This window comes from Nocardioides sp. NPDC004968 (assembly GCF_040608935.1).
In the GTDB taxonomy this organism is placed as follows: Bacteria; Actinomycetota; Actinomycetes; order Propionibacteriales; family Nocardioidaceae; genus Nocardioides.
This window is the reverse complement of the sequence record NZ_JBEXJF010000005.1, coordinates 57,297-170,466: the sequence shown is the minus strand read 5'-3', so window position 1 is coordinate 170,466 and position 113,170 is coordinate 57,297. Positions and strand designations below refer to the sequence as shown.

Annotated in this window: 111 protein-coding genes, 1 tRNA gene and 1 pseudogene (2 of these 113 only partly in view); 46 read left to right on the top strand and 67 right to left on the bottom strand. The window is 68.8% G+C overall.

Going from position 1 to position 113,170, the window contains the following annotated elements; genetic code table 11:
- The 3 genes from ABZU72_RS08670 to ABZU72_RS08660 all read left to right on the top strand — a co-directional run.
- Positions 1–17, top strand: partial view of a TetR/AcrR family transcriptional regulator gene (locus tag ABZU72_RS08670; RefSeq protein WP_355018446.1) — the end only. 589 nt of this gene lie to the left of the window's left edge; only the last 17 of its 606 coding nucleotides appear in the window; its start codon lies beyond the left edge, outside the window; its stop codon occupies positions 15–17.
- Complete coding sequence (locus ABZU72_RS08665; protein WP_355018445.1) at positions 14–376, top strand: DUF202 domain-containing protein; 363 nt, start codon at positions 14–16, stop codon at positions 374–376. Before ABZU72_RS08670 ends, ABZU72_RS08665 begins: the two co-directional genes overlap by 4 nt.
- A gap of 80 nt (positions 377–456) precedes the next feature.
- Complete coding sequence (locus ABZU72_RS08660) at positions 457–1,302, top strand: SDR family NAD(P)-dependent oxidoreductase (RefSeq protein ID WP_355018444.1); 846 nt, start codon at positions 457–459, stop codon at positions 1,300–1,302.
- An 88-nt stretch (positions 1,303–1,390) separates the two neighbouring features.
- On the opposite strand, the gene ABZU72_RS08655 is transcribed toward ABZU72_RS08660, so the two are convergent.
- Positions 1,391–2,440 carry an Lrp/AsnC ligand binding domain-containing protein gene (locus ABZU72_RS08655; protein ID WP_355018443.1) on the bottom strand — a complete coding sequence of 350 codons (1,050 nt, stop codon included), beginning with the start codon at positions 2,438–2,440 and terminating at the stop codon, positions 1,391–1,393.
- 150 nt (positions 2,441–2,590) lie between these two features.
- Here ABZU72_RS08655 and ABZU72_RS08650 point away from each other — a divergent pair, with 150 nt between their 5' ends.
- Genes ABZU72_RS08650 through ABZU72_RS08640 form a run of 3 tightly spaced genes read left to right on the top strand, consistent with a single transcriptional unit; the run spans position 2,591 to position 7,465 of the window.
- Positions 2,591–3,886 carry an MFS transporter gene (locus ABZU72_RS08650; protein ID WP_355018442.1) on the top strand — a complete coding sequence of 432 codons (1,296 nt, stop codon included), beginning with the start codon at positions 2,591–2,593 and terminating at the stop codon, positions 3,884–3,886.
- Positions 3,876–6,581, top strand: coding sequence for an amidohydrolase (locus ABZU72_RS08645; RefSeq protein WP_355018441.1), 2,706 nt, complete (start codon positions 3,876–3,878; stop codon positions 6,579–6,581). Before ABZU72_RS08650 ends, ABZU72_RS08645 begins: the two co-directional genes overlap by 11 nt.
- An 8-nt stretch (positions 6,582–6,589) precedes the next feature.
- Positions 6,590–7,465: an alpha/beta hydrolase fold domain-containing protein gene (locus tag ABZU72_RS08640; protein WP_355018440.1), complete on the top strand. Its 876-nt coding sequence runs from the start codon at positions 6,590–6,592 to the stop codon at positions 7,463–7,465.
- Positions 7,466–7,480: 15 nt separating this feature from the next.
- Here the strand turns inward: ABZU72_RS08640 and ABZU72_RS08635 are convergent, their stop codons facing one another.
- Positions 7,481–7,909, bottom strand: coding sequence for a DUF309 domain-containing protein (locus ABZU72_RS08635; protein ID WP_355018439.1), 429 nt, complete (start codon positions 7,907–7,909; stop codon positions 7,481–7,483).
- An 81-nt stretch (positions 7,910–7,990) separates the two neighbouring features.
- Here ABZU72_RS08635 and ABZU72_RS08630 point away from each other — a divergent pair, with 81 nt between their 5' ends.
- Together ABZU72_RS08630 and ABZU72_RS08625 are read left to right on the top strand one after the other, a co-directional pair.
- Entirely contained in the window at positions 7,991–8,536 is a 546-nt protein-coding gene (locus tag ABZU72_RS08630) for a YciI family protein (protein ID WP_355018438.1), read from the top strand.
- Entirely contained in the window at positions 8,457–8,915 is a 459-nt protein-coding gene (locus ABZU72_RS08625) for a UBP-type zinc finger domain-containing protein (protein ID WP_355018437.1), read from the top strand. Before ABZU72_RS08630 ends, ABZU72_RS08625 begins: the two co-directional genes overlap by 80 nt.
- Positions 8,916–8,964: 49 nt before the next feature.
- Here ABZU72_RS08625 and ABZU72_RS08620 read toward each other — a convergent pair whose 3' ends face one another.
- Together ABZU72_RS08620 and putP are read right to left on the bottom strand one after the other, a co-directional pair.
- A complete protein-coding gene (locus tag ABZU72_RS08620; RefSeq protein WP_141804077.1) occupies positions 8,965–9,168 on the bottom strand; it encodes a cold-shock protein in 204 nt (67 codons plus the stop codon).
- Between the two features lie 216 nt (positions 9,169–9,384).
- Positions 9,385–10,893 carry a sodium/proline symporter PutP gene (gene putP, locus ABZU72_RS08615; RefSeq protein WP_355018436.1) on the bottom strand — a complete coding sequence of 503 codons (1,509 nt, stop codon included), beginning with the start codon at positions 10,891–10,893 and terminating at the stop codon, positions 9,385–9,387.
- Between the two features lie 181 nt (positions 10,894–11,074).
- Between putP and ABZU72_RS08610 the strand changes: the two genes are divergently transcribed.
- Positions 11,075–11,527 (top strand): hypothetical protein, encoded by a 453-nt coding sequence (locus ABZU72_RS08610; protein ID WP_355018435.1) that lies wholly within the window; start codon positions 11,075–11,077, stop codon positions 11,525–11,527.
- Between the two features lie 293 nt (positions 11,528–11,820).
- Here the strand turns inward: ABZU72_RS08610 and ABZU72_RS08605 are convergent, their stop codons facing one another.
- The 3 genes from ABZU72_RS08605 to ABZU72_RS08595 form a co-directional block, all read right to left on the bottom strand.
- The gene (locus ABZU72_RS08605) at positions 11,821–12,279 is read right to left on the bottom strand and encodes an ArsI/CadI family heavy metal resistance metalloenzyme (RefSeq protein WP_355018434.1); all 459 of its coding nucleotides are present in this window, start codon (positions 12,277–12,279) and stop codon (positions 11,821–11,823) included.
- 89 nt (positions 12,280–12,368) lie between these two features.
- A complete protein-coding gene (locus tag ABZU72_RS08600; RefSeq protein ID WP_355018433.1) occupies positions 12,369–13,127 on the bottom strand; it encodes a class II aldolase/adducin family protein in 759 nt (252 codons plus the stop codon).
- Positions 13,128–13,223: 96 nt separating this feature from the next.
- Complete coding sequence (locus tag ABZU72_RS08595; RefSeq protein ID WP_355018432.1) at positions 13,224–14,315, bottom strand: extracellular solute-binding protein; 1,092 nt, start codon at positions 14,313–14,315, stop codon at positions 13,224–13,226.
- Positions 14,316–14,415: 100 nt separating this feature from the next.
- On the opposite strand from ABZU72_RS08595, the gene ABZU72_RS08590 reads away from it, so the two are divergent.
- Positions 14,416–15,663 (top strand): hypothetical protein, encoded by a 1,248-nt coding sequence (locus ABZU72_RS08590; protein WP_355018431.1) that lies wholly within the window; start codon positions 14,416–14,418, stop codon positions 15,661–15,663.
- Complete coding sequence (locus ABZU72_RS08585; protein WP_355018430.1) at positions 15,650–17,203, top strand: ethanolamine ammonia-lyase reactivating factor EutA; 1,554 nt, start codon at positions 15,650–15,652, stop codon at positions 17,201–17,203. Before ABZU72_RS08590 ends, ABZU72_RS08585 begins: the two co-directional genes overlap by 14 nt.
- Before the next feature lie 28 nt (positions 17,204–17,231).
- Here the strand turns inward: ABZU72_RS08585 and ABZU72_RS08580 are convergent, their stop codons facing one another.
- From ABZU72_RS08580 to ABZU72_RS08550, 7 genes are all read right to left on the bottom strand, one after another.
- Entirely contained in the window at positions 17,232–17,387 is a 156-nt protein-coding gene (locus tag ABZU72_RS08580; RefSeq protein ID WP_355018429.1) for a hypothetical protein, read from the bottom strand.
- A 137-nt stretch (positions 17,388–17,524) separates the two neighbouring features.
- Positions 17,525–19,081 (bottom strand): ethanolamine ammonia-lyase reactivating factor EutA, encoded by a 1,557-nt coding sequence (locus ABZU72_RS08575; protein WP_355018428.1) that lies wholly within the window; start codon positions 19,079–19,081, stop codon positions 17,525–17,527.
- 10 nt (positions 19,082–19,091) lie between these two features.
- A complete protein-coding gene (locus ABZU72_RS08570) occupies positions 19,092–20,216 on the bottom strand; it encodes a hypothetical protein (RefSeq protein WP_355018427.1) in 1,125 nt (374 codons plus the stop codon).
- Between the two features lie 31 nt (positions 20,217–20,247).
- Positions 20,248–21,483, bottom strand: coding sequence for an MFS transporter (locus ABZU72_RS08565; RefSeq protein WP_355018426.1), 1,236 nt, complete (start codon positions 21,481–21,483; stop codon positions 20,248–20,250).
- 10 nt (positions 21,484–21,493) lie between these two features.
- Positions 21,494–22,624 carry an ABC transporter ATP-binding protein gene (locus tag ABZU72_RS08560; protein ID WP_355018425.1) on the bottom strand — a complete coding sequence of 377 codons (1,131 nt, stop codon included), beginning with the start codon at positions 22,622–22,624 and terminating at the stop codon, positions 21,494–21,496.
- Positions 22,625–22,651: 27 nt separating this feature from the next.
- Positions 22,652–24,430, bottom strand: coding sequence for an iron ABC transporter permease (locus ABZU72_RS08555; protein ID WP_355018424.1), 1,779 nt, complete (start codon positions 24,428–24,430; stop codon positions 22,652–22,654).
- Positions 24,427–25,416, bottom strand: coding sequence for an extracellular solute-binding protein (locus ABZU72_RS08550; protein ID WP_355018423.1), 990 nt, complete (start codon positions 25,414–25,416; stop codon positions 24,427–24,429). Before ABZU72_RS08550 ends, ABZU72_RS08555 begins: the two co-directional genes overlap by 4 nt.
- Before the next feature lie 437 nt (positions 25,417–25,853).
- Between ABZU72_RS08550 and ABZU72_RS08545 the strand changes: the two genes are divergently transcribed.
- Positions 25,854–26,594, top strand: a complete 741-nt coding sequence (locus ABZU72_RS08545) for a FadR/GntR family transcriptional regulator (RefSeq protein ID WP_355018422.1) — start codon at positions 25,854–25,856, stop codon at positions 26,592–26,594.
- Here the strand turns inward: ABZU72_RS08545 and ABZU72_RS08540 are convergent.
- The 4 genes from ABZU72_RS08540 to ABZU72_RS08525 are packed head-to-tail and all read right to left on the bottom strand — an operon-like array spanning position 26,585 to position 31,170.
- Positions 26,585–27,868, bottom strand: a complete 1,284-nt coding sequence (locus tag ABZU72_RS08540; protein ID WP_355018421.1) for an MFS transporter — start codon at positions 27,866–27,868, stop codon at positions 26,585–26,587. The genes ABZU72_RS08545 and ABZU72_RS08540 overlap by 10 nt on opposite strands.
- Positions 27,861–29,048, bottom strand: a complete 1,188-nt coding sequence (locus tag ABZU72_RS08535; protein ID WP_355018420.1) for an MFS transporter — start codon at positions 29,046–29,048, stop codon at positions 27,861–27,863. Before ABZU72_RS08535 ends, ABZU72_RS08540 begins: the two co-directional genes overlap by 8 nt.
- A gap of 11 nt (positions 29,049–29,059) precedes the next feature.
- Positions 29,060–30,088 carry a cupin domain-containing protein gene (locus ABZU72_RS08530; protein WP_355018419.1) on the bottom strand — a complete coding sequence of 343 codons (1,029 nt, stop codon included), beginning with the start codon at positions 30,086–30,088 and terminating at the stop codon, positions 29,060–29,062.
- 47 nt (positions 30,089–30,135) lie between these two features.
- Positions 30,136–31,170: a cupin domain-containing protein gene (locus ABZU72_RS08525; protein ID WP_355018418.1), complete on the bottom strand. Its 1,035-nt coding sequence runs from the start codon at positions 31,168–31,170 to the stop codon at positions 30,136–30,138.
- 222 nt (positions 31,171–31,392) lie between these two features.
- Here ABZU72_RS08525 and ABZU72_RS08520 point away from each other — a divergent pair, with 222 nt between their 5' ends.
- Together ABZU72_RS08520 and ABZU72_RS08515 are read left to right on the top strand one after the other, a co-directional pair.
- Entirely contained in the window at positions 31,393–32,787 is a 1,395-nt protein-coding gene (locus ABZU72_RS08520) for a VWA domain-containing protein (RefSeq protein ID WP_355018417.1), read from the top strand.
- 81 nt (positions 32,788–32,868) lie between these two features.
- The gene (locus ABZU72_RS08515; protein ID WP_355018416.1) at positions 32,869–34,104 is read left to right on the top strand and encodes an FAD-dependent oxidoreductase; all 1,236 of its coding nucleotides are present in this window, start codon (positions 32,869–32,871) and stop codon (positions 34,102–34,104) included.
- Positions 34,105–34,150: 46 nt separating this feature from the next.
- Here ABZU72_RS08515 and ABZU72_RS08510 read toward each other — a convergent pair whose 3' ends face one another.
- From ABZU72_RS08510 to ABZU72_RS08480, 7 genes are all read right to left on the bottom strand, one after another.
- A complete protein-coding gene (locus tag ABZU72_RS08510; protein WP_355018415.1) occupies positions 34,151–35,593 on the bottom strand; it encodes an aldehyde dehydrogenase family protein in 1,443 nt (480 codons plus the stop codon).
- Between the two features lie 97 nt (positions 35,594–35,690).
- Complete coding sequence (locus tag ABZU72_RS08505) at positions 35,691–36,797, bottom strand: ABC transporter substrate-binding protein (RefSeq protein ID WP_355018414.1); 1,107 nt, start codon at positions 36,795–36,797, stop codon at positions 35,691–35,693.
- A gap of 2 nt (positions 36,798–36,799) precedes the next feature.
- A complete protein-coding gene (locus ABZU72_RS08500; protein ID WP_355018413.1) occupies positions 36,800–37,789 on the bottom strand; it encodes an NAD(P)-dependent oxidoreductase in 990 nt (329 codons plus the stop codon).
- On the bottom strand, positions 37,674–38,423 hold the full coding sequence (locus ABZU72_RS08495; RefSeq protein WP_355018412.1) for an SDR family oxidoreductase: 750 nt from the start codon (positions 38,421–38,423) through the stop codon (positions 37,674–37,676). Before ABZU72_RS08495 ends, ABZU72_RS08500 begins: the two co-directional genes overlap by 116 nt.
- A 32-nt stretch (positions 38,424–38,455) precedes the next feature.
- Complete coding sequence (locus tag ABZU72_RS08490) at positions 38,456–40,216, bottom strand: hydantoinase B/oxoprolinase family protein (RefSeq protein ID WP_355018411.1); 1,761 nt, start codon at positions 40,214–40,216, stop codon at positions 38,456–38,458.
- Complete coding sequence (locus tag ABZU72_RS08485; protein ID WP_355018410.1) at positions 40,216–42,285, bottom strand: hydantoinase/oxoprolinase family protein; 2,070 nt, start codon at positions 42,283–42,285, stop codon at positions 40,216–40,218. The genes ABZU72_RS08490 and ABZU72_RS08485 overlap by 1 nt, the downstream gene beginning before the upstream one ends.
- 138 nt (positions 42,286–42,423) lie before the next feature.
- Positions 42,424–43,296, bottom strand: coding sequence for a LysR substrate-binding domain-containing protein (locus ABZU72_RS08480; protein WP_355018409.1), 873 nt, complete (start codon positions 43,294–43,296; stop codon positions 42,424–42,426).
- Positions 43,297–43,430: 134 nt separating this feature from the next.
- Here ABZU72_RS08480 and ABZU72_RS08475 point away from each other — a divergent pair, with 134 nt between their 5' ends.
- The 6 genes from ABZU72_RS08475 (at position 43,431) to ABZU72_RS08450 (ending at position 48,971) form a co-directional block, all read left to right on the top strand.
- Positions 43,431–44,357 (top strand): LysR family transcriptional regulator, encoded by a 927-nt coding sequence (locus ABZU72_RS08475; protein WP_355018408.1) that lies wholly within the window; start codon positions 43,431–43,433, stop codon positions 44,355–44,357.
- 279 nt (positions 44,358–44,636) lie between these two features.
- A complete protein-coding gene (locus tag ABZU72_RS08470; protein WP_355018407.1) occupies positions 44,637–45,674 on the top strand; it encodes an extracellular solute-binding protein in 1,038 nt (345 codons plus the stop codon).
- A 46-nt stretch (positions 45,675–45,720) separates the two neighbouring features.
- Positions 45,721–46,554, top strand: coding sequence for a dienelactone hydrolase family protein (locus ABZU72_RS08465; RefSeq protein WP_355018406.1), 834 nt, complete (start codon positions 45,721–45,723; stop codon positions 46,552–46,554).
- A 13-nt stretch (positions 46,555–46,567) separates the two neighbouring features.
- On the top strand, positions 46,568–47,188 hold the full coding sequence (locus tag ABZU72_RS08460) for an isochorismatase family cysteine hydrolase (protein WP_355018405.1): 621 nt from the start codon (positions 46,568–46,570) through the stop codon (positions 47,186–47,188).
- Positions 47,185–47,874, top strand: a complete 690-nt coding sequence (locus ABZU72_RS08455; RefSeq protein ID WP_355018404.1) for an isochorismatase family protein — start codon at positions 47,185–47,187, stop codon at positions 47,872–47,874. Before ABZU72_RS08460 ends, ABZU72_RS08455 begins: the two co-directional genes overlap by 4 nt.
- Positions 47,875–47,876: 2 nt before the next feature.
- On the top strand, positions 47,877–48,971 hold the full coding sequence (locus ABZU72_RS08450; RefSeq protein WP_355018403.1) for an extracellular solute-binding protein: 1,095 nt from the start codon (positions 47,877–47,879) through the stop codon (positions 48,969–48,971).
- A 35-nt stretch (positions 48,972–49,006) separates the two neighbouring features.
- Here ABZU72_RS08450 and ABZU72_RS08445 read toward each other — a convergent pair whose 3' ends face one another.
- The 7 genes from ABZU72_RS08445 to ABZU72_RS08415 are packed head-to-tail and all read right to left on the bottom strand — an operon-like array spanning position 49,007 to position 55,534.
- Positions 49,007–49,996, bottom strand: coding sequence for an ABC transporter substrate-binding protein (locus tag ABZU72_RS08445; protein WP_355018402.1), 990 nt, complete (start codon positions 49,994–49,996; stop codon positions 49,007–49,009).
- A gap of 29 nt (positions 49,997–50,025) precedes the next feature.
- On the bottom strand, positions 50,026–50,859 hold the full coding sequence (locus ABZU72_RS08440) for an ABC transporter permease (protein WP_355018401.1): 834 nt from the start codon (positions 50,857–50,859) through the stop codon (positions 50,026–50,028).
- A complete protein-coding gene (locus ABZU72_RS08435; protein ID WP_355018400.1) occupies positions 50,856–51,650 on the bottom strand; it encodes an ABC transporter ATP-binding protein in 795 nt (264 codons plus the stop codon). The genes ABZU72_RS08440 and ABZU72_RS08435 overlap by 4 nt, the downstream gene beginning before the upstream one ends.
- 32 nt (positions 51,651–51,682) lie before the next feature.
- On the bottom strand, positions 51,683–52,669 hold the full coding sequence (locus tag ABZU72_RS08430) for an ABC transporter substrate-binding protein (RefSeq protein ID WP_355018399.1): 987 nt from the start codon (positions 52,667–52,669) through the stop codon (positions 51,683–51,685).
- Positions 52,669–53,685, bottom strand: a complete 1,017-nt coding sequence (locus tag ABZU72_RS08425; RefSeq protein ID WP_355018398.1) for an amidohydrolase family protein — start codon at positions 53,683–53,685, stop codon at positions 52,669–52,671. Before ABZU72_RS08425 ends, ABZU72_RS08430 begins: the two co-directional genes overlap by 1 nt.
- Entirely contained in the window at positions 53,682–54,386 is a 705-nt protein-coding gene (locus ABZU72_RS08420) for a 4-carboxy-4-hydroxy-2-oxoadipate aldolase/oxaloacetate decarboxylase (protein WP_355018397.1), read from the bottom strand. Before ABZU72_RS08420 ends, ABZU72_RS08425 begins: the two co-directional genes overlap by 4 nt.
- Entirely contained in the window at positions 54,386–55,534 is a 1,149-nt protein-coding gene (locus ABZU72_RS08415) for an alcohol dehydrogenase catalytic domain-containing protein (protein ID WP_355018396.1), read from the bottom strand. The genes ABZU72_RS08420 and ABZU72_RS08415 overlap by 1 nt, the downstream gene beginning before the upstream one ends.
- Positions 55,535–55,645: 111 nt before the next feature.
- On the opposite strand from ABZU72_RS08415, the gene ABZU72_RS08410 reads away from it, so the two are divergent.
- Together ABZU72_RS08410 and ABZU72_RS08405 are read left to right on the top strand one after the other, a co-directional pair.
- Entirely contained in the window at positions 55,646–56,575 is a 930-nt protein-coding gene (locus ABZU72_RS08410) for an ABC transporter substrate-binding protein (RefSeq protein WP_355018395.1), read from the top strand.
- A complete protein-coding gene (locus ABZU72_RS08405) occupies positions 56,572–57,027 on the top strand; it encodes an RpiB/LacA/LacB family sugar-phosphate isomerase (protein WP_355018394.1) in 456 nt (151 codons plus the stop codon). The genes ABZU72_RS08410 and ABZU72_RS08405 overlap by 4 nt, the downstream gene beginning before the upstream one ends.
- Here the strand turns inward: ABZU72_RS08405 and ABZU72_RS08400 are convergent.
- The 7 genes from ABZU72_RS08400 to ABZU72_RS08370 form a co-directional block, all read right to left on the bottom strand.
- Positions 56,997–57,608, bottom strand: a complete 612-nt coding sequence (locus ABZU72_RS08400) for a 2,3-diphosphoglycerate-dependent phosphoglycerate mutase (protein ID WP_355018393.1) — start codon at positions 57,606–57,608, stop codon at positions 56,997–56,999. The genes ABZU72_RS08405 and ABZU72_RS08400 overlap by 31 nt on opposite strands.
- Positions 57,605–58,453 (bottom strand): alpha/beta hydrolase, encoded by an 849-nt coding sequence (locus tag ABZU72_RS08395; RefSeq protein WP_355018392.1) that lies wholly within the window; start codon positions 58,451–58,453, stop codon positions 57,605–57,607. Before ABZU72_RS08395 ends, ABZU72_RS08400 begins: the two co-directional genes overlap by 4 nt.
- 18 nt (positions 58,454–58,471) lie before the next feature.
- Positions 58,472–59,302, bottom strand: a complete 831-nt coding sequence (locus ABZU72_RS08390) for a 3-methyl-2-oxobutanoate hydroxymethyltransferase (protein ID WP_355018391.1) — start codon at positions 59,300–59,302, stop codon at positions 58,472–58,474.
- Positions 59,299–59,778, bottom strand: coding sequence for a hypothetical protein (locus tag ABZU72_RS08385; protein ID WP_355018390.1), 480 nt, complete (start codon positions 59,776–59,778; stop codon positions 59,299–59,301). The genes ABZU72_RS08390 and ABZU72_RS08385 overlap by 4 nt, the downstream gene beginning before the upstream one ends.
- 15 nt (positions 59,779–59,793) lie before the next feature.
- Positions 59,794–61,074 (bottom strand): Rieske 2Fe-2S domain-containing protein, encoded by a 1,281-nt coding sequence (locus ABZU72_RS08380; protein WP_355018389.1) that lies wholly within the window; start codon positions 61,072–61,074, stop codon positions 59,794–59,796.
- 72 nt (positions 61,075–61,146) lie between these two features.
- The gene (locus tag ABZU72_RS08375) at positions 61,147–61,470 is read right to left on the bottom strand and encodes a 2Fe-2S iron-sulfur cluster-binding protein (RefSeq protein ID WP_355018388.1); all 324 of its coding nucleotides are present in this window, start codon (positions 61,468–61,470) and stop codon (positions 61,147–61,149) included.
- A gap of 298 nt (positions 61,471–61,768) precedes the next feature.
- Positions 61,769–61,843: transfer RNA gene (locus tag ABZU72_RS08370), tRNA-Val, on the bottom strand.
- Positions 61,844–61,953: 110 nt separating this feature from the next.
- Here ABZU72_RS08370 and ABZU72_RS08365 point away from each other — a divergent pair.
- Complete coding sequence (locus tag ABZU72_RS08365) at positions 61,954–62,757, top strand: alpha/beta hydrolase (protein WP_355018387.1); 804 nt, start codon at positions 61,954–61,956, stop codon at positions 62,755–62,757.
- Positions 62,758–62,762: 5 nt separating this feature from the next.
- On the opposite strand, the gene ABZU72_RS08360 is transcribed toward ABZU72_RS08365, so the two are convergent.
- On the bottom strand, positions 62,763–63,116 hold the full coding sequence (locus ABZU72_RS08360; protein WP_355018386.1) for a nuclear transport factor 2 family protein: 354 nt from the start codon (positions 63,114–63,116) through the stop codon (positions 62,763–62,765).
- A gap of 99 nt (positions 63,117–63,215) precedes the next feature.
- Between ABZU72_RS08360 and ABZU72_RS08355 the strand changes: the two genes are divergently transcribed.
- Complete coding sequence (locus ABZU72_RS08355; protein WP_355018385.1) at positions 63,216–64,085, top strand: LysR family transcriptional regulator; 870 nt, start codon at positions 63,216–63,218, stop codon at positions 64,083–64,085.
- On the opposite strand, the gene ABZU72_RS08350 is transcribed toward ABZU72_RS08355, so the two are convergent.
- Entirely contained in the window at positions 64,067–64,717 is a 651-nt protein-coding gene (locus ABZU72_RS08350; protein ID WP_355018479.1) for a DUF3159 domain-containing protein, read from the bottom strand. The two genes, ABZU72_RS08355 and ABZU72_RS08350, sit on opposite strands and share 19 nt — an antisense overlap.
- A 225-nt stretch (positions 64,718–64,942) precedes the next feature.
- Between ABZU72_RS08350 and ABZU72_RS08345 the strand changes: the two genes are divergently transcribed.
- Both ABZU72_RS08345 and ABZU72_RS08340 read left to right on the top strand, forming a co-directional pair.
- Positions 64,943–66,697 carry a histidinol-phosphatase gene (locus ABZU72_RS08345; RefSeq protein ID WP_355018384.1) on the top strand — a complete coding sequence of 585 codons (1,755 nt, stop codon included), beginning with the start codon at positions 64,943–64,945 and terminating at the stop codon, positions 66,695–66,697.
- Entirely contained in the window at positions 66,694–67,230 is a 537-nt protein-coding gene (locus tag ABZU72_RS08340; protein WP_355018383.1) for a hypothetical protein, read from the top strand. The genes ABZU72_RS08345 and ABZU72_RS08340 overlap by 4 nt, the downstream gene beginning before the upstream one ends.
- Positions 67,231–67,233: 3 nt before the next feature.
- On the opposite strand, the gene ABZU72_RS08335 is transcribed toward ABZU72_RS08340, so the two are convergent.
- Positions 67,234–67,863 (bottom strand): trimeric intracellular cation channel family protein, encoded by a 630-nt coding sequence (locus tag ABZU72_RS08335; RefSeq protein ID WP_355018382.1) that lies wholly within the window; start codon positions 67,861–67,863, stop codon positions 67,234–67,236.
- Between ABZU72_RS08335 and sepH the strand changes: the two genes are divergently transcribed.
- Both sepH and ABZU72_RS08325 read left to right on the top strand, forming a co-directional pair.
- Positions 67,766–69,088, top strand: a complete 1,323-nt coding sequence (gene sepH, locus ABZU72_RS08330; protein WP_355018381.1) for a septation protein SepH — start codon at positions 67,766–67,768, stop codon at positions 69,086–69,088. The genes ABZU72_RS08335 and sepH overlap by 98 nt on opposite strands.
- Positions 69,089–69,246: 158 nt before the next feature.
- Positions 69,247–70,929 (top strand): alkaline phosphatase D family protein, encoded by a 1,683-nt coding sequence (locus tag ABZU72_RS08325; protein ID WP_355018380.1) that lies wholly within the window; start codon positions 69,247–69,249, stop codon positions 70,927–70,929.
- Between the two features lie 136 nt (positions 70,930–71,065).
- Here ABZU72_RS08325 and ABZU72_RS08320 read toward each other — a convergent pair whose 3' ends face one another.
- The 9 genes from ABZU72_RS08320 to ABZU72_RS08280 all read right to left on the bottom strand — a co-directional run bounded on the left by ABZU72_RS08320 (position 71,066) and on the right by ABZU72_RS08280 (position 78,598).
- Positions 71,066–71,710: a thymidine kinase gene (locus ABZU72_RS08320; protein WP_355018379.1), complete on the bottom strand. Its 645-nt coding sequence runs from the start codon at positions 71,708–71,710 to the stop codon at positions 71,066–71,068.
- Positions 71,711–71,720: 10 nt separating this feature from the next.
- Positions 71,721–72,338 (bottom strand): ABATE domain-containing protein, encoded by a 618-nt coding sequence (locus tag ABZU72_RS08315; protein WP_355018378.1) that lies wholly within the window; start codon positions 72,336–72,338, stop codon positions 71,721–71,723.
- Positions 72,339–72,387: 49 nt separating this feature from the next.
- Positions 72,388–73,011, bottom strand: a complete 624-nt coding sequence (locus ABZU72_RS08310) for a pyridoxamine 5'-phosphate oxidase family protein (protein ID WP_355018377.1) — start codon at positions 73,009–73,011, stop codon at positions 72,388–72,390.
- A gap of 155 nt (positions 73,012–73,166) precedes the next feature.
- Positions 73,167–74,291 (bottom strand): nucleotide pyrophosphatase/phosphodiesterase family protein, encoded by a 1,125-nt coding sequence (locus ABZU72_RS08305; RefSeq protein ID WP_355018376.1) that lies wholly within the window; start codon positions 74,289–74,291, stop codon positions 73,167–73,169.
- Positions 74,292–74,298: 7 nt separating this feature from the next.
- Positions 74,299–74,883 (bottom strand): DUF5998 family protein, encoded by a 585-nt coding sequence (locus tag ABZU72_RS08300; RefSeq protein WP_141804060.1) that lies wholly within the window; start codon positions 74,881–74,883, stop codon positions 74,299–74,301.
- Between the two features lie 33 nt (positions 74,884–74,916).
- Positions 74,917–77,619 (bottom strand): GNAT family N-acetyltransferase, encoded by a 2,703-nt coding sequence (locus ABZU72_RS08295; RefSeq protein WP_355018375.1) that lies wholly within the window; start codon positions 77,617–77,619, stop codon positions 74,917–74,919.
- A gap of 33 nt (positions 77,620–77,652) precedes the next feature.
- Positions 77,653–78,054 carry a PIN domain-containing protein gene (locus ABZU72_RS08290; RefSeq protein WP_355018374.1) on the bottom strand — a complete coding sequence of 134 codons (402 nt, stop codon included), beginning with the start codon at positions 78,052–78,054 and terminating at the stop codon, positions 77,653–77,655.
- A complete protein-coding gene (locus ABZU72_RS08285) occupies positions 78,051–78,323 on the bottom strand; it encodes a hypothetical protein (RefSeq protein ID WP_355018373.1) in 273 nt (90 codons plus the stop codon). Before ABZU72_RS08285 ends, ABZU72_RS08290 begins: the two co-directional genes overlap by 4 nt.
- A 47-nt stretch (positions 78,324–78,370) precedes the next feature.
- The gene (locus ABZU72_RS08280) at positions 78,371–78,598 is read right to left on the bottom strand and encodes a type II toxin-antitoxin system VapB family antitoxin (protein ID WP_160024211.1); all 228 of its coding nucleotides are present in this window, start codon (positions 78,596–78,598) and stop codon (positions 78,371–78,373) included.
- Between the two features lie 165 nt (positions 78,599–78,763).
- Between ABZU72_RS08280 and ABZU72_RS08275 the strand changes: the two are divergent.
- Positions 78,764–81,299 (top strand): annotated as a pseudogene (locus tag ABZU72_RS08275) (DNA topoisomerase IV subunit A); the annotation flags it as partial.
- Here ABZU72_RS08275 and ABZU72_RS08270 read toward each other — a convergent pair.
- Genes ABZU72_RS08270 through ABZU72_RS08245 form a run of 6 tightly spaced genes read right to left on the bottom strand, consistent with a single transcriptional unit; the run spans position 81,249 to position 87,289 of the window.
- Positions 81,249–82,235 (bottom strand): cyclase family protein, encoded by a 987-nt coding sequence (locus ABZU72_RS08270; protein WP_355018478.1) that lies wholly within the window; start codon positions 82,233–82,235, stop codon positions 81,249–81,251. The pseudogene ABZU72_RS08275 and the gene ABZU72_RS08270 sit on opposite strands and share 51 nt — an antisense overlap.
- Complete coding sequence (locus tag ABZU72_RS08265) at positions 82,232–83,404, bottom strand: prolyl oligopeptidase family serine peptidase (RefSeq protein WP_355018372.1); 1,173 nt, start codon at positions 83,402–83,404, stop codon at positions 82,232–82,234. Before ABZU72_RS08265 ends, ABZU72_RS08270 begins: the two co-directional genes overlap by 4 nt.
- A gap of 25 nt (positions 83,405–83,429) precedes the next feature.
- Positions 83,430–84,146, bottom strand: coding sequence for an SDR family oxidoreductase (locus ABZU72_RS08260; RefSeq protein WP_355018371.1), 717 nt, complete (start codon positions 84,144–84,146; stop codon positions 83,430–83,432).
- The gene (locus ABZU72_RS08255) at positions 84,143–85,132 is read right to left on the bottom strand and encodes a fumarylacetoacetate hydrolase family protein (RefSeq protein WP_355018370.1); all 990 of its coding nucleotides are present in this window, start codon (positions 85,130–85,132) and stop codon (positions 84,143–84,145) included. Before ABZU72_RS08255 ends, ABZU72_RS08260 begins: the two co-directional genes overlap by 4 nt.
- Before the next feature lie 25 nt (positions 85,133–85,157).
- Positions 85,158–86,135, bottom strand: coding sequence for a VOC family protein (locus ABZU72_RS08250; RefSeq protein WP_355018369.1), 978 nt, complete (start codon positions 86,133–86,135; stop codon positions 85,158–85,160).
- A gap of 26 nt (positions 86,136–86,161) precedes the next feature.
- On the bottom strand, positions 86,162–87,289 hold the full coding sequence (locus ABZU72_RS08245; protein ID WP_355018368.1) for an FAD-dependent monooxygenase: 1,128 nt from the start codon (positions 87,287–87,289) through the stop codon (positions 86,162–86,164).
- Between the two features lie 116 nt (positions 87,290–87,405).
- On the opposite strand from ABZU72_RS08245, the gene ABZU72_RS08240 reads away from it, so the two are divergent.
- The 5 genes from ABZU72_RS08240 (at position 87,406) to ABZU72_RS08220 (ending at position 93,367) form a co-directional block, all read left to right on the top strand.
- Positions 87,406–88,332 carry a LysR family transcriptional regulator gene (locus ABZU72_RS08240; protein WP_355018367.1) on the top strand — a complete coding sequence of 309 codons (927 nt, stop codon included), beginning with the start codon at positions 87,406–87,408 and terminating at the stop codon, positions 88,330–88,332.
- Between the two features lie 122 nt (positions 88,333–88,454).
- Positions 88,455–89,645 (top strand): MFS transporter, encoded by a 1,191-nt coding sequence (locus ABZU72_RS08235; RefSeq protein ID WP_355018366.1) that lies wholly within the window; start codon positions 88,455–88,457, stop codon positions 89,643–89,645.
- A gap of 16 nt (positions 89,646–89,661) precedes the next feature.
- Complete coding sequence (locus ABZU72_RS08230) at positions 89,662–90,861, top strand: MBL fold metallo-hydrolase (RefSeq protein ID WP_355018365.1); 1,200 nt, start codon at positions 89,662–89,664, stop codon at positions 90,859–90,861.
- Between the two features lie 62 nt (positions 90,862–90,923).
- Complete coding sequence (locus ABZU72_RS08225; RefSeq protein ID WP_355018364.1) at positions 90,924–91,646, top strand: LppX_LprAFG lipoprotein; 723 nt, start codon at positions 90,924–90,926, stop codon at positions 91,644–91,646.
- Positions 91,643–93,367, top strand: coding sequence for an MFS transporter (locus tag ABZU72_RS08220; protein ID WP_355018363.1), 1,725 nt, complete (start codon positions 91,643–91,645; stop codon positions 93,365–93,367). Before ABZU72_RS08225 ends, ABZU72_RS08220 begins: the two co-directional genes overlap by 4 nt.
- On the opposite strand, the gene ABZU72_RS08215 is transcribed toward ABZU72_RS08220, so the two are convergent.
- On the bottom strand, positions 93,354–93,914 hold the full coding sequence (locus ABZU72_RS08215) for a DUF4188 domain-containing protein (protein ID WP_355018362.1): 561 nt from the start codon (positions 93,912–93,914) through the stop codon (positions 93,354–93,356). The genes ABZU72_RS08220 and ABZU72_RS08215 overlap by 14 nt on opposite strands.
- An 88-nt stretch (positions 93,915–94,002) precedes the next feature.
- Here ABZU72_RS08215 and ABZU72_RS08210 point away from each other — a divergent pair, with 88 nt between their 5' ends.
- Complete coding sequence (locus ABZU72_RS08210; RefSeq protein WP_355018361.1) at positions 94,003–94,635, top strand: MerR family transcriptional regulator; 633 nt, start codon at positions 94,003–94,005, stop codon at positions 94,633–94,635.
- A 23-nt stretch (positions 94,636–94,658) separates the two neighbouring features.
- Here the strand turns inward: ABZU72_RS08210 and ABZU72_RS08205 are convergent, their stop codons facing one another.
- The 3 genes from ABZU72_RS08205 to ABZU72_RS08195 all read right to left on the bottom strand — a co-directional run bounded on the left by ABZU72_RS08205 (position 94,659) and on the right by ABZU72_RS08195 (position 96,185).
- Positions 94,659–94,907, bottom strand: a complete 249-nt coding sequence (locus ABZU72_RS08205) for a hypothetical protein (protein WP_355018360.1) — start codon at positions 94,905–94,907, stop codon at positions 94,659–94,661.
- Positions 94,908–94,984: 77 nt separating this feature from the next.
- Positions 94,985–95,128 (bottom strand): GPGG-motif small membrane protein, encoded by a 144-nt coding sequence (locus ABZU72_RS08200; protein WP_355018359.1) that lies wholly within the window; start codon positions 95,126–95,128, stop codon positions 94,985–94,987.
- A gap of 94 nt (positions 95,129–95,222) precedes the next feature.
- Positions 95,223–96,185, bottom strand: a complete 963-nt coding sequence (locus ABZU72_RS08195; RefSeq protein ID WP_355018358.1) for a glycosyltransferase — start codon at positions 96,183–96,185, stop codon at positions 95,223–95,225.
- Positions 96,186–96,400: 215 nt separating this feature from the next.
- Here ABZU72_RS08195 and ABZU72_RS08190 point away from each other — a divergent pair, with 215 nt between their 5' ends.
- Genes ABZU72_RS08190 through ABZU72_RS08180 form a run of 3 tightly spaced genes read left to right on the top strand, consistent with a single transcriptional unit; the run spans position 96,401 to position 97,678 of the window.
- On the top strand, positions 96,401–97,129 hold the full coding sequence (locus ABZU72_RS08190) for a sigma-70 family RNA polymerase sigma factor (protein ID WP_355018357.1): 729 nt from the start codon (positions 96,401–96,403) through the stop codon (positions 97,127–97,129).
- Between the two features lie 58 nt (positions 97,130–97,187).
- Complete coding sequence (locus ABZU72_RS08185) at positions 97,188–97,412, top strand: hypothetical protein (protein ID WP_355018356.1); 225 nt, start codon at positions 97,188–97,190, stop codon at positions 97,410–97,412.
- A complete protein-coding gene (locus ABZU72_RS08180) occupies positions 97,409–97,678 on the top strand; it encodes a hypothetical protein (protein ID WP_355018355.1) in 270 nt (89 codons plus the stop codon). The genes ABZU72_RS08185 and ABZU72_RS08180 overlap by 4 nt, the downstream gene beginning before the upstream one ends.
- A gap of 109 nt (positions 97,679–97,787) precedes the next feature.
- Here ABZU72_RS08180 and ABZU72_RS08175 read toward each other — a convergent pair whose 3' ends face one another.
- The 4 genes from ABZU72_RS08175 to ABZU72_RS08160 form a co-directional block, all read right to left on the bottom strand.
- Complete coding sequence (locus tag ABZU72_RS08175; protein ID WP_355018354.1) at positions 97,788–98,114, bottom strand: plasmid stabilization protein; 327 nt, start codon at positions 98,112–98,114, stop codon at positions 97,788–97,790.
- A gap of 1 nt (position 98,115) precedes the next feature.
- Positions 98,116–98,262, bottom strand: coding sequence for a hypothetical protein (locus ABZU72_RS08170; RefSeq protein WP_355018353.1), 147 nt, complete (start codon positions 98,260–98,262; stop codon positions 98,116–98,118).
- Positions 98,263–98,290: 28 nt separating this feature from the next.
- Positions 98,291–98,812: a sigma-70 family RNA polymerase sigma factor gene (locus ABZU72_RS08165; protein WP_355018352.1), complete on the bottom strand. Its 522-nt coding sequence runs from the start codon at positions 98,810–98,812 to the stop codon at positions 98,291–98,293.
- Between the two features lie 189 nt (positions 98,813–99,001).
- Positions 99,002–99,622 (bottom strand): response regulator transcription factor, encoded by a 621-nt coding sequence (locus ABZU72_RS08160; protein WP_355018351.1) that lies wholly within the window; start codon positions 99,620–99,622, stop codon positions 99,002–99,004.
- A 156-nt stretch (positions 99,623–99,778) separates the two neighbouring features.
- Between ABZU72_RS08160 and ABZU72_RS08155 the strand changes: the two genes are divergently transcribed.
- Together ABZU72_RS08155 and ABZU72_RS08150 are read left to right on the top strand one after the other, a co-directional pair.
- Positions 99,779–100,351 carry a hemerythrin domain-containing protein gene (locus tag ABZU72_RS08155; protein WP_355018350.1) on the top strand — a complete coding sequence of 191 codons (573 nt, stop codon included), beginning with the start codon at positions 99,779–99,781 and terminating at the stop codon, positions 100,349–100,351.
- A gap of 65 nt (positions 100,352–100,416) precedes the next feature.
- On the top strand, positions 100,417–100,614 hold the full coding sequence (locus tag ABZU72_RS08150; RefSeq protein WP_355018349.1) for a hypothetical protein: 198 nt from the start codon (positions 100,417–100,419) through the stop codon (positions 100,612–100,614).
- A gap of 3 nt (positions 100,615–100,617) precedes the next feature.
- Here the strand turns inward: ABZU72_RS08150 and ABZU72_RS08145 are convergent, their stop codons facing one another.
- Both ABZU72_RS08145 and ABZU72_RS08140 read right to left on the bottom strand, forming a co-directional pair.
- Positions 100,618–101,220 (bottom strand): dihydrofolate reductase family protein, encoded by a 603-nt coding sequence (locus ABZU72_RS08145; RefSeq protein ID WP_355018348.1) that lies wholly within the window; start codon positions 101,218–101,220, stop codon positions 100,618–100,620.
- A 118-nt stretch (positions 101,221–101,338) separates the two neighbouring features.
- On the bottom strand, positions 101,339–103,360 hold the full coding sequence (locus tag ABZU72_RS08140; RefSeq protein WP_355018347.1) for a M3 family metallopeptidase: 2,022 nt from the start codon (positions 103,358–103,360) through the stop codon (positions 101,339–101,341).
- A gap of 61 nt (positions 103,361–103,421) precedes the next feature.
- Here ABZU72_RS08140 and ABZU72_RS08135 point away from each other — a divergent pair, with 61 nt between their 5' ends.
- The 6 genes from ABZU72_RS08135 to ABZU72_RS08110 form a co-directional block, all read left to right on the top strand.
- A complete protein-coding gene (locus ABZU72_RS08135; RefSeq protein ID WP_355018346.1) occupies positions 103,422–103,916 on the top strand; it encodes a carbonic anhydrase in 495 nt (164 codons plus the stop codon).
- A gap of 80 nt (positions 103,917–103,996) precedes the next feature.
- On the top strand, positions 103,997–104,782 hold the full coding sequence (locus tag ABZU72_RS08130; RefSeq protein WP_355018345.1) for an ABC transporter ATP-binding protein: 786 nt from the start codon (positions 103,997–103,999) through the stop codon (positions 104,780–104,782).
- A 241-nt stretch (positions 104,783–105,023) separates the two neighbouring features.
- On the top strand, positions 105,024–107,633 hold the full coding sequence (locus tag ABZU72_RS08125) for an FtsX-like permease family protein (protein WP_355018344.1): 2,610 nt from the start codon (positions 105,024–105,026) through the stop codon (positions 107,631–107,633).
- A 10-nt stretch (positions 107,634–107,643) separates the two neighbouring features.
- On the top strand, positions 107,644–109,908 hold the full coding sequence (locus tag ABZU72_RS08120) for an FdhF/YdeP family oxidoreductase (RefSeq protein ID WP_355018343.1): 2,265 nt from the start codon (positions 107,644–107,646) through the stop codon (positions 109,906–109,908).
- Positions 109,909–109,993: 85 nt separating this feature from the next.
- A complete protein-coding gene (locus ABZU72_RS08115; RefSeq protein WP_355018342.1) occupies positions 109,994–112,162 on the top strand; it encodes an MMPL family transporter in 2,169 nt (722 codons plus the stop codon).
- A gap of 5 nt (positions 112,163–112,167) precedes the next feature.
- Positions 112,168–113,170, top strand: the 5' portion of a protein-coding gene (locus tag ABZU72_RS08110; RefSeq protein ID WP_355018341.1) for a sensor histidine kinase. 167 nt of this gene lie beyond the right edge of the window; the window shows 1,003 of its 1,170 coding nt (coding positions 1–1,003); the start codon lies at positions 112,168–112,170; its stop codon lies off the right edge, out of view.

The window sequence follows — 113,170 nt, the reverse complement described above, 5'->3', positions numbered from 1 at the left end:
TCCTGGTCGCCTTGTGACGCGCCGGCCTCGGTCGGTCTACGACCACGGAGACGAACCGGATCCGCGCTTCTCGCTCGCCAACGAGCGCACGTTTCTGTCCTGGATCAGGACCAGCCTGGCCCTGATCGCAGGTGCCGTGGCATTCGCTGCTGTCATCCCGGACCTTCCACACGCGGCACGGGCGGTGAGCTGCGGAGCGCTCTGCATGGGCGCCCTGATCTGCTCGCTGGCGGGTTGGCGACGCTGGCGGCACACCGAGCTCGCGCTGCGCACCGGAGCTCCGCTGCCGGGGTCGGCACCGACCGCCACCTTGGCGGTCTCGACAGCGGCCGCTGCCTGCGTGGTGGTGGCCTGGGTCGCCGCGATGACCTGGTGAAGCCCGCGCGTACGCCCCCGCTACTGGCAACTCGGCCAGTAGGTCAACCCTTCCTGTTACAAGCAAACGAGGAGAAGCTCATGCTCGAACCCGAGGTCTTGAAAAATCGCACCGCTGTCGTCACGGGAGCGGCCAGTGGTATCGGCGCCGCGCTCGCCGCCGAGCTCGGCGCGCACGGCATGGCCGTCGTGGTCGCCGACATCGACGTCGAGGGCGCCCACCGGACCGCCGCGGCCCTGGAGGAGCGCGGAACCGCCGCGCTCGCGGTCCGGGTCGACACCAGCGATGCCGATTCCGTGCAGGAGCTCGCCGAGGCGGCGTACGCCACGTTCGGATCGGTCGAGCTCGTCTGCAACAACGCTGGCGTCCTCACGTTCGGCAACGTGGCCGACTCCCCCGTCGACGACTGGCGTTGGCTCTCGTCGGTGAACGTCGAAGGTCTGCTCAACAGCGTGCACGCCTTCGTGCCACGGATGCGCACCCAGAGCGGATGGCGCCACATCATGAACACGGCCTCCACCCATGCCTTCCTTCCGGACCCGGGATACACCGGGCTCTACAGCGCGACCAAGCAGGCAGTGGTGGCGATCAGCCGCGGTCTTCGCCAGGAGCTGGCACCAGAAGGCATCGACGTCACGCTGCTCTGCCCGGGCCAGGTTGCCAGTCGGATCCTGGACTCGCAGCGCAACCGGCCGGAACGGTTCGGACCCAACGCAGCGGAGCCCTTCGGAACCGGGGTCATCCCGATCGGCACGATCGAGCCGGAGGAGGTTGCTCGGCAGGCCGTCACCGGTCTCCTAGCCGGCGCCGAGGTCACCTTCGCGCTCGGCGAGTCCAGCGTGTTCCGCGAGCAGGTCGCAACCTGGTCCCGCATCGTCGACCAGGCGATCGTTGTCGACCGCGCGGTGACGGGTTCGACTGGGTGACGCTTGACTCCCATGGACGCCCCGAAAGCGCGCGGCTTGGGTCCCTGTTCAGCCACATGAAGGCACCATCTCGTCGTCGGGTTCGGAGTCAGTGCCTGCGGGGCAGCGCTCCGATGGGTGCCAGCGCGTGCGACGTGGAGATCTGGTGAGAGAACCGCCCGTCCTGTGTGAGGACTGCGCCGGAGCGTTTGGCGACGGAGGGGATGAGCCAGGTCTCACAGAGTTCGATGCGCGGGTGGGCGTGCTCGATACGTGTCAGCAGTGACTCGAGGTCTTGGGCGTGGTGGAGCCACACGGTGATGGCGAGGTTCATCCGGTCGAGGATGGCGGCGGACAACCGCACTCCCGGGACCTCCGCGATGCTTGCGCCGACGGTGCCCAAGTCGGTCGTTGGCACGCGGTACCAGAGGGACGCGGCCGTGGTGTAGCCGAGGGCATGGTGGGCGAAGTCCGTCTTCGCCGTGAACCAGGGAGAGTCGAACAGACGGTGGATCGCGCGGGTGACGCTCGTGGTGGAGAGCCCCAGCTCGGCAGCGATCTCGGACGCCGGTCGGCGCGCGTCCGACAGCAGGCTCTGCATGACGCTGACGAGGAGCGGTGTGGGAGCAGAGGGTTCACCAGCGAAGCCCTCTGCCGCGCGCCGCAGGGCGTTGATGACGTCAGGGGCGAGGACATCGAGATGTGAGCGCGCCCCGTCCTTGTAGAGGTTCTGTACGAAGCGGGTGCGCGTCGCGCGGATCCCCGGGATGCTCGCGATGCTCTCGGAGATGAACGCGTCGGCGGTCGCGATACTCGCATGCACCACCGTGAGCAGTAGATCGCGGGAGCCGGAGGTCCGGGCGATCTCGATGACCTCTTGGAGTGGAGTCAGCGCGGCAACGACCTGCTCACGGTGCCCAGCACGGACGTCGACTTCGACGAGCGCCATCGCCGGAAGCTCGACTTCGAGATGCTCGGGCTGCTGGTAGCAGACCGTCCACGCCAAGCCGGCATCACGCAGTCTGGTCCAACGGCGGGCAAGCGTGGTGGGGTCGTAGCCGAGGATCTTGCCCAGCTGCATCCAGCTGATCCGCGGAAAGATCTGCAGGGCATTCGCCAGCTGCTTGTCGACGACATCGATGACCGATTCCTGCACCACGTACGCGAATCTAGCCCATATCCGGATGCCTGAGGTTCCTTTACGAACCGAATCCCGATGACCTGCCTACGATCCCGGAAATCTTCGGACTCAAGGCGGGCCCGGCTCGGCGCGTGCAAGCACCGTGCATTACGTCATCAGGGAGCATCTGTGAGCAAGACCTCGCCACAACCGGCGCTCAGCCGAGCTCAGAAGAAGCCGCGGGTACGGCTGCAGCGGGACGCCAAGCTCGCCGTCCTCCTCTTCTTCCTCGGGTGGGTGATGAGCTACGCCGACAGGCAGCTCATCACCCTCGCACTGCCGTATATCGGCGAGGATCTCTCGCTCACTCCGACACAACAGGGCATGCTCATCTCGGCGTTCTTCGTGACGTACGCGATCGTGCAGATCCCCGGCGGCATCCTCGTCGACAAGGTGGGCGCGAAGCGCACCGCTGTCACGGGCGTGCTCGCCTGGTCCGTCTTCACGGTGGCGACGGGGACCGCTGGATCCTTCGCGGTGATGCTCGCCATCCGGGCGCTGTTCGGCATCGGCGAGGGCGTGTATCCCGCAGCATCCGTGAAGGCCGTTGCCGAGCGCACCAGTTCCGAGCAGCGCATGACCGCGACCGGGTGGATGTACAGCTCGAACGCTGTCGGCACCATCGTCGCCGCGGTCGCGGGAGCGGCGCTCATCGGCGCCATCGGCTGGCAGGGGGCGTTCTTCATCCTCGGGGCCGTCGGCGTGCTCGTCGCGGTGGCGATCGGCTTCTTCCTCCCGAACGCCCGCGCCGACTCCACGGCGGCCATCGAGGTGGAAGAGCAGTCGGACTCGATGATCACCTCCAAGGATCTGTTCCGGTCCCCCGCACTCTGGGGGCACGTGGCCATGTTCTTCGGATACGGGGTCGTCGCATGGGGCATGAGCGCGTGGGTGCCCAGCTATCTCGTCGACGCCCGTGGCATCCCTCTGGGCGTGGTCGCAACGGCTGCGGTGATTCCGGTGCTCGCCGGCGGGGTCGCCTCGGTGCTGGGAGGGCGCCTCGTCGACCGGCTGGGCGGTCGGCACCGCCTGATCATCATCCCGGGGATGCTCGCAAGCATCGTGACGTTGGCGATGATGACGCAGGAGCTGCCCGTCCCCGTCTTCGTCACGCTGATCGGACTGCTCTCGTTCTTCAGCGGAATGTGCTACATGCCTGTGTTCTCGAGCCCCGTCCGCGGGCTTCCCACCGCGGTCGTCGGGACGGCGTACGCCACGATCAGCACCGGCAGCCAGGTCGGCGGCATCCTCACCCCCACGATCATGGGCGTCGTCGTGGAGAACGTCAGCTGGGAGGCGGCCTTCGGCGTCCTCATCGCCGGTTGCGTGATCTGCCTCGTCGCCGCGATGCTCGTGCCCCGCGGGCCGGAGGAGTTCTTCGCCACCTTCACCCGTCGACAGACGGTGACGCCCGATGGCGCCTGACCCTCAGTCCTGGCCCGTGCCGTCGGGCTCCGTGGTGGACCTGTATCGCGATCTGCACCGTCATCCCGAGCTCAGCGGCCAGGAGACACGCACCGCAGCGCGCCTGGCATCAGAGCTGGCCCGTCGGCAGATCAACGTCACCGAAGGCATTGGCGGCACCGGAGTGGTCGGCATGCTCCGGAACGGTGACGGCCCCACCGTTCTCCTCCGCGCCGACATCGACGGTCTCCCCGTCAAAGAGCTGACCGGCGCCCCCTACGCGTCGGCCGCCACCGGCATCGACAGGAACGGGGCGACCGTCCCGGTCATGCATGCCTGCGGCCACGACATGCACGCAGCCGCTCTCATCGGCGCTGTCGATGTCCTGCTGGCGCGTGCCACCGAGTGGGCAGGCACTATCGCCATCGTCTTCCAGCCCGCCGAGGAGACCGGCGAAGGCGCTCTCGCCATGATCGCCGACGGACTCCCCCAGCTCGTGGGGACACCGGTCGTCGCGCTGGGGCAGCATGTGTCGCCGGTGCCGGCCGGTGCCGTCGTGGCCGCCGCGGGCATTTATGGCGCCGCGTCGGACAACTTCCGTATCCGCATCCATGGGGTGGGTGGCCACGCATCGACCCCGGAGGCGGCCGTCGACCCGATCGTGGCCGCGGCGGCGACCGTGATGCGGCTCCAGGCCGTGATCTCGCGGGAGACCGCGGCACACGAGCCCGCCGTCCTCACGGTGTCGTCGATCCATGCGGGTCGTGCCGAGAACGCCATCCCGGACGAGGCGGAGCTCACCGTCAACCTCAGGAGCTTCAGCGCCTCGACCCGGCAGCGTCTCATCACCGCGATGCGTCGGGTGATCGATGCGGAGTCGGCGGCGGCAGGGATGACCCGGCGGCCGAGCATCGAGCGCATCAGCGGCGCGCCCCTGCTCCTGAACGACCCCGACGCCACACGCCGCACGCTCGGCGCGCTCGGCGAATCCGCGCTCGACGCACACCTGGTCACCCAGCCGATGACCGGCAGTGAGGACTTCGGCGCGCTCGGCGAAGCGCTCGGCTGCCCCAGCGTCTTCTGGCACTGGGGTGGCACAGCACCCGACAGATACAGCCCGGCGGAGCTCGCCACGCTCCTGGCCGAGGCACGCTTCCCCGAGCACGTTCCGATGAACCACTCCCCCGAATACCTGCCAGATCTGGATTGGGCGCTTCCCGCCGGCATCCAGGCCATGAGCGCGGCCGCTCTGCACTGGCTTCAACAGCCCAACTTCCGCTCCCCTAGACCAAGGAACACGATGAACGATCTCATCTACCTCTCCGCCACCGAGTGCATCGAGCGATTCCGCACGGGCGCACTCTCACCCGTCGACGTTCTCGAGGCGCAACTGGCCCAGGCGGCTCTCGTCGACGGCTCGCTGAACGCCTTCACCGAGACGATGGCAGATTCCGCTCGTGCGCGAGCGGAGGACTCGGAGCGTCGCTACCGCGACGGCACCGCGCGAGCGTTGGAGGGCGTCACGGTCGCCGCGAAGGAGAAGCACCAGATCGCCGGCATGGAGGTGGTCGAGGCGTCGAATGCCTGGGCCGGCTACACCGCAACGGCGAACGCGCCCGTCATCGACAGGCTCCTGGACGCGGGCGCGATCATCCATGCGCGGACGGCTACCCCCGAGTTCTCCATCGCCGCCTTCACGCACTCCGATCGGTGGGGAGTGACTCGCAACCCCTGGAACACCGCGTTCTCCCCGGGCGGTTCATCCGGTGGGTCCGGGGCAGCCCTTGCGGCGGGGATGACGACTCTCGCCACCGCATCCGACATCGGCGGGTCCACCCGTGGGCCGGCGGCGTTCACGGGGAACGTCGGCTACAAGGCACCCTATGGGCGGATTCCGGGAGCAGGTCCCATGAGCGTCGACTACTACCGCGGCGACGGTCCGATGGGACGTACGGTCGACGACGTCGTGCTCTTCACGAACGTGATCAGCGGGCCCGACCCGCGCGACCACGTCGCGCTTCGGCCCAAGGTCACTCTGCCGTCCAGCTACCCGGGGGTCGAGGGACTACGCATCGCACTCAACCTCGATCTCGGCGGGTTCGTCGTCGCCAACGAGATCCGGGAGAACACCCGTCGCGTCGCGGAAGAGCTCGCCAAGGCCGGCGCGGAGATCGTCGAGGTCGACTTCACCTGGACACGCGAACTCATCATCGGCGCCGCGATGCCGCACTTCGGCCACATGATGGGCGCCATGGTCCACGACGCGATCGGCGGGAGGACGTCGGACCTGAGCGACTACGCCCGTGACTTCGTCGAGCAGACCCGAGAGATCCGCGCGACGGCAGCGATGTTCGATGCTGCGAAGGCCGAGTACGCCGTCCAGCAGGAGCTCGCGCGCGTGATGACCGGGTTCGATGCCCTCCTCTGCCCGACCACGGCGGCGGTCGGGTTCCCCGCGGGCGACACGCTGATCAACGGGATCGACATCGACGGCCACACCGTCTCCGGGCTCGAAGGCACGCTCACCCTTCCGTTCAACATCACCAATCGCTGTCCCGTCCTTGCTGTGCCCAGCGGTCACGCCGAGAACGGGATGCCGACCGGTGTGCAGATCGTCGGCCACACCTACGACGACGCCACGGTCTTCCGCGTCGGAAAGGCAGTCGAGAGGCTGCTTCCGTGGGCGTACACCGACGAGCACCGCCCGCAGTTGTGAGTGCGTCGATGAGGCTCGTTGCTCTCTACCTTCGGGCGAGGAGCAGACGACATTTCGCCACCGTCGATGGTGCCCGTCGGATGCTGGCGAGGGAGAAGACCACCTCGGCGCCGGAACGACTCCGGGCTCGACATGCACTGACCTACGCCCTGCACGAGGGGTTCGGGTGTTGGACCGTCGAACCGCAGCACCCGGACCCCAGCCGGACGGTGATCTATCTGCACGGCGGCGCCTACGTCAACGAGATCTTCCCGCAGCACTGGAGACTCATCGAGCAGATCGCCGACGCAGGTGCCCGAGTGGTCGTCCCGGTGTACGGGCTCGCCCCGCAGCACGGATACCAGGACGCCTACCGTCTTCTCACCGCTGTCTACCGGAGCACGCTGTCGACGACGCGTCCCTCTGACATCGCCATCGCCGGGGACTCCGCCGGCGGGGGCCTTGCCCTGGGGTTCGCTCAGACCCTCATCAGCACCGGGCTGCCACAGCCCGGCCGGCTGGTGCTCATCTCGCCCTGGCTGGACCTCACCCTCCAGAACCCCGACATCGAGCGCGTCGCCCGCAAAGATCCCTGGCTCGCAGTGCCCGGAGCACGCGAATGCGGCCGAGCATGGGCCGCCGGCGATGACCCACACATTCCGCAACTGAGCCCGCTCTACGGAACCTTCGCCGGTCTCGCACACGTCGACGTCTACATCGGCACCCGCGACATCCTGCTCCCCGATGTACTGCTCCTACGTGACCGCGCACCGGACGGTTCCGCCATCACACTGACCATCTGCCCGGGCGGCGTGCACGTGTACCCACTCACGCCCACGCGGGAAGGACGGGCCGCATCCGCCCGGATCGTGGAGTCCCTCGCCGACGGCAGAGTCGAGGTCTGACTCGTCGCGCGTTAGTCAGGCGCCCTGCACCCGGCCGCGGGCGCAGGCGATGAGTTCTCCGAGGTCGAGACCGTACGTCGGGCCAGCACACTGTTCGTACGTCTCGAGCCGACGCGCCGCCCGCTCGATCAGCCGGGAGGCGCCGACGGTGTTGCCGCGCTCGTGGTGGGTCAGGCCGACACACAGCTGGGCCAGGCCCTGCCACAGCTCGCGCTCCTCCTCCGGACACGACTTCCACCGGACCTCAAGGGCCTCGTGGGCGGCGAAGGGGCGTCCGTCGTCGAGCAGACTGCGGGCGTACGTCAGGGTCTCCTCCGGCGGGAGCGGTTCCTCGGAGATGGGCTCGACCCCGACTGCGCCGTACGGCAGCGGACGGCCGAGCGCGTCGCGCGGTCGAGCCTGTTGTGCCCGCCCTTGGTCGTTCCGGTCGCGATCGCTCACCATGTCGGCCTCCTCGGCTCCCACCCTACGGACCCGCTGAGATATCCGATTGCGCGGGACGGCGGGGCCGGTGAGTCTCAGCCCATGGAGTTCTTCTGCTACCACCGCGACCGCCCGGGGTCGACGCCGCTGCGCACCGAGATGGTGGAGGAGCATTGGACCTACATGGACCGGTTCGCCGCGACGATGATCGCCCGCGGCCCGACCTTCACCAGCGACGAGACACTGACCGGGAGCGTGCACATCCTCGACCTCCCGGATCCCACCGCAGCTCGCGCGTTCGCCTTCGAGGAGCCCGGCTACCAGGCTGGCGCCTATCGTGACGTGCTGCTGCGACGGTGGCGCAACACGCTCGGTCGCACCATGTGGGACTTCGGCGACGGCCGGCCTGACCGCAACCGGTACCTCGTACTCGGGTTCTGCGAACCCACGCCAGACGACATCGACCTGCCGGACGGCAACGAGCTGATCGCCTGTGGACCGCTCCTGTCCGACGACGGAGCCGCCGTGTTGGGGGCGGCAGTTCTGCTGGAGACCGCCTCCGCAGGCGATGCACAGCAGACCCTCTCCCCCGCTCGTTTCGCGGCGATCGAGGTCCACCAGTGGGACTTCGGCGGGCGGCCCACGTAGAAGGCCTCCGACCGGTAACGTGAGCGGCATGACCGGCACACCAGGGATCAACGTCGCTGCCCCGCCGTCCGGCACAGGATGCGCCGAGTGCCTCGCGAGCGATTCCGGATGGTGGTTTCACCTTCGACGGTGCGCCGAGTGTGGGCACGTGGGCTGCTGCGACAGTTCCCCGGCGCAGCACGCCAGCCACCACTTCCGCGAGACGGGCCACCGCTACATGCAGAGCTTCGAGCCCGGCGAGACGTGGTTCTGGGACTTCGAGAGCCAGGAGGCGCTCCAGGGACCGGCGTTGGCCGAGCCGACGAGCCGACCCGAGCCGCAGTCACCACCTGCGCCGGCGGATCGCGTCCCACAGGACTGGCGGACGCGCCTGCACTGACGCACGAAGGGCCCCGACCGCAGCTGCGGTCGGGGCCCTTCAGTGAAAATCAGGCGACGCGGACGTTCTCGGCCTGCGGGCCCTTGGGGCCGGCGGTGACGTCGAACTCGACCTTCTGGTTCTCGTCGAGCGACTTGTAACCGCTGGTCTGGATGGCGGAGAAGTGAACGAACACGTCCTCGCCGCCACCGTCCTGCGCGATGAAGCCGAAGCCCTTGTCAGCGTTGAACCACTTGACGGTGCCCTGAGCCATGATCTTTTCCTCTGTTCGGTGCAAGGGACACTGTGTCCCAAGCCGCTGAAGACATCCATCTGTGCTGATGTCCAGCGAACCGAAAACCAGATAAAAGATACAAGCCGCGACGTGGTGTGCGGCCAGGATGGCTTACAGAGCCATCCCTTCAACAAGATCAACAGTACGCCATCAGGCCCGGGATCGTCGTTTCCACGAGATCCCGGGCCCGTCGGATCAGACCCGCGCCGATTCCTCGCGCGATCCAGCAGCGTCCAGCAGCCGGATCGCCTCGTCGAACTCGGCCTCGATGTCCGGGTTCTCCCGGTACGTCGCGAGGCTGACCACGACCGCCACGATCGCGTTGAGCGCGAAGCCCGGCACGATCTCGTACATCTGCGAGCTGAGCGCGTCGATGTTGCCCCACACGACGACCGTCACGGCGCCGACGACCAGACCGGCCAGCGCGCCGGCCGCGGTGAGCTTCCGCCACCACAGCGCCAGCAGGATGATTGGGCCGAAGGAGGCACCGAAGCCCGCCCAGGCATACGCGACCAGGTCGAGCACGGTCCCGCTCTTCGGCCACGCCAGCACAGCGGCCACGACGGCGACCCCGAGCACGGCGAGCCGACCGAACAGGACCAGCTGGCGGTCGGAGGCGTCGTTCTTGAAGACCGCCTTGTAGAGGTCCTCCACCAGCGCCGAGGAGGTCACCAGGAGCTGCGAGGAGATCGTGCTCATGATCGCGGCGAGCACGGCGGCCAGCATGATGCCGGCAACCAGCGGGTGGAAGAGGATCTGGCCCAGCGCGATGAAGACCGCCTCCGGGTCGGTGAGCTCGGCGTCGGGGTTCTGCTGGTAGTAGGCGATGCCGACCAGGGCGGTGCCGACGGCGCCGAAGAGGCTCAGCAGCATCCAGCCGATGCCGATCCGCCGCGCGGACGCGGCCTCCCCCGCCGTACGCAGGGCCATGAACCGGACGATGATGTGCGGCTGGCCGAAGTAGCCCAGCCCCCAGGCCGCCGCCGAGATGACACCGAGCGCGGTGGCGCCCTCGACCATGCTCAGCCGCGACGGGTCGACGGCGCGGACGCTGTCCAGGGTCTCGCCGATCCCGCCGGTCACGAAGACACCGACGACGGGCACCAGGATCAGCGCGAGAAGCATGATCGCGCCCTGCACGAAGTCGGTGTAGGAGACCGCGAGGAAGCCACCGAAGAGCGTGTACGCCACCACGACCCCGGCTACCACCAGCATGCCGGTGTGGAAGTCCGTGCCGAAGGAGCTCTCGAAGAAGACGCCGCCGGCGACCATGCCGGAGGACACGTAGAAGGTGAAGAACACCAGGATGACGGCCCCGGAGGCCATCCGCAGCAGCCGTGAGGTGTCCTTGAGCCGGTTCTCCAGGAAGCTGGGCACGGTGATCGAGTCACCCGAGACCTCGGTGTACGTCCGCAGCCGCGGCGCCACGATCTTCCAGTTGAGCCAGGCGCCGACGGTCAGACCGACAGCGATCCAGCCCTCCATCAGCCCGGTCGCATAGATCGCACCGGGCAGGCCCATGAGCAACCACCCCGACATGTCCGAGGCACCCGCGCTCAACGCACTCACCATCGGGCCGAGATCGCGCCCGCCCAGCATGTAGTCGTCGAGGTTCGAGGTGCGCCGGTACGCCCAGGCGCCGATGCCGAGCATGGCGACCATATAGGCCACCAACGCCAGCATTTGATAGGTCAGGTCTGACATCGAGAAACTCCAAGATCGGGGGAATGCCGCCGCAGAACCTAACCCGTAGACCGCGTTTGACTGTGATCGGCACCTCACGACTGCGCTACGCCACGCCTGAGGTCGCTTGACACCGGCTCGGACGACGGCCAGGCACGGCTTCCGATGCGCGGCGACGTCGGATGCCCTACGGTCTCCCGACGTGACTACGACTGTCGTTGTGACCGCGATGGGCATCCTCGCCACCCTCCTCGGAGCCTGGTGGGGTGCGTACTGGCAGCACCGGAACTCCCGCGACCTCCAGCTGCTGGATGCCAGGGTCCGCGTCTACGGCGAGTGCGCTGCGAGCCTGTACGAGTTCGAGCGCGTCACCTACAGCCGCGTCAAGGCTCGCCTCGCCGACCTCCCCGCAGCCGAGCGGGAGTCGTTGCGACAGGAGGCGTACCGCAACAACTCAGCCGCTCGCGCGGCCATCGGTCAGCTGAGCATCCTCAGCGCGGGCGGGAAGATCCCCAAGGGATTCGAAGCCCTCCGTCAGGCGATCGGCGACCTCAACGACGCACCTGGTCTCGACGAGCTCAGGGAGCGGCACGACGAGATCTACGTGGAGCTCGACCGAGTCCTGGAGCAGGCGCGCGCCGACCTCGCGCGTTAGCTCACCCGGCGGTAGCCATTGCTGGTCGCGGGCTCCGATCGGTCACCCACAGCAAACGGCTGCCTGCCGCAACGATGAGCGACGGGCTGCAGATCGGGCGATGGCGACGGCACGGGTGACTGCCTTCTTCCAGGTGCTGGGGTGGCAGCAGCGAGCGATCGCAGCCAGCCTGGCATTACGGGCGTGCTCGATCCGATCGCCGATCTGCTGTTCGGCAACCGCGCTGGTGAGGTCTACTGGTCTCACGGGATCTCCTCCTCTCGGATGATCGTCGTTTCGCGTCCGGCCGACAGTCAGCAACAGGCGGCCTCGGCCGGCACAGGTGCAGCCACGGCGGAGGACCCGCAGCACGATGACCCACCGGTCTCTGTTGCGTTGAAGGTCTCGCTGTCGGCGAGCACGGTGTAGACCTCCCACCGCTCGCCGTTCGGGGCGTTCTCGACCCAGAACTTGTCCTGCTTGGCGTAGCAGCAGGTGGTGGCGCGCTCGTCGACCGATGCGAACCCGGCGGCGTTCAGCCGGTTCTGCTCGGCGTCGACCGTGTCGGTGTCGGCCACCTCGACGCCGAGGTGGTTGATGGTGCCGCCCCGGCCGGCGTTCTGGACGAGAACCAGCTTGAGAGGCGGCTCGGTCACCGCGAAGTTGGCGTAGCCGGGCTTGGTCTTGGCCGGCTCGACACCGAACAGGGTCGAGTAGAACGCGACCGACTCCTCGAGATCGTCGACGTTGAGCGCGAGCTGGATACGGGACATGGCTCCTCCTGAGTGAGATATCGATGGTTGTCGATATGAGATCTTGCACCTCATATCGACAACTGTCAATGCTTTAGGAGCTCAACTCGTCACTCGCGCTCAGCCGCGATCGGCGTGAGGGCGAAGCCGGCGGCGGCGAGGCTGGCCGAGTGGAAGCGCCAGATCAGTCGATCATGGAACGCCGAGCCCAGGTCCGGAAGCTGTTCGAGGTCCTCGTCCGTCATCGGCTGAGGAGTTCTGCCGGCACTGGCAGCGCGGAGGATCATCTGGGCCAGGGCGTCCATGCTCAGCGCACGACCAAGCGCCTCCTCGACGCTGGTGCCGGTGGTCACGATGCCGTGACCGCGTAGAACACAGCTGCCCTTGTCCCCCATAACGTCGACGAGTTCGCGTCCCAGCTCAGGAGTGTTGACAAGGACGCTGCGAGGGTAGGTCGGAATCCCCTCGCGGGCCATCCGCGCGGCTCGGATGTCGTACGCCCCGACGACCGGCGTCAGTTCGAGTCCGGCCAGGCTCAGAGCGACAACGGTAGGCGGATGGGCGTGCAGCACGACCTCCACGTCGGGCCGAGCGCTGAGGATCTCGGTATGGATGTGGACCTCGTTGGGCACCGCCCACCCATCGTCGACGTCGAGCAGATTCCCGGCACGGTCTGTCGCGCGAATGTCATCGGGGACCGTGAAGAGGAGTCCTTGTTCCTCGGGCCCGCGACAGCGGATGAGCAGGCCGTCTCCGTGTCGGCTGCTGATGTGTCCGAGGATGTCCTCGCACAGGCCACGGAATCCTGCGATGCGACAACCGGTGGCGATCCGGTGTTGAAGGTCTTGACGCAGTCCAGTGCTGGTCATCGAGCGCTCTCCGTCCTGAAGTGTAAGTCGGCGAGGAGGGCCCTGGAGTGATCCGGAGCCCTCCCTGCCGAGGCTGTCCTCGCACCCCTAGCCGGCTCAGCCGCCCACGAGCTCGCGGTAGGCGCGGTCCCAGCGGTCGTAGTCCTCGAGCATGTCGCCCTCCGGGACCGGGATCGTCTCGACGCCCTCGAGCGGATCGCCCTCCTGCGGCACGGCGGTCGAGCGGAAGTCCTCGGCGATGTACTGCTGCCCCTCGCTGAGCAGGAAGTCCATGAAGAGCGTCGCCGCGGCCGGGTGCTTGGCCGTCGCCATCAGGCCGGCGCCGTTGGGTCGGGTCACGACCGGGGCGACGTACTCCTCACCACGCTTCCACGTCACCGGAGCCTTGTCCTCACCAGCCAGGCCGTCGACGGTGTGCGAGTAGCTGGACAGGACCACGTGCAGCTTGCCTGCGGCAAGCATGTCGCCCATCGTGCTGTGCCCCTTCTCGACCGACGCGTTGGCGGCGATGTCGGTCCACATCTTGTCGACCTCCGCCTGGGACTTCCCCTGGTCGAGGTAGTAGTTCGAGACCGCCGCGTACCAGTCGACGTCGCCGATCTCGAGCGCGACCTTGCCGTCCCATTTCGGGTCGGCGAAGTCGGCTACCTCGCCTGGGATCTCGGAGGACTTCACCTTGTCGGTGTTCCAGGCGACGACGAAGGCGTTGAAGCGGTCGGCGGTCCAGCCTTCGAGCTGGCCGTCCTCGCGCACCGCGTCGCGGTACTCGCTCTCGTAGTCGTAGAGGAAGCCCTCCTGCGCCAAGATGTTGAGCTCGCCGGAGTTGGTCTCGACCAGGTCGGTGCTGACGTTGCCGGAGTTGCCCTCGGTCGTCAGCCGCTGCAGCACGGTCTCGGAGTTGCCGCGCGTGGGCTCGACCGTGATGTCGTACTTCTTCTCGAACGCCTCCACGAGAGAGTCCATGTCCGTGTTGGACGTGTAGAGGACGAGCTTGCCCTCCTCCTCTGCCATCTCGACGAGCTTGTCGGTCCGCTCCTCGCCCGAGAGCCCGTTGATCTCGTCGTACACCTCCTTGGCGTGGTCATCGACCTTGGGTGCGCCCACCCCTGCGGTCGGCGACCCGCCACATGCTGTCAGCACCATCGCGGCCGCCAGAACGGCGGCGGCCAGTGGGGTCTTCCTCTTCATCTCATCTCCTGGGGAACCGGCAGCAACCCTTTTGGGTTGATGGTATAACCATTACAGTGATGCCTATCACATATACCGAGCCACCGGAAGAGGAGTGAGCGTGTCGACCGAGACAACGACCGAGACGGTGTGGCAGGAGCCGACCGAGCACCACAGGGCCGGCTTCGGCGACTTCCAGAAGCAGCCCATGCCGTACGACACGTTCATGGAGTCCGAGGGGATCCCGGTCTTCCGCGGGCTGGGCGTGCGGACGGTGACGGACCTCCCGCGCGAGGACTGGGACCGCAAGGGCGGGCGCGGCAGCTACATCCAGACGTACGGCACCGAGACCAAGTGGGGTCACTTCGTCGTCGAGGTCCCGGCCGGTGGTGCGCTGAACCCCGAGAAGCACATGTTCGAGGAGATCTACCTCGCCGTCGAGGGCCGCGGCACCTGTGAGGTCTGGCAGGAGGGAGACGTCAACAAGCACGTCTTCGAGTGGCAGCGGGGCTCGATGTTCTCGATCCCGATGAACGCCTGGTTCCGCATCGTCAACGCCACCTCGAAGCCCGCGATCCTGATGGCGGGCAACACCGCGCCCAACGTGCTGAACCAGCTCAACAACGTGGAAGCCGTGTTCAGCAACCCGTTCGTCTTCCGCGAGCGCTTCAGCGGGGCAGACGACTTCTTCAAGTACCGCGAGGAGATCGAGCCCGACCCGGTGCGCGGCCTCGCGATGCGGCGTACGAACTTCATCCCCGACGTCATCGACTGCGACCTGCCGCTGGACAACCGCCGCTCCCCCGGCTACCGCCGCGTCGAGCCCTACATGACCGACAACCAGTTCTACTACTGGATCGGCCAGCACGAGAACGGCCGCTACTCGAAGGCGCACGCGCACACCTCCGCCGCGATCCTGATCTGCCTGAAGGGCCACGGCTACACCTACACCTGGCCCGAGCACCTAGGCCCGACGCCGTGGGCCGACGGCAACGGCGACCAGGTACAGCGTCTCGACTACGAGCGGTTCGGCTTCATCACCGCCGCGCCGGGCGGCCAGCGCTGGTACCACCAGCACTTCAGCGCGTCGAAGGAGCCGTTCCGGCTCAGCGCCTGGTTCGGCCCGCACAACCCGGGCCGCGACCCCGGCGCCCCCGGCGCCAAGCACACCGACTACACGGCCCGCGATCTGCACGAGGGCGGCACCGCCATCGCGTACTGGCAGGAGGACCCGCACATCCGCACGGAGTACGAGGCGACGCTCGAGAAGAACGGCGTCGAGCTCCGGATGGATCCGAGCTGGTACGAGCGTCCCGAAGGCATCGACTGGGACCCGAGCGAGCGCCAGATGGCCGATGGCCTTCAGTGAGCCCTCGGAGCTGACTCCGATCGGCCACACCGGCGGCCGGATCTTCACCAGCGGAGGGCGCAGCCTGGTGCTGGAGGACGACGAGATCCGGCTCGTCAGCGTCGGCGTCGACATCGGCTCCTCGACCACCCACATGGTGCTGTCCCGGATCGTTCTGGAGCGGCGGGACAACCGATACCTGGTCACCTCACGCGAGGTGACGCACGAGTCGGACGTTCTGCTCACGCCCTACCGCACCGGCGACACGGCCGGCGACACTCTCGACGGCGAAGCGCTGCGGGAGTTCTTCGATCGGCAGTACGCCGAGGCGGGTGTGTCGCCGGACGAGATCGACACCGGCGCACTGATCATGACCGGCGTGGCCGTACGCCGCACCAACTCGCGCATCATCGCCGACGTGTTCTCTCAGGTCGCGGGCCGGTTCGTCTCCGTCAGCGCCGGCGACGCGCTGGAGACGCAGCTGTCGGCCTTCGGGTCGGGAGCGGCGTCCAGATCGGAGGCCAACGGCAACCGCACGATGAACATCGACATCGGCGGCGGCACGTCCAAGATCGCCGTCTGCGGGGATGGTGAGGTGCAGGCGGTGACCGCGATCGACGTCGGCGCCCGCATCCTCGCCTTCGACACGGAGGGCCGCGTCACCCGTATCGAGGAGGCCGCCCGTCGGCTCGCGGCCGAGGCCGGTCTCGAGCTGGTGATGGGCGCGGCCCCTGATGCCGATGGCCTCTCGCGGCTCGTCGAACTCATGGCGGACCACCTGTTCGCCGCGATGCAGAGCGGTCCGACGCCGCGCGCGACGGCTGACCTGATGCGCCTGGATCCGCTGCCCGCGGGTCCCGCTCCGGATGCGATCTCCTTCTCCGGCGGCGTGGCGGAGTACGTCTACGGGCGCGACCAGCGCGACCACGGCGACCTCGGTCTACGCCTGGCGACGGCGATCCGTGAGCGCGTCTCCGAGTGGGGGCCCGAGCTGCAGGTCGCCGAGCAGGGCATCCGTGCCACCGTCGTCGGCGCCTCGCAGTACACGGTGCAGGTGAGCGGGACAACGATCTTCGTGGAGCCGGCCTCGCTGCTGCCGCTGCGCAACGTACCCGTGCTCATGCCACGGCTGCCGCTGACGCATGAGGAGCTCGATGCCGACGAGATCACGGTGGCCGTGAAGGAGGCCCTGCAGACCTTCGACTCGCTGCCGAAGAAGCAGCCGGTCGCCCTGTGCTACCGCTGGGAGGGATCGGCCACCTTCGGCCGGCTCGACGCGTTCTGCCGAGGCGTGGCCGCGGGCATGGCCGAATACACCAGCAACGGCCTGCCGTTGGTGCTGGTCGGCGACGGCGACGTCGGCGGGCTGGTCGGCATCCACGTCAATGAGGAGCTGGGACTGCCCACATCGGTGGTTTCCATCGACGGGCTCACTCTCCAGGCGTTCGACTTCATCGACATCGGCGAGCTCCTGGCGGCATCGGGTGCCGTACCTGTGGTGATCAAGTCGCTGGTCTTCCCGGCCACCGCGGCACTGGGTCGCGAGGGGGCAGCCGTCTGACGGCCCGGGCTCGGCATCGGCCCGGGGGTCACTCGCTGACGGGAACCTGCACAGTCATGCGGAACCTACGGGCGAACGCGGCGAACGCGGCCCGCAGATCGCGCTCGCGGTAGCGGCGCACACGGACCTCACTCGGCTGGATCATGAGGGGGCTGACAGCGTCCTGGGTGTAGAGCTGGTTCATGGTTTCCTCCGCTTCGGTGCCTGGATCTCAGGCGCCCGACCACCATAACCACGAAATGGTCTAACCAATGCGATGGCGGCTACGTGTGCTTGCTCACGTAGCCGCCACGACACTGGCGCGCGGTCGCTGTTCCCCGCTCAGCCGATCATCCGGTCGCCGAAGACCAGCGACTTGATGGTGACCGGGACGGTGCCCGACGGCTGACGTACGCGACCGAGGTCGACATAGTCGAAGTCGCGCAGCTGCAGCCCGTCGAGCACGAGCAGGCCACCGTCGACACCGAGCTCGTCGCGCAGGATCCGGCCGAGGGTCAGACCGATATCGGCATCGAGAACGAGGTACGTCGCACAGCCGCGCTCGAGACGCGCCGCCAGGCCCTCGCGTACGCCCTCTGCCAGAGCCCGCAACCGCGGGTAGGCCGGGGCGCCGCTCCACGTCAGCGCGAGCGCGATGTCGTCGCTCGGCTCCACCCCGAAGGCCGCCAGGTGGCCCCGGATCGCACCCGCGATCGTGCCGGCGTCCACGGGACCCATCGGGTCCTCATCGAGCGTGTAGGCCGGCGCGACCACCTGGAGGTTGCGCTGCGGCAGCAGCTTCTCCGCGTCGTCGCGGTGGGTGGTGATGCCACTGAGCTGGACGGTGTACTCCGAGGCCCCGAGCACGGTCGCTCTGATCCGCTCGGCCGCGGGGAGCAGGGTCAGTCCGGCGTCGTCGACCCGCTGCCGCAGCGCCGCGCCCAGCCGTAGGCCCAGATCACCGAAGTCGCGGGTCTCCGCACCATAGACGTACTCCCCCACTCCTCCGGAGAAGACCAGCCCGTCCAGAGCGACGAGGTCGACGGGCAGGGGCTCGGTGAGCCACAGGTCGGGGTCGCCTTCGCCGCCGAGCAGCGCGAGCACGGCGTCGGCCATCTCCTCGGCCACCGCCGTCAGGCCGGGGTCGTCGACCTGTCCGCCGAGCGCGAGCCCGACACCGGCAGAGACGCCGTGGCGCTGCCCGGCCGGCTCCAGCCGCGTGATCCGGCCGGCGTCGTGGGCCAGCAGCCGCCCCCCGACATGCAGAGCCGCCGTCGCGAGCACCTTGCCGTCCTCGACCAAGCTCAGCTTCGTCGTACCGCCACCGATGTCGACATTGAGCAGCCTGCCACCACGGTCGTGCGAGGTCTGCACCGCACCCGAGCCGTACGCCGCCAGCATCGCCTCCATGTGGTGCCCCGCCGTGGCGCAGACCAGGTCTCCGGCCCGCTCCGCCACGACCGTGCCGATCGCCTCGGAGTTCTCCCGACGCAGCGCCTCGCCGGTCAGGATCACCACCCCGGTGTCGATCTCGTCGGGACTCAGCCCCGCCTGCCCGTACGCCTTGTCGAGCAGGTCACCGAGCGCAGCGGCATCGATGGTGAGATCGGCGGCGTAAGGCGTGAGGTAGAGCTCCGACTGGTAGAGCGTGTCCCGCTCGACCACGATGTAGCGGCTGGTCAGGTCCTCACCCTTGCGCCGCAGCACCAGCCGGGAGAAGGCCACCTGGGTCCCGGCGGACCCGATGTCCACGCCCACGCTGAGCATCTCCACGTTGTCCCGCAGCCAGATCGGGTTGTCGGCGAACGCGGCGGCCAGGTCCCGCGCGTCGAGCTCGTCGTGCGCGTGGTCGTGCCCGTGGTCGTGGTCGTGGTGATGCCCGTCGTGAGCGTGGTTCATCGGGTCGGTCTCACTCCCCGTGCTTCGGCGGCAGGTCGGCGAGCTCGGCCTCGTACGCAGCGTCCATCTGCGGGGTCAGGCCGTTCTCGGCCAGAGCCTTGGAGAAGGTGTCGCGCACGAGCGAGGACTCGTCGGCGTAGTCGATCTGGTCGCCACCGATGCGCTGGCTGATCCAGGCCTTCGGGACGCCCTGGGCGTTGCGGATGGAGACGACCTCGTGCTTGAAGGCGAGGTAGCGGGCCGGCTCGGAGCCGGTGTTGAAGTGCTGGTGGTACCACATGTTCGGCGGCACGATCATCGAGCCGGCCTTCCACTCGTAGCGCCTGGGCTCCTCGCCCTCGGGCCACATCAGCGAGTAGCCCTCACCCGACAGGATGATGACGTGCGCACCCGGGCCGTGACGGTGACCCTTCTTGTACGTCGCGGTCGGGAACTGCGAGATGTGGCTGTTCATCGAGCCGCGCGCCATCGAGAAGCGGATGTGGCCTCCGCCGGCGCCGCGCTCCTTGGCGGCGATCAGCGGGAGGCTGACCGAGTCCCACACGAAGTTGGTCTTCAGCAGAAGCCCGTCCTGCTCGTCCTTGTTGTCGAAGTAGTCCGGCTCCCCGTTGAACCGGGAGGGGAAGTCGTAGGACGTGTTGAAGACGAACTCGGGGTCGTCGTACATGTTGATGATCGGCGGAGCGTTCGTCGAGGAGACGAAGCGGGCCACCTCGGTGCCGGAGCCGTTGAAGTGCTGGTGCACCGTATTGAGCGGGATCGCGAAGATCGAGCCGGGACCCCACTCGAAGGTCACCTTCTTCCCGGCGTCGTTCCACACCGAGGTCGAGCCGTGGCCCGACAGCACCAGGATCATCTCCTCGAAGAGCTGGCGCTGCGGCTCGAGCGCACCACCTGCGGGGATCTCGGCGACGTAGCAGTCGTTGGAGGTCCGGGATGCCTCGTGGTTGATGAACACACCCCGGCCACCGCGGCGGGCCCACGGCTTGAGCTCGACTGTCTTGAGGTCCTCCACGTAATGGGCCGCGATGATGTCGAGGCCCTCGTCGGCGACCCAGCGGACGTACGGGCTGTCCTTCTCGGTCTTGAACTTCTTCGCCAGATCGTCGGAGACGATCGCGTCCTTCTTGGCCACTGTCATTCCTCTTTCACTGTTTCGGATTTGATCAAGCTTGTTGGTGGGCGGGGGCCTTCGCCCCCGCGTATTCGCGGACGACGTTCGCCCGAGGCAGGAAGGTCACTGCGTAGAGCGCCGTCAGGATCCCGCCGGCGGTGAGCGCTGTGACAGGACCGAGCGACGCGGCGACCTTGCCCATCAAGGCGTCACCAAGCGCCGGGCCCCCGCGCGAGGCCATCTGGTAGATCGAGGTGACCCGGCCCCGCACCTCGTCTGGCGTCTCCAGCTGCACCGCCGCGTGCCGGATGGTGGTGGTGACGGCGTCGAAGGCGCCGAGCAGCAGGCAGGCCGGCAGCGCGACCCAGAACACCCCAGCGTGCGCGAGCAGGATGGCCGCTCCCCCGTACATGACCGTCGCCGCCAGCAGGATCCGGCCGAGCCGGTTGCTCCTGGAGACGAGCTTGAAGATCGTGTACGACGCCAGCAACGCTCCCGCGGACGGAGCCGCCGCGAGGATGCCATAGCCGCTCGGCCCCACGTGCAGGATCTCGGTGGCGACCGCCGGCAGCAGCACCCGGTAGGCACTGAACAGCGTCGCCGAGAGGTCCAGCGACATCAGCATCCAGATGATGGAGCGGCCCCTGATGTAGTCCACGCCGTCCTTCATCTGCGCCCATATCGACTCGTCCTTGGGCGAGCCCGGCAGATGAGGCACCTCGATGAACGCCAGCGCGACTACCATCGCGAGGTAGGACAGCGCATCGAAGCCGTACATCAGCTCCGGTCCACCCACCGCGATGAGCACCCCACCCAGCCCCGGGCCGATCAGGATGGCCAGCTCGCGGGACGGGTTGAGCAGAGCGAACGCCTGGGGCAGCTGTTCGCGCGGCACCATCGCCGGGATCAGAGCCTGCCGGGCCGGTGAGTCGAAGGTCGCCGCCGCCGTGATCAGGATGACCGCGACATAGATGAGCCAGATGTTCACCGCACCGGTCGCAGTCAGGACCGCCAGTCCCAGCGCGACCAGCATGGCGACCGCCTGCGCCGCCTGGAGCAGCTTGCGCCGATCCAGGCGGTCGGCGTAGACGCCACCGAGCGGCGAGAGCACCAGCAGAGCGACCGCCTGGGCGGCCCCCACGAGACCGGTCTGCGCGTACGAACCCGTCAATTGATAGACGTGGTAGAGGACGGCCGCGATGGTCCCGCGGGTGCCGATCTCCGACAGGATGACTCCAGCCCAGTAGAGGTTGAAGCCGCGGTGCCGAAGAACCTCAGGGAGTGCCAAGGCGGGGATCTCAGTCGGCCGGGACGAGCGAGATCTTGTCCGCCTCCAGGTGGAGGTAGACGTCGGTGCCCGGCGGGACCGACACCGACGGCACGGTACGGGCGCGGATCTCGGTCTTGCCGACTCCGACGACGTGGTCCACCGCGTCGCCCAAGAAGGCGCGGGTGGCGACCTTGCCCTGCCAGAGGTTCTCGGTCGCCATCGGGCGCTCGGTCGAGATCCCGACCGCCTCCGGTCGGATCGAAGCCACGACCCGGGTGCCGGTGGGCACCTGGGCACCGCTCGACAGGGTGAGAGTGCCCTCGTTCGTCTCGACCGTGTACGCCTCGCCCGTGCGGTTCGAGACGGTGGCCTCGATGAAGTTCGACGTGCCGATGAACTCGGCGACGAACTGGCTGTTCGGGTTCTCGTAGATCTCGCGCGGCTTGCCCAGCTGCATCACCTCGCCGGCCTTCATGACCGCGATGTTGCTGGACAGGGAGAGCGCCTCCACCTGGTCGTGGGTTACGTAGATCGAGGTGATGCCGAGCTCGCGCTGGAGCCGCTTGAGCTCGAAGCGAAGCGACTCACGCAGCTTCGCGTCCAGGTTGGACAGCGGCTCGTCGAGCAAGAGCAGCTCGGGCTCGATGATGATGCCGCGTCCCAGCGCGAGGCGCTGTTGCTGACCACCGGACAGCTTCGTGGCCTGACGCTCGGCGTACTGCCGCAGCTCGAGCGTCTCGAGCACCCGGTTGACCCGGTTCTCGATCTCCTTCTTGCTGGGTCGCTTGGTGCGTGGCATGACCTGGAGCGGGAACGCCACGTTGTCGAAGACGGTCATGTGCGGCCAGATCGCATACGACTGGAAGACCATCCCGAGGCCGCGCTGGTTGGCCGGCACGTTGACCGACTTGGCACCGCCGCCTGCGGCGAAGAAGGTCTTGCCGCCTACCGCGATCCTGCCGCTGTCCGGCTTCTCCAGACCCGCGATGGAGCGCAGCGTCGTGGTCTTGCCGCAGCCCGAGGGGCCGAGCAGGGTGAACATCTCACCCTGACGTACCTCGAAGCTGACGTCGTTGATGGCGAAGACGTTGTTCGAGGCCGTCTTCCCCTTGGTCTTCTCGCCGGGGAAGCTCTTGACGAGGCTAGTGATTTCCAACATGAGTGTTTCCTCTCAGAACCGGGCAGGTCAGTCCTGCTGGAGGCCGACCTTGGCCCCGAGCTTGTAGGCGATGGATACGAGAAGGACCAGCGTGAGCACCATGAGCACACCGATCGCCGAGACGACAGCCATGGAGCCGTTCTCCCACTCCTCCCAGATCACGATGCCCAGCACCTCGCTGCCGGAGGTGTAGAGCAGGATCGAGCTGGAGAGCTCGCGGAAGGAGACGACCAGGATGTAGATCCAGCCCGAGAGGAGGCCTGGCATCAGCAGCGGGAGCAGCACCCGGCGGAACGTCTGCCACCAGGTGGCGCCGCTCATGTACGCCGACTCCTCGAGCTCGGCACCGATCTGGTGCTGAGAGGTGACGGCGTACCGCATTCCGTACGGCATGTAGCGGGTGAAGTAGGCGATCCCCAGCAGCCACAGCGTGCCGTACACCCCGATCGGGAAGTTGAGATAGGTGACCAGCAGGGCCACACCCATGATCAGGCCCGGAATGGTCAGCGGCACGAAGGTGAACCCGTCGATCAGCTGACGGCCAGGGATCCGGGTCCGCACGGTGATCCAGGACGCGACCGCCATGAAGGCCATCACCACAGTCGCCGATCCGACACCGAGGATCAGCGAGTTCTTCAAGGCGCGCAGCACGGTCGGGTTCTCGATCACGTCGCGGAAGTTGTCGAGCGTGAAGCTTCGGAAGGCGTCCATCGACGGCAGCTGGTAGTACGGCTGGAAAGAGCAGTACACCAGGACCGCGAGCGGCAGCACCACGGCGATCAGGAAGTACCCGATGACGACGGCGCCGGCGATGGGACGGTACTTGCCGAGCTCGATCGGCCGCGGCCTGAAGGCCTTCCCGGTCACGGTCTGGAAGCTCTTGGAGCCTCGACCGATCAGGTTGGAGAAGGTGACCCCGATCAGCGCCAGCGCCAACAGCCCAACGGCGAGCGCGCCGGCCGTGTCGTAGCCGATCGGCCATCCGCGCAGCTCGAAGTAGATCTGGCTGGTGAACACGTAGATGTTGGCGGGGACACCCAGCAGCGCCGGGACCTCGAAGCTCTCCAGGCTGCGGACCGTCATGATCAGCATCGCGCCGACGATCGCCGGCAGGATCAGGGGGAGGGTGATCCTGCGGATGACCGTGATCCGGGAGGCGCCCGACATCTGCGCGGACTCTTCGAGCGAGGGGTCCATCGCCCGGAAAGCGGCGACCATGAGCAGGAAGACGATGGGTGACAGGTGCAGGCCCTCGACCCAGATCATCCCCCACACGCTCTCGATGTTGAAGAAACCCTCACCGATGAGCGGCAGCTTCTCCAGATAGCGGTTGAGGAGGCCGATGTCCGTGTCGGCGAGCAGGATCCAGGAGACCGTGTAGAGGATCCCCGGGATGACCAGCGGGATGATCGAGGAGGCGAAGAACAGTGCCTTGAACGGCACGTCGGTTCGCACGATCAGGTACGCCAGTCCGGTGCCGACGACCAGCGAGAGGATTGCGGAACCGAACGCGAACCACAAGGACGTCCCGACGAGCGAGAACACCTTGGAGTCGCCGTAGGCCTCGCTGAACGCACCGAGGGTGAACTGTCCGGTCTCAGGGTCGAGGAAGGTGACCTGCAGCAGATACCAGAGCGGAACCACACCGAACCAGAAAATGACCGCGGCGACCAGCACCAGGATCAGTGTCTTCGGCGTCAGGATCCGTCTCAGCAACGAGGGCGTGCCGCTGTCCGTACCGGGATCGACCGGCGACTTCCTCGCTGGTGCCGGTGCCCGCTCTTCGGCGGGAGCCGTGGTCGTCATCTGCCAGCACCTCCCGCCCCGCGGAGCAGGTCGTCGTACGCCTTCGTCCACTTCTCGTTCTCGTTGACCATCTTCTCGGTGTCCACCGGGATCACCTCGACGCCTTCCATCGGGTCCTTGGCGCCCTCGGGCACGATCGCCGGGGTGAGGCCGAGATCGATGAGGACCTGCTGCCCCTCCTCGAGCATCCAGTCGGCGAAGAGCATCGCGGCCGCGGGGTGCGAGGCGTTACGGACCAGGCCGAAACCGTTCGGTCGCGCGATCGCCGGCTCCGCGATCGGCTCGTAGGCCAGCGGGGCTCCCGAGTTGATCTTCTGCTGGACGATGTAGGTGTAGTTCGTCGCCGCAACATCGAACTTCCCCGAGACATGCAGGTCGGACATGGTGGTGTGGCCCTTCTGGACCTCGGCGCCGTCGACCATGTCGGCGAAGAGCTTGTCGATCTCCTCGTCCGACTTGCCCTGCTCCTGCCAGTAGCCGTAGAGAGTCAGGTACCAGTCGTAGTCCGACAGTTCCATCGCCAGCCGGCCGTTCCACTTCGGGTCGGCCAGGTCCTCCCAGCTCTTGGGGGCCTCCTCGGCACTGACTGCGGTGGTGTTCCAGCTCGGCGCGAAGATGTTGTAGCGGGTGGCGGTCCAGTTCTCGAACTGCCCCTGCTCGCCCACCATGTCCCGACGCTCTCCGGAGTATTCAGCGAGTGCGCCTTCGCTGTTGAGGGCGAACAGCTCCAGCGCGTTGGTTTCGACGATGTCCGCACCGGCGTAGTTGGAGCTGTACTCCTTGAGCACCTTGGTGAGCACGGTGGTGGACTCGGCGCGGGTCAGGTCGACCGCGACATCGAAGTCCGCCTCGAACTCCTTCTCGAGCAGGAGCGCGATGTCATCGGTCATCGAGGTGTAGATGGTGAGCTCACCTTCGTCCTCGGCGGCCTCGACCAGCTTGTCCCGACGCTCTTGACCGTCGAGTGCGGCCATCTCCTTGAACACGGCTTCCGCCTCTGTGGGTTCGCCGGACTTCTGTCCCCCACTGACGGGGGATCCACCGCAAGCCGTGGCAAACATCAGGGTCGCTGCAGCTACTGCGGTGACACAGGCCAGTCTGGGTCTCAATTGGGGTGCTCCTTGACTCGTCGCCCGACCCTCTTACGGGATGATGGTCAGACCATTAGCACTATATGTAACACAACACAGCAGCGGTGTGAAGGGCGTCACGGACTCTTAACCCAGCCATCGTCGGCTTCTCTGGTTGTTTGAGCAACTGGTTCTTTCGCTGCCCGGAAGCGTGGGAGACGGGCGCATGCCCCAGGTCGCCAAGCCGGGCCGAAGTCCCCACAGACGCCCGCGAGAGGTGTACGGTTAACCCACAGTCCATTGGCCCAATCGCGTCTCGGAAAATCCGCGACGAGCCCCAGGAGGGATCCGCCTTGACAACCTCGAGTTCCGGCGCAGCCGGCGTCGAGATGTTCGCCAAAGTCAGTGTCGACCGGGTCTCGCAAGTGATCGTCGACCAGATCAAGCTGCTCATCCGCGACGGCCGCCTCACCCCGGGAGACCGTCTGCCCAGCGAGCGCGACCTGTGCCAGCGCTTCGGGGTCAGCCGAGTCACTGTTCGCGAGGCACTCCGCGTGCTGGAGGCCAGCGGCCTGGTCGAGATCCGCGTCGGCGCCCGAGGCGGCGCGTTCGTCACCACGCCGTCCACTGAACGACTCGGCGCCGGCCTGGCGGACCTGCTCTCCCTCGCCCCGCTGACCGCGTCCGGCGTCACCGAAGCTCGCAAGATCGTCGAGCTGGGCATTCTGCCGCTGGTCGTGACGCGTGCGACCGACGAGGACATCACCGACCTCCTGGCGATCATCGAGGAGGCCGAAGCCGCACTCGCCGCGGGTGAATACACCATGGGGCTGTCGGCCGCTTTCCACGTCCGTGTCGCCAGCTGCACCCACAACCCCGCGATCGAGATGCTGGTGCACAGCTTTCACGGCCCGATGCTGATGTCGCTGCGCCAGGCCCAGATGGCGGCGCCCACCATGGGACACAAGGGCACCGAGGAGCATCGCGCCCTCGTCGAGGCGATCAAGGCGCGGGACGTCGATGCCGCTGTCGCAGTGATGGGCACCCACCTCGAGCGCACCGCCGAACGCACCGCCGAGGACACTCACGCCTGATCGAGGATCGTCGGGTCCGTTGGTTTCGACGCTGTCCCGGCTCGTAGTCGGCGCAGTGTCGGCGCGACCAGTGCTGCCGCGCCGACGGCGGTCCCCGACGCCACCGCCAGCCCCGCGCGCGCTCCCCACTGGTCACACACCCAGCCGATCAGCGGCATGCCCAGCGGCGTCGTACCCAAGAAGACGAAGCCGTGCAGGGCCATCACCCGCCCGTGCATGCTCGGCTCCGTCCCCAGCTGCAGCAGGGTCTTGGAGAGGGTGTTGAACGCCAGGTTCGCGATCCCCATCAACATGACCGCGGCCATCGCCACCCACAGCCACGGGGCGACCGCGGCCAGTGCGTTGGCCACCCCGAAGGCACCGCCGGCCAGCAGCAGCCGCCAACTGCTGACCCGCTCGGTGGCGGCGGTGCCGAGCGCGCCGATGACCGCTCCGACCCCGAGTGCCGAGGTCAGCCACCCATAGGTCTGCGAGTCACCGTGGAACGTCTCCTTGGCGAGCACCGGCAGCACAGCCCGGAAGTTCTGGCCGAACAGCGCGATCGCGGCGACAAGGATCATGCAGGCGCGCAGCTCCGCACGGGAGAAGACGTACACGAGCCCTTCGCGTACGCGGCCGTGCTTCCGCTCCCCCGGCTCCGCTGACGCGGAGCTGGTGTCGATGAGGAGGAGCCCCCAGATGACGGGTATGAAGGAGGCCGCGTTGATGGCGAAGGCCCATCCCGAACCCGCGACGGCGATCAGCGTGCCGGCGACCGCGGGACCGACCAGCCGGCCCAGGTTGTGCACGGTCGAGGCGAGCGCCTGGGCGTTGACGTAGTCCTGCGGCCGGGTCACCTCGGCGACAAAAGCATGCCGGGCAGGGTTGTCGAAGACGGTCACGAAACCGAGCGAGAGCGAGAGCCCGAAGACCATCCACAGCTCCACGGAGCCCGAGAGCACCACGCCCGCGAGGACGGCCGCGAGCACCAGGCTGGCAGCCTGGGTGCAGATGATGACCCGTCGACGGTCCCAGCGGTCGACGAATGCGCCGCCCCAGAGCCCGAAGAGCAGCACGGGCAGGAACTGCAATGCTGCCGCGATCCCCACGTCGACGGCATCCCCGGTGAGGTCGAGGACCAGCCAGTCCTGGGCGACCCGCTGCATCCAGGTGCCGATCGTGCTGACCGAGTGACCGGTGATGAAGATCCGGTAGTTCCGGTGCCCCAGCGAACGAAGCGCCCACGGCCAGCGCCGGCGTCCCTCCGGCTCGACGGGCTCCGTCGACTCAGTCACTGACGACCTTCTCCTCGGCTTCGATGCGGGCGAGTGCCCCGCGCAACCTGCCGGCACTCAGCGCCGGCGCCATCACCAGGACCCCCGCGGCCGCGATAGCGGCCGACAGTGGCATCACGAGCACCAGCCCCGCGACCCCGAACGGCGCCACGAAGAGCGCCGCGGCACGGAAGGTGCCGGTGACCGCGATCGCCTCGCCGCGCTCCTCGGGGTGGACCGAGTCGCTGGCGATCGCCGGCCCGAGTGTCTGCAGCGTCCCCGACGAGAGTCCGGAGATGCCGAGCGCGAGACCGACCAGCCAGGCGTTGCCGGCGAGGAAGCCGACGACGCCCAGGCTCGCTCCCGTCACTACCGCGCCGATGGCGAACGCGCGGGCCAGAGCGGCACGCGACGTACGCCCGGCGACGGCCGAGCCACCCACCGAGCTCGCGTTGGCGACCGCGACCAGGGCGCCGACGACGGTGGACGAGTGTCCGGCATGGGTCAGCACGACCGGAACGTACGAGCCGAGCAGGCCGCGCCAGGCGCCGGCGGTGACGCCTGCCCAGCAGCCCGCAGACACGCCGGGGCGTCGCCACAGGCGCTCTTCGCTGCGGTCCTTGACCCGCTTGAACGGGCGCAGCCGGTCCATGAAGAGGGTCGGCACGAATGCGACCGCGGCCATGACCGCGCCCCACCCCAAGGCGTACGCCGGGCTCCGGGCCGAGAGGAGACCGGCGATCAGCGGACCGACGAGCAGCCCCGTGTTGGAGACGAAGTTGACCGCCGCCAGCGACTTCACCGAGGAGCCTTCGCGACGTACGGCGTGGGTCTGGCTGCCGGTCCAGAAGCAGGCACGGGCCACGCCCTGCAACAGCTGAGCGATGACGAACGGGACCACCGCCGCGTCGACCGCGACCATCCCGTTCGAGATCCCCAGGATGAGAGTCGCCGCGGCAACGAGGGTCCAGTCCGGGAGGACCCGCATGACCACGCCCAGGCCGAGCCGGGCTGTCATCTGGGCGATCGCCGAGATGGCGGTGAGCACGCCTACCTCGACCGCGTTGTAGCCGGCGTCGATCGCCAGCAGCGGCAGTGCCACGGAGGCGAGTCCGAGAGCGCAGGAGAACAGCGCGGCGCCCCCCGCGGCTGCGAGGGTGTCGCGCGACGGAGAGCGCCGGAGTCTCCGGTGGATCGGCACCGGGTTCAGGGTCAGACCGGGCTCTTGGCGAGCTCGCCGGCACCGGTGTATTCGGGCGCATCCTCGAAGAAGTGGATGTTGTCGTAGCCGAGCGTGCGGAAGAGCCGGTTCTGCGATTGGAACAGGCGCACCGTGGAGCCGTCGTTCGCGAAGATCTGCACCACGTGGTTCTGCGGCACATAGATCGTGTCGCCCTTGGTGAAGTCGAACCGCTTCGGCTCCAACGCCGTCCGCGCGTAGTACTTCTCGGCGATCTCGGCCTCCACCTCCCACATCAGGAAGTGCCCGTCGCCATCGAGGGCGTAGAAGACCTCGTCGGCCATCTTCCAGTAGCGTCCCGACCTGCTGCCCGGATTGATCTTCAGCTCGTAGGAGTCGGTGCTGTGGATGCGACCGTCAGTCTTCTCCGGCGACGCGATGATCCGCTGGTTTCCCAGCTGCGTCATCTCCCAGGTGGTGTCCTCGACGCTGATGACCTTCTTGCGGTCCAACACACCGGGAGTCCAGATCCGGCTCCACTCCTCGCGGGGACCGAACTCCTGGGGCCGGTCGATCGGTCCGCTCTTGCCCTGCTGGATCAGACCCATGAACATCCAGGTGCTCTTCGCCTTCACCACCAGCGCAAGGGCGTTCTCGTCGTACGGGTTGAAGTGCTGGTGCACGGAGTCGGTGTGGACGTAGACGAGGTCGTCCTTCTTCCAGTCGTAGCGGATCCCGTCGTGGATCTCATAGCCCGCCCCTTCCAGGATGTAGAAGGCAGCCTCGTTCTGGTGACCGTGGCCACCGTTCTGCCCGTGCCCGTCGACGCCCGTGAAGTGGACCTGGATCGTCTGGGTCAGGAACTGCTCGTCGCCGGGCCCGACCCGCCACGCCGTGTGCGAGGTCTTGGTGTTGGCCGAGTGGCCGACGCTGCCGTCGTCGACGACGATCGTGTTGTCACGCACTCGCGGGTTCGCGAGCTGTTCCTGACGGAACTCGTTGAGTCCGTACGTCGCCGAGTCGAGCCCGCGAACGAAGGTACGCACCTTCTTCTTCGCCATTGGTTGCCTCCTGTTGGCCGTTGGATCTGTACCGTGCCGGGCTGCCGTCAGGCGTCGACCGTCGCTGCCGACTCGGGAACCTGGAGCGCGTCGTACGCCGGAGCGTTCTCGACGTAGTGGATGTTGTCGTAGCCGAGCGTCCGGAAGAGCCGGTTCTGCGACTGGAACAGGCGCACCGTGGAACCGTCGTTGGCGAAGATCTGCACCTGGTGGTTCTGCGGCACGTAGATCGTGTCGCCCTTGGTGAAGTCGTAGCGCTTCGGCTCGAGCGCGACGCGGGCGTAGTACTTCTCGGCGATCTCGGCCTCGACCTCCCACATCAGGAAGTGCCCGTCGCCATCGAGGACGTAGAAGACCTCGTCGGCCATCTTCCAGTACCTGCCCGAGCGGCTCCCCGGCTCGATCTTCAGCTCGTAGGAGTCGGTGCTGTGGATGCGACCATCGGCCTTCTCCGGCGACGCGATGATCCGCTGGTTGCCCAGCTGCGTCATCTCCCAGGTGGTGTCCTCGAGGCCGATGACCTTCTTGCGTTCCTTGACTCCCGGGGTCCAGACGTGGTTCCACTCCTCGCGCGGGCCGAACTCGTCCGGACGGTCGATGGGGCCGCTGCGCCCCTGCTGGATGAGGCCCATGAACATCCAGGTGCTCTTGGCCTTCACGACCAGGGCGACAGCCTTCTCGTCGTACGGATTGAAGTGCTTGTGCACCGAGTCGGTGTGGACGTAGACGAGGTCGTCCTTCTTCCAGTCGTAGCGCTGATCGTCGTGGATCTCGTAGCCCTTGCCCTCGAGGATGTAGAAGGCGGCCTCGTTCTGGTGGCCGTGGCCATGGTTCGAGGACTGCGGGGGCAGCTCCACGAAGTGGACGTGGATGGTCTGGGTGAGGAACTCCTCGTCACCGGGACCGATCCGCCACCAGGTCTTGGACTGTGCGCTGTCGCCGGAGTGGCCGACCTTCGCGTCGTCGACGACGTACTCGTCGTTGCGAACGCGGTCGTACGAGAGCTGCTTCTGCCGGAACTCGTTGAGCCCGTAAGTCGCGGAATCAAGCCCGCGAACGAAAGTACGCAGCTTCTTGGCCATGCATTTCCTCCTGCCGTCAGTGCCATGGCAGGCGTCAGATCGTGGTCGACCTGATCTGCACTGCGATGCATAATGGACTGACCATTAATCTAGGCGTGATCCGCGCCACTGTCCACCCGTCGATTCAAGGATCCGGTCCATGCCCTGGTTCACCTCCTCCACCTCCCTCGCCGGCGCGCTCGCCCAGGAGCGTGCGCTTGCGGAGCTCGTCGGGGCTTCCTGATGAGCGGCTCCGCGGACGGCTCAGGCCTCCTGGAACGGCATCTGGAGTTCGTCCGTGCGCTCCGTACGGCGGGACTGTCGGTCTCCCTCTCCGAGGACCTGGACTCCGTGACCGCACTGGCCAGGGTTCCTTGGAGCAACCGGGCGATGGTCCGCGACACGTACGCCGCCACGCTGGTCAAGAAGCACTCCCAGCGTTCCACCTTCGATGCGCTCTTCGACCTCTACTTCCCGGCGATGGTCGGCGACGGCGGCGGCCGGGCGTCGGACCCACCCACCCACAAGCCGGTCGGCGACAACCTCGATGTGCTCGACACGATGCGTCGCCGGGTCCGGCGCGCCCTGCGCGAGTCCGACCTGGACGACCAGCTGCTGCGTCAGCTGGCGGCGGAGTCGGTCGGCCGCTTCGGCACCGATGCGGGGCGCACGATCGGCGCATCGCCATGGTCGGCGTACGAGACCCTGCAGCGCCTCGACGTGCAGCACCTCGTCAACCGGCTGGTCGAGGGGCTGATGCGCGACGGCGTCGAGCGCGAGCAGGCCGACAAGTTTGCCCAGCGGCGACTGACCGCGTTCATCTCGGCCGTGCACGCCGACATCGAACGACGCGCCGCTGAGCCGAAGGGGCCGGACCGCAGGGCTGCGGAGCAGGTGCGGCCGACGATCGACAAGCTGGCATTCTCCGAGGCGCGCCACGCCGACCTGGCGGCGATGCGCCGCGAGGTCTACCAGCTGGCGCGGCGGCTGGCGACCCGGTTGGCCAAGGAGCGGCGCAGCCGCGGCGGCGGTCCGGTCGACTTCCGCCGGACGATCCGGGCATCGATGGCGACCGGCGGCGTGCCGCTGACCACACACCACCGGCCCAAGCGCCCACATCGCACCGACCTGGTCGTGCTGTGCGACGTCAGCGGCTCGGTGGCACACTTCGCGCACTTCACGCTGATGTTCGTGTACGCCCTGCGGGAGGCGTTCCAGGGCATGCGGGCGTTCACGTTCGTCGATGACGTGCACGAGGTCACCGACGAACTGCGCCCCGACGCCGGCCCGGAGGAGGTCATCGCCGGGCTGGCCGGCAGCACCCGCGAGGCGGCGCTGGCGGGACGTACGCACTATGGCCGGGTCTTCGAGCGGTTCGCCGCCGAGCACGGCGAGGCGGTGGGACCACGTACGACACTCCTGATCTTGGGCGATGCTCGCGCCAACTACGCCTCGCTCGGCGACGGGCCCCTGCGGGAGCTGGCAGCGGCCGCGAAGCGCACCATCTGGCTCAACCCCGAGCCGGAGCGCAACTGGGGTTCCGGGGACTCGGCTGCGATGGTCTACGGCGACATCGTCGAGATGGCGGAGTGCCGCAACCTCCAGCAGTTGGCCGGGTTCGTCTACGACCTGGCCTGAGCGGCGTTCTTACGGTTGACCCCTACCTTCCACTCCCCATTCGATGTTATGGTCTAACCAATTGACCATTAGGAGCGAAGAATGAGCAGGACGCTGATCATCGGAGCCAGTCAGGCGGGCCTGCAGGTCGCCACCACGCTGCGCGAGTTGGGCGACGACACCCCCATCACCCTGGTCGGCGGCGAGACCCACCTGCCCTACCAGCGCCCCCCGCTCTCCAAGGCCTACCTGGCCGGGAAGGTCGGGCTGGAGGGGCTCACCTTCCGCGGCGAGCAGTGGTATCGCGACAACGCGATCGACCTGGTCCTCGGCGAGAAGGTCACCGAGGTGACCCTTCCCACCGACGGGAGCCGCGGCATCGCGATCACCGCGGCCGGACGACCGCTCGAGTTCGAGCGGCTGGCACTCACCGTCGGCGGGCGAGCCCGCCGGATCGCAGTGCCCGGTAGCGACCTGGACGGCGTCTGCTACCTGCGCCACCTCGACGACGCGGGCGACCTACGGAGCCGCATGGACTCCGCAGAAAACGTCGTCGTGATCGGCGGCGGCTTCATCGGTCTCGAGGCCGCCGCCGGCGCCCGAGCAGCGGGCAAAAGGGTCACCGTCGTCGACATCGCCGACCGGCTGCTCGCCCGCGCTGTCGCCCCCGTGGTCTCCGAGTTCTACCTCGAGGCGCACCGCCGCCGCGGCACCGAGGTCCTGCTCGGCACCGGGATCGAGCAGATCGTCGGCTCCGACGGCCACGTGACCGGGGTAAAGCTCGCCGCCGGGCAGACGCTTCCCGCCGACCTGGTCCTCGTCGGCGTAGGCCTGCAGCCGCGCATGGAGCTCGCCGAGCAGATGGGCCTGGACGTCGACGGCGGCATCGTGGTCGGCACCGACGCGCGTACGTCCCACCCCGCCGTGGTCGCTGCCGGAGACTGCACCGTCACCACCCACCCCGACCACGGCTCTCTCCGGCTCGAATCGGTGCAGAACGCGGTGGCACAGGCGAAGGTCGCCGCAGCCACGCTCCTCGGCGTCGTCCCGCCGGCCGCCGGCATCCCGTGGTTCTGGTCCGACCAGGCCGACCTGAAGCTGCAGGTCGCGGGGCTGAACAGCGGCTACGACGACGTGGTCGTGCGCGGCGATCCCGACAGCGAATCCTTCTCCGCGCTCTACTATCACGACGGTCAGCTCGTCTCGACAGACTCCATCAACGCCCCGCGTGACTACATGGCCGTCCGCAAGATCCTCGAACGCGGCGGCAACGTATCCCCTGCCGCTGCCGCGAACCCCGACATCCCTCTCAAGGATCACCTGAAGGCGATCGCCTGAGCGACGAGCAACAAAGTACGTGTCGTGATCTCAGCCCTGGATGGGGTCAGAGGATGACGGTCACGGACTTGTTCCGGCCGTAGCTCAGCAGCTCGTCGAGCGAGCTCTCCTTGCCGAGACCGCTGCTCTTGAAGCCCCCGAACGGGGAGCCGGTCGGACGCTTGCCGGTGCCGTTGACCGAGATGTAGCCCGAGTCGATGTGCCGAGCCGTGCGAAGCGCCTGCGAGATGTCGTTGGTCCAGACGTTGCCGGTCAGCCCGAACTCGACATCGTTGGCCTGAGCGATCATCTCGTCGTAGTCGTCCCAGTCCAGGACGGAGACGACCGGGCCGAAGATCTCCTCCTTGGCGATCCGCATGTCCATCGTGACGTCGGTGAACGCGGTGGGCTCAATGAAGAACCCGGTGTCCAGGCCGGCGGGCCGCTTGCCGCCGTGGGCGAGCGTGGCGCCCTCCTCGATGCCGGCCTCGACGTACGAGCAGACCTTCTCGTAGTGCGCGCGGAAGGCGATCGGGCCCATGTCGGTGTCGTCGCGCATGGGGTCGCCGACCTTCAGCTCGGAGAGCCGCTTGACCAGGGCGTTGACGAACCTGTCCTTGACGTCTCGGTGCACGAACACGCGCGACGACGAGCCACACGACTGCCCCATCGACCGCGCGAAGTTCATCGCTGCCACGGATGCGACCGCAGCCCGCTCGGCCTCAGCATCCGGGAAGACGATCATCGGGTTCTTCCCGCCGAGCTCGAGACTGACGTGCTTGATCGTGGGCGCACCTGCCGCCATGATGCGTGCCCCCGTCGGCACGGAGCCGGTGAAGGCAACCCGGGGTACGTCCGGGTGACCAGAGAGACCCGCGCCCGCCGTGGCACCGGAGCCGGTGATGATGTTGAGCACGCCCACGGGAAAGAGGTCTTTGACCAGCTCAGCGAGGCGGAGCGCGGACAGTGACGACTGCTCCCCTGGTTTGGCGACGACGGGAGCGCCGGCCGCCAGGGCTGCGGCGACCTTGCTCGAGATGAACTTGATGGGATGGTTGAACGGCACGATCCGCGCGACCACCGGGTACGGAACGAACTCGGTGTAGGTGAGCTGGTCGGGTCCACTGGGGATCGTCTGTCCCTTCGTCTCACCAGCCAAGCCGGCGAAGTAGCGGATCTCGTCGGCAGCGCTCGTCACGTCCGCGCGCATGCTGGCGACCGGGAGGCCGACATCGAGCGCGTCCAGCTCGGCCAGCTCGTCGCGGTGCTCGTCGAGCAGATCGGCGTAGTCGCGCAGCAATCGGCCGCGCTGCGTCCATGGCGTGCCGCTCCACTCAGGCGATGCTCGCCGCGCCGCCGCAACAGCCCTGTCCACGTCTTCAGCGGTGGCATCAGGAAGGTCGCCGATGACCTGCTCGGTCGTCGGGTTCTCGGCAGGAAGCGTCGCGCCGTTCGACGCGTTCACGAGTTCGCCGTCGATGAGCATCTTGCGGGATTGAATCGTCGTCACACCGTTCTCCGTCACTGTCGAATGGCTCCGTCGGATACTTCGGCCCGCCCGACGACGGGTGAGTGCCGTCTTCCGGCACCCACCCGATTCACGGTGGCTACTTCTGGCCGGTCACCTCGGCGTACATGTCCTGATAGGTGTCGAACTCGTCCTTGAGCTGCTCGACGTCGACCGAGACGATCTCGGTGCCCTGGTCGAGGCCCGCGTTGGCGTCCTTCTTCAGCGCCGAGGTCAGCCCTGCCTCACGCAGCACCTGCTGGCCATCGGTCAGGATCCATACGTAGAAGAGGTAGGCGGCCGCGGGGTGGGGCGCACTGTTCATCAGAGCCACCCCGTTCGGCCGCTGCACGACCGGCTGGACCACAGGCTCGTACGACAGTGGCGCGCCGGTATTGGCCACACCGGCTGTCTGGTAGTCGTATGTCGACATCGCGACCGCGTACTTGCCGGCGGCGAGCTGGCTCATCTGCGCTGCGTGACCGTCGACCATGGCGGAGTTGGCGGCGATGGCCTTGAAGAGGTCGGTGACCTCCCCCTCGCTCATTCCCTTCTCGTTCATGTAGTAGTCGCGCAGCGCCATGAACCAGTCGACCTCGTTGATCTCCATGGACAGCTTCCCCTGGTACTTGGGGTCGGCGAAGTCCTCGATCCGCTTCGGCCAGTCCGCATCGGGCAGCTTCTCGGTGTTGCGTGCGACGACGAACCGGTTGAGCCGGTCGGCCGTCCACCCGTCCTTCTGCCCCTCGTCGACCACGAGGTCGCGCTCAGGACCGGTGAACTCACCGAAGTGACCCTCGGCGGCCAGGGCGGTCAGCTCGAAGCCGTTCAGCTCGAGCAGGTCGGCGCCGTTGTCGTTGCCGCCCGCCTGCTCGGTGTCGACCTTGGTGATGACGTCCTCGGACGACATCCGGGGCATCTCGACCTCGATGTCGTACGCGGCCTCGAACGCCTTCTCGACGACCGGCGCTGCCTCGGGGGTGAGGGTCGAGTAGACGGAGAGCTTGCCCTCGGCCTCGGCGGCCTTGACCAGCTCCTCCATGCGCTCCTCGCCCTCGAGGTTGTTGAACCTCTCGTAGACGTCGGCTGCCTGGTCGATGTTCTCCTCGTTGCCGACGGAGGCGGCGCGGTTCACTCCCCCGCCACAGCCGGTGAGCAAGAGCGATACGGCGACCGCAACCGCGGCCAGTCCCTGGTAGGTCTTCATGGCTACTCTCTCTCCGCATCGGGGTCGAGGTCCTGGATCAGCAGGGTGTTGATCCGGTCGGGCGTGATGCCGGGCATCAGGTCGTACGCGAGGTCGGTCAGCGGCATCCGGTAGCCGAGCGGCTCGGCCATCTTGCGGGCGTTGTCGATGTCCTTCTTCCACCAGGTGAAGCGCATCCGGTCGATCTCGGCGAGCGTCCGGCTGGCGGCCGGGCTGTCCAGCAGCGCCTCCCGCAGCTTGGACGGCGCCACCCCCAGCCGTCGGCCGAGCAGCATCGCCTCGTGCACCCCGGAGATCTGGATCCAGTGGCACAGGTTGTTGACCGTCTTGCCCACCTGGCCGGACCCGAGCGGGCCGAGGTGATGGACAGCCTTGGTCCACGGCTCGAGCGACGGACGAATCCGGTCGAGCACTGCCTCGTCGCCACCGACGAGCAGGTTGATCTCGCCGCTCTCTGCCCCGCGTACGCCACCGGTCAGGGCCGCGTCGAGGACGGAGACGCCGTGCGGAGCACCGGCCTTGGCGATGTCCTCGCAGGTCTCGGGGGTGACCGAGGCGCTGATCACGATGACCGAGCCGTCCCTGGGCGCGGACAGCAGCCCGTCCTCACCGAGGCAGACGGTGCGTACGTCCTCGTCGGAGGGGACGACGACCAGGATCACGTCGTTGTCGGCGATCTCCGTCAGCGTCCGGGCAGGCTTCGCGCCACGTTCGACGACCTGCTGGCGCACGTCGGCGTCCACGTCGAGCACCGAGGTCGGCACCCCCGCGTCCACCAGGTACTCGGCCATCGGGCGACCCATCGCGCCCAGACCGATGACTCCCACACTCTGCGTCATATGTTCTGTTCCTCTTCTCGTGCCTGGATGTGATGTGTCAGCGGATGCCGTGGAAGAAGCCGCCGTCGACCAGCAGGTCGGCGGCGGTGACGAACCCGGCGTCGTCGGAGGCCATGAAGGCGACCGCGGCCGCGATGTCCTCGGGCTGCCCACCGCGGCCGAGCAGGTTCTCGCGCTTGCGGCCCTCGGGCTCGACCTCCTCGCCGACGGGCGAGCCGACCTTGTTGGGGATGACGGTGTTGACCCGGATCCCGTGCTTGCCGAGCTGGTTGGCCATCGAGCGCGACATGTTGAGCACTCCGGACTTGGCCACGCCGTAGACCAGCGCGTTGGGCCTGCCGTGGAAGCCGGAGGTCGAGCCGATGTTGATGATCGCGCCCTGCCGCTGCGTCGCGACCATGTGCTGTCCGACGTACTTGCTGCAGAGGAAGACGCTGTCGAGCGTCACCTTCAGGACCCGGTGCCAGACCTCTTCCTCGAGGTCCAGCACGGTGCCGCCGCGGTCGGTGATCGCGACGTTGTTGACCAAGATGTCGATACCACCGAGATGCTCGACGACGCCTGCGACCAGGGCCTGGACATCGGCGCTCTCGGAAACGTCGCACTTGAAGAACTGCGCGGCGCCCGGGTGGGTCTCCTCGATCTCGGCGACCGTGCGCTGACCGCGCTCGACGTCGAGGTCGACGACGGCGATCCTGGCGCCCTCGTCAGCGAACCGCTTGGCCACCGCGGCGCCGACGTTGCGGCCCGCTCCGGTGACGAGGGCGACCTTGTTCTCGAATCTCATGAGCTCTCCTGGTTGTGGGAGTTGTCGGGTGGTCAGGCGGAGACCGCGGCGCGGAGCCGCGAGGTCTCGGTCTCGTCGACGCGGTAGCCGGCGTCGTCCGCGACCAGCGCGACGCCGTAGTCGCGGCGGGCGCCGTCGACTGTCACGTAGCCGTCGAGGACGTCGGCGACGACCTGCTCGACCGGGCGGGTCAGCGGGTTGCCATAGCCGCCGGCGCCGGTCATCTCGCGGCGCAGCACGTCACCGGCGTGCAGCCGGAAGGTGCCGTCCTCGGACAGGATCACGTGCTCCTGCGGCGTACCCGGGTTGACGACGGTCGCACCGGCCGAGCCCGGGCGGCCGCCCTGGCGTCCGTCCGGCGCCGAGAGCATCTGGCCGACCCGGCTGCTGAACTGGCCCTCGCCGAGCATGCGGTACTCACGGACGTACGCCAGGCCACCCCGGTGGCGACCGGGGCCGCCGGAGTCGGGGACCAGCTCGAAGCGGACCAGTTCGACGGGGAACTCCGACTCGATGATCTCGATCGGGGTGATGGTGCCGTTGGCGACGTGTGCCTTGGAGGCGGAGACGCCGTCCCCGTCGGCGCGAGCGCCGATCGCGCCCGCGGGCAGCTCGTACTGCACCCGCGGGAATCCCCCGCTCCTATCGAAGTGCGCCAGCGTGCCGCTGATCCCGCGGCTGCTCTCCGCGATCCGGGCCATCGGCAGGATCTCGGCGAGCGCATCGAAGACCGCCTCGGCGGCGACGTTCGCGATCGGCATGTAGGTGTTGACCGGTGCCGGGATGTACGGCTCGAGGCAGGATCCCGGACGGGTCAGGCTTTCCACGGCGAGGGTCAGCCCCTCGTTGGAGGGCAGGTCCGGGTCGACCAGGCACTTGATCGCATAGCTGCAGACCGCACGCACCAGCGGCGGCCGGATGTTGTACGGCCCCGCGACCTGGTCGTCGGAGGCCGTCCAGTCGAAGCTCGCCTGACCGCCGTCGATGCGCACCGAGACACGTACGACGATCGGCTCACCGCCCTCCAGGCCGTCGCTGTGCACCTTGGCGCTGCCCGTGTAGACCCCGTCGGGCCACTCCTTGACCGCCGCGCGGACGCGCTGCTCGGTCAGCAGATAGAGCCGCTTGCCGGCCGCGGCGACGACCGCGGCGCCGTGCTTCGCGCACAGGTCGGCCACCCGGGAGGCACCCAGCGCGGTCGCGCCCACCTGCCCGCTGAGATCACCGAGAACCAGCTCCGGCGTACGGCTGTTGGCGGCCAGGATGGTCTCGACCTCGAGCACCACGAAGCCCTCGGCCATGAACTTCACCGGCGGCAGCATGATGCCCTCGTGGAAGATCTCCCGGGCCTGCCCCGAGCTGCTGCCCGGGACCATGCCACCGATGTCGCTCTTGTGCGCGATGCTGGCACTGAAGCCGAACAGCTTCCCGTCGAGCACGATCGGCGAGATCAGCGCCATGTCGGGCGCGTGCGGGCTGCCGCCGTAGTAGGGGTGGTTGACAACGAAGGCGTCGCCCGCCTTCAGGGTCTTCGCCGGGTAGCGCTCGAGCAGCGCGTCGACGCAGGCCGGGAAGGCACCGAAGTGCAGCGGCAGCACGGTGAACTGTGAGAGCACCCGCCCCTCGGAGTCGAGGATCGCGCAGCTCGCGTCGCGCGACTCACGCACGATGGTCGAGTAGCCGGTGCAGAAGAGCGCGTTCTGCATCTCCTGGACGATCCCGTCCAGGCTCTGGCTGATCACCTCGACGGTGATCGCGTCAACGGTGCTGTCATCGGTCACATGGGCGGTCATCAGCTGTTCTCCACGATGAGGTTGCCGAGGGTGTCGACGGTGACGCGCTGCCCGGGGCACACGACGGTCGTCGAGTCGTACTGGTCGATCAGGGCCGGGCCCTCGAACGAGTGGCCGGCGCGGAGCTTCTCGCGCTGGTAGACGTTCACCGGGAACGGCGTGTCTGCGACCTCGGAGAAGTACGCCTCGCGCGTCCCGACCACGGCGTCGGTGACCGGTCCGGTCGCCTCCTCCACCGCGGCCAGCTCGACCGAGGGGACCCGGCCGTACGCCTCGACGCGGTAGTTGACGACCTCGACCGGCTGGCCGGGTGCGCTGTGCCCGTGGCATTGCTCGTGGATCACGTCGAAGGCGGCGCGGATCGCGGCGACGTCCTCCGGGGTCTGCGGGAGGCCGGTGAGCGGGACCGGGTTCTCATAGCCCTGACCGGCGTAGCGCAGATCGGCGTAGTAGCGGAACGCCATCTGCTCGAGGTCGAAGCCCTCGGCACGCAGCTGCTGCTCACCCTGGGCCCGCAAGTCCTCGAAGAGCTCCGCCATCGAAGCCGGGTCGACGGTGGCGATGTCGGACAGACGGCTGCGCAGATAGTCGTGCTTGACGTCGGACATGAGCAGGCCCAACGCCGAGAACGCGCCCGGGTACGTCGGGATCACGACCTTGGCCAGGCCGAGGTCCTTCGCGATGCGACAGGCGTGCAACGGGCCGGCGCCGCCGAACGGGACCAGCGCGAACTCGCGCAGGTCGAAGCCACGCTCGGTAGAGATCGACTTGACCGCCTCGCCCATCTGGACGTCGATGATCTTCACGTGGCCCTCGGCTGCTTCGAGCAGGTCCATGCCGAGCGGGTCGGCGAGCCCGGTCCGCACGGCCTCCTCAGCGAGCGACCTGTCGATCCTCATCGCGCCGCCGAGGAGGGAGCCGGAGTCGAGGTAGCCGAGGACGACGTTGCAGTCGGTGGTCGTCGGTTGCGTGCCGCCGCGCAGATAGCAGGCCGGGCCTGGGACCGCGCCCGCGGAGGCCGGTCCGACGTGGAGGGCGCCGTAGGCGTCGACACGAGAGATCGTGCCGCCACCGGCGGCGACGGTAGTGATGTCGAGCATCGGGATCGCGATGTCACGACCGTCGATCTTGGAGCGGTCGGTGATCACCGGCTCGCCGTTCTGGATCAGGGCGACGTCGGTGCTCGTGCCGCCCATGTCGAACGTGATGATGTTCAGCGAACCCGTGTCGCGACTCAACGCACTGCCCGCGGTCACCCCGCCGGCCGGGCCGGACAGGATGGTCCCGACCGCGCGGCCCGCGGTGCTGGCGAAGGGAGCCGAGCCGCCGTTGGACTGCATCGTGAAGCGCGCCTCCGGCGCCACCTTGCGCTCGTCGAGCTCGCCTTCGAGCTTCTTCACGTAGCGTCCGAGGATCGGGGAGACGTACGCGTTGATGACGACGGTGCTGAGCCGGAAGTACTCCCTGATCTGTGGCAGGAGCTCACAGGAGGTCGAGACCCACCACTCCGGGTGCGCCTCGACCAGCATCTCCTTGATCCGGCGCTCGTGGGCGTCGTTCATGAAGGCGAAGAGCAGGCAGACCGCGACCGCCTCGACGCCCTCCTTCTCGAAGCGCTTGATGAGCTCCTTGACGGAGTCCTCGTCGAGAGGCTCGCGTACGCTCCCGTCGGCTGCGATGCGTTCGGCAGCCTCGCCCGTACGTCGCCCGGGGGCCAGCAGCGAAGGCTTCTGGTAGCCGAGGTCGAAGACCGCCGGGCCATACGGCCGGCTCTGCTCCATCGTCTCGTAGATGCCCGTGAAGCCCTCGGTCACGACCAGGCCGACATCGGCTCCCTTCTCCTCGAGCAAGGCATTCGTCGCCACGGTCGTCCCGTGGGAGAAGAAGACGATGTCGCTCGCCGCGATGCCCTCGGCTTCGAGGACGTCGAGCCCGTCGAGCACCGCCCTGCCGGGGTCGTCCGGAGTGGACGGGACCTTGAGGATCCGGTGCTTCCCGGTGTCCTCCTCGAGAAGCACGAAGTCGGAGAACGTTCCTCCGGTATCGACGGTCAGGCGATATCTCGGCACGGGCAACCTCCACCAATGGACTAATGTTCTTTGGTTAGTCCATATGAGGTTCGTCACATCCGTCAACCGGATCCACGGAGTGTGCACACAATTCGTGCCGATCCAGAACGGATCGTTCTGAATCGTTCGGCGGCTGGCTCAGGAGCCTGTCAGCAGAGAGACGACGACCCCGACGAGCGGATTGTCCGACCCGGCTCGATACCCCAGCACCAAGTCCAAGGTCCCGGCCTCGGGCAGGTCCCGAAACACCACGCCGTGCAGCGGATGCGAGCGCACCCCCTCGGGCACGATCGCCACCCCGAGACCTGCCGCGACCAGCGCCAGGAGAACCGATCCACCCGCCGCCTCGTGCTCACGCCGCGGCGTGTAGCCGGCCCCGGCACACAGGCGCGTGACTCGCGCATTGAGCGCAGAGTGCGGGCTGCTGTAGCAGACCCACGACTCATCACGCAGATCGCTCACCGAGATCCGTGCCTTCCCCACCAACCGATGCTTCGCGGGAAGGGCGAGCACCAGCGACTCCGAGACGAAGGGCGCCGTGGCGAGGTCCCGGCCGAGCACGGGCGGTCGCAGGATGCCGACCTCGAGGGTGCCGTCACGCAGCCCTTCACACTGAGCAGGGGTCAGCATGTCGGCATGGATCCCGAGCGCGACGTCCGGCAGCGCCCGCTTCACGACGCGGGCGATGCGCGGCAGGTGGGAGAAGGCAGCGGTGCCGTTCATCCCGATCCTGAGCAGGCCGGCCTGCCCCGCCGACAACCGGCGGACGCCGGCGATCGTGTCGTCGAGACGGCCGAACAGCTGGTCCGTCTCGGACTTGAGGAACTTGCCCGCCGTGGTCAACGACACCTGCCGGGTCGTCCGCTCGAAGAGCGTGACCCCGAGCTCCTCCTCCAGTTGGCGCACCTTCAGCGAGAGGGCAGGCTGGGCGACCTGGAGGCGCTCCGCCGCATGACCGAAGTGGCAGGTCTCCGCGACGGCAGCGAAATAGCGGAGATGGCGTAGATCCATCGACTGACACCAACCTTCCTTCTCTGTTCACCTGCAACCGCTCGTCCGGTGGCCACCCGGCCGGACCACCATAGACTCCGCGATTCCAGCACCGACCCTCCAATGCAGATGGGCACACGAGGGGTCCGGCTACAGTGACGCTGACGTCGCGCCGGCGCCCAGCCGGCGCCGAGCCGAGGGGACCAGCGATCGACGTACGACAGCTCCGCTACTTCGCCGCCCTGGCCGATACCCTCCATTACGGTAAGGCGGCCGAGCGCCTGCAGGTATCCCAGTCCGCACTCTCGCAGACGATCCGGCAGCTCGAGACCGAGCTCGGCGTCACTCTGCTCAACCGGACCACGCGCCAGGTGCTGCTCACGCCGGCGGGAGAGTTCCTGCAGTCCGAGGCGCAGCAGATGCTGAGCCGCCTGGACGAGACGACCGACAGCGTGCGCCGCTTCTCCGCCGGCCAGAAGGGATTGCTCCGCCTCGGACTGACCGGGACGGCGGCCTTTGCCTACCTTCCCCAGATCGCGCGTACGCTGCGGCAGCGCCTGCCTGAGGTCGAACTCGCCGTCCACGCCGACATGCTCACCCCAGACCAGTGCGATGGCATCCGCGCCGGCAGCCTGGACATCGGCATCCTGCGTCCGCCCGTGGTCGGCGACGACATCGAGACCATCCCGTTCACCACCGAGCCGCTGCTCCTGGCCATGCCGGCCGACCACAGGCTCGCCGACCGGTCAACCATCTCGGTCGCAGACCTGCGCAACGAGCCATGGGTGACCTACAGCAGTCACTACTCAGCCCTCAACGAGACCGCGACTCGGATGTGCCGCGAGGCCGGGTTCACCCCGCGCCGCGAGCACGCCGGAGCCGGCACCTCGGTCCTCCTCGGTCTCGTCGCCGCAGGCCTGGGCGTCGCGCTGGTACCCGGCGGCGTGCGCGCCTTCCCAATGGAAGGCGTCGTTTTCCACGAGCTCGACGAAGCCGAGCCGCTTGAGCTCGTGCTGGCCTTCCGCGCAAGCGGCGCGAGCGCGGTCGCGAAGGTCGCGCTGCCTCTGCTCGCCGGTTTCTGAGGTACGCCCCACCACCGTCTGCTCGCACCTGTCGTCGCACGCCACGCGACACCAGGCAGCCCTGCGCGTCCTGGAGAGACACGCGAATGGTTATTTATTAGCCAGACCCTTGTCAACAACGTCGATTATTCAGTAGCGTCACGCCTCAATCGCACGACGGCGTGCCGACGACTCATGACGGGGCCGCCTAGTTCGACCCCGGGAACGGCGGTGAGGCAAGTGAACGAAGCTCGGCGCAGACGCAGGTCCCAATGTGTGGCGGTCGCGATGCTGGCGACCATGACGTGGGGAGCGGGAGCCTGCGGCTCTTCCCCAGTCGCATCTAAGGATGAATCCGACAGCTCAGCGAACCACCCGTGGACCGGGCTCACCGGTCAAGCACGGGAGGACGCCCTCCTCGAGGCCGCCAAGAAGGAGGACGAGCTCATGGTCTACTCGGCCTTCAACGACGAGCAGGCGATGGCTGATGCGTTCATGAAGGAGTACGGCCTGGAGGTGGCTGTCTACAACGGCAACTCCGAGTCGGTCCTACAGCGAGTCGTCCAGGAGACGTCCGGCAACAAGCTCAACAACGACGTCATCGTGCTCCCGGCACCGGATCTGGAGTCGCTCAACGACAGCGGCATCCTGACCCCGTACGAGTCCGAGTATCGCGACGCGGTCTCGGTGCGCGGCAAGGGCGAGGACTGGACCGGCATCCGTCGACTGGCGTTCGTGGCCGGCTGGAACACCAAGAAGGTGTCGGAAGACGAGGTTCCCACCGACTACGCCGACCTCACCGACCCCATCTGGAAGGACCGGATGAGCATGGAGCTGGGCGACTACGACTGGTATGCCACGTTGGCCGACCACTACCGGGACAAGGGCATGTCGGAGGCCGAGGTCGACGACCTCTTCGAAGGTCTGGTGGCGAACTCCGAGGTGACCAAGGGCCACACGGCCCAGGGTGAGTTCCTGATCGCTGGCAAGTTCGACATCGCCCTCTCGCTCTACTCCCAGACCGTCGACCGCGCGAAGGAGGATGGCGCCCCGATCTCCTACGGTGACGCCACACCACGGATCGGCCCGGTCGTCGTTCGCTACGACGCCGGCGCGCTCATGAAGGGCGCCGAGAACCCGGCTTCCGCCACCTTGTACCTCGACTTCCAGCTCAACGAAGCAGGCTTCGAGGTCGACCGCGAGCTCGGCTCGCTCCCCCCGGTCCCCAGCGCGGACGACCCGATCGCCGGGGCGGACATTCTCGAGCAGGACGTCGCCGAGCTCGTCGAGCACCGCGAGGAGCTGGCCGACAAGTACGACAGCCTCGTCAACCACTGAGAGGGAAGACAACTGCATGTGCATCGAACCCGAAGGCGTCCCCCCGATGCTCCCGAAGGAGGAGCGAGGCCCCTCTGACCGGATCGATCCTCGCGAGCTCACCCCGTTGGGGCCTGTCTCGTGGGGGTACGCGGCGGTCCCGTCTGTACCCGCGACGGCCCCGCGGCCGATCCTCATCCAGTGCCACGAGCGCTACGGTGTCGTCCAGCACACCGTCGAGCTGGCCGACAGGTTCGCCGACGCCGGGCTGGTCACGGTGGCTCCGGACTTCTACGCCGATGTAGAGCTCACCGGCGAGGAAGAGCGGCTCCCGGAGATCTCCGACGCAGCGGCACTTCGCCACATCGACGCGGCGATCACGTACGCCCGCACGCTCGAGGGCTGCAGCGACGACTCGCCCGTCGCGGTGATCGGCGTGTGCCGTACCGGAAGCTACGGTCTGGTAGCCGATGCCGAGCGGGACGACATCAACGCCGTCGTCATGCTCTACGGCGGGGCGCAGGCGCGCGAGTACGAGATCGGCGACCTGCGCTCGGCGCCGTACGACAAGATTATCCGGGCCGGCACCTCGCCCGTTCTGGGTCTGTGGGGCGAGAAGGACCACACGATGTCGGTCGACGACGTGCGCGCTGTGCGCAACCTGATCGAGGACGCCAGCCGCAGCTACGACTTCGTGCTCTACCCCGACATGCCGCACGGGTGGCTCAACGACACCATGCCGGGCCGCTTCCGTGAGCAGGAGGCCACCGAATCGTTCGAGACCATTACCCGCTGGCTGCACGAGCGGCTCAGTGGCACCGACGACAACCAGGTCACCTGGTCGTTCACCTCGGCGTACGCCACCGACTACGACTTCGCCAGCAACCCCCGACTGCACTGAGGGAGACACCTTCATGGACCGCCCCACCCAACCGATCACCTCCTACGATCCCGCCCGCACGGCGCTCGTCGTCTTCGACATGCTCGAGGCCTACCGCCCAGCGATCGAGGAAGCCGGATCGCACCTGACGACCGCCAAGCTGATCGCGGCGTGCCGCTCGGTCGGAACCCCGATCTTCTACGCCCGGGCCGACCACCGCATCGACGGCGCCGACTTCGCGCGGTCGATCGCCGACACCGACTCATCCTTCACGCCCTGGGGACCGGAGAACCCGATCAAGCACAACCCACCCCACGACAGCGGCTCCCCCGAGTACCAGGTGCTCGCCGAGCTGGCGCCACAGCCCGGCGACTACGACGTGCCCAAGCATCGCTGGTCGGCCTTCCACGGCACGCACCTGGAGGTATCCCTCCGCAGTCGCGGGATCGAGCGGATCATGCTCGTCGGCGGCTCGGTCCATGTCGGCATCGCCTCCACGGCGTACGACGCCCGCGACATGGACTTCCAAGTCACTGTCGTCGAGGACTGCTGCAACGGTTTCCTCGAGCAGCGCGAGTTCTTCATGCGCAAGGTGTTCCCGCGCATGGTCAACGTACGCACCCTCGACCAGGTCGTCGAAGCGCTCGGCGCGTGAGCGACCGGACGACACCGGAGGGCGCGGTGATGAAGCGATGGACCCAGAACGTGCCCGAGCATGAGGCTGGCGCGCTCGGTGCCGGGCGACTCGGGCTCGGGCAGAGGTCGGCGCTGATCGTCGTCGACGTGACGTACGGGTTCACGGGGTCGGCGGGTCTGACCCTCGATGAGGCACGGCAGGAGTACTCCACCGCGGCTGGCCCCTCGGCGTGGGAGGCGATGCCGCACATCGCCCGGCTGATCGAGCTCGTACGCAGCAAGAGCATGCCCGTCGTCTACACCCGCTCGAGCGCGAACGACCAGGCCTTCGTCGGTCGAGCGACGAAGAAGCCCAGGACCGGCGCCAGGCTCGCGGACGGCTTCGGCGACTTTCCGGGCACGATCGCTCCCGAGACAGGCGACTGGGTGCTCGAGAAGGCCAAGGCGAGTGCGTTCTTCCAGACGCCGCTCTCGGTCTTCCTCGTGCGCGAGAAGGTCGAGTCGGTCATCGTCTGCGGCGTATCGACCTCCGGGTGTGTCCGGGCAACGGCCGTCGACTCGTGCTCGAACGGCTTCAGCACCTTCGTCGTCGACGACGCGTGCTTCGACCGGTCCTGGTTCGCGCACTGCAACAACCTCTTCGACATGGCCACCAAGTACGCCGACGTGCTGTCGGTCGACGAGCTCGAGAAGAAATGGAGTTGAGGATGAAGCACCAGGTTCTCGCGGGAACGGCCGGAACGTTCGCTCTCGCACTACTCGTGACCGGATGTGGCGGCAGCCCCGTCGCTGGCAGCGCGCCGGAGGCGAACGCGGACGCGACGGCTGTCTACGACAGGATCAACAGCCTCAGCGGCCAGGAACGCGAGGCGGAGCTGACCGAGCTCGCCGAGGAGGAGGGCCAGCTGACCGTCTACACCTCGAACACCGACATGGAGGCGATCATCGCGGGCTTCGAGGAGGAGTACGACATCGATGTCGAGCTCACTCGCGGCAACTCCGAGACGGTGCTGCAGAAGCTCCTCACCGAAGGGAGCGCGGGCAAGCTCAAGGTCGACTTCGTCGACAACAACGCCAACGAGCTCAACATCATGGCCGACCAGGGCTTCCTCTACGACTACGAGAGCGAGTACCGCGATGCCGTCCGTCAGGACGGCCAGATGGACGGCTGGACCTCCCACTACTTCAACGCGTTCGTCGTCGGCTGGAACACCGACAAGGTCGAGGCCACAGACCTGCCGAAGGAGATCAAGGACTTCGCCGACCCGAAGTGGAAGGGCCTCATCTCGCTCGAGCTCAGCGACATCGACTGGTACGCCGCCGTCTCTACCTACTACCTCGACCGGGGCATGAGCGAGCAGGAGGTCGACAGGATGTGGGCCGGCATCGCGGCCAACGCCTCGGTCGAGAAGGGGCACAGCACGATGGGTGACATGCTCTCGGCCGGCAAGCTCGACATCGCCCTCTCGATCTACCAGCACACCGTCGACGGCGCCTCCGCCGACAACGGTGCCCCGGTGGCGTGGAACCCCGACGGTCAGCACGTGGAGCCCGTCGTGGTCCGTCCCAACGGCGCCGGCCTCATGTCGGCGGCCGAGCACCCTGCGGCCGCCATGCTGTTCATGGACTACGTGCTCAGCGAGGGGCAGCAGACCATCGCCAACGTCCACCGGATCCCGACCGTGGAGGGAGTTCCCTCACCGATCGACGAGGTCGAGACGATCGGCGTCCCGGAGGAGGAGATGACCGGCGACCGGTACGAGTACTGGGACGACAAGTACCGTGACCTGGTCGGTGGTTGATGCCGCCCGCCGACGCGACCGCCGGGTTCGGGGAGTCAGCTGGTCCCGAATGCCTTCTCTACGTGGGAGGGGTCGATCAAGCCATCAAGGTCCACGTCCTTGACCCCCTCGACGGACCCATCCAGGAACTCCACCGATAGTTCCAGCTGCTCCGGCGAAGCGAGTGGAGCCTCCTGGATGACCTCGGAGGTGTAGTAGTTCCATGCGTCATCCAGTGCCGCCTGATCGTCCTCACCGAGGTAGTCGCCGAGGATCCGAGTGGCGCCCTTCTGGTTGCCCTGTACGAAGTCCGTGCCCTGCTTCAAGGCAGCGAAGAACTGGTCCAACACCTCCGGGTGATCCTCGTTGTAGGAGGTCAGTGCGACGTAGCTGACGTTCATGTACGGGATGTCCTCCTTGGCCAGGTCCACCAGCCGGTGCAGACCCGCGTTCTTGAACTGCAAGCTCGCCGGCGGATGCGTCGCGGCCGCGTCGATGGCCCCGCTCAGCAGTGCGTTGTTGACGTTGGACACGTTGCCCAAGGGCACCAGGTCGACGTCCGACGGTTCCAAGCCGGCAGCCTTGATCGCCTCGACCGTGCCGACGTACTGCGAACCGCTCTTCGAGGTGTAGCCGACCTTCTTGCCCTTCAGCTCTACGCCGGTGGCCACGTCCGCATACAGCTCGAAGGGCAGCACAGGTGTGGCCGCGCCGAGGATCTTGACGTCGTTTCCCGCCGCAGCGGCCGAGACGACCTGAGTGCCACCGATGGCGGCCATGTCGACCTGGCCGGACAGCAACGCCGGGAAGCCCTTCTCACTGTCCAGGTTGACGAGCTCGACCTCGAGGCCATGCGCCTCGAAAAAGCCTTGCTCCTTCGCGGCCCACAGCGGCAGGTTGTCGGCCACCTTCTCGCTGTAGCTCACCTTGATAGTGGTGAGGCCGTCCGCCGACTCGTCGCCGCCGCAGGCGGTGAGTGTGGCTGAGGCGACCGCGATCAGGGCCGCTGCGACGACACCTCGCTTCATCCAGGTTCCTTGGTTCATCTGTCTCTCCTTGTCGTGGGGTTGGACGGTCAGTGGCTGGCGGGGCGCCAGGATGCGAAGTGCGCCTCCACACGGCGCAGGAGCGCCGTAAGCGCCACGCCGGTGATCGCGAAGACGAAGAGGCCGACGAAGATCTTCGACGACTGGTACTGCTGGGCAGCGGTGTTCATCATCATCCCGACGCCGTGTTGGGCACCGCTCAGCTCGGCGACGTAGACGCCGATGAGCGCCTGGCCAACCGCGAGCCGTAGGCCGCCCGCGATGAAGGGGACGGTGCCCGGCAGCGCGACGGTGCGGAAGAGCTGGAGGTCGCTGGCGCCGAAGCACTGGGCCACCCGCACGACGCCCTGCTCGAGGGCGTGCATGCCCTGCGCCGTGTTGATGAGGATCGGGAAGACCGACATCAGGAACACGATGATGACCTTCGGTGTGATGCCGAACCCGAAGAAGACGATGATGAGCGGTGTCATGGCGATGCGCGGCGTCGCGTAGAGGAACGTGATGAACGGCGACAGTGCCCAGTCGACCGGCCGATACCAGCCGATCAGCAGTCCCAGCGGCAGCCCGACGAGCACGGCGAAGAAGAGTCCGATCACCAGCTCTTGGAAGCTGGCCCCCATGTCCGCCCAGAAGGACGCCTGCTGGAACATGGAGACGCCCTCGTCGAGCACGTCGAATGGCCCTGGGAGTACGCCACGTGGCTTGATCTCCAGCAGCACGACCACCTGCCAGGCGACGAGCGCGGTGAGTACCGCTGCGGTTCCCACGACGAACTTCGGCGACAGCCACGGCCTGCGCGCTGGCCTTCCGCCGGCCGGGGTGCTCGCCTGTGGTGGCGACTTCACCGTGGTCGTCGTGCTCATGATCGGGCTCCTTCCTTGGCGGCGTACAGCACGTCGGCGATCTCGTCGTGCAGGTCGGCGAACTCCCTCGTACGCCTGATGCCCTGCGCCCGAGGGCGCTCCCAGGGCACCGTGATCTCCTGGACGATGCGGCCGGGTCGAGGGCTGAAGACGGCGACCCGGTCGGCGAGAAAGGCCGCCTCGGAGATGTCGTGGGTGACAAACAGCGCGGTGACGTCCCGGGCCGCGCACACCCGCAGCAGCTCGGCCTGGAGAATCTCGCGGGTCTGTGCATCGATGGCCGCGAACGGCTCATCGAGCAGCAGGATCTCCGGGTCGACGGCGAGCGCGCGGGCCAGGTTGACCCGTGCCTGCATGCCGCCGGAGAGCTGGCTCGGAAAGGAGCTCGCCGCATCGGTGAGCCCGACCAGCTCGATCAGCTCCATGCCGCGCTCGCGGGCCTCCGTCTTCGACCAGGCCTTCGAAATCTCGAGCCCGTAGGTGACGTTCGCGAGCACGGATCGCCAGGGCAGCAGGTTGGGCTGCTGGAAGACCATCGCCCGGTCGGGGCCTGGCCCCGGGATGACGCGCCCATCGAGGGTCAGCTCTCCCCCACTGGTCGGGACGAAGCCCGCGACTGCGTTCAGCACCGTCGTCTTGCCGCAGCCAGAGGGACCGACGAGGCACACGAAGTCGCCGCGACTGATCTCGAGGTCGACGGAATCTACGGCCGTGACGACCTCGTCCGTGCCCGGTTTCGCATACTGAATGAGCAGGTCACGTGCAAGCAGGTGACTGGCGGTTGCTTCCAAGGCGCTGCCTTTCTGGTGGGGGTGGGGCGGTCTCAGATGACGAAGGACTCGGTCGCCTCGGGCGCAAACAGCTCATCGGCGGTCCGAGGCCGGGAGGAGAGTCCCTGATCGTGGTGGTAGCGACAGAAGACATCGAGGACGTGCCGGTTCGCCTCCAGGCCGTAGGACCAGTAGTCCTGGCCGAGCAGCCCGCGTGCCTCCTCGAGGTGAGGCATCAGCCAGGGCTCCATGAACCGCAGCGCGGAGGCGTCATAGATCCGGTCGTACGCCTGGTTCTTGGCGATGTCGAGCGCCTTGGTCAGCGACTGGGCGACCCACGGGTACCGCTCATAGACCTCGCGCCGGACCGCCACCACGTGCATGATCGGGAAGATCCCGGTGCTGGCGTAGTAGTCCTTCTCCGCGGACACCATGTCCGGGAAGAGCCGGCGGACACGGCCGTCGCCGCGCCCGAACGAGCTCGGGATCCGGGGACCGTAGAACGCGTCGATCTCACCGGCATGGAGCATCTCGTTGAGCGTCCGGTCGGGCGGGATCGGGGTCACCTCGAAGCGGGTGCTGATCGCGCCCTTCTCGATCCGGCCGGGTGCCTCCTGACCGCCGGTGAGATAGGTGACCGAGTCCAGCGGGACGTCGTACTCGTCGGCCAGGATTCCGCGGATCCAGACGTTCGCCGTCAGCTGGAACTCGGCGTTGCCGACCTTCTTCCCGCGCAGGTCCGAGGGTTTCTCGATACCGGACTCGGCGTTGACGAAGATCCCACCGTGACGGAACTGCCGCGAGGTGAAGACCGGCAGCGCCACGAACGGGACCGGGTCGCGATCCAGGGTCGCCAGGTAGGTCGACAGCGACATCTCAGCGACGTCGAACTCCTGGTGTCGTGCCATCCGGAAGAAGGTTTCCTCGACCGGCAGACGGAGGTACGTCAGGTCGATGCCGTCCGCGCGGACGGACCCATCCTCGAGGGCCCGGGTGCGGTCGTAGTCGCCGCAGGCGAAGGAGAGATGGAGGTTCCCCATCAGCGCCCCATCGCGGTCAGGCGCTGGTCCAGGCGCGGGTAGACCCGGCGCGCATTCGCCTCATAGATCTTGGTGAGCTCCTCCCGCTTCAGGCCGGAGGCTTCGACGTACTGCAGGGTGTCGTCCCACTCCAAGCCGGTCTCCGGGTCGGCACCACGTACGGCGCCCAGCATCTCGGCGGCGAACAGGATGTTGTCCGCGGGGATCACCCGGGTGAGCAGGTCGATGCCGGGCTGGTGGTAGACGGCGGTGTCGAAGAAGACGTTGTCGAGCAGCTCGGCCGGGTCCTGCCAGCCGTAGCGCATCGCGAGACCGCGGTAGCGGCCCCAGTGGTAGGGCACCGCTCCCCCGCCGTGCGGGATCACGAACCGGAGCCCGGGGAACCGCTCGAACAGGTCCGACTGGAGCAACTGCACGAAGACGCTCGTGTCAGCGTTGAGGTAGTGGGCGCCGAGGGTGTGGAAGTTGGGGTTGCAGGCGCTCGAGACGTGGACCATCGCCGGGACATCCAGCTCCTCGAGCGTCTCGAAGACCGGGAACCAGTACGGGTCGCTCAGCGGGACGCCCGCCCAGGTGCCGGATGGGTCAGGGTTGAGGTTGACCCCGACGAACCCGAGTTCGGTGACCACTCTGCGGATCTCCTTTACCACCCGCCCCAGGGAACCCCCCGGCGTCTGTGGCAGCTGAGCGACGGCAGCGAAGTTGGCCGGGAAGAGCTCGGTGACCCGGTGGACCAGGTCGTTGCAGGTGCGGGCCCAGTGGACCGCCACGTCGCGGTCAGGGACGTGGTGCTCCATGCCGGAGGCCTTCGGCGAGAACAACATGAAGTCGGCGCCGCGCTCGCGCAGGATCTTGAGCTGGTTGTGCTCGACGCTCTCCCGGATCTGGTCGTCGCTGATCTGTGCCGGGTAAGGCACCGGCGCCGAGGGATCGGCGAGCCTGGCGAGCAGACCGTCGCGGAAGTCCTGGTGCTCTCGCGGCGTGGTCGTGTAGTGGCCGTGGACGTCTATGATCATGCCTGCTGCTCCTTAACCCAGTCCTCGTAGTCGATGTAGCGGGTGCCCGCCTTCTCGACCATCGGACGCATGTTGTTGACGTCGAGCGCGATCTCGCCTGCCTGGTATCGGGCCCGCGCCGTCGCCTCCTTCTCCTCGCGCGCGGTCGAGGCGGCGAGCACGGCCGCGGCGCGCAGCCTCGGGACGGCGACGACCCCGTCGTCATCGGCGACGATGACGTCGCCGGGGTTGACGATGCGACCGGCGATGCTGATCGGCACGTTGACGTCGCCGACGGTGCCCTTGCCGGTGCCTTCGGCCGAGACCGCCTTCGACCAGACCGGGAAGTCCATCTCGTTGAGGTCGGCGACATCGCGTACGCCCGCCTCGATCACCAGGCCGCGTACGCCGCGGGCCTTGAGCGAGGTGGCGAGCAGGTCGCCGAAGTAGCCCATGTCGCATGGCGCGGTCGGCGCGACGACGAGGACATCGCCCTCGGCGCACTGCTCGACTGCGACGCCGATGGTGGTGTTGTCGCCGGGCGCGACGGTGACCGTGACCGCGTTTCCGGCAATGCGTACGCCGTGCTGGATCGGGGTCAGGTGCGACCCGAGCAGGCCGATGCGATTCTGTGCCTCGTGGACGGTGGCGACCCCGTACGCAGCCAGCGCATCCACCGTCTCGCGGCCTGCGCGCGGAGGGTTGGTGACGACGACGGGCATCAGCGCACCGCCCCGCCGGCCTGGCCGATCATGTCGGGCATCATCGAGACGTGGATCGCATCTTCGTCGGTCTCCCCCGCGAGCACGCGGATGGCGTGGTCGACCTGGTCGATGCCGTAGCGATGCGTGGCCAGCTTCTCCAATGGGTAGCGGTGCGAAGCGAGTTGGGCGACCGCCAGCTCGCAGGCGTTGAAGGAGTGGCCACGGGCGGACTTGATCGTGATCGACTTCTCGGTGACCTTCTTGACCGGGAAGTCGGGGAAAGCGGCAAGTTCACCCTGAATGAGCAGGGTGCCCTCTCGGCGCTTGAGAACATCGACGCCCAGCAGCACCGGGGCCGTGCCGGCGCGGGAGGTGCAGTCGAGGACGAAGTCGACACCGCGGCCGTCGGTCAGGTCCATGACCTTCTCGCGCGGGTCCTCCGTGAGGACGTCGACGACCGCGTCGGCGCCGAGTTCCTTCGCGAGCTCGAAGCGCTTCGCATCGCGCGTGGTGCCCGAGACGATCACCTGGGCGGCACCGGCGGTCTTGGCGGCGACCAACTGGGCGAGCCCCTGCTGGCCGGGGCCCTGGATCAGGACGGTGTCGTTGTAACCGACCCCAGCGGTGAGCAGCGCCCACTCGATGCCGTTGGACAGCGGCATCACCAGGCCGGCCTCCTCGGCCGTGATGGAATCCGGGATCTTGTGCATCACCGAGTTCCAGGGCAGGTACATGTACTCCGAGAAGCCGCCCCACAGGGCACCCTCGAAGCCGGTGGAGGTGTAGCCGAAGCGGCGGGCGTCGGGGTTGGTGCGCCAGTCGGTCGCCTCGCAGTGGCGGTACTCGCCGATCCGGCACCACTCGCAGCTGAAGCAGGCCACGTAGTGCTCCAGGAAGATGCGGTCGCCGATCTCGACGTCGTGGCGGCGCAGGAAGTTCTCGCCGGCCTCGGCGATGACCCCGACGTTCTCGTGGCCCATGATCACCTCGCCCTTGGTGGCGGGGGTGGTCGGCGGGCTGGAGTAGAGCTTCACGTCGGTGCCGCAGATGCCTGCGACCTCGACCCGGAGCAGGGCCGAGTCGGCATCGATCCGGGGCCTGTCGAACTCGCGCATCTCGGTCGTGCCGGGTGCGGTGCGGACTGCCGCGAGCACCTTGTCGGTCATGGACTCTCCCTCGTGAACTGGCATTGGCAGAATGGTATGACCAACACTATCATTCAAATGTGAGAGGGGTCACCCGCTGCTCCTCTCCCCCCGTCTCAGTCAGGAGAGCCGATGCCGGAGCTGAAGACCCTCACCCGCGCCCAGGGCGCAAACCAAGCGCTGATCTCACACGAGGTCGAACCGGACGGCTGGACGCTGTCGTTCGCCGACGAGCCCGTCCTCGTCAAGGGCTTCCGCAAGATGGTGCGCGACGACGAGTACGACGTCGCCGAGCTCGCCGTGACGACCTACCTGACTGCCAAGGAGCATGGTGCGAAGTTCACCGCGCTGCCGATCTTCATCGTCCGTGACTTCCACCACGGCAAGACCCAGGTGCTCGCGGACGGGCCCGTCAGGACCACCGCCGATCTGGCTGGCAAGCGCGTCGGCGTGAACCGCGGCTACACCGTCACCGCAGGCGTCTGGGCCCGAGCGGCCCTCGCCGACGCCGGCCTCGACCTGTCCTCGGTCACCTGGGTTCTCTCCGGCGACGAGCACGTGGCGACGTACGTTCCGCCGGCCAATGTCGAGGCCGCTCCCGTGGACCGCACCCTGGAGGAGATGCTGCTCTCCGGCGAGCTCGACGCGGTCGTCAACGCGGGCATCGAGAACGACACCGTCGTCTCCCTCCTACCGGAGAGCGCCGCCTGGGACTCGCTGAAGGAGACCGGTTTCGTGCCGGTCAACCATCTCGTCGTGGTCCGTGACGAGCTGCTCGAGGCGAACCCCGGCCTGGCGACGGCGATCTTCGACGCCTTCGCCGAGGCCAAACGCAGATACGTCGCGCGACTCCAGGACGGGCTCGCGGAGACGAAGCAGGACCGCAGCTTCCTGAGGTTCACCGAGGTCACCGGCCAGGTCGACCCGCTGCCCTACGGGGTCGAGGCCAACCGCGCCGTCCTGGAGAAGCTCATGGAGAACGCGATCGCGCAGGGGATCCTGACCAGGCCGCTCGCGCTCGAGGACGTGTTCGCCGCCGAGACCCTCGGGCTTGAGGGATGACCCCGCGACGACTGGCGGTCGCCGCCGACCACAACGGCGTCGCGCTCAAGGCTCTCGTCGTCGAGCGCCTGTCGGCGGCCGGGCACCAACTGACCGACCACGGCGCCGACGCCGCGGCCGGCGAGGTGCACTACCCGCCGCTGTGTGCCGCCGTGTGCGACGACATCCTCACGGGACGCGCCGACGGCGGGATCATCATCGGCGGCAGCGGCTCCGGCGAGTCGATCGCCTGCAACCGGCGTCCCGGCATCCGCGCGGGCATCGCCTGGTCCCGCTGGGCCACCGAGATCTCCCGCGGCAACAACGACGCCAACGTCATGATCGTCCCAGCCAAGGCACTCGACGACACTGCCGCGCTCGAGCTGGTCGAGATCTGGCTGCGCACGCCCTTCAAGCGCGGCGTGCATGCCGAGCGGCTGGCTCAGATCGAGGCGCACGAGACCGGGCGTTGAGCGATCACGACGGCCCGGCCGGTGGGCACCTCCAAGGCGCAGGCCTGCTCGTCGGTCAGCCCCTCGACCAGCCGCCGCAGCATCCGGATGGTGTTGCCGTGCGAGACGACGAGCACGGTGCAGCCCGCGGCGACCTGCGGCAACAGGATGCTGACCACGTACGGCTCCAGCCGGGCGAATACGTCGGCGAGGCTCTCGGCCCGACCCTCGGCATCGCGCGGCGGCCGGCCATCGATGCTGCGTCGCCAGCGAGCGACCGGCCCGGCGCCGTAGCGCGCGACCGCGTCGGCGCGGCGCATCCCCTGGAGCGCCCCGTAGTGCCGCTCGTTGAGCAACTCGGTCCGCAGGGCACCCACGTCCGGACCACCGCAGCTCTCCAGCACGAGGTCGGCGGTGTCGACCGCGCGAGCCAGCCGGGAGGTGTGCACCATGTCCGGGACCAGACCATCGGCGAGGAGCAGTCGGCCGGCCGTACGCGCCTCGTCGCGCCCGGTCGCGGTGAGCCCGACATCGACCCAGCCAGCAAACCGGTCCGCGGCGTTCCACTCGCTCTCGCCGTGGCGCAGCACGACGAGGGTCAATGCCGGTCCAAGAAGGCCAAGATGCGCGCCGGCGCGGTCTCCGGAGTCTGCTCGACGACCGGGACGTCCCAGTAGTCGTGCACCGGCAGGCACTCCTCGAGGTAGCGCGCCGCCGAGGGAGCGTGTGAGACGTCCTGTCCCGGCACGATCAGGGCCGGTACCTCGAGGGTCATCAGGTCCTCGGCCTCGACCCCGGGCACGGTGTCCCGGTCGAAGAGCCCGCGAACGGTGGCGGTCACGATCAGGTCGTAGCGCACCGGATCGATCGTGGCGTACTCCTTCGCGAACGCCTCGTCGGTGCGCAGCGGCGCCGCCCACGGCCCCACGCGCGGGTCCTTGCTGAAGCCCGCGGTCGTCGAGCGCGCCAAGTCGACGACCGCGGGCAGGCCGTGCTCGGCGACGTAGGCGAGGTGCTGGACGAAACGGCGGTGCTGCGCCTGGCGGTAACGCGGCCCACCGGCCGGGGAGAAGAGCACCATGCTCCGCACCCGGTCGGGAGCCGCGACCGCGAGCGCGGCAGCGGTGGAGCAGCCCACACAACCGCCCATCGTGTGCGCCCGCTCGATCCCCAGGTGATCGAGGAGGCCGAGCGCCTGGGTCACGTAGACCGGCCAGTCGAGCCGTTCCACGCGGCCGCTCGACTGCCCCGACTCCCGACGGTCGAAGACCACACAGGTGTAGCGGTCCTTGAACGCGTCCACGAACCCGAGGTCGCGGTAGCGGCCGAAGTGGGTCCAGTTGTCGAGGCTCGAGTCGAACCCGCCCGGGCTGAACATCAGGATCGGCGGGCCGTCACCGACGGTCTCGTAGCGGGTCCTGATGCCGTCGATGTCGACGTACGGCATGCGCTGCTCTCCTGGTTCTCAGGTGGACGGTGGTACCGGGACGCCGCCACGGATCTGGCGGGCGGCACGGACGTCGGAGGCGTACTCGGTCAGTGCGTCGTACGCCGTCCTGGCCACGTTGGCGTAGGTGTCCGGCTCGGAGTCGAGCCACTTCTCGTGGTAGCCGATGGCAGCGGTCGCCATCCGGATCCGGCCGTCCAGCCAGGGTCCACCGCCGAAGCCACCGAGCACCGGTACGTCGACAGCGGCCACCACGGCCGGCCCGACCACGGGGCCGGAGTTGGTGAAGTTGAGCAGCGAGGCGCCGGCACGGACGAGCCGCTTGGCATCGACGACCATCTCGGCCTGCATCTCCTCGGGGATCGCGCCTGTTGCGGCGCCGGTATAGGCGACGCCATAGCGAAGAGCGGTCTGCGGGGTGATGCCGAACTGGGCGAAGACCGGGATCCCGGCACGCACGATCGCCTCGACCGCCTCCGGGTAGTCGGCCGCACCGTCGAGCTTGACCAGATCGACGCCGGTCTTCTTGACCAGTCTGATCGCTGCCCTCACCGCAGCGCCGGTGCCTTCCTGGAGAGGACCGTAGGGGAAGTCGACGCTCACCAGAGCGCGCGTGACACCTCGGCGCACGGCCTTCGCCACGACGATCATCTCCTCGAGCGTGACCTCGAGCGGGTTGTCGTGACCCCAGAGGTTGGCGCCGACGGTATCGCCGACCGAGATGATGTCGACGCCTGCCCTGTCGGCGATCCGGGCCATCTGGTAGTCCCAGGCGACGACGCAGACACTCTTCTCGCCTGCTCGCTTCATCTCCTGCAGTCGCTGCAGCGTGACCTTCTCGATGCTCATGCGCGCGTCGCCCTCAGCAGCTCGACCAGGTCGTCCTCGTCGGCGGGCACCAGCAGGATCCGGGCGTACGGCCGTAGCGTGAGCAGGGCTTCGCTGCTCAGCCTGCCCGGCGTGATGACCAGGCCGGCCGTCATGATGCCGCGAACCTTGCAAGCCGCACCGATGGTGGCGGCCGCCTCCGAGTTCTCACCCGCGGTGGAGACCATCACGACGGTGTTGCTCTGCTCGAGCTCGCCGGCGAGCGGGACCGTCTCACCAGCCATGGTGATCAGATCGTGTCCGGGGTCGTACGCGACATAGAAACGAGCCTGCCCCCAGTCCTCTTCCGAGGCCGCGCGGACGATCATCTCTGCGGCCTCGTCCAGGGCGACCACACGGGTGTTGCGTGCCGCCGCGAGCGGGTAGTCGATGCGGTATCGGGCTTCCTCCGTCGTCGTCGCACGAGCGGAGCTGCTGATCGGCACAGGCGTTGACACAGACACAGCTCCTACTCAGACCGTGGTCTGCGGAACGCCCGGCTTGGCGACCATCGCCTCGCCGATACCTTCGACGAAGGGCTGATCCTTGGGCAACACGATGGCAACCGAACGCACCTTCTGGTCCTCTGGGCGGTTGCCGATGGGCTCGACCCCCTCGGCCAGAGCCAGAGCGGCCTTGCGGAGCTTCTGACGGGCCTTGATGATGCCGGCGTCCGTTGCGACGAGTCGTTCCTTGGTCCGGTCGACAACCGGCCCCATCGACTCCTGCAAGGAGGAGTCCTGCAGCGCGATGCCGTGGATCCCGGAGTACGTCTCACCGCGGCGCTGGGCCTCGCGGTCCATCAGATAGTCGTTGTCCTTGTTGGCAAGCGGGCGGTAGGCATCGTCGTTGGCGCTGTGGACACCCTTGCCTGCGCGCATCGCCTCGACCTCGGTGTCAGTGAGCTCGCGGGTGGGGTGGTAGTCGAAGCTCCATGCCCAGCAGTTGTCGTCGTCGATCGGCACCCAGAAGTGGCCGTGCATCGGATGGTCGGCGCGCGGCGGGACCATGGTGAAGTTGGGCAGCACCCACGGCGTCACGCGCCAGTAGTAGTGGCCCTCCTCCGCGTTGCGGCGGGCACCGATGAGCAGGCCGCCCTCGTAGTCGACGACCTCGAAGTACGGCTTGAGGTCACCGGCGTTGTACTCGTTGCCCTTGGATCCCTTGAACAGCGGGTCGGTATTGAGGTTGCCCGAGTGCAGGAAGGTGACGTGGCTGGAGTCGATGCCGCCCTCGAGTGCCTGCAGCCAGTTGCACTCCTGCAGACGCTTGGACGTGAAGTTCTGCTTCTCGGAAACCGTGTAGGCCTCCCACTCGGGAAGCGGCGGCTGGTCGGCCGGGTCACCCATGTAGGTCCACAGCACGTCACCGAGCTTGACCAGCGGGTAGCCCTTGAGCTTGACGTTCTCACAGAAGTTGCTGGTGGCCGGTTCGCTCGGAACCTCGATCGCCTGGCCCGTGTAGTCGTACTTCCAACCGTGGTAGGGGCAACGCAGGCCACCCTCCTCGTTGCGGCCGAACCACAGGCTCACACCGCGGTGGGCGCAGAACTCGTCCATCAGGCCGTAGTTGCCGTCACTGTCGCGGATGGCGATCAGCCGCTCGGAGAGAATCTTGACCCGGACCGGCGGGCAGTCGTTGTCGGGCAGCTCCTCGGCGAGGAGCACAGGCTGCCAATAGCGACGGAACAGGTCGCCCATCTTCGTCCCCGGGCCGGTCTGCGTCAGCAGATCGTTGATCTCTTTCCTGAGCACTACATCGTCCTTTCGCTTGTGGCCGTTGCCACATCAAGATAATTATCAGACCATTAATCCATTAGGCAAGGCCTAGTACTGCGAGGGAGGAACATCGACCACGAGCCCATCCAGCTCGGCCGTCATCTCGATCTGGCAACCCAGGCGGCTTCCAGGCCGTCGATCCTCGACACCGAGGTCGAGGAGGTCGTCCTCGAGGTCGCCGGGAGCGCCGACCGCATCAAGGAACTCCTCGCGCACCCAGACATGACAGGTCGCGCACGAGTTGTTGCCGCCGCACTCCCCGACGATCCCGGGGACCCCGTTACGGACAGCCGAGGCCATGACGTTGTCCCCGAGCGCGGCATCCACAGCGCGCTCGACACCGGATTCGTCGACGTAGACAACCTTGGGCACTTCAACTCCTCTATTCGAATGACTAATGGCCTTACCAATATACCATCGCCAAGCGAGTGCCACTAGACCCCACTCGATCGCCGTCATGCCGCGGGTCGGCGAGAGCACGTGAATGCGCTCGGCCGCCCACGGGGCCAGGGAAACGCTGAAGAGGGCGCGCGAGGACGCGCCAGCGGCATCGACGAGCGCGGTCGAAGCCGAGATCGACCGCACGGCAACTCCCGATGCTCCGGGCGCGTGACCGAATCAGAAAGGCCGCCGGATCTGCTTCTCAGCAGGTCAGACGGCCTTTTCGAGGTGGTGCGTGATACTGGGTTCGAACCAGTGACCCCCTCGGTGTGAACGAGGTGCGCTACCACTGCGCCAATCACGCGTTGCGGGTGAAACATTAGCGCATCCGCTCACCGGACCCACATTCGGGCCATGCCGGACGTAGGCTCCCGGCCATCGGCAGGACACGTGGATGCAACCGAAGGAGCGAAGATGCTCGCGTACGAACGGACCGGCAGCGGGGAGCCGCTGCTCCTGATCCATGGCATCGCGCACCGCAGGCAGGCGTGGGGCGGGGTGGTGGAGCGGCTGGCCGAGGAGTTCGAGGTGATCACGATCGATCTGCCGGGGCACGGTGAGTCGCCGGCGTTCGATCTGGCGGGGCGTACGGTGCGGGAGGCGGTGGCGCATGAGCTGAACGAGCTCCGGGAAGAACTCGGGATCGAGCGGCCGCACGTCGCCGGCAACAGCCTCGGCGGGCTGCTCGCGCTGGAGATGGCCGATGCCGGGCACGCGCGGTCGGTGACGGCGCTCTCCCCCGCCGGGTTCTGGATGAACGGCCTCGACTACCTCTACGTCAGGGGCCTGTTCGCCGGGATCCAGGCGGTCGCGCGGCCGCTGGCGCCGGTGGCGGGGTCGCTGCTGCAGTCGAGGGTGGCGCGTACGGTCACGATGGGCTGCTTCTTCGCCCACCCGGAGCGGCTCGACCCTGCCGTCGCGGCCGCCGACACGGCCAACATGGTCGCCTCGCGCGCGGGGATCAAGACGTTCTTCAGCGGTGCCTACCGCTACCCCGGAGCGACGCAGACCGATGTCCCCACCACGATCGCCTGGGCGTCGCGCGACCTCACCCTGCTCCCCTACCAGGCGAAGGTGGCCGCGCGGCAGCTTCCGCACGCGACCCACCGGTGGCTTGCGGGTTGCGGCCACGTACCTATGAACGATGACCCCGACCTGGTGGCCGAGGTCATCCGCGAGACTGCCCGGACGCAGCCGCGCGACGAGCAGGTCGCCTAGCCCCTCTAGCCGCGAGCGGCGAGGATCCCGCGCGGGTCGAAGGCGACCCGGATCTCCGTGATCAGCCCATCCTCGACGCGCATCCAGTTGGCGGTGGGGGCGGGCTCGGCGACGGTGGTGTGCAGGTCGAACCAGGTGATCACGCTCGGCCCGTCGGCGAGCCGCTCCTTCACCTCGATCTTGTCGAGCACCTGGGCCATGCCCTCGAGTCCGGCGACGCACTCGGCGGCGCCCTCGATCGTGGCGAGCGGGCCGGCGAAGCTCACGTCGTCGGCCAGCAGCGCACGCAGACGGGTGAAGTCGCGCTCCTGCCAGGCGGTGAAGTACGCCTCGGCGAGCTCGGCAGCGGATGCGGTCATCGGTTCTCCTCAGATCGGTTCGGGTTTCACCTCCCAGCCTGACCCGACACCCGCGAACACTCAAACAGATAGTTCTGCTGCTTGCTAGCATCAACGGTGATGGAAATCGGACAGCTCCGCTACTTCGTCGCCGTCGTCGACCACGGCTCGTTCACGGCCGCGGCCCAGCGCCTCCACGTCAGCCAGTCGGGCATCAGCGCCCAGCTGGCCAAGCTCGAGCGCGAGCTCGGCCATGACCTGCTCGTCCGGGGTCCCCGCAACGTACGTCTCACCCACGCCGGCGAGACGCTCCTCCCCCGCGCCCGCGAGGCGATCCGGGCGATCGAGGGTGTGCGGCAGAGCGCCGACGAGCTGAGCGACCTGATCCACGGCCAGGTACGCCTCGGGATGATCTCCGGCTGCACGATCCCTGGCTTCCTGGACGCCGTCGCCACCTTCCACCGGGAGCATCCCGGGGTCAGCGTCGAGCTCGTCGAGGACACCTCCGACCGCCTCCAGCGACGTACGCTGGCCGGCGAGCTCGACCTCGGCCTGATCTCCCATGCGGGACCCGTCATCGACGGCCTGGCCACCGAGTCCGTCAGCGACGAGCGGCTCGCGGTGATCACGCCGCCCGGCCACCGCCTCGCCGGCGCCCGGCCGAGGCTCGCCGACCTCCACGAGGAGACGGTGCTCTGCATCCCGCCGGGCACGGGCGTACGCACGGCTCTGGAGCAGTCGTGCGCGCGGGCGGGTGTGGAGTCGAAGGTCGACCTGTCCGGGTCCAACCCGGAGACGCTGCTCGGGCTGACCGCCCGCGGACTGGGCGTCTGCGTGCTGGCCGAGTCGATGGCGGCCGGGACCGATCTGGTCGCGACGCCGATCGTCGACGCGGAAGTGAGGGCCGGGCTGGCGCTCGTGGTCCGCGAGGGTGACCAGCAGCGCGCCACCCGGCGGCTCTACGACCTGCTTCAGGCAGTTCTCACCTGAGGATGGCGCAGCCCGGGATGATCCTCGGGCAGCGAGCGCCGCAGGACGACCCAGCTCACCAGCAGGCACAGCGCGACCAGGGGCCAGCTGAGCGCGACCCGGGCGATCGCCAAGGCGACCACGTCGCCCGACCACCACAGCGGGCCGAAGATGGCGACCCGGATGACGTACTGACAGACCCAGACCCAGCTCGCCAGCGCATAGCCCCGCAGCAGGACGGGGTCGCGCCGCCAGGCGCCGCGCTGGCGCAGCACCAGACCGACAACCACGCCGAGCAGCGGCCAGCGGAACGCGATGCTGACCACCCACACCAGGGCGCTAGCCGCATTGGCGGCGAGCTGGACCACGAAGAAGTCCTCCGCCCGGCCCGTACGCAGCGCGATCATCGCCGCGACCGCGACGCCCGCCACGCCCAGCAGCACGGCGCGCGGCTTGCGGCCCTTGCGCCACTGCCAGAGGGCCACGATCGCGGCCACCGCGAGTGCCACCACGGTCGCGATCCACAGCTCCCCGCTGACCAGCCAGCCGGCCGCGAACGCTACCGGCGGGACGGTGGCGTCGATCGCGCCGCGCGCGCCTCCGAGGAGGTCTGCGAGGGTCTCGGCGTCTTCGTTGCGGCGGTCGGTGGTCATCACACGAGTAAGGCTAGCCTTACTTGCAAGGCGCGTGACGCCTCGGCCCGCGCAAGCGACCACTCGGCCGACCGGGGCGACGCCTCGGCCGACGGGGGTGACGCCTCGGCAAAATTTCACCGGGAGGGCAACCGGCGGACGTACGGCGGCCATCCGGCGCCGCTTTGCTCTGAGCGCCGCTGCTCGGGCACGCGGAAGACGCCCCATCCAAGCGGAGGATTCAACGTGTCACACGAGCACCACCCCCACTCGCACGGGCCGGACGGGCACCACCACGCCCACGCGCACGGCCACGACCACACTCACTCCCACGAGGTCGACGAGATCACCCTCGCCGCCTCCTCGGACGCGTCCGACAGCGACCTGCGTCCCGCCGAGGTCACCCGGCGCAACCTGCTCCGCGCCGCCGGCATCGCCGGCGCCGTGACCGCCGGGATGGCTGGCATGACCGGCGTGACCCCGGCGATGGCCGAGACCGCCACGACCGCCACCGCGAAGGGCGGCAACCGGGCCACGATCCGGCACTGGCTCGCCGGCGACCACCACATCCACACCCAGCACAGCTCGGACGCGATGTACCGGGTCATCGACCAGGCACAGCACGGCGCCGCGTACGGCCTGGACTGGCTGGTCATCACCGACCACGGCGGCGCCACCCACGCCAAGCTGGGCGTCGACCTGGTCAACCCCGACATCGTGGCCGCGCGCAAGGTGCTCAAGGACACCCTGATCTTCCAGGGTCTGGAGTGGAACATCCCGGCTGCCGAGCACGGGACCGTCTTCGTCGCGCCGGGGCGCAACGAGGTCGCGGTGCTCAAGCAGTTCGAGAACGACTACGACGGCTCCGTCAAGGGCGCCAGCGGCAACTCCCCGGAGAACGAGGCGCTCGCCGTCGCCGGCATCCAGTGGCTCGGCAAGCAGGTCGACAAGCGCCGCGTCGCGGACGCGCTCTTCCTGGCCAACCACCCCGCCCGCAACGGCATCGACAGCCCCCACGAGGTGCGTGCCTGGCGCGACGCCGACCCGCGGATCGCGATCGGCTGGGAGGGCGCGCCCGGCCACCAGGCGGCGGGCCTGCCCGCCGGCTACGGCCCCGGCAGCGCCCGCGGCTACTACGGCAACTCCGCCGGCCCGAACTCCTTCCCCGGCTACCCCGCCGAGTCCTACCGCTCCTGGGGCGGCTTCGACTGGTTCACCTCGACCGTCGGCGGCCTGTGGGACTCGCTGCTCGCCGAGGGCAAGCCGTGGTCGATCAGCGCCAACTCCGACTCCCACGTCAACTGGGGCACCACCTCGCGCCGCCCCGACGGGTCGGACTCGGCCTACTTCAACGCCAACGGCCGATACGGCGACCCGGTCTACGCCGGCTCCCTCAACACCACCGCCGGTGACTTCTGGCCGGGCTACTACAGCCGCACCCACGTCGGCGCCTCCGAGCGCAGCTACGGCGCGGTCATGAAGGGCCTGCGCAACGGCCGCGTCTGGGTCGACCATGGCGCGCTGGTGAAGTCGGTCGACGTACGCGTCGTCTCCTCCGACGGTGGCTCGGAGAGCCTCGGCGGCACCCTGAAGGCGAAGAGGGGCAGCCGGATCTCGCTGGTCGTCACCATCGCCGCCCAGGACGTCCCGAACTGGTCGCAGTTCCTCCCCAGCCTCAACCGGGTCGACGTGATCCGGGGCGCGGTCGACCCGACGTACGTCTCCGACCGCGACACCTGGAAGGCGCCCGACACGAAGGTGATCGAGCAGACCGACACCTCGGGCCGCACCGGCACCTTCCAGCTGCGCTACGACCTCGGTCGTGTCGAGGAGGCGTTCTACGTGCGTGTCCGCGGCACCGACGCCAACCGGTCCCAGCCCGGCTACCTCGGCGCCAGCATCGACCCGGCCGGTCCCGCCATCGACGTCGTCGGCGACGCCGACCCGTGGGTCGACCTGTGGTTCTACACCAACCCGGTCTGGGTCGTCCCGACTCGATGACCACCCGACCCCTGGCCGTCGATGCCGACGCCCGGGACCTCGCCGCCGCCGAGCACCTCGTCCATCGCCTGGACGAGGTGCTCGGCGAGCCCGATAGCCCGTACGTCATCAGCACCCATGTCGTCCGCGGGCCGACCGGCCGCTTCGTCGCGGTCCTCGACTGGCCCGATGGCCCGACGGTCGAGGAGCTGACCGCGCTCCTCGCGGACCAGCTTCCCGAGGCGTACGTCACCCTCGACTCCCCCGCGATCGACGAAGCCGCCGCGCGCACCGCCGGGCGGCTGGCCCGCTACCCGGGACGTACCGCGATCGAGACCGTGACGACGGTGGCCGCCGTCGAGACGGACAGCGTCGTCGACGCCGTCGAGGGCCTGGCCGGGATATCGCTGGAACCCGGCGACACCCTTGATCTCACCGGGTTCGCGCGGCCGGTGTGGCGCGAGGGGCGCTGCGTACTCCTGGTCCAGCGCTCCGCCACCGGTCTGGTGCCGTTCGAGATGCGTCACCAGATCCCCTGCTGCTCGGACCACTGAGGTTCAGACCGACGCGGAGCCTCGCGGCAGCGGAGCCTCCCAGTGGCGCCACATCGCCAGCAGCCGCCAGCCGGCGCAGGCGATGAAGGCGGCGGTCATCACCAGCGGCTGGGGCAGCGCGAGGAACAGGCCGAAGGCCACGATCGCGGCGCCGGCGAAGGCGGGGATGGCGTAGAAGACGCTGCGGCGCAGGATGATCGGCACCTGACCGGCGAGCACGTCCCGGAGCACACCACCGCCCACGCCGGTCGCCAGCCCCATGATCGCGGCCGCCAGCGGGGAGAGCCCGAAGTCGAGTGCCTTGACCGCCCCCGCGATGACGAACAGCCCCAGGCCCAGGGCGTCGAAGACGTTGATCATCGGCCCGAGCCGGCCCAGCGCGGGATGGAAGTAGAAGGTGAGCAGACCGGCCGCCATCGGCACCACGAGGTAGCGCCAGTCGGAGAGCGCGGCGACCGGGGTCGCACCTATGGACATGTCACGCAGGATGCCTCCGCCGAGCCCGGTGACGCAGGCGAGGACGACCACGCCGAAGATGTCGAGCTCCTTGCGGACCGCCATCAGGCCGCCGGAGAGCGCGAAGACGAAGCACCCGACCAGGTCGAGCACGAGGAGGGTCAGCGTCTGTTCCACCACCGAATGGTCGCCTCGTTCGTCCCAAAAACCCCAAATGCCACGGCCACGCCGCACGACCACCCAATACGATGCAGGTCTGTGGCGTAGGGTCGTCACAACCGTATCTAGAATTGAGAAGAGGATGTCAGCCGAAGGATTGCCCCTGACTCCGGGCCAGCTCGAAGAGCAGGCACCGGATGAGGCTGGTCCCGTCCTTCTGCGGCTCATCTCGGTCAGTGACGATGGTTTACGCATGCTTCTCGTCGATGACGAGGACCGTGAATACACCGCCGACATCGACGACCGTCTCCGTGCAGCACTCGAGGCTGTGTCGACCCGCCGATCGGAGCAAACCGTGAACAAGACCCCGAGCAGCAGCCTGCGGCCCCGTGACATTCAGACCCGTATTCGTTCGGGCGAGAGTGCCGAGGAGGTCGCCGCTGTCGCCGGCACCACGGTCGAGAAGATCTTGGCCTTCGCCGGTCCCGTCCTCGCCGAGCGCGAGCACATGGCACAGCGCGCCCAGCAGGCTTCCGTGCGCCGTCGGCCCGGTGAGGCCGCCAGCACCGCCCGCACCTTGGGCGAGGCGGTCGGCGCCCACTTCCAGACGATGTACGTCGACCCCGAGTCGGTCAACTGGGACTCCTACCGGCGACCCGACGGGCGTTGGAAGCTCACCGGTGAGTATGAGACCCCCGAGCGCTCCGGCATCGCCGAGCTGACCTACGACGCCCCCGGCAACTTCGTCGAGCTCGACAACGACGACGCCCGCTGGCTGACCGGCGAGAAGCTCGAGGCCGCGGCGCCCGAGCCGGAGCCGATCACCGACGACATGCTCGCCGCGCGGCGTCGCCGCGCACAGAGCTCGACCCCGTCGGCCCCTGCAGCGCAGGCTCCGGCAGCGCCGGCCCCGCCCGCCCAGGCACCGGCCCCGGTCACCCCTCCCCCGGCTCCCCAGCCGGTCAAGGAGGCCAAGCCGGCCAAGACGGCTCAGGTCGATGTCGACACCCCGCTCGAGGCATTCCTCGGCGACGAGACGCCAACCGGCAAGCAGGAGCCGGTCCCCGCCGAGCCCGAGCTCGAGCCGACGGTCGTCGAGCCCGCGGCCGCCGAGGCTCCGGCCGATCCCGAGCAGTCCGACGAGGCCCAGCAGAAACCTGCCAAGAAGTCGTCCGCGCGCCGCAAGCGCGCCTCGGTCCCGAGCTGGGACGAGATCATGTTCGGCGGCGGCAAGTCGGAGTGAACCGACTGGTGTGAACCCGTTCACGGACCGGCCATCGGCCGGTCCGTGTTACGTCGGCGACCCGACCCGACAGAGTCGGCAGCGGGTCGGGCGCAGTTCACGCGCCCCCGATGAAGTGAGTGGAGGCAAGCACTTCCACCCTTCTCGGAGGCCCCCCGATGCTCCTGCCCGACTCGCTGAGCCGACGCTCCCTCCTCTCCAGCACCGCCACGACCGGCTTCGCCGCATCCGCAGCCATGCTGCTCGGCACCGGTTCGATCCCCGCCGACGCGGTATCCGTCAAGGGCGCCACGTCGCTCTCCGGCTACCCGTTCACCATGGGCGTCGCTTCCGGCGACCCGCTCCCCAACTCCATCGTCCTCTGGACCCGCCTCGCCCCCGAACCGCTCGCCGCCGATGGTCTGGGCGGTATGCCGCAGGAGCCGGTCAAGGTCCGCTGGCAGGTCGCCGAGGACCCCCTCTTCCGCAAGGTTGTGAAGTCCGGCACCGTCACCGCCACCCCGAACTTCGGCCACTCGGTCCACCCCGAGGTCTGGGGCCTGCGTCCCGGCCGCGACTACTGGTACCGCTTCCTGGCCGCCGGCGAGGTCAGCCAGACCGGGCACACCCGGACCGCCCCGGCGTACGGCTCCTCGCTCCCGCGGATGAGCTTCGCCTTCGCCTCCTGCGCGCTCTACAGCCACGGCTTCTACACCGCCTACCGGCACCTGGCCGACGAGGACGTCGACGTCGTCTTCCACCTGGGCGACTACCTGTACGAGTCCGGCGTGACTCCCGAGAACAACTGGCGCAACACCCCGGTCTCCCCCGCCGTCGGCGGCGAGACGCTCGACCTGGCGCGCTATCGCCTGCAGTACGGCCTCTACAAGTCCGACCCGGACCTGATGGCAGCCCACCAGTCCCACGCGTTCGTCGTGGCACCCGACGACCACGAGGTCGAGAACAACTGGGCCGACGAGACCCCCGAGGAGCGGAGCCAGTCCCAGGGCGAGCTGTGGATGCCGCGGCGTACGGCTGCCTTCCAGGCCTACTACGAGCACCTGCCGTTCCGCGCCAGCTCGCTGCCGGAGGGTCCGGACATGCAGATCTACCGGAGCCTGCGCTACGGCGACCTGGTCGACTTCAACGTGCTCGACACCCGCCAGTACCGCGACGACCAGGCGTACGCCGACGGCAGCGACCCCGCGAGCCCGGAACTGACGCCGGACATCTACGATCCGTCGCGTTCGATGATGGGTTTCGAGCAGGAGAAGTGGCTCCAGCGCAGCTGGCGCCGCTCGAGCGCCCGCTGGCAGGTGCTCGCCAACCAGGCGCCGATGGCGGAGACCGACCTAGACGAGACCGAGAAGAAGACCCTCTACATGGACCCGTGGGACGGCTACATCGCCAACCGTAACCGGCTCCTCGAGGGCGCTCGCACCAGCGGCATCGAGAACCTCGTCGTCATCACCGGCGACCGCCACCACAACTACGCCAGCGACCTGCTGGCCGACTACGACGACCCCGAGTCGGCCGTCGTCGGCAGCGAGTTCGTCGGCACCTCCATCGCCAGCGGCGGCGACGGCGCCGACATGACCACCGGCGGCGAGACGCTGCTGCGGGCCAACGACCACCTGAAGTTCTTCAACAGCCAGCGCGGCTACGTACGCGTCACGGTCACGCCCGAGGAGCTCTCCAGCGACTTCCGGGTCGTGCCGTACGTCCAGCGCCCGGGCGCGCCGATCTCCACCCGCGCGACCTACGTCGTCGAGAACGGCCGCCCCGGCGTCCAGCTCGACACCCAGAACACCCCCGTCGGAACGAGGTACGCCGACGTGCCGCTGCCGACGCTCAACCGCTGACCGCTGGTCGAGCCGCCGGAGCCGCTAGGCGGAGGCGTGTCGAGACCAACACGGTCCGATCGAGCGCCGACGGGACCGTGTTGGTCTCGACACGCTCGGCCGCAGGCGGCCTCGCGGCTCGACCAGCGTGGCGGGGTCAGCCGAACGGCAGCGGCTCGGGCACCAGGGAGACCGACTGGGCCCGGGCCGCGGTCAGGCGGCGGCGGTGGTGCTGGCGGCAGAGGACCTCGTAGGAGACCGCGCTGGGGGCCTCGTCGGTGTCGCCGACGACGACCTGGTCACCCTCGGTGACCATGACGCCGTCCTCGACCCGGGCGTTGTGGGTGGCCCGCTTGCCGCACCAGCACAGTGCCTCGACCTGCAGCACCTCGGTCCGGTCGGCGAGCTCGACCAGACGAGCGGCACCCGGGAAGAGCCGGGTGCGGAAGTCGGTGAGGATGCCGAAGCAGAAGACGTCGATCTGCAGCTCGTCGGTGATCTTGGCCAGCGCCTCGATCTGCACGGGCGTGTAGAACTGGGCCTCGTCACAGATGAGGTAGTCGATCCGGGCGCCGTGGGTCAGCGAGTCCACGGCGTGGCGCCAGAAGTCGAAGTCGTCGGTGACCTCGATCGCGTCGTGGGTCAGACCGAGCCGCGAGGTGACCACCGCCTCGCCGGAGCGGTCGTGGGCGGTGAAGATCAGCCCCACCCTGCCGCGAGTCGCGTGGTTGTGGTTGGTCTGCAGCGCGAGAGTCGACTTCCCCGCGTCCATCGTCCCGGTCCAGAAGGTCAGCTCAGCCACTTGCGGAAGCCTAGTGGGCTGCGCTGCGGCTCGTGGCAGGACCCTCAGAGCTGGACGTGTTCCGCCGATAGTGGCGCGCGACCCGTGCCCGGTTGCCGCAGCCCGCGGAGCACCACTCGCGTCGTGGGTGGTCGCGGACGAAGTAAAGGACGCAGCCGGGGCCGCCGCACGCCTTCAGCTCGTGGGGCGCGTGCTGGGCCAGCACCTCGGATCCCTCCAGCGCCACCAGGCTCAGCTCCCGCTGCGGACCGGTGCCGTTGGCGAGCCACTCGCGCTCGTAGCCGCCCTGCGCACCGTGGCGGAGCGTCGGCGCGCAGTGGGACACGAACTCGTTGAGCACCGCGAGCGCCGCCTCAGTGCTGAGCGCCTCGGAGACGGCGGCCGGCCGGCCGTCGGCGGTCAGGTCGGCGGCCAGCCGGCGCAGGGCGTCGCGCAGCGCTCGGGCCCGGCCGAGGTCGTGCTCGTTCATATCTGGGTGGCGGCCGAGGCCCGCCTCCTCGGCCCAGGCCTCCAGGTGCGCCAAGCTCTCCAGCGAGTCGTGCATGCCCGTCCGGTCGGCCCAGATCGTGTTCATGAGACGTACGGCCCGGGGCTGGGTCGGGTACAGCACCGGCACCTGCAGCTCCACGGCCGCCTCCTCCATCATCGATCTCTGTCGGTCGGTTCTAATGGTCAGTCTAAGGTTCAGACGTTACGCCACGCGCGGCGGCCAGCTCGGTCTCGAGCTCGCTGATCCGCTGGGTCAGCTCGGCGACGGTGTGCCGGGCGGCCTCCAGGGGCACCAGCTGCGGGATGTGCTGCTTGCAGTTCCAGTCGAACGCCTCGACGTCGATCAGGATCCCGCGCTCCACGCGTGCCGAGCTCCCGACCGGAGCGAGCGAGCCGACCAGCTCGGGGTCGTCCTCGAGCTCGACGACCCGCGCACGACCGAAGATCTTCATCCGGGCCTGCAGTTGGTAGTCGATCAGGAACAGCGAGACCCGCTCGTCGTGATCGAGGTTGCCGCGGGTGATGTACTGCCGGTTGCCCCGGAAGTCGGCGAACCCCAGCGTCGTCTCGTCAACGACCTTCAGGAACCCGGGCGGTCCGCCGCGGTGCTGGACGTAGGGCCATCCGGTCTCGCTGACGGTCGCCAGGAAGAAGCTGTCCCGCGAGATGATGAACGCAGCCTCGCCCCTGCCGATCCGGTCCGGAGCGTCACCCGCCTCCGCCATCCGCGCGTACGCGGCGGCACTTCCGCGGATCGCTTGGTGCTCGGTCACCAGCGGCGTGAACGCGACCTGCCCGTAGTGCCCGGTCATCGCCGGCCCTCGTCGACTCTGTGCTCACCCATGACAAACCCTTCCGCCGGACACGACGAGTGTCCTTCTAATGGATACGTAGGTTGTAACCATTAGAACTGCGAGGCATTCCCGCCCGGCGAGATTGGCGCAGAGCAGCGCCCGGGACGAGCGCGTCAGGAGACCAGCAGCGGGATGAGCATCTCGTCCGGGGTCAGCGAGCCGTGCAACCCGACCAGGGTCGTCTCGTACTGGAACAGGCTGGTCGAGACGACCGCGTGCTCGCCGTGGGAGGCGACGATGACGTCACCGAGCCGCGGCAGCACCGAGGGGGTGACCGGCCCGAACCAGCCACGCCGGATCGCGGTCTCCCGGGTCATCACGTCGGCCTTGTCCCCCAGCGTCTCCGACCAGGTCGCGACCACGTCGTCGACCGCGCCGCGCGAGCAGTAGAGATGCCGGAAACGGGCCTCGCCACCGACCAGGGCGACCCCGTGGCGGAGCTCGGACGCGTCGTCGATGTCGGTGCGGGAGGTGGCGGGCGAGTCGACCATGCCGTGGTCGGCGAGCACCAGCAGGCGTACGGACGGGTCCAGGGCGTCCCGCAGCTGCTCGGCCTCGGCGTCGATCATCGAGAGCTGCTGCAACCAGGGCGAGGAGGCGACGCCGTACTTGTGGCCGGTCCAGTCGAGGTCGCCGTCGTAGAGGTAGGTCAGGGACCCCGGCACCCGCGAGAGCGCGACCGCCGAGGCGATCCGCTCTCCCACCCGGTCGGCGCCGACGAACTCCGCGCCCCGGTGGGCGGCGATGGTCAGCCCCGAGCCGCCGAAGACGCGCTTGTTGATCACCGTGACCGGCACGCCGGCCTCGCCCAGCCGCTGGAAGACGGTCTGGTTGGGCTGCCACTCGACCGGGTCGACGTCCTTGCGCCACTGCAGCGCGTTGAGCAGGTGCTCGGTGCCGGGGATGCGGGAGGTGTAGCCGACCAGCCCGTGTCCGCCGGGCGTCAGCCCGGTGCCGAACGAGGTGAGGCTGGTCGCCGTCGTCGATGGCACCCCGGCCGTGCCGGTCTCCTGGTCCTCGCTCAGCGAGGCCAGGAACGGCGCGGCGTGCGCATAACGGCGCAGCAGGTTGGTGCCCATCCCGTCGACCAGGAAGACGACGTACGCAGCGGCCGGGGGCAGCTCGAGACCGGACCGCGCCTCGGAGGTGCCCAACGGGATGCCCATCGCGGCGGCGACCGCCGGCAGGACATCACCCAGTGAGCGCTGCCCGTACGCGGGGGCGACGAACCCGGTCATCAGCTCCTCACCGGTTGTGGGTGCGAGCCGAGAGCGATTCCGCGAAGGAGAGCAGGCGGTCGACCGAGTCGTGACCGTCGGCGGCAGCCGAGACGCGCAGCGAGAAGTCGTCGGGGGTGAGCACCCCGGTGTAGCCGTGGTCGGCGTCGCAGTTGGGGTCGGAGCAGCCCGCAGGCTCCAGGTCGACGCGGTTGACGCCGCCCCAGCCGATGGTCATGACCACCTCGGCCGGCTTGCTCGATCCCTTGGTCGGGTTGGTGATCATCCGGGTCACGACCACGGAGTTGACCGAGTCGATGCGTACGGCCTCGGTCGAGGTCGAGGTGTAGGGCTCGGGCAGCAGGTCGTCGCCGGCGTGCTCGTCGGTGTGGGCCAGGATCAGCCGCGTCGGGGTCAGCACCAGCACGGAGAGGTGGCGGCGCACCTCGTCACGGTCGAACGTCGGCTCGTGGTGCAGGAAGAAGGAGGACACCTTCTCCCCCGCCACGGCGGAGGCCACGCAGTCGGCCACCACCTCGGGGTAGTAGCCGGTGCGGTCGATCTCGGCGCGCAGGTCGTCGGCGCGGTCGAGATCATCGGTGCGGGTGCTCATGACACCCATCCTTCCACGGGGTTCCACGGTGGCCTAGCCGGGCAGTGTGTCGCCCACCGCAGGGTTGAGGCGGCGTACGAACCAGTCTGAGCGCGGATCGGCGACCAGGTCGACCCTGGCGCCGGCGGTGAGGACGGCGGATCCCTCGAGCCCGACCAGGACCAGCGAGAGGTCGAGGGAGGAGATCTGGGGCAGGTCGTTCTGCAGCTGGGCGACCCTGAGCACGAGCCGCTCGATCTCGTCGACGTCGACCATGTCGCCGCCGCGGTAGCCGAAGAGCATCGGCGCGGCCTTGATCTCGCGCACCATCGAGGCGGCATCGCGCTCGGACAGAGGCGGGATCCGGTAGGCCTTGTCGGCCACCAGCTCGGTGATCGGGCCGGCGATGCCGAAGGAGACCACGGGGCCGAACAGCGGGTCCTCCATCGAGCGGATCGCGACCGGGACACCCGGCGGTGCGGTGCGCTGCACCGTGAACCCGCCGGTCTCGGGCGGGATCCGGCTGGTGATCAGCTCCCAGGCCTCGGTCATCTCGTCGACGTCGTCGATGTTGCGTACGACGTGGGCCTGGTCGGGCCGCTCCCGGACGCTCTCGACGGTCGCCTTGAGGACGACACCCCAGCCGAGGTCCTCGCCGGCGGCGATCGCCTCCTCGAGGGTGCTGACGCTGTGGGTGTTCCACAGCTTGATCCCGTAGGCGGCCAGGACCATGCCCAGGTCCTCGCGGCTCAGGTCGCCTCCGGCCGGGCGCGCGGCGAGCACGTCGGTGACGATCTTGCGCGCCGTGCGCGGGTCGCACTCGTCGGTGCTGAGCCACGGGGTCTCGCCGTCGGCGGAGCGCAGCCACACGGCGTACTCCACGACCTTGGCCAGGGCGCGTACGGCCGACTCCACCGAGGAGTAGGACGGCACCGAGCCTCGGCCGGCGGTCGAGCCGGCGACGTCGGGGACGCGGAGCAGCTCGGGGACACCCTCGGCACCCAGGAAGCTGGTGACCAGCGGCTTGTCGGACTGCTCCCCCACCGCGGCGAGCACGTTGGCGATCTCCTCGCCGGAGACGTTGAGCGGCGGGATGTAGACCGAGATCACCGCGTCGACCTCGGGGTCGTCGATGGCCGCGTCGAGCGCGTCCTCGAAGTCCTCGGCGCTTGGCTCGGTGGGGAGCGGGACCTGCTTGTTGACCTGCAGTCCCGCCGAGACGGCGGCGTCGGCGGCCAGCAGGCCCAGGGCGTCGGAGTTGCCGACGATGGCGACCCGCCGCCCGCGCGGGAGCGGTTGGTGGGCGAGGAGCTGGGCGACGTCGAACATCTCGTCGAGGGTGTCGACCTGGATGATCCCGGCCTGGCGGAACATCGCGTCGACGGCCGCCGGCGGGGCGCTGATCTTGCGGACCGCGTGACCCATCGGCACACCCTGGGTGGTGCGGCCGGAGCGGACCGCGACGATCGGCTTGCGCAGCGAGACGCGGCGGGCGATGCGGGAGAACTTGCGCGGGTTACCGATCGACTCGAGGTACATCATCACGACCTCGGTCGAGACGTCCTCCTCCCAGTACTGCAGGAGGTCGTTGCCGGAGACGTCGGCGCGGTTTCCGGCGCTGACGAAGGTCGACAGGCCCAGGCCCCGGTTGTTGACCTTCTCCAGGATCGCGGAGCCGAGCGCACCGGACTGGCAGAAGAAGCCCGCGCGGCCGCGCGGCGGCATCGTCGGGGCGAGGCTGGCGTTGATCTTGACCTGCGGGTCGGTGTTGATGACGCCGAGCGCGTTGGGCCCGATCAGCCGCAGCCCGTAGGAGCGGGACAGGTTCACCAGCCGCCGCTGCCGCTGGCGGCCCTCCTCGCCGGTCTCGGCGAAGCCGCTGGAGATGACCACGAGCCCGTGGACGCCCTTGGCGGCACAGTCGAGCACGACGTCCTGGACGGCGTCGGCGGGGACCGCGACGATGGCCACGTCGACGTCGTCGGGGATGTCCTGGACGCTCTTGTACGCCGGCATGCCGCTGACGGCGGTGGAGCTGGGGTTGACCATGTAGACCCGGCCGGTGAAGTCGCCGATCACCAGGTTGCGCACGAGCGCCTGGCCGACGGTCTCCTGTCGCCGGCTGGCCCCGATGACCGCGACCGAGCGCGGGTTGAAGAAGCGGTGGATGGAGGCGGACTCGGCCTCGTGCTCGCGCAGGGCGAGGCGGCCGACCGCGGTGTCGGTGACGTCGATCCCGAACTGCAGCGAGATGACCCCGTCCTCGTAGACGCTGGCCACCTTGTAGCCGGCGTCGCGGAAGGTCTGGATCATCCGCGCGTTGTCGGGGAGCACGTCGGCGGTGAACTTGGTGACCCCACGCTCACGCCCGGCCTGGGCGAGGTGCTCGAGCAGGATCTGTGCGATCCCCCGGCCCTGGTAGTCGTCCTCGACGAGGAAGGCGACCTCGGCCTCGCCGGGCTTGACCACGTCGTAGCGCCCGACGGCGATCATCCGGCCCCGCAGGGTCAGGATGAACGCGACCCGGTCCTTGTGGTCGACCTCGGTGAAGCGCGCGACGTCGCGTGCGGACAGGTGCGGCATCGGCGAGAAGAATCGGTAGTACTTCGACTCGTCGCTGACCCGGTGGTCGTAGAAGTCGACCAGCAGGTCCTTGTCCGCCGACCGGATCGGCCGGATGTGGGCCGTCCGCCCGTCGCGCAGCAGCACGTCCGCCTCCCAGTGGGAGGGGTACGGCGGGGTCTGCTGCGCGGTCACGAGAGAAATCTAGCGGTACGCACCAGTCGCCGCTCAGTCCACGATGCCCAGACGTGGCGTCGGCGCGAGGACAGTGACCAGATGTGCGAATGGCTTGAAGTCATCGGCGCTCAGCGTCATGACGCCGGCGCCGTGGCGGTGTGCCTGCGCGGCGATCAGGGCGTCCTTGCCTCTGACCTTGGCGCCCGTGGCCTTGGCTCCGGCCGCGACCAGGCCATAGGACCGCGTCGATTCCTTGTCCATGGGCAACCAGTCGAAGCGTGCGTCGAGCTGGTTGAGGCGCTGGGTGCGTTTCGCGATCTGCTCGGGGCTCGTGGCGGCCTGGACGCCGAACTCCAGCTCGGCGCGCGAAAGAATGCTGGCTGCGTAGGCCTCACCAGCGTCGAAGAGGTAGCGGTCGTAGTCGATGAGGACGTTGGTGTCGAGGATGATCACCGGCGGTCCCAGGGATCGGTGACCTCGTCGTCGAAAGTGTCGTCGACATCAGCGTGCCACGCATCAGCCTCCGCCGGCGTGAGGCCGGGCTCGTCGGCGTTGAGCACGTCGCCGCGGACCCAGCGGGCCGGACCCGCGTGCGTCGGAACCAAGCGCACCCCAGTCGCGTGGCCGTGCGCAGTGATCTCGAACTCCTCCCCGGTCTCCAGGACACGCTGGATCACGGAGTTGGGGTTCTGCTTGAGATCGCGGGTTCCGATCGTGTTCATGCACCCATCATGGGCTGGGGTGTAGACGTACGTCTACACCCCAGGTGTCAGTGACGTACGACGTTGGCGCGGTCGCGCTCGTTGAGCACCCGCCAGCCGTCATAGTCCCAGTTCCGCGCCAGCTTCTGGGCGTGCTTGGGAGCGTCGCCCTCATGATTGCGGATGACGAGTTCGCGTACGGCGAACTCCACCGCCTCCTGGGGCGTGGTCGCGCCGGAGATCCGCTGGATCTCCTCGAGCAGCTCGGTGTCGAGCTCGATCTGGGTGACAGCCATCTTCAAGCACCTCCGTGTGCGTTGAACCGGTGACTCCGGACGGATTGATCTCTACTGCCAATGTACGCGGATGCGCGGCGTACGGAAGGGCGGCTCGGCTACGACTTGAGCCCAATCGGCGAGCCCGGTGTGGCGTTCGCACAGGGATTCGAGACAATGCCCCTTATGGCACGCGGCAAGACCAAGCAGGACGTACCCGACGATTTCGAGGAGCACATCCTCGACACCGACATCGGGGACGAGATGCGGTCCTCATTCCTGGAGTACTCCTACTCCGTCATCTACTCCCGGGCACTGCCCGACGCCCGCGACGGTCTCAAGCCCGTGCAGCGCCGGATCCTCTACACGATGAACGACATGGGCGTACGTCCAGACCGCGGCCACGTGAAGTGTGCCCGCATCGTCGGTGAGGTGATGGGCAAGCTGCACCCGCACGGCGACGGCGCGATCTACGACGCCCTCGTCCGGATGGCGCAGCCGTGGGCGATGCGGCTGCCGATGATCGACGGGCACGGCAACTTCGGCTCTCCCGGCGGTGACGACCCGGCTGCCGCGATGCGTTACACCGAGGCCCGGATGGGCCCGGCGGCGCAGGCGATGACCGACGACATCAAGGAAGACACGGTCGACTTCCGGCCCAACTACGACTCGCGGGAGATGGAGCCGAGCGTGCTCCCCGCCGCGATCCCCAACCTGCTGGTCAACGGTGCCACCGGCATCGCGGTCGGCATGGCCACCAACATGGCCCCGCACAACCTGATCGAGGTCATCGCCGCCGCGCGCCACCTGATCAAGCACCCCGGCGCCGAGCTCGACACGCTGATGAAGTTCATCCCCGGCCCCGATCTCCCCACCGGCGGCACCATCGTCGGCCTGGACGGGATCCGGGATGCGTACGAGACCGGCCGCGGCTCCTTCAAGATCCGCGCCACCACGCGGATCGAGCCGTTCGGGCGCCGCAAGGGCATCGTGATCACCGAGCTGCCGTTCAACATCGGCACCGAGAAGATCATCGAGCGCGTCAAGGTCCTGGTGCAGTCCAAGAAGATCCAGGGCATCGCCGACCTCAAGGACCTCACCGACCGCGAGCACGGCACCCGGCTGGTGATCGAGGTCAAGAACGGGTTCGTGCCCGAGGCCGTCCTCGAGCAGCTCTACAAGATGACGCCGCTGGAGGACTCCTTCGGCATCAACAACGTCGCGCTCGTCGACGGGCAGCCGCGCACGCTCGGCCTCAAGGAGCTGCTCGAGGTCTTCCTGGGACACCGCTACGACGTCGTACGCCGCCGTTCGCAGTTCCGTCGTGACCGGGCCGCCGACCGGCTCCACCTGGTCGACGGGCTGCTGATCGCGATCCTCGACATCGACGAGGTCATCCAGCTGATCCGCGCCTCCGACAACGCCGGCGAGGCCAAGGAGCGGCTGATGTCGGTCTTCGACCTGAGCCAGCCGCAGGCGGAGTACATCCTCGACATGGCGCTGCGCCGGCTGACGAAGTTCTCCAAGATCGAGCTGGAGAAGGAGCGCGACGACCTGCGCGCGACGATCGAGTACCTCGACTCGATCCTCGGCGACGACGAGATGCTGCGGAAGGTCGTCTCCGACGAGCTCGGCGAGGTCTCCAAGACCTTCGGCACGCCGCGGCGCACCGTGCTGCTCGCCTCCGCCGGCACGCCGGCGCTCGAGGCGATGAGCCTCGAGGTCGCCGACGACCCGTGCTTCGCGCTGCTCTCCTCGACCGGTCTCCTGGCCCGCTCCTCGGACGCTGAGCCCTTCTCGACCGGCTCCGGCCGCGCCAACCACGACGTGATCGTCTCGGTGGTCCCGGCGACCGCGCGCGGCCAGATCGGCGTGCTCACCTCCCGCGGCCGTCTCGTACGTCTCGGGGTGCTCGACCTGCCGGCGCTGCCGCCGACACACGGCGACCCGAACCTGTCCGGCGGCCTGCCACTGTCCGCGCTGCTCTCGCTGGAGTCCGACGAGCGCGCTCTGGCGCTTACGACGCTGGCCACCGACGGTCCCGGCATCGCGCTCGGCACCAAGCTCGGTGTCGTCAAGCGGGTCAACCCCGAGGTGCTGCTCAACAAGGACGAGTGGGAGGTCATCAAGCTCGCCGACGGCGACGAGGTGGTCGGCGCGGCGCAGCTGCGCACCGGCACCGAGTCGCTGGTCTTCGTCACCTCCGACGCCCAGCTCCTTCACTTCCCGGCGGACGTCGTCCGTCCTCAGGGCCGCAGCGCCGGCGGGATGGCCGGCGTTCGGATGGCGCACGGCTCCCGCGTCGTCTTCTTCGGAGTCGTCTCCGCCGACGCTCCCGAGGGTGCCGCGGTCGTCACCGTCGCCGGCTCCTCGAGCGCTCTGCCAGGGACCGAGACCGGCTCGGTGAAGACCACGCCGTTCAGCGAGTACCCGGCCAAGGGCCGGGCCACCGGCGGCGTACGCGCGCACCGCTACCTCAAGGGCGAGGACTCGATCGTCTTCGCCTGGGTCGGCGCCGCTCCTGCGATGGCCGCCGCGGCCTCCGGGGCGCCCATCGAGCTGCCCGAGATCGACCCGCGCCGCGACGGCTCCGGGATCCCCCTCGAGCAGCCCATCGACGCCATCTCCGGACCGGTCGCCAACAGGTAGCCACCGCCAACCGCCCCGCTGGTCAGCGCAGCGCGATGGGGTTCACCGGGGCGCCGACGGCACCGGTGACGCGCAGCGGCGCTGCGGTGAGCAGGAAGTCGTAGCGCCCGTCCTCCGCGCAGGCGGAGGCGAGGCCGTCCAGGTCCCACATCTCGCCCAGGAAGAGGCCGAGGTGTGGGATCGCGACCTGGTGCAGGGGCTGGAAGGCGTCGTCGAACTCGTTCGGGCGCACCTCGAAGCCCCAGGTGTCGGTGGCGATCGCGGCGATCTCGGTCCGGTGCAGCCAGTCGGCGGTGGTGAACGAGAGGCCGGGGGCCGCTCCCCCGGCATAGCCGCCCCAGCCCTCACCGGCGGCGACGCCCCGGCGGGCGCGGGAGAGCTGCCCGGTGCGTACGACGACGATGTCGCCGCGGCCCACGGCCCCGCTGGCACCCTGGGCCGCGATCGTTTGCTCCAGGTGCTCCTCGGTGATGGCGAACCCGTCGGGGAGCTCGCCGTCGGTGCCGACCGCGCGGCCGACGTCAAGCAGCACCCCGCGACCGCAGACCACGTCGGCGATCGTCTCGATCCCGGTGACACCGTCGCCCAGCGAGGTCACCACCGACTCCGCCGGGCGGCCGTTCCAGGCCCGTCCGTGGTCGAAGATGTGGCCGAGCCCGTCCCACTGGGTCGAGCACTGCAGCGGCATCGCGATGACGTCGTCCGCGCCGCCGATCCCGTGCGGGAACCCCTGGATGCCGGCGACCGCGTCGGTGCCGGTGTCGAGCATGGTGTGCACCGGATTCGTACGCCGCCGCCAGCCGTTCTGCGGCCCGTCCATGTCGAAGGGCAGCGAGAGCGAGTAGGACCGCCCGGTCTGCACCAGCCCCGCAGCCGAGACCCGCTTGGCGTCGGTGAGGAAGTTCATCGTCCCGCGTACGTCGTCCTCGCCCCAGCGCCCCCAGTTGGAGACGCGGGCGACCGTCTTCGCGACCTCGCCTTCGGGATCGCTCCGATCAAGGGAGGTCACGACGCATCCAGCTCGGCGAAGGTGTCGGCGACCCAGTCAGCGATGAAGCCGATGACGTGCGGGAAGTGGTCCAGGCCGATGTGCTCGGTGGCTCCCTCCTCCGGCGTGAAGATCCGCAGCTCGCGCTTGGGGCTGTTGACCGCCTGGTCGTAGGAGCGATGCGCGTACGAGAGCGGGATCTGGCGGTCGTTCTCACCGTGCGCGATGAGGAACGGCACGGTGATCTCCTCGACCACGCCGTCGAGGTTCACGTCCTCGGCGAAGTCGATGAACGTGTCGACGTCGGGCTGCCCCCACACCCACAGCACGTGGTCCCAGTAGTGCGGCACCGGGTTCTCGCCCTCACGCTGCAGCCGGCGCTTCTGCACCGCGCCCCAGTCGTGGTTGGCACCCCAGGCCACGCACAGCGCCAGCCGCTTCTCGTACGCCGCGGCGCGAGGCGCGTAGTAGCCGCCCAGCGACCAGCCCACGAGCCCGATCCGGTCGGCACGTACATCCGAGCGCGTCTCGAGCCAGTCGACGCAGGCCGCGGCCCAGGCCTCGGTGTCGACGCGCGCGGTGAGACCGTCCAGACGCAGCGCCTCACCGGAGCCACCGCAGTCGACCATCAGCGTCGAGATACCGCGAGCGGCGAGCTCGGTGTGGACACCGGCGCCGACCATCATCTCCTTGGTCGAGTCGAGCCCGTTCCACACGATCATGACCGGCGCCGCCTCGCCCGCACCGACCGCCGGGTGGAAGTAGGCGGGCAGGCTGGTCTCGCGGCCGTTCTCGACGTACGGAATGGCGACCTTCACCGTCGGCTGGTCGAGGAGCTCGAAGGAGCGGACCAGCAGGTCGACGCTGCGCTGGTACTCGGCGTTGCGGCCCGGGTCCTTCGCGCTCTGCATCCGCTCGGCCTGGGAGACGTAGACGGAGGCGCGGAAGAGCTTCTGCCCGGCAGTACGCCGGTGGCCGGCCTTCTCGGCCTCGGACGCCTGCTCCTCGAGCTGGTCGGCGACACCGCGCCAAGCGGCCATGAACTCGGCGGTGCCCACGTCGGAGCCCTGTGCCGCCAGCTCCTTCAGCGGCCGGCAGGCACGGTCGACCTCGTCGATCAGGCCGCCGGAGTTGAGCGTGGCGACCACGCCCAGGTTCCAGACGTAGTTGCCGGGAAAGTACTCGAACATCTCTTGTCCTCTTCTAATGGGTGTCTCAGCGCAGGGCGTCGGAGACGGTCTTGGCGCCGGCGTGCGAGGAGACCCCGCCGTCGACGGGGATCTCGGCACCGGTGACGTACGCCGCGCCGTCCCCGAGCAGGAAGACCACGACCGACGCGACCTCCTCAGGCATGCCGGGGCGCCCTAGCGGGGCAGCGGCGACCGAGGCCTCGCGGAACGAAGCCGGAGCCGAGGCGGTCATGGCGGTCTCGATGAAGCCGGGATGTACGGCGTTGACCCGGACCCCGCGCTCCCCCAGCTCGAGCGCCGCGGTGTGCGTGAGCCCGCGGACGGCCCACTTGCTGGTGGTGTAGGCCACCGGGTAGTGCCCCTGCAGCGCGGCAAGCGACCCGATGGTGACGATCGACCCGCCGGCCGGCATCAGCGGCGCCAGCGCCTGGATCCCGAGCAGCGGCCCGAGCACGTTGACGTCATGGGCGTCCCGCATGTCGGCGACGCTCGCAGCCCCGACCCTGGCACGGCGGGTGACGCCGGCGCAGCTCACCAGCCCATGGACCTGCCCTGCGAGCTCGCCCGCGAGGTCGGCCCAGGCGTCCTCGTCGCGGACGTCGAGGCTCCGGACGCCAGGTGCCGCCTCGCGGTCGACGCCCACCGCCGTCCCACCTTCCGCGGTCACGGCGGCGGCCACCGCCGCCCCGATTCCCGAGGCGGCCCCGGTGACCACGACCGTACGTCCGGCCAGCGAGCTCATCGGGGCGCCTCACGAGCAGCCGCCCGTGCGGCACTGTCGCGGCGCCGCACCGGCGGCAGCTCGGGGGCGGGCGGCGCGACGCCGACGGTGTTGGTGAGGGTGCCGATCCCCTCGACCTCGAGGGTGACCACGTCACCGGGTTGCAGCGGCTTCGGCTCCTGCGAGCCATGACGGCCCCACAGCTCGGCCAGGCACCCGCCGTTGCCGACGGTGCCCGAGCCGAGGACGTCGCCGGCGACCACGCGGGAGTCGCGGGAGGCGTACGCGATCATCGTCTCGAAGGTCCAGCCGACGTTCGAGAGCCGGTCGCGGCCGACCTCTGTGCCGTTGACCGACACCGTGCACAGCAGGTCGAGGAAGCCGTCCTCGTCGCGGTACGGCTCCAGCTCGTCGGCCGTCACGATCCACGGCCCCAGCGTCGTCGCGAAGTCCTTGCCCTTCGCCGGACCGAGACCGACCTGCATCTCGCGGCCCTGCAGGTCGCGGGCGGACCAGTCGTTGAAGATCGTGTAGCCGAAGACGTACGCCCCGGCCTCCTCGGGCGGGACCGACCGGCCCTCGGCCCCGACGACGGCGGCGACCTCCAGCTCGAAGTCGCGGGCCGCGCAGGCCGCCGGGAACGGGACCTCCGCGCCCGGTCCGAGGATCGCGTGCGGGTTGGTGAAGTAGAAGGCCGGGGCGTCGTACCAGGCGTCGGGGACCCCGCTGACGCCGTCGACCGAGCGGCGTACGCCCTCGACGTGCTCTTCGAAGGCGACGAAGTCGCGCACCGAGGCCGGCTCCAGCGGCGCCAGCAACTCGACCTCGGCGAGGTCGATGGCGTCCGCTGCCCGGGCATGGTCGGCGGCACGGTCGAGCACCTCACGCCCGCCGGCGATGAGCGTACGCATCGTGTGCCGCACGGCGAACGGGTGCAGTCCGTCCTCGGTGACCAGGCCGACGCGCGGCACGTCGAGGTCAGGATCGCGGAAGGTTGCCAGCTTCATCGGGCTCTCCTCATTCGAACGCAGCTCAGACCGGCGGGGCGACGAAGACGCCCTTGTCCGGGTCGTTGAAGGACTTGCCGGCGACCAGCTCGTCCATCGGGTTCGCCGTGCCCCACTGGTCGGAGACGTCCGGGTCGCTGAAGTCGTACAGATGCGGGTGCCAGTTGTCCTCGACGAGCTCCTCGAGCTCGGTGGTGTACTCGACGGTGTTACCGTGCGGGTCCAGGAAGTAGCTGAAGGTGTTGTTGCCGGCCAGGTGCCGCCCGGGGCCCCAGATCTTCTCCACGCCCGCCCGCAGCAGCCGCCCGGTCCCGCGCATGTACTCGTCCAGGCCGCGCATCTCGAAGGACGCGTGGTGCAGCGCGACGTGCGGCCCACGGGCGATCGCGAGGCTGTGGTGGAACCGGTTCGTACGCAGGAACCACATCATCGACCCCAGCCGCGGGTGCATCAGGGTGTCGGAGAGCGCGAAGCCGAGGTGGCGCTGGTAGAACGCCACGGTCTGCTCGGGGTTGGGCGAGTTGATGACGACGTGGGAGAGCTTGACCGGGACCGACTCGCCCTCCTCGATCTTGCGGTGCTGCCGCACGGCGACGTCGCAGGAGACCTCGACCGTACGTCCGTCGTTGTCGAAGAAGCGGAAGCCGTAGCCACCGCCCGGCGTCAGGACCGGGTCCGGCTCGCTGACGAGCTTCACCCCGGCACGGCCGAGCCGCTCGGCCATCGCGTCCACGTCGGCCGGGCTGGCCGCACCGAAGGCGATCAGGTCCAGGCGCTTGTCGTCGGCGCGGCGCAGGCGGACGGAGTAGTGCTCCGGGGAGCCCTCCGCGGCCAGGAACGCCAGGCCGCTGTCGGTCGTCTCAGCCTTGAGCTTCCAGGTGTTCGTGTAGAACTCCAGCTGCCGCTCGTAGTCCGGCACGGCCAGGTCGACGTGGCGCAGGTGGGTGATCAGCCGCTCGGCGGGCGGGGTCTCAATGATCGTCTCGGTCACTGGGTCGGTCACGGTGTTCTCCTCGTGAGATGGGGTGGTCAGGCGGGCTGGGTGACGAGGGCGGCGACGCGGGCCATCAGCCCGGGTACGTCACCGCGCTCGCGCGCCTTCAGCCAGGTACAGAGCTGGAGCGAGGCCTCGACGACCGCCCGCGCACGGGGCAGCCGGCGCTCGGTGAACGCGGGCCAGACGGTGGCCAGGTCGTCGTGGCCGGTGAGCAGCTCGGCGAGCACGGCGGCGTCCTCGAGCGCCTGAGCGGCGCCCTGGGCGAGGGTCGGCGGACAGCTGTGGGCGGCGTCGCCGATGATCACGACCCGGCCGCGGTTCCAGGGGCCGTCGACGACGTGGCTCTCGAAGTGGGTGTGGTTGACCCGCGTCGGATCGGTCAGCGAACCGCGGATCTCGTCCCAGGGCCCGTGGTAGGCCGCCGCGAGCTCGCGCATCACCGCCAGGCCCTCCTCGGCCGACAGACCGCTCCGGTCCTGGGCGGGCTCGACGATGTAGGCGTAGAGGCTCTCCTCCGAGGTCGGGCAGTAGCCGGCGATGTAGGACGGCCCGCCGTAGACGAGGTCGGTACGGGCAACCGAGGCGGGCCGGTCGGTGAACGCGCGCCAGATGCCCATGCCGACCGGCTCGGGCTCGACGTCGATGCCGACCGCCCGCCGCGTCCATGACCGCACGCCGTCGGCGCCGACGACGACGTCGTAGCGTCCGTGCGACCCGTCCGCGAACGCGACGTCGACGCCGGTCTCGTCCTGGGAGAGCTCGGTCGCGGTGGCCCCGAAGCGCACCTTGGCGCCGGCGGCCCTGGCCCGCTCGAGCAGGATCCGGGCCAGCGTGGGCCGGTACATCCCCATCGTCGCGGGCAGGTCCGGCCCGCCGGTGCGGTGGTCCTCGAGCTCGACCAGGAGCGTGCCGGCCGGGTCGGGCGCGCGCAGCCCGAGGGTGTCGTACCCGTAGCCCTCGGCGCGGACCTGCTCCCACACGCCGAGGTCGCGCAGCACCCGCAGCGCGTTGCCTTGCAGGGTGATCCCGGAGCCGAGGGCGGAGACGTCCGGCTTGGCCTCGACGAGGTCGACCGAGACGCCCCGCTCGGCGAGCAGGATGGCGGTCGCCGTCCCGGCGGTTCCGGCACCGATGACGAGAACCGAGCTGATGGCGGGCATGAGATCTCCCTGATGTGCGAGATGGTGGAGTGACGAGCACCACTCTGAACCGCACGCAACTATTCGGGAAGAGCAGATTTCCTATCCCGCCTATACACCGCGTTTATAGTCGGACCATGGCGACCGATCCGCTCCGCAACCTCGATCTCAACCTGCTGCTCTCCCTGGACGCGCTGCTCGAGGAGCGCAACGTGACCCGCGCGGCCGCGCGGCTCGGCCTGAGCCAGCCGGCGGTCTCGGCGGCGCTGCGGCGCCTGAGGCGTCACTTCGGCGACGAGCTCCTCGTCCGCACCGGCAACCGCTACGACCTCACTCCCCTGGCCACCCAGCTGCGCGGGACCACCACGACAGCACTCGCCGGCGTACGCCGCGTATTCGAAGCCGAGCCGGGGTTCGACCCGGCGACCTCGACCCGGGAGTTCACCGTGGTCGCCTCCGACTACTCCACGACCGTCCTCGGCGACCACCTCGCCACCGAGCTGGCCCGGGAGGCCCCCGGCGTACGCCTCCGGTTCCAGCTGCAGACCCACGGCGACGTCGACCAGGCGCCGGAGTCGCTGCGGCACGTCGACGGGATGGTCCTGCCCCACGGTTTCCTCCAGGACCAGCCCGCGGTCGAGCTCCACACCGACAGCTGGGTGCTGGTCGTGTCCGCCGACAACGACGCCGTCGGCGAGACGATCACCATGGAGCAGCTCGCCGAGATGCCCTGGGTCGTCACCCACCACGCCCCGACCGCCTTCACCCCGGCCGTACGCCAGCTCAGCATGATCGGGGTCGAGCCCGACGTCCATGTGGTGACCGAGAGCTTCCTCCCGGTCCCGTTCCTGGTCGCCGGGACCCCGCGCGTCGCCCTCCTGCAGCGCCAGCTCGCCACCCGGCTGGCGGGCGCCGCCGGCGTACGCACCCTCGACTGCCCCTGGGACGTGGTCCCGCTGAAGGAGGCGTTCTGGTGGCACCCCGCCCATCGCGCGGACCCGGCGCACGGCTGGCTGCGCCGGATGATGACGCGTGCCGCCGCGCGACTGGAGGAGTCGGACTGACGTCGGGCTATCGACGGGGCTGATACCCGGCAGAAGCAGGTTTGGCTTCCGCAATACCTCCTGGATCTCCCACGATGCTGTGACTGCTGTCACACGATCTCGGCCCGATCCATGGAGACCCCATGTCCGACACCCTCACGCCCGTCCGGCAAGCCGGACGCACGCAGGGCTTCCTGCTGATGTTCATGAGCTGCCTGCCGATCCTCGGCGCGGTGCTGCTCGCTCCCGTCCTGCCCCGGATGCAGGACCACTTCGGCGACAGCGGCGCCGCGACCGCGCTGGTCCCGCTCTCCCTCACCGTCCCGGCGCTGATGATCGCGCTGCTGGCGCCGTTCGCGGGCCGCATCGTAGACAGGTTCGGGCGCAAGCGACTGCTGCTGACCGGCCTGGCGGTCTACGCCGTCTTCGGCACCGCGCCGCTGTGGCTCGATGGCCTGGGCGCGATCGTGCTCAGCCGTGCTGGGGTCGGCGTCGCCGAGGCGGCGATCATGACCTGCTGCACCACGTTGATCTCCGACTACTTCTCCGGCACCGAGCGCGACCGCTGGCTCGGCATGCAGACCGTGTTCGCATCGCTGTCGGCCACGTTGTTCTTCGCGCTCGGCGGGGCGCTGGGCGCCCAGGACTGGCGCAACCCGTTCTGGCTCTACGCCTCCAGCCTGATCTTCCTCGTCCTCGCCGCCGCACTCATCTGGCAGCCTGCCGGCGAGTCCGCCCCCACCGAGGAGCGCACCCCGCTCCCGCCGCTGCCCACCCGCGCCCTCGCGCTGCCGTGCGCGGTCACGGTCGTCGGCGGGATCGTCTTCTACACCCCGATCGTGGAGCTCCCCTACGTGCTCGACGCGGCCGGGATCACCGCCGTCCCTGCCATCGGCGCGTTCGCCGCGCTCGCCTCCCTCGCCACGGCCGGTGGTGCGTACGCCTTCGGCCGGGTCTCCGGCCGCGGCACCGCGACGCTGCTGCCGATCGCCTTCGGGCTGGCCGGGATCGGTCTGGTCGTCCTCGGTGCCACCTCGGTCGTGCCAGTCATCGTGCTCGGCGCGGTCATCGCCTCGGCCGGCACCGGCCTGATGCTGCCCACCCTGCTCGTCTGGGCGGTGTCCGGTCTCAGCTTCGAGCAGCGCGGTCGCGGCACCGGCCTGTGGACCGCTGCCCTGTTCCTCGGCGAGTTCGTCTGCCCGCTCCTGGTCGTCGCCTTCACCGGTGCCCTAGGCGGCCTCGGCGCCGCCGTCATCCTCGTCGGCGCCATTGCCCTCCTCCTCGCCCTCCTCACCCGCCGCGTCCTCACCCGCGACGTGGCCGTCACCGCCTGATCAGGAGCCGATCCACATGTGTCATGTCCTCAACGAGGCCGTCGCCTCGATCCCCTCGACCGACCGGCGCCGGCTGCTGTCGATGGTCGGCCTCGGAGCCGTCGGCGCGGTGACCGCGACAGCCATGAGCACCCCGGCGGCGGCCGCCGCGCCCGCGGCCCGGACCGGGCACGGCTCGAAGGCACGGACCCGTGTCGTGCTGCTCGGCACATCAGGCGGCCCGGCCGTCCTCGACGGCGGCCGGCACGGGGTCTCGACCGCGATCGCCTTCGAGGACAAGGTGTACGTCGTCGACCTCGGGGTGGGCGCCTTCGGCCGGCTGCAGCAGAGCGGCCTCGCCCCGGACACCGGCCTGGGTTCCGCCCTCTCCTGGATGCGCGGCATCTTCTTCACCCACCTGCACAGCGACCACACGGTCGACTGGCCCACGACGTACGCGATCGGGTCGATGAACATCGTCGGGCGCTCCGGTGGGCCGGTCCAGGTGTTCGGCCCGGCTCCCCGGGACACCCTGAGCAGGGTCTTCCCGCCCACCCGGCCGGCACCCGCCCTGGTCAACCCGGACGAGCCGATGCCCGGCATCTCCTCGATGACCGGTCATCTGCGCAACGCGTTCGCCCAGGACTTCAACGACCGGCTCCGAGACAGCAACTTCCCCGACCCGGACACGCTCTTCGAGGTCCACGACATCGACCACTCGGCACTGTGGACGATCGACCCGGAAGGCGTCCCGCCGCGGCTCGAGGCGCCGATCCAGGTCTGGAAGGACGGCGAGGTCACCGTGACGGCGACGCTCGTCGATCACCATCCCACCGTGCCGGCGTACGGCTATCGCTTCGACACCCCGGACGGGTCGGTCGTGGTCTCCGGCGACACCTGCGTGAGCCAGAACCTCATCGATCTGGCGCGTGGCGCGGACGTCCTGGTCCACGAGGTGATCGACCCCGAGTTCGTCGAGCGGCTCACCGCGGCCCTACCTCCCGAGACCGCAGAGGCGCTCCGCAAGCACCTGCTCGAGTCGCACACAACCATCGAGCAGGTCGGCCGTGACGTCGCCGAACCGGCCGGTGTCGGCACCCTCGCCCTCTCCCATCTGGTCCCCGGCAACAACCCGTCCGCACGCTGGCGTAAGGCCCAGCGGGGCTTCTCGGGAGACCTCGTCGCGGGCGAGGACCTGATGGTGATCCCGGTCGGCCGCGCGCGCTGGAACGGCTGAACCGGGATGGCCAAGGCCACCTCACCACCCACAGGGTTGCGGGACGTGGCATTCTGACCCGCATGCTCAGCTCGATTCTGGGACGGACCCTGCCGCGCCTCGTGTTCGGTCTCGTCGCCCTCCTCGCCGCCACGTTGGTGCTCACCTCCTGCGGCGACGAGGACCCCGCCAAGGGACGTACGCCGAAACAGGTGCTCGCGGCGGCGCAGAAGCACCTCGACGAGACGAGCGGGATCAACTTCTCGATCGCCTCCGACGACCTGCCCGAGGGCATCACGACGTTGAAGGCGGCGACCGGGACGCTGACCCGTGAGCCCGCCTTCGAGGGCACCTTGACGGTGCCGGTGATGGGCGCTGAGGCGCAGGTCGAGGTGGTCTCGGTCGATGACGTCGTCTACGCGAAGCTGCCGTTCACGACCACGTTCCAGGAGCTCGACCCGGCCGACTACGGGGTGCCCGACCCGGCCGCGCTGATCGCGCCGGAGACCGGCATCTCCTCGCTGCTGGCCGCGACCGAGGACGTGAAGATCGGCAAGTCCGTACGCGGCGGCGCCGACAACGACGAGATCCTCTCGACCTACACCGGCACGCTCCCGGACACCGCGGTCCAGAAGATCCTCGCCGGCGCGACCGGCGACTTCGACGTCACCTACATCATCAACGACTCCGACGAGCTCACCGAGGCCACCATCAAGGGCAACTTCAGCGGTGAGGGCGAGGCGGCGTACTCCTACACGATCGACGTGACCGAGTACGGCGTCGAGAAGGAGATCGCCAAGCCGTGAGGGCAGTCCTCTGGCTCGCCGCGATCGCGGTGGCGTTCGCCGCCGCGGACACCTACGTCGTGGTGCTCGCGCTGCCGGACATGATGGCGGGCGTCGGGCTCTCGATCGAGGAGCTGCAGCGGGCCGCGCCGCTGATCTCCGGGTTCCTGCTGGGCTATGTGGCGGTGCTCCCGCTGATCGGGCGGCTCGCCGATCTCCTCGGGCACCTTCCGGTGCTCGTCGGCGGGCTGATCGTCTTCGCGTTCGGCTCGTTCCTGACGGCGCTGTCGTGGGACCTGGCCGCGATGGTGGTCGGCCGGTTCTTCCAGGGGCTGGGCGGTGGTGCACTCGTGCCGGCGACCCTCGCGCTCGTCGCGGCGCTCTACCCCGCTGAGCGCCGTGGGGTTCCGCTCGGGCTGGTCTCGGCGGTCCAGGAGCTCGGCTCGGTGCTCGGGCCACTCATCGGAGCGGCCGTGCTCGCCGTCGCGGACTGGCGCGCGATCTTCGTGCTCAACCTCGTCGTCGGCGCCATCTTGGCGATCGCCATCAGGCAGATGGGCCGCTCGGATCCTGGCACTGTCGCCCGGGGTCGCCCACGGCCGGACCTGATCGCGCTGCTGCTGTTGCTGGTCGCCGGCGTGGCGTTCGTGCTGCTGGCGATCGAGCCGACCGCCCTGGTCCAGGACCTGACCTGGGGCGCGCTCTACGTGCCCGCGGCCGGGTCGACGCGCTGGCTGACCCCGTTGGGCCTGGTCACGATCATCGCGACCCTCGGGTTCCTGGTGAAGTGCGGCCTGCGGCCGAACGTACGCCGCGTGCTCGGCCGGGTCGCCGCCGAGGTCGACGTCCTCGGGGCGCTGCTGCTCTCGTTCGCCCTGGCCGGGGTGATCCTCGCCTTCGCGACCGCCGACCCCGAGGTGGCGGTCTTCTCCGAGCAGGGCACCTGGTACCTGGTCGCCGGTGGGCTGGCGCTGCTCGGCTTCGTCTTCCACCTGCGCCGGGCGCAGGACCCGATCGTGCCCCGGGGCGCGTTCGCCCGGACGCCGGCGTGGGGCTCGGTGCTGATCTCGTTCTTCGTCGGCGCCGCGCTGGTGGCGGCGTTGATCGATGTGCCGCTCTTCGCCCGCACCACGATCTACGGCGACAGCCAGCTGAAGGCGGCCCTGGTGCTGCTCGAGTTCCTGGTCGCGCTGCCGGTGGGTGCCGTGCTGGGTGGCTTCCTGACCAGGCGACTGCCGGCGGGCGTGATCGCGGGTGGCGGGATGCTGCTGGCCGCGGTGGCGTTCGTGCTCATGGCACGCTGGGACGCCGACGCGCTGCGCTCGCTGTCGGCGACCGTCGTGCTCGTCGCCGGCGGCCTCGGCTTCGGCCTCGCCCTGGCGCCGGTCAACGCGGCGATCCTGGCCACGACCGAGCAGTCGATGCACGGCCTGACCACGTCCTTCACCGTGGTGGCCCGCATGGTCGGCATGCTGGTCGGCATCTCCGCGCTGACCACGATCGGCCTGCGCAGCTACTACGCCGCCCAGGCCGACCTACCGTCGCTGTCGTCGGTGTGCACCGGCGGCGGCATGTGCGAGGACTACCAGGACCTGCTCATCGGCGCCGCCATCGCCCAGGAGCACACCGTCTTCGCCGGTGCCGCGGTCTGCGCCGGGATCGCCGCCGTCCTCTCCGTGGTGCTGCTGCGGGGCGCGCCTACACGCGCGCTCTCCCCCAACCAGACCGTCACGGCACTGTAGAGGTCTCGACGTACTCCGGGCGGGTGGAGCCCATCCGCTCGTGGGTCGCGTTCCGCCGTCCGGAGGCACGCTCGACGACCCCGAGAGCCGCACCGAGGCCGAAGGCCGGCATGTTGCCGTACAGCGTCTCGACCTGGTCTGCGGGGACCCGATAGGTCTCGTGCCAGATCCCGATGTCGCCGGTCGAGGCCGCGCGCCGGTTGAAGGCGGCCCAGGCGGGAGCGTGCGTGAGCGACGGGTCCTTGGCGAAGCGGCCGAGGTCCTCGACGCTGCGCCAGTACTGCACCGTCAGCAACGCCCTCCCCGACCAGAAGCTGCGGGCCGAGAGAAGCCCGAGGTCGGGCTTCTTGGCGAGCTCGGCGAGCATCCGCGGCATCCCGACGAACGCCGGGAACCAGCTGCGCACCTTGTGCCAGCGGTGGATGCGCATCCCGATCAGGAACACCACGACCTCGTCGGTGCCGACATCGGCGACGCTGTGGCCGGGCGTGACGCCGTCCGGCACGTTCTCAGGAGCCTCCCGATAGCCCCGGGCGATCTTCGACATTCCCGTCCCCCTGACTGGATAGCGATAGTATCTAGTCTAAGATAGTGCTCCTATCCAGCAGCGCTGTCAACCAGTTCCCGGAGGAACGATGCGGATCTCCGAGCTAGCCGACTCGACCGGCGTGAGCGTCGCGACCATCAAGTACTACGTCCGCGAGGGCCTCCTCTCCCCCGGCAGGAAGCTCTCCGAGCGCCTGGCCGACTACGACGACCAGCACGTACGCCGCCTGCGCCTGCTCCGCGTGCTCCGCGATGTCGGCGCCATCCCCGTCGGGGCGCTCAAGGCGCTGGTCGACGCGACCCAGGACCGCACCGCATCGGTGCACGACATGTTCGGCAAAGCCTGCGACGCGCTCCGTGTCGAGACGAGCGTCCCCGCGGCCCGAGGCGACCACACCCGCGAGCTCGCCGACCAGATCGTCGCCCAAGCGGGATGGACCGAGGTCAGGGCCGATGCCCCCGAGCGCGACCACCTCGCCGGGATCATCGAGGTCATCCTCGACAGCGGCCTGCCCACCGACCCCGAAGGCGCGGCGACCTACCTCCCCCTCATCGACGCGATCGCCGCCTACGAGCTCGATCAGATCGACGACACCCAGGACCGCGAGGCGATGATGGAGCAGATGGTCCTGGGGCAGGTCGTCCTCGGGGAGTTCCTGCTCTGTCTGCGCCGGCTGGCCCACGAGCACCACAGCGCTCTGCGATTCGCCGAGCGCCGCTGAGCGATCGGACAGGGCGCACGCGCTCAGGAGCCGCTGGTGACCCTGTCCCTCACACCCGTCACGCCGACCGAGTGGGCACAGTGGGCGCTGCAGAACATGTGCTCCTCGTTCTGCACGCCGTGCCCGAGGATGCGGGTGCCGCAGTTGACGCACACGGGCGCGATCTGCGGCGCCGCGCACTCGATCGAGTCGAAGACGAAGTGCTCACCCGAGGCCGTCGTCACCTCGAAAGTCCCGTCGTAGTCGTTTCCGCACGTGACGCACTTACCCATGGTCGGTCCTCTCGTTCGACTTCACCCCGGACGCCACGCGACCCGGGACCCTCGAGGGGCACCGGGCCGCATGGTGTCTAGGTGAAGATGCTCACCCCACCGGGACCGACCGCCAAGCCGACCACGATGAGGACGATTCCCCATAGGATTTGGCCGCGGACCAGCGACAGGATGCCGCCGATCACCAGGACTGCCGCGATCAACCAGAGAATTAGTGCCATTCGGATCTCACCTCGGTGTGTGTAGTTGTTCCTGCTCTCGGTACCCATCCGGCACCTGTTCAAACCTCCCGAGTTGCGCTGAGTTCGTCCGAGGTCACGGTGCGGCCCCCGCGACGACCGTATGGAGCACGTCATCCCATTCGTCGAGGAACCGGTCCAGGCCGTAGCGCTTCCTCGCGTGCCGACGCCCGATGAGCCCGGCCTCCTCGGCCACGTCGGGATCCTTCATCAAGTGGCGTACGGCCGGGACGATCTCGTCGCGGCGGGTGGTGACATAGCCAGCCTCGTGCGGCACCGCGAGCGGGGTCTCGGCCGTGGCCAGGGCGACGACCGGCATGCCCAGATGCATCGCCTCGATCAGGGAGAGTCCCAGCGAGGTCCAGCGATGGAGCTGGACGTAGACGCGTCGCCGCGGGAGGTGGTCGTGCAGGTCCTGCTGCGACAGGTCCTCGTACGTCCGCAGCCCGTGGTACGCCGGCAGGCGCTCGACGCGCATGCCGAAGACGTCGGCGCCGACGCCCTCGGCCAGCGCCGGGATGAGGTCGGCGCCGACCGAGCGGCCTCGGCGTACGGGATCGTTGACGACCACCCCGGCGCGCTCGATGTCGCCGGTGTAGCGGCGACCAGGGTCGAGGATGCCGGGCTCGATCACGGTGGTCGGGGTGCCGGCGCAGTCCCAGACGAGGTCGTTGAAGCCGGTGACATGAACGATCGGGATGCTGCCGCCCGCCACCGGGTGGCGGGTGTCGAGGACCCCGCCGGCGGGGGTGTTGTGCTCCAGGTAGACGGCGGGCAGATCGCGGCCGGGACGCCGCCCGCCGAGCCACTTCTCGGCCAGTTCGAGCTCGTGCGGACGCTGCAGGACGACGATGTCGACCTCCTCGTCCGCGAGGGCCTCGCTGCTCACCTCACGGGCGGCCGACGGCCAGTCCGATGTCCCGGCGCGGCCGAGACCGTCGGGGCCACGGTCGGGCGTCGTCGGAAGGAGGTATTCGTGGCGGCCGTGCACGAACGCCGTCGTCCAAGGGCCGTGCACGCGCCAGATCAGGATTCTCATTCCCTGTCGGTACCCGCAGCCACCCGTCACAGCCCGGTCGGCGCACTTACCACCCCCAGGGGTGGTTGCGGCGTCGACGACCCACACCCGCGGGGGTGAACCTTGCGGCGAAGCCGTTGGGAGGCGGTCGAGTCGGGCACTACCTACACATGACGACGACAACTTTCGAGACAGACCTACCCCGGGCCGAGCGACAACGACTGACTTCAGAGCTGTTGGCGAAGGCACACACCGCCGTAGGTAACGAGAAGGACCTGATCCTCGAGGAGGTGATCCTGCTCAACGCCGCGGTCGCCCGCTCGATCGCCCACCGCTACACCGGCCGAGGCATCCCGCGTGCGGACCTGGAGCAGGTGGCGTACACCGCCCTCGTAAGGGCCGCTAAGAGCTTCCACCCCGATCGTGCCGACGACTTCCTCACCTATGCCGTACCCACGATCCGCGGTGAGGTGAAACGCTGGTTCCGTGACCACGGCTGGACGGTGCGGCCGCCGCGCCCCATCCAGGAGCTGCAGAGCACGCTGCTGCGGATCGGATCGGAGCGGGGCAACCTGCCCACCTCCGAGCTGGCCGAGATCGCCCACGTGCCGGAGCAGAGGGTACGCGAGGCGCTCGATGCCCGCGGTTGCTTCACCCCCTCCTCGCTGGACGCCCCGCTGCGCCCCGGCTCGGCCCAGTCCTCGGCCGAGGCGACTCTCGGCGACATGCTGCCCGGCATCGACGGCGGACTCGCCGACTGCGAGACCCGGCTGGCCCTGGAGCAGGCGATCCGCGTGCTGTGCCCGCGTGACCAGCTCGTGGTGAGGCTGCGCTTCATCGAGGACCGCAGCCAGGCAGAGATCGGCGAGGCCATCGGCGTCACCCAGACCCAGGTCTCCCGGATCCTGACGCGGATCATCGACGAGCTCCGTGAGCAGCTCGAAGGAGTAGGGATCGCCGCATGACCTGCACCCACCACGGGTACGGGACACGAAAGCCGACCGCGACACAAGGAGATCTGGCATGACGTACTCAACGATCACCGGCGAGCGCGCCAAGAACGCTCAGCGCTCGCTGTGGAACGGCACGACGCCCAAGACCAAGTGGCAGGAGTCGTCCCGGGGCAAGCGGGTCACGGCTGTCGCCGCGTTCGTGGTCCCGATCGTGATGGCGGTCGCCACCACCGTCATCCGCAAGAAGGGAACCGACGCACTGCTGCGAAAGTTCAAGGCAGGTGAGAAGAAGTGAGGACGAAACGAAACCTCTTCACCTTCGCGCTGGGTGGCGTAATCGGCTACGTCGTCGGCCGCTATCCTGCCGCGACGTACGAGAAGCTACGCGACGGCGCCGACATGACCTTGAGCCTGGCCCGCGAGCGGATCGGCATCATGTCCGAGACCTTCCCGCTCGGGCGGCCCGGTGACCACCGAGCTCCTACCACCCAGCCGCCGGAGACCGGTGACGACGTCATCGACCGGACCTCGACGGCCTACGTCTCTCGGCCGCATCCCTAGCCCCCGGGCTGACCAGCTCCCCACTCATCCGAACTGTCCCCACCTGCGCGAAAAGTGCCCCACCCTCCGGAGGGTGGGGCACTTTCACCGCAGTGGGGAAATGTCTCCGCTAGCGCCCAACCGCCTTCTCGAGCTCGGCCTTGTTCATCTTCGAACGCCCCTTGACGTTCTTGTCCTTGGCCTCTTCGTACAGCTGAGCCTTGGTACGCCCGCCCGGGCCGCGATGACTGCGCAAGCCACCGCGGCGGCCTGAGGAGATGTCCTTAGTCGAGGTACGGCTGCGTTCGCGGGACTCTCCCCCGCGGGCACGCTCCTTGTTCACCGTACGAGCCGCGATCTCCTCGGCGGTGTCCTCGTTCTCACCGCGCTCGAGCAGACCTTCCTTGATGTGGTCGTACTGTCGTTCTCGCTTCTTGCTCCAGGCACGTTGCGGCATCTCAGCTCTTCCTCCTTCTCGGCTGATCGAAGCGCTCCTCGTCATCGGCGACGCGCTTGTTCCGGCGGGCGTCGTAGAGCCAGGCGGCGATGCCGGCCAGGATCACGATCACCCCGATCACGGTGAAGATGACGGCTTGGGTAGTCATATCTACCGGTACCCACCCGATGCATCGGTTACGCGGCGACGGCGATCCGCATCCGGCGGATGATCCGGGCAAGAGCGCGGGAGACCTGCGCCTGGGTGGCACCGATCCGCTCACCGATCTCGGCCTGAGAAAGACCGTCGATGAAGCGCAGCCGCAGGATCATCAGGTCGGTCTCGCGGAGATCGCCGATCGCCTCCGCGACCACGACTCGCGCCTCGGCGCGGTCGAAGCCGGGGTCGGGCTCCCCCATCTGCTCGAGCAGCTCATCGTCTGCACCGTGCGGACGTACGCAGCGGGCCAGCTCGCGGAAGCAGTGACGGATCTCGCCCTTGGCCATCGGCACGGCGTAGGCCAGGAACTCACCCTCGGCGGGGTCGTAGCGGCGAGCAGCCTTCACCAGCCCCATGTGCGCGGCCTGGCGTAGGTCGTCGGCCTCGACGCCGCGGCCCGAGTAACGGGCAGCGAGTGAACGGGCCACCGGGAGGTGGCTTACGACCAGATCCTCCTGCTGAAGCGGAGGCAACGGCGATGCTTCCTGGGTCCTGTCCATGGTCCGAGTCTGTCGCGCAGACCAGCCAGATCTCCACGCTCAGGGGAGGAAATGGCCCTCAGGGGTGAGCTAAACCCCCACAGCACACTCACCCCTGAGGGTTAGAACCGCGGTCCCGGGTCCGTTGCCGAGACCGCGGCACCGACAGTGCAATCGTGGTGTCCACCCCCATACCGCGGCAGGCGGAAGTCACCCAGACTGCTCTGTCGATACGCTATCGGTAACCATCCGGGCCGCCACCGATGCGCCCGACTCCAGAGAATTCTCGTCGGGCGGCGCGAACCCGTGGGTGATCGCCCAGCTCACCGCCTGGCTGCGGGTGGTGACGTCGATCTTTCGGTAGGCCTGACGGATGTGACTCTTGAGCGTGTTCACGCTCACCACGAGCTTCTCGGCGATCTCCTTGTTGGACAGCCCCTGGGTGATCAGTGCGAGCACCTCGACCTCACGAGTGCTGAGCCCGGCGAGCGTGCCCACCCGGTCCTCGTTCTGGCCGACCGGCTCGCCGGCGGCGGTGAGCTCGATGCTGCGTACGAGCTCACCGGCGTGCACGCTCATCGACACCCAGGCATGGGCTCCCAGCGCGTAGGCCTGGACCCTCAGATCGGGGCGCATGTCGCGGCTGAAGATCAGCACCTTGGCGTCGGTCTCGTGCAGCAGATGCTGCAGATCGGCGCCGTCGCTCAGGTACAGACCGAAGGTGTCGTAGAGGATCACGTCGACGCCCGGCGCCCGGCTGCGTATCGCCGGAAGAGCGGTCACGACCAGCCGGTCGGGAAAGTCCGCGAGCATGCTGACGAGCCCGCGCACGACAACCTCCTGTGGGCTGACCACCGCGACCCGCAACACCCCCGACCTCATCACTCTTGAACTTTCTCAGATCGGTGGTCAATTGGACAGGTGTATGGGCAGAACACGCCGTGGGTACCTGGGCTTATGTCCACAGATCCAAGACAGGAGCAGCCCATGTCCCACGTGACCGAAGACCTCAAGAAGGCCTCCGAGCTACCCGACGGCGACGTGGTCAGGATCCTGCTGCAGCAGCACGCCGGCATCCGGCAGCTCTGTGCGACGGTGGGGAATTCCGAGGGCCCGGCCAAGCGCCAGGCGTTCGACGACCTCCGGGTCCTGCTCACGGTGCACGAGACCGCCGAGCAGATCGTCGTCCACACGGTCACCTCGACCCATGGCGGCGAGACACTCGCCAAGGCGCTCAGTGCCGACGAGAAGGAGGCCACCGAGATGCTGGCTCGGCTCGAGGAGGTCGGCGTCGACAGCCCCGAGTTCGACGAGACCTTCCCGATCTTCCAGATCGCGGTCGAGCAGCACGCCGAGGAGGAGGAGCGTGTCGAGTTCCCGCTGCTGCTCACGACGATCGATGAGACGTCCCGGCACATGATGGGCAAGCGGCTGACCGCGACCGAGCTCATCGCGCCGACCCACCCTCACCCCGGCTCCGCCGGATCGGTGCCCAAACAGGTGGCCACGATGCCGTTCCACTCCATCGTCGACCGAGTCATGGACGCGCTCCGATCGTGACGTGGCACAGTGGATGCTGAACGCATCGACGACAGCATCGAAGCCTTCAGATGGGAGCAGAGAACATGGTCGAGAAGGAAACCAAGGACCCCGAGACCGGCGCCGACGAGAGCACCGAGTCCCCAATCCCCTTCCCCACCCCGGAGCGGGTCGAGGAGGAGGGCGACGAGCGCGACCGCCAGGACGAGACCGAGGAAGAGACCTTTCCCGCCAGCGACCCGCAGTCCAGCTGGGCAGGACCTGCGGATCCGCGGGACCGCTGATACTCAGGCATTCCAGGCCGAGTGGCCAGGGTCGGCCGGACCCTCGACGCGGTATCGCAGATGCGTCACCCGGTCGCCCTGGACCACCTCGGGATCGCTGAGCAGCACCGAGGATGCGTACGTCCCGAAGAACGGCTTTCCCTTGCCGATGAGCAATGGTGCGACATCGAGCTGGATCTCGTCCACCAGCCCGGCAGCGAGCGCCTGACCGGCCACATCGCCGGCGCACAGGCCGATCGGGGTGCCGCCGGCCAGCTCCTTCGCCTTGGCGATGCCCGCGTCGACCGAGGTCTCGAAGTGGTAGCTGGCTTCGGGGTGCCACCCTTCGGGCTTGGGTCGATGACTCACGACCACCACGTGCTCGCCCGACGGCGGCTTGCCGTCCCAGCCGTTGGTGATGTCGAAGAGATGGCGTCCGATCACCATCGTCGTCGAGGTCTCCCAGAAGTCGCGTACGTAGTCCCACGACGCCTTCGAGATGCGTCCGGCACCGCCGAGCACCTCGATGTCGCCGTTGTTGTACCAGTCGAACAGGTGCCCGGGCATGTCGTCCTGGTAGCCGATGAACCCGTCGACCGACACCACTGCCTGCATGATCACCGTCATCGTCCCCACCCACCTCCACTAGTCAACCGATTGGTTGATTACTAGGAAAGCGCGAAACGGCGCCGCTTGTCAACCATATAGTTGATAAACGGCGCCGCTCGGCGGTGATCCAAGCGCCTCAGGCGAGGCCGCGACGCTCCAGCAGCGGAGCGATCGGGGCCGGCCGGCCGCGCCACTCCGCATAGGACTCCAGCGGGTCCCGGGTGCCGCCGATGCCGATCACATAACGGACGTACGCCTCGCCGTTCTCCCGCGTCAGCCCGCCGTTCTCCTTGAACCACGCGACCGTGTCGGCATCGAGGACCTCGGACCAGATGTAGGAGTAGTAGGCCGAGGCGTAGCCGCCGAAGATGTGCTTGAAGTACGCCGTGTAGTAGCGCGGCCGCACCGCCGGGTTGTCCAGGCCGACCGCCGAGAGCGCGGCCGCCTCGAACTCCTCCACGGCCTCCGGCGAGGTCGGCACCTCGGCCGGACCGAGCTCGTGCCAGGCGAGGTCGATGAGCGTGGCGGCCAGGTATTCGGAGGTCGCGAACCCCTCGTTGAACGTGGCCGACGCCTCGAGCTTGCCGAGCACGTCGGCCGGGATCGGCTCACCGGTCTCGTGATGCACGGCGTAGTTGGCGAGCACCTCGGGCCAGAGCATCCACATCTCGTTGACCTGGGACGGGTACTCGACGAAGTCCCGGAAGACCGACGTCGCCGCGAACCGCGGGTAGGTCGCCCGCGCCAGCAGCCCGTGGAGCGCGTGCCCGAACTCGTGGAAGAGCGTGTTGACCTGGTCGAAGGTGAGCAGCGTCGGCTCCCCCGGCGCCGGCCTGGGCACGTTGAGGTTGTTGGTCACGACCGCCGACGGCTCACCCAGCAGCGTGTTGGCGGTGACGTAGGAGTTCATCCACGCACCGCCCTTCTTCGAGTCCCGGGTGTAGAGGTCGAGCAGGAAGAGCCCGATCGGCTCGCCGTCGCGGGAGACCTCGAAGACGCGTACCTCAGGGTGGTAGCCCTGCAGGTCGGGGCGCTCCTCGAAGGTCAGCCCGTAGAGCCGGCCGGCGGCGAAGAAGACGCCGTCGCGCAGCACCCGGTTGGCCTCGAACCACGGCCGCAGGACGGCCAGGTCGACGTCGTACTCCGAGGCCCGGACCTTCTCCGCGTAGTAGGGCCAGTCCCAGGCCTCGATCGGACCGCCTGCCGATGCCTCGAGCGCAGACTGCTCGGCCCGGGCGTTGCGAGCCGCCGGCGCGGCCAGCCGCTCCAGCATGTCGCGGACGGCCTTCGGGGTGCCGGCCGTGTTGTCGGCGGTCACCAGACCGGCGTAGCTGTCGAACCCGAGCAGCTGCGCCTTCTCGGCCCGCAGCCGCAGCGCGTCGAGCGCGATGCCGCGGGTGTCGTTGGCGTTGCCGCGCGAGCCTCGGGCGAGCTGCGCCTCGAACAGCCGCTGCCGAAGCTCCCGGTTCTCGAGCACCGACAGGTAGGGGTGGGCGGTGAACAGGGTCAGCGTGATCAGGAACTTGCCCGCCAGCCCCCTGCCCTCGGCGGCCGCCGCAGCCGCGGAGATCTCCCCCGGGGTCAGCCCGGCGAGCTCCTCGACGGTGTCGACGACCACGGCGAGGTCGTTGGAGTCGGCCTGCGCCGCCTGCCCGAACGCCGCCTCCAGGCCGGAGATCTCCTGGTTGAGCTCCCGCAGCCGGGCCTTCTCGGCAGGCCCCAGAGCAGCACCGGCGAGCACGAAGTCGCGGTGGTAGCGCTCGACCAGATAGCGATCCTCGCCCTCCAGCTCGGCCCGTTTCTCGTAGACCGCGTTCACCCGGGCGAAGAGCGCGTCGTCGAGGAGCAGCGCGTCGTGGTGGGCCGCCAGCCGCGGAGCGTACGCAGCGTGGAGCTCGTCAAGATCGTCGTCGGAGTCCGCGGAGAGCAGCGAGAAGAAGACCCGCAGGACCCGGTCCAGCCGCTCACCGGACCGCTCCAGGGCGACCAGGGTGTTCTCGAACGTCGGCTCGTCGGCGGAGGACGTGATCGCCGCGAGCGCGGCCAGCTGATCGGCCATCCCCTGCTCGATCGCCGGGCCGTAGTCCTCGATCGAGATGTCCGCGAAACGGGGCAGGCGGTGGGGCAGGTCACTGGGCTCGAGTAGGGCATCGATCACATCGCGCACGCTATCTGAAACAGCGTGAGGACGGCCCGCGGATATCGGCTACCTTGGCGTCATGGCCGATTTCGATGACCTGCTTGCCGCGAACCAGACCTACGCCAACACGTTCGACACCGGCGGCTTCGACGGCGTCGCCCACGCCGGAGTAGCGATCGTGACCTGCATGGACTCCCGAATCGAGCCGCTGGCCATGCTGGGCCTGAGCCTCGGGGACGCCAAGATCTTCCGCAACCCGGGTGGCCGGGTGACCCCACAGGCGATGGAGGCGCTGGTGCTCGGCGTGCACCTCCTCAACGTCAAGCGCATCCTGATCGTGCCCCACACCCGCTGTGCGGTCGCCTCCAACACCGAGGCCGAACTGCGCGCCAAGCTCGCGGACTCCGCCGGCCAGGACGCCTCCTGGCTCCACCTGCACGTCGTCGACGACCAGGTCCGCGCGCTCGCCGAGGACGTCGCCAAGGTCCGCTCGCACCCGTTCGTCCCCGAGGACATCAAGGTCGGCGGCTTCATCTACGACGTCGACACGGGTCTGCTCAACCAGAAGATCTGAGCCCGCTCACCTGCGAGGCGGGTTGCGATCTACCTCTGAAATGGCATGCGCCCCAACCACCTGTAGGCAAGAGTTGAGGCGTGAGCCTCACAGACCCGGCACAGCGTGAGATCGCCGCCCAGGCGATCGACCTGCACAAGACCTACGGCAAGGGCGCCGCGGAGGTCCGCGCGCTCGACGGCGTGAGCCTGGACCTCTATGCGGGGCAGTTCACCGCGATCATGGGCCCATCGGGCTCGGGCAAGTCGACGCTGATGCACTGCCTGGCCGCGCTCGACAAGCCCACGACGGGCGAGGTCATCGTCGGCGGTCGCAAGCTCGGCAGGATGCGCGACCGCCGCCTCACCTCGCTCCGGCGCGACAAGATCGGGTTCGTCTTCCAGGCGTTCAACCTGGTGCCGACGCTGACCGCGCAGGAGAACATCCTGCTGCCGCTCTCGCTGGCCCGGAAGAAGCCGGATCCGGGCTGGTTCGACCAGGTCATCGACACGGTCGACCTGCGGCCGCGGCTCTCCCACAAGCCGAGCGAGCTCTCCGGCGGACAGCAGCAGCGCGTCGCGTGCGCCCGGGCGCTGGTCTCCAAGCCCGACATCGTCTTCGCCGACGAGCCGACCGGCAACCTCGACTCCACGTCGGCCGCCCAGGTGCTCGACTTCCTGCGCCACAGCGTCGACGACCTGGGCCAGACCATCGTCATGGTCTCCCACGACCCGGTCGCCGCCTCCTACTGCGACCGGGTGATCTTCCTGGCCGACGGCCGCGTCGTCGACGAGCTGGCCAAGCCGAGCCGCGAGGAGATCCTGGCCCACATGGCCGACCTGCAGGCTCGGGCGATGGGCCTGGCTCCGATCGGCGAAGGAGCCTGAGGGTGAACGAGCGTCAGCGAGTGAACCAAACAATCGGCACGCCGCCACGTCCGTACTCTGGCGCTTGCGCAACGGCGACGACCGGAGCGAGGTCGAGCGGCGAGACGACCGGAGCGAGGTCGAGCGGCGAGCTTGCTCGTCCGTTCGCGCCGAGCGAGGGAGTAACCGCGCGCAGCGCGGAGCTTGCTCGTCCGTTCGTGCCGAGCGAGGGAGTGACCCCGCGAAGCGGGGAGGTGGCGGCGTGCTCCGGCTGACGCTGCGCAACCTCGCCGCGCACAAGGTGCGCCTGCTCATGTCGACGCTCGCGATCGTCCTGGGCGTGGCGTTCCTGGCCGGCGTACTCACCTTCTCGCACGGGCTCGACCGCACCTTCTCCGGGATCATCAACGGCTCCACGCCCGACGGCCAGGTACGCCCGACCAACAGTGCCAGCTCGGCCGAGGCCAGCCGCCCCGGCAGTGGCGGCGCGGCCACGCTGGGACCGGCGGCCATCGAGAAGCTGCGTACGCTGCCGGAGGTCGCCCGCGCCGACGGCGTCGTCCAGGGCGCCGGCCTCTATGTGCTCGACACCGACGACAAGCTGGTCAGCAGCTCGGGTGCGCCGACGCTGGCGTTCAACCACACCGGAACCCCCAACCTGCTCGGCGAGCCGTCCCTCGAGCTCATCCGAGGGAGCTGGCCGACCGGGGACAAGGAGCTCGTCCTCGACGAGGCGACCGCGGAGAAGGCCGGCTACCGGGTGGGAGACTCCGTCACCCTGATCGCACCCCAGGGCGAGACCCGCCGGAAGGTCACCCTCACCGGCACCGCCTCCTTCAACGGCGGTGGCACCGCCGGCGCGCAGCTGCTGATCTTCAGCACCGCAGGCGCCCAGAGCCTGTTCACCGACGGCAAGGACGTCTACTCCGGGATCTCGTTGACCGCCGCCCCCGGGGTTTCCCAGAAGGAGCTCGTCGAGGCCGCGGAGACGGTGGTCCCGAAGGGGTTCGAGGCCGTCACCGGCGACAAGATGGTCGAGGAGTCCGAGGATGCGATCGGCGAGTTCCTCGACGTGATCTCGGTCTTCCTGATCGTCTTCGCGGTGATCGCGGTCATCGTCGGCGCCTTCATCATCGTCAACACCTTCTCGATCCTGATCGCGCAGCGCTCCCGCCAGCTGGCGCTGCTGCGAGCCCTGGGGGCTTCCCGCCGCCAGGTCACCACCTCGGTGCTCTTCGAGGCGCTGGTGATGTCGCTGATCGCGGCCACCATCGGCGTCATCGCCGGCTGGGGGCTCGCCCATGGCCTGGCCGCCGCCTTCCGTCAGGCGGGTCTGGAGATCGCCTCCGACGTCCTTGTCCTCACCCCGCGCACCATCTGGATCTCCTACGCCGTGGGCGTCTGCGTCACGCTCGCCGCGGCCCTGCTCCCCTCCCGCCGGGCCGGAAAGGTCCCGCCGGTGGCGGCGATGCGCGAGGACACCCAGCCTCCGGCCAGATCCACCATCCTGCGTACGTCGGTGGGGCTCGTCCTGCTCGCCGCCGGGCTCGCGATCGCCGCCGTCCCACGGATCGGGGTCCCGGAGATCACTCTTCCGGGCGGCTTCGACGTGCCGACCAACCCGGCGCTGTGGGTGGGCGTCGGGGCCGGGATCTCGATCCTCTCGGTCGCCTGGATCAGCGCGTTCCTCGGCCGCCCGGTGCTGGCGGCGCTGCGTACGGTCTCGGGGGCGCTCTTCGGGATGACCGGCAAGCTGGCCGGCCAGAACGCGATGCGCGATCCACGGCGCACCGGCGCCACGGCGTCGGCGCTGATGATCGGCCTGGCGCTGGTCTCGCTGATCGGTGTGCTCGCCGCCTCGATGAACGCCTCGATCTCCGACGTGGTCGAGGAGCAGTTCAAGCCCGATCTGGTCGTGCAGAGCCCGACCTTCACCCCGTTCCCGACCTCGATCGGCGACGAGATGGAGAAGGTGGAGGGCGTCGCGACCGTCTCCCGTTCGCAGATCGCCCAGGCCGTCGTCGGCAAGGTGGACCTGCAGAACCCCAAGAAGAACGAGGTCGCGTTCCTCTTCGGCGTCGACGAGCACCTGCCACAGGTCTATGACCTCGATGTGCTCGAGGGCAGCGAGGACGTCAAGCCCGGCCAGGTGCTGGTCACCGACGAGGCCGCGAAGGAGCACAGCTGGCAGCTCGGCGACCGCATCGACCTCACCTTCGTCAGCGGCCGCCAGCAGCGCCCGCAGATCAGCGGGATCATCGCCCAGACCCAGGTCACCGGCGACATCACGGTGCGCATCGAGGACCTCGTCGCGGCCAAGGTGCCGCGCGAGGACGCCTCGCTGAGCATCATGCTCGCCCGCGGAGCCGACCCGGCCGTCGTCCACGACCGTCTCGACAAGCTCGTCGAGGACCAGCCGGTGGTCGCGGTGCAGGACAAGGAGGAGTTCGCCGAGTCGATCAAGGGGCAGGTCAACCAGCTGCTCTACATGATCTACGGCCTGCTCGCGCTGGCGATCGTGATCGCCGTGATCGGCATCGTCAACACCCTCGGCCTCAGCGTCATCGAGCGCACCCGCGAGATCGGGCTGCTGCGCGCCATCGGCCTCTCCCGCAGCCAGCTGCGCCGGATGATCACCCTGGAGTCGGTGACGATCGCGGTCCTCGGCGCGGTCCTCGGGCTCGCCCTCGGGGTGCTCTTCGGGGTGCTGCTGCGCGACGCGCTGCGCGAAGACCTCACCAGCCTGTGGGTGCCGCTTGACCAGCTGGCCGTCTTCATGGCGATCGCGGTGGTCGTCGGCGTCCTGGCCGCACTCCTTCCGGCCATCCGCGCGGGGAGGGAAGACGTCCTCAAGGCCATCGCCTCGGAGTAGGGTGCCTCGGGTGAGCACCGAGCACTCCACAGACCTGCCCGAACCCACCCTCCGCGTCCACAAGCCGGAGACGGCTGCGGTGGGGCTTCCCGGGGTGGCCCACTCGATGGAGTACGCGCTGCGCGAGATGGGCCCCAGACGCAGCCTGCAGACGCTGCTCAAGGTCAACCAGGTCGGCGGCTTCGACTGCCCCTCGTGCGCCTGGCCGGACCCTGACCACCGCAAGGCGGCGGAGTTCTGCGAGAACGGCGCCAAGGCGGTGGCGTGGGAGGCGACCCGCAAGCGGGTCGACCGCGACTTCTTCGCGGCCAACTCGGTCGCCTCCCTCAACGAGCGCGACGACCACTGGCTGGAGTCGCAGGGCCGGCTGACCGAGCCGATGTACATCGCCCCCGGCGAAACCCACTACTCCCCCATCACCTGGTCCGACGCGATCTCGCTGATCGCCGATCGGATGCGCGCGACCGACCCCGACCGTTCGGTCTTCTACACCTCCGGCCGGGCGTCCAACGAGGCCGCGTTCGTCTACCAGCTGCTCGCCCGCCAGCTCGGCACCAACAACCTGCCCGACTGCTCCAACATGTGCCACGAGTCCAGCGGCACCGCGCTCGGCGAGGTCATCGGCATCGGCAAGGGCACGGTCACGTACGACGACCTCGCCGAACACTCCGACCTGATCTTCGTGGTCGGCCAGAACCCCGGCACCAACCACCCGCGGATGCTGACCGCGCTCGAGTCCGCCAAGGAGAACGGCGCCAAGGTGGTGTCGATCAACCCGCTGCGCGAGGCCGGGATGGGGCGGTTCCGCAATCCCCAGACCGTACGCGGCGTCACCGGCGTCGGCACCCAGCTCGCCGACGTCCACGTGCCCGTGCAGGTCAACGGCGACCTGGCGCTGTTCGCCGGTATCAACAAGCTGCTCGTCGAGCGCGACGCCATCGCACACCCCTTCATCGAGGAGCACACCGACGGCTTCGAGGTCGCGGCGCAGGCGTGGGCGGCGATGGAGTGGGACGAGATCACCCGGCTCAGCGGCATCTCCCGCGAGGAGATCGAGTCCCTGACCGACCTGGTCGAGTCCCGCGAGCGCGTCATCGTGTGCTGGGCGATGGGACTGACCCAGCACAAGAACTCGGTCGCCACGATCCGCGAGATCGCCTCGTTCCTGCTGCTGCGTGGCAACATCGGCAAGCCCGGCGCGGGCGCCTGCCCGGTCCGTGGCCACTCCAACGTCCAGGGCGACCGCACGATGGGCATCTGGGAGAAGCCGCCGGCGTGGTTCCTCGACGCGGTCGGTGCCGAGTTCGGGATCACGCCGCCGCGTGAGGACGGATTCGACGTGGTCGCGGCGATCGAGGCGATGCGCGACGGCGCCGTCGACGTCTTCCTCGCCCTGGGCGGCAACTTCGCCGCCGCGACCCCCGACACCGCCGTCACCACGGCCGCGCTGGCCAACGTCGGCCTCACCGTCCAGATCTCGACCAAGCTCAACCGCAGCCACCTCCACCACGGCCGCGAGGGCCTGATCCTCCCCTGCCTGGGCCGCACCGAGCGCGACGAGACCGGCGGCCGCGAGCAGTACGTCACCGTCGAGGACTCGATGGGCATGGTCCACGCCTCCCACGGCCGGCTGCTACCCGGTTCGAAGGAGCTGCGCAGCGAGGTCGGCATCGTCTGCGCGATCGGCGAGGCGCTGTTCGGCTCGGATCAGGGCGTCGACTGGGCCACGATGGGCTCGGACTACTCCCGGATCCGCTGGCACATCTCCGCGGTGATCCCCGGGTTCGAGGACTTCGAGACCCGACTGAAGACGCCCGGGGGCTTCTCCCTGCCCAACGGCCCGCGCGACTCGCGCACCTTCAACACCGCGACCGGCCGGGCCCGGGTCACCGCCAACCCGCTGACCGCGGTATCGGCTCCCCCGGGCCACCTGCTGCTGCAGACCCTGCGCTCCCACGACCAGTTCAACACCACGGTCTACGGCTACAACGACCGCTACCGCGGCATCAAGGGCGGGCGCCACGTCGTCTTCGTCAACCCCGAAGACCTCCTCGAGCTCGGCATCGCCGACGGCGACACCGTCGACATCGTCTCGGTCTGGACCGACGGCGAGCGCCGCGCCGAGGGCTTCCGCGTCGTCGCGTACGCCACCCCGCGAGGCTCCGCCGCGGCGTACTTCCCGGAGACGAACGTCCTCATCCCGCTCGACTCCTACGCCGACGGCAGCCGCACCCCGACGTCGAAGTCGGTCGTCGTGCGCCTCGACGCCCGCTGAGGACCTGGGGTCCACCGATCGGTGGACCCCAGGTTCAACCGGTCGCTGCTGTCGGCAGCATGGCCCGTGCCAACAGCATTGATGCATGACAGATATCCCTGTACGGATGGCGCGCTGGAGCGCCCATCACCCCTGGCGCGCGATCGCCGGCTGGCTCGTCTTCGTGATCGTGTGCCTCGGCGCCGGCATCATGATGGGAGGCGGCCAGGCGGCCACCTCCGCCGACTACCGGGTCGGTGAGGCCGGCCGAGCGGAGGCGATGGCGGCGGCGGGCGGTCTGCAGGAGCGGCCGCTCGAGCAGGTCCTCATCACCCAGAGGGACGGCAGCACCCTGGACGCCGATCACGCGGAGGCGGTCGCCGACGAGGTCACGACCCGGATGGCGGGCCTTCCCGAGGTCGCCTCCATCGCCCCTCCGGTCCTCTCCAAGGACGGTACGGCGATCCGGGTCGACGTCACCATGGAGGGCCCCGAGCTCGAGGGCAAAGAGCATGTCGCTCCCCTGCTCGCCCAGACCACCGCGGTGCAGCGGGCCCACCCCGATCTGCGCGTGGTGGAGACGGGCCGCCCGTCGATCAGCCTGGACGTCCAGGGTCAGCGAAGCGACGATCTGGCCCGCACGGAGATGATCGCGCTGCCCGTGACGTTCCTCGTGCTGCTGCTGGTCTTCCGGTCCCTGGCGATGGCGCTCGTGCCGATGGTGCTGGCGCTCTCCTCGATCGCCGCAGCCGTCGGCCTCTCGATGCTCGCCTCCCACCTGGTCCCGGACGCCGGCGTCGGCACCAACGTCATCCTGCTCATCGGCCTGGCCGTCGGGGTCGACTACACGCTCTTCTACCTCAAGCGTGAGCGCGAGGAACGAGCCCGCTCGGGTGGGCGGCTGTCCGCGGAAGCCGCAGTCGAGCTCGCGGCGAGCACTTCGGGACGGGCTGTCGTGGTCTCGGGCGTGGCGGTCGCCGCCTCCAGCGCAGCGCTCTACCTCGCCGACGACGTCATCTTCTCCTCCCTGGCGACCGGCGCGATCGTCGTCACCGTGGCCGCCGTCGTCAGCTCGATGACGGTCCTGCCCGCCCTGCTGGCGAAGATCGGCACGTACGCCGACCGGTGGGCGCTACGCCGCCGCGGCACCAAGCCGACGCGCCCCGAGATCGGCCGGTTCTCGGCAGCGATGCTGCGCCCCACGCGCAGCCGTCCCGCCCTGACGCTCGTCCTGGCGGTGGTCGCGATGCTCGCGATGGCCGCTCCTCTGCTGGGCATCAAGCTGACCGAGGTCGGCCGCGACACCTACTCCCGCGACCTGCCGGCCATGCGGGCCTACGACCAGCTCCACGAGGCCTTCCCCGAGCTCAGGTCGACGAACCAGGTGGTCGTACGCGCAGATGCGAGCCAGGGTGACGAGGTCGCCGCCGCGCTGCAGACCCTCGGCGCACGCGCCGAGGCAGATCCGCTCTTCGCCGGGGCCGCCCGGCTGCGTACGTCAGCCGACGGCCGGGTCAGCGTGCTCGACCTCGGAGTTCCGCATCTGCCCAGCTCCGCCGAGGCCCGGTCCTCGCTGGAGCGGCTGCGGACGGTCTACGTCCCTGAGACGGTCGCCGGACTGCCCGGCGCCGAGGTGGCGGTCACCGGCGAGATCGCCCGCTATGCAGACTATCCCGAGCACCAGCAGGGCAAGCTGCCGCTGGTCCTCGGGGCGCTGCTGCTGGTCACCTTCGTGATCACGGTGTGGGCGTTCAGGTCGGTCGTGCTGGGCCTGGTCGGGCTGGTGCTCAACCTGCTCTCGGCCGCTGCCGCCCTCGGCGTGCTGACGCTCGTCTTCCAGGGCAGCTGGGCCGAGGGGCTCCTCGGCTTCACGTCGATGGGCTCGATCGGCTCCCGGGTGCCGCTGTTCCTGTTCGTGATCCTGTTCGGCCTCTCGATGGACTACCAGGTCTTCGTGCTCAGCCGGATCCGTGAGGCTGTGCTCGGCGGTGTGCCGACCCGAGCGGCCGTCATCGACGGCATCGGTCGCTCCGCCGGAGTGGTGACCAGCGCAGCGGTGGTGATGGTGACGGTGTTCGCAAGCTTCATCCCGCTGCACCTGCTCGAGATGAAGCAGATCGGGTTCAGCCTGGCGGTCGGTGTGCTCATCGACGCCATCCTCATCCGGATGCTGGTGCTGCCCTCGATCATGATGCTGCTCGGCGACCGGGTCTGGTGGCCCTCGCGCAGGCGTGCGATAACCACGGGCGTACGCCTCCCCGAGACCGTAGGCTGACCGGCATGCTGAGGGCCGACGACCAGCGCTGGATCCTTCAGTGGACCGCCGGGGTCTGGCTGGTGTTCGGGCTCGCACCGAACATCGTCGCCGGACTCGGTGACCCGGAGCTGTGGCCCTACTGGTCGTCGGCCCTCGTCTGCGTGCTCGCACTCTCCTACGGCATCGCCCTGCGGTTCCCGGCGAGCCGCACCTGGTTCCTGGGAGTGCTCGTCGTCGGCGTGGGCGTCGGGGCCTTTCTACGGGGCGGCAACGCGGCACTGTTCATCGTGTCCGTCCCGCACTTCTGGATCTTCGCCGGAGGACCCCGTCGGGCGATCGAGCTGAGCGGGGCCGCCGCCGTCTCGGCGGTCGCCGGCGCGGTGCTGCGCACCGGGGAGGTGCTGACGGGGAACGTCGTCGTCACGGTCCTGGGCTACCTGGCCAGTGTGCTCCTCGGCCTCGCCGTGCTCAGGGTCGTCCGCCGGAGCGAGGAGCGCGCCGCCCGGCTCGACGCCGAGCTCCGGGCCACCCGGGAGCAACTGGCGAGCGCCCACCGTCGCGAGGGCGCTGTCGAGGAGCGTGAGCGGCTGGCCCGCGAGATCCATGACACCCTCGCTCAAGGCTTCGCCTCCATCGTCGTGCTGGCCGAGGCGGCGCGGTCCGGTCTCGGCGAGCACGACGATCACACGAGCGCCCGGCAGCTGCGGTCCATCGAGCTGACCGCCCGTGAGAATCTCGCCGAGGCAAGGGCGCTGGTCGGTGCCTCACCAGCCGCCGGGGTCGTCTCCGGGTCGATCGCCGAGACCCTGCGCCGGACCCTGGACCGGTTCAGGGAGGACACCGGCATCACGACGCACGACGAGCTGACCGACATCGACTGCGACCAGCAGACCCGCATCGGGCTGCTGCGCGCCACGCAGGAGTCCCTGGCCAACGTACGCAAGCACGCCGCCGCGAGCACCGTCGGCCTCGTCCTCAGCGAGCACCCGCACGGGATCGAGCTGGAGATCACCGACGATGGGCGCG

Bases quoted from the DNA above. Each gene is read 5' to 3' on its own strand.
- ABZU72_RS08660 (WP_355018444.1), top strand. From the start codon at position 457: ATGCTCGAACCCGAGGTCTTGAAAAATCGCACCGCTGTCGTCACGGGA.
- ABZU72_RS08645 (WP_355018441.1), top strand. From the start codon at position 3,876: ATGGCGCCTGACCCTCAGTCCTGGCCCGTGCCGTCGGGCTCCGTGGTG.
- ABZU72_RS08640 (WP_355018440.1), top strand. From the start codon at position 6,590: ATGAGGCTCGTTGCTCTCTACCTTCGGGCGAGGAGCAGACGACATTTC.
- ABZU72_RS08635 (WP_355018439.1), bottom strand. From the start codon at position 7,909: ATGGTGAGCGATCGCGACCGGAACGACCAAGGGCGGGCACAACAGGCT.
- ABZU72_RS08630 (WP_355018438.1), top strand. From the start codon at position 7,991: ATGGAGTTCTTCTGCTACCACCGCGACCGCCCGGGGTCGACGCCGCTG.
- ABZU72_RS08625 (WP_355018437.1), top strand. From the start codon at position 8,457: ATGCACAGCAGACCCTCTCCCCCGCTCGTTTCGCGGCGATCGAGGTCC.
- ABZU72_RS08620 (WP_141804077.1), bottom strand. From the start codon at position 9,168: ATGGCTCAGGGCACCGTCAAGTGGTTCAACGCTGACAAGGGCTTCGGC.
- putP (WP_355018436.1), bottom strand. From the start codon at position 10,893: ATGTCAGACCTGACCTATCAAATGCTGGCGTTGGTGGCCTATATGGTC.
- ABZU72_RS08605 (WP_355018434.1), bottom strand. From the start codon at position 12,279: ATGTCCCGTATCCAGCTCGCGCTCAACGTCGACGATCTCGAGGAGTCG.
- ABZU72_RS08600 (WP_355018433.1), bottom strand. From the start codon at position 13,127: ATGACCAGCACTGGACTGCGTCAAGACCTTCAACACCGGATCGCCACC.
- ABZU72_RS08595 (WP_355018432.1), bottom strand. From the start codon at position 14,315: ATGAAGAGGAAGACCCCACTGGCCGCCGCCGTTCTGGCGGCCGCGATG.
- ABZU72_RS08585 (WP_355018430.1), top strand. From the start codon at position 15,650: ATGGCCTTCAGTGAGCCCTCGGAGCTGACTCCGATCGGCCACACCGGC.
- ABZU72_RS08580 (WP_355018429.1), bottom strand. From the start codon at position 17,387: ATGAACCAGCTCTACACCCAGGACGCTGTCAGCCCCCTCATGATCCAG.
- ABZU72_RS08575 (WP_355018428.1), bottom strand. From the start codon at position 19,081: ATGAACCACGCTCACGACGGGCATCACCACGACCACGACCACGGGCAC.
- ABZU72_RS08560 (WP_355018425.1), bottom strand. From the start codon at position 22,624: ATGTTGGAAATCACTAGCCTCGTCAAGAGCTTCCCCGGCGAGAAGACC.
- ABZU72_RS08555 (WP_355018424.1), bottom strand. From the start codon at position 24,430: ATGACGACCACGGCTCCCGCCGAAGAGCGGGCACCGGCACCAGCGAGG.
- ABZU72_RS08530 (WP_355018419.1), bottom strand. From the start codon at position 30,088: ATGGCGAAGAAGAAGGTGCGTACCTTCGTTCGCGGGCTCGACTCGGCG.
- ABZU72_RS08525 (WP_355018418.1), bottom strand. From the start codon at position 31,170: ATGGCCAAGAAGCTGCGTACTTTCGTTCGCGGGCTTGATTCCGCGACT.
- ABZU72_RS08520 (WP_355018417.1), top strand. From the start codon at position 31,393: ATGAGCGGCTCCGCGGACGGCTCAGGCCTCCTGGAACGGCATCTGGAG.
- ABZU72_RS08515 (WP_355018416.1), top strand. From the start codon at position 32,869: ATGAGCAGGACGCTGATCATCGGAGCCAGTCAGGCGGGCCTGCAGGTC.
- ABZU72_RS08505 (WP_355018414.1), bottom strand. From the start codon at position 36,797: ATGAAGACCTACCAGGGACTGGCCGCGGTTGCGGTCGCCGTATCGCTC.
- ABZU72_RS08495 (WP_355018412.1), bottom strand. From the start codon at position 38,423: ATGAGATTCGAGAACAAGGTCGCCCTCGTCACCGGAGCGGGCCGCAAC.
- ABZU72_RS08490 (WP_355018411.1), bottom strand. From the start codon at position 40,216: ATGACCGCCCATGTGACCGATGACAGCACCGTTGACGCGATCACCGTC.
- ABZU72_RS08480 (WP_355018409.1), bottom strand. From the start codon at position 43,296: ATGGATCTACGCCATCTCCGCTATTTCGCTGCCGTCGCGGAGACCTGC.
- ABZU72_RS08470 (WP_355018407.1), top strand. From the start codon at position 44,637: ATGACGTGGGGAGCGGGAGCCTGCGGCTCTTCCCCAGTCGCATCTAAG.
- ABZU72_RS08465 (WP_355018406.1), top strand. From the start codon at position 45,721: ATGCTCCCGAAGGAGGAGCGAGGCCCCTCTGACCGGATCGATCCTCGC.
- ABZU72_RS08460 (WP_355018405.1), top strand. From the start codon at position 46,568: ATGGACCGCCCCACCCAACCGATCACCTCCTACGATCCCGCCCGCACG.
- ABZU72_RS08450 (WP_355018403.1), top strand. From the start codon at position 47,877: ATGAAGCACCAGGTTCTCGCGGGAACGGCCGGAACGTTCGCTCTCGCA.
- ABZU72_RS08445 (WP_355018402.1), bottom strand. From the start codon at position 49,996: ATGAACCAAGGAACCTGGATGAAGCGAGGTGTCGTCGCAGCGGCCCTG.
- ABZU72_RS08440 (WP_355018401.1), bottom strand. From the start codon at position 50,859: ATGAGCACGACGACCACGGTGAAGTCGCCACCACAGGCGAGCACCCCG.
- ABZU72_RS08430 (WP_355018399.1), bottom strand. From the start codon at position 52,669: ATGGGGAACCTCCATCTCTCCTTCGCCTGCGGCGACTACGACCGCACC.
- ABZU72_RS08425 (WP_355018398.1), bottom strand. From the start codon at position 53,685: ATGATCATAGACGTCCACGGCCACTACACGACCACGCCGCGAGAGCAC.
- ABZU72_RS08420 (WP_355018397.1), bottom strand. From the start codon at position 54,386: ATGCCCGTCGTCGTCACCAACCCTCCGCGCGCAGGCCGCGAGACGGTG.
- ABZU72_RS08415 (WP_355018396.1), bottom strand. From the start codon at position 55,534: ATGACCGACAAGGTGCTCGCGGCAGTCCGCACCGCACCCGGCACGACC.
- ABZU72_RS08410 (WP_355018395.1), top strand. From the start codon at position 55,646: ATGCCGGAGCTGAAGACCCTCACCCGCGCCCAGGGCGCAAACCAAGCG.
- ABZU72_RS08405 (WP_355018394.1), top strand. From the start codon at position 56,572: ATGACCCCGCGACGACTGGCGGTCGCCGCCGACCACAACGGCGTCGCG.
- ABZU72_RS08395 (WP_355018392.1), bottom strand. From the start codon at position 58,453: ATGCCGTACGTCGACATCGACGGCATCAGGACCCGCTACGAGACCGTC.
- ABZU72_RS08390 (WP_355018391.1), bottom strand. From the start codon at position 59,302: ATGAGCATCGAGAAGGTCACGCTGCAGCGACTGCAGGAGATGAAGCGA.
- ABZU72_RS08365 (WP_355018387.1), top strand. From the start codon at position 61,954: ATGCTCGCGTACGAACGGACCGGCAGCGGGGAGCCGCTGCTCCTGATC.
- ABZU72_RS08360 (WP_355018386.1), bottom strand. From the start codon at position 63,116: ATGACCGCATCCGCTGCCGAGCTCGCCGAGGCGTACTTCACCGCCTGG.
- ABZU72_RS08355 (WP_355018385.1), top strand. From the start codon at position 63,216: ATGGAAATCGGACAGCTCCGCTACTTCGTCGCCGTCGTCGACCACGGC.
- ABZU72_RS08350 (WP_355018479.1), bottom strand. From the start codon at position 64,717: ATGACCACCGACCGCCGCAACGAAGACGCCGAGACCCTCGCAGACCTC.
- ABZU72_RS08340 (WP_355018383.1), top strand. From the start codon at position 66,694: ATGACCACCCGACCCCTGGCCGTCGATGCCGACGCCCGGGACCTCGCC.
- sepH (WP_355018381.1), top strand. From the start codon at position 67,766: ATGTCGAGCTCCTTGCGGACCGCCATCAGGCCGCCGGAGAGCGCGAAG.
- ABZU72_RS08325 (WP_355018380.1), top strand. From the start codon at position 69,247: ATGCTCCTGCCCGACTCGCTGAGCCGACGCTCCCTCCTCTCCAGCACC.
- ABZU72_RS08310 (WP_355018377.1), bottom strand. From the start codon at position 73,011: ATGACCGGGCACTACGGGCAGGTCGCGTTCACGCCGCTGGTGACCGAG.
- ABZU72_RS08305 (WP_355018376.1), bottom strand. From the start codon at position 74,291: ATGACCGGGTTCGTCGCCCCCGCGTACGGGCAGCGCTCACTGGGTGAT.
- ABZU72_RS08300 (WP_141804060.1), bottom strand. From the start codon at position 74,883: ATGAGCACCCGCACCGATGATCTCGACCGCGCCGACGACCTGCGCGCC.
- ABZU72_RS08285 (WP_355018373.1), bottom strand. From the start codon at position 78,323: ATGAACACGATCGGAACCCGCGATCTCAAGCAGAACCCCAACTCCGTG.
- ABZU72_RS08280 (WP_160024211.1), bottom strand. From the start codon at position 78,598: ATGGCTGTCACCCAGATCGAGCTCGACACCGAGCTGCTCGAGGAGATC.
- ABZU72_RS08265 (WP_355018372.1), bottom strand. From the start codon at position 83,404: ATGTTCGAGTACTTTCCCGGCAACTACGTCTGGAACCTGGGCGTGGTC.
- ABZU72_RS08260 (WP_355018371.1), bottom strand. From the start codon at position 84,146: ATGAGCTCGCTGGCCGGACGTACGGTCGTGGTCACCGGGGCCGCCTCG.
- ABZU72_RS08255 (WP_355018370.1), bottom strand. From the start codon at position 85,132: ATGAAGCTGGCAACCTTCCGCGATCCTGACCTCGACGTGCCGCGCGTC.
- ABZU72_RS08245 (WP_355018368.1), bottom strand. From the start codon at position 87,289: ATGCCCGCCATCAGCTCGGTTCTCGTCATCGGTGCCGGAACCGCCGGG.
- ABZU72_RS08240 (WP_355018367.1), top strand. From the start codon at position 87,406: ATGGCGACCGATCCGCTCCGCAACCTCGATCTCAACCTGCTGCTCTCC.
- ABZU72_RS08235 (WP_355018366.1), top strand. From the start codon at position 88,455: ATGTCCGACACCCTCACGCCCGTCCGGCAAGCCGGACGCACGCAGGGC.
- ABZU72_RS08230 (WP_355018365.1), top strand. From the start codon at position 89,662: ATGTGTCATGTCCTCAACGAGGCCGTCGCCTCGATCCCCTCGACCGAC.
- ABZU72_RS08225 (WP_355018364.1), top strand. From the start codon at position 90,924: ATGCTCAGCTCGATTCTGGGACGGACCCTGCCGCGCCTCGTGTTCGGT.
- ABZU72_RS08215 (WP_355018362.1), bottom strand. From the start codon at position 93,914: ATGTCGAAGATCGCCCGGGGCTATCGGGAGGCTCCTGAGAACGTGCCG.
- ABZU72_RS08210 (WP_355018361.1), top strand. From the start codon at position 94,003: ATGCGGATCTCCGAGCTAGCCGACTCGACCGGCGTGAGCGTCGCGACC.
- ABZU72_RS08205 (WP_355018360.1), bottom strand. From the start codon at position 94,907: ATGGGTAAGTGCGTCACGTGCGGAAACGACTACGACGGGACTTTCGAG.
- ABZU72_RS08200 (WP_355018359.1), bottom strand. From the start codon at position 95,128: ATGGCACTAATTCTCTGGTTGATCGCGGCAGTCCTGGTGATCGGCGGC.
- ABZU72_RS08195 (WP_355018358.1), bottom strand. From the start codon at position 96,185: ATGAGAATCCTGATCTGGCGCGTGCACGGCCCTTGGACGACGGCGTTC.
- ABZU72_RS08185 (WP_355018356.1), top strand. From the start codon at position 97,188: ATGACGTACTCAACGATCACCGGCGAGCGCGCCAAGAACGCTCAGCGC.
- ABZU72_RS08175 (WP_355018354.1), bottom strand. From the start codon at position 98,114: ATGCCGCAACGTGCCTGGAGCAAGAAGCGAGAACGACAGTACGACCAC.
- ABZU72_RS08170 (WP_355018353.1), bottom strand. From the start codon at position 98,262: ATGACTACCCAAGCCGTCATCTTCACCGTGATCGGGGTGATCGTGATC.
- ABZU72_RS08165 (WP_355018352.1), bottom strand. From the start codon at position 98,812: ATGGACAGGACCCAGGAAGCATCGCCGTTGCCTCCGCTTCAGCAGGAG.
- ABZU72_RS08155 (WP_355018350.1), top strand. From the start codon at position 99,779: ATGTCCCACGTGACCGAAGACCTCAAGAAGGCCTCCGAGCTACCCGAC.
- ABZU72_RS08150 (WP_355018349.1), top strand. From the start codon at position 100,417: ATGGTCGAGAAGGAAACCAAGGACCCCGAGACCGGCGCCGACGAGAGC.
- ABZU72_RS08145 (WP_355018348.1), bottom strand. From the start codon at position 101,220: ATGACGGTGATCATGCAGGCAGTGGTGTCGGTCGACGGGTTCATCGGC.
- ABZU72_RS08135 (WP_355018346.1), top strand. From the start codon at position 103,422: ATGGCCGATTTCGATGACCTGCTTGCCGCGAACCAGACCTACGCCAAC.
- ABZU72_RS08115 (WP_355018342.1), top strand. From the start codon at position 109,994: ATGACAGATATCCCTGTACGGATGGCGCGCTGGAGCGCCCATCACCCC.